90 protein-coding genes and 2 tRNA genes (1 of these 92 only partly in view) are annotated in these 90,814 nt (G+C 64.0%); 41 read left to right on the top strand and 51 right to left on the bottom strand.

The features are described 5' to 3' along the window. Positions 1–205: 205 nt before the first annotated feature. Both CAG41_RS08615 and CAG41_RS08610 read right to left on the bottom strand, forming a co-directional pair. Positions 206–805 (bottom strand): FMN-dependent NADH-azoreductase, encoded by a 600-nt coding sequence (locus CAG41_RS08615; protein ID WP_085585002.1) that lies wholly within the window; start codon positions 803–805, stop codon positions 206–208. Between the two features lie 183 nt (positions 806–988). After that, positions 989–1,303: a 3-phosphoglycerate kinase gene (locus tag CAG41_RS08610; RefSeq protein ID WP_085585004.1), complete on the bottom strand. Its 315-nt coding sequence runs from the start codon at positions 1,301–1,303 to the stop codon at positions 989–991. A gap of 49 nt (positions 1,304–1,352) precedes the next feature. On the opposite strand from CAG41_RS08610, the gene CAG41_RS08605 reads away from it, so the two are divergent. From CAG41_RS08605 to aqpZ, 5 genes are all read left to right on the top strand, one after another. Next, on the top strand, positions 1,353–2,276 hold the full coding sequence (locus CAG41_RS08605; protein ID WP_085585006.1) for a LysR family transcriptional regulator: 924 nt from the start codon (positions 1,353–1,355) through the stop codon (positions 2,274–2,276). A gap of 14 nt (positions 2,277–2,290) precedes the next feature. Beyond that, the gene (locus tag CAG41_RS08600; RefSeq protein ID WP_085633055.1) at positions 2,291–3,094 is read left to right on the top strand and encodes an alpha/beta fold hydrolase; all 804 of its coding nucleotides are present in this window, start codon (positions 2,291–2,293) and stop codon (positions 3,092–3,094) included. A 3-nt stretch (positions 3,095–3,097) separates the two neighbouring features. After that, on the top strand, positions 3,098–3,661 hold the full coding sequence (locus CAG41_RS08595; RefSeq protein ID WP_085585010.1) for a peptidylprolyl isomerase: 564 nt from the start codon (positions 3,098–3,100) through the stop codon (positions 3,659–3,661). An 88-nt stretch (positions 3,662–3,749) separates the two neighbouring features. Beyond that, positions 3,750–5,582 (top strand): ABC transporter ATP-binding protein, encoded by a 1,833-nt coding sequence (locus tag CAG41_RS08590; RefSeq protein WP_085706857.1) that lies wholly within the window; start codon positions 3,750–3,752, stop codon positions 5,580–5,582. Positions 5,583–5,889: 307 nt separating this feature from the next. Further along, complete coding sequence (gene aqpZ / locus CAG41_RS08585; RefSeq protein WP_085633052.1) at positions 5,890–6,585, top strand: aquaporin Z; 696 nt, start codon at positions 5,890–5,892, stop codon at positions 6,583–6,585. 81 nt (positions 6,586–6,666) lie between these two features. Here aqpZ and CAG41_RS08580 read toward each other — a convergent pair whose 3' ends face one another. Continuing rightward, entirely contained in the window at positions 6,667–7,791 is a 1,125-nt protein-coding gene (locus CAG41_RS08580) for a GNAT family N-acetyltransferase (RefSeq protein ID WP_085633050.1), read from the bottom strand. Positions 7,792–8,072: 281 nt separating this feature from the next. Here CAG41_RS08580 and CAG41_RS08575 point away from each other — a divergent pair, with 281 nt between their 5' ends. Continuing rightward, entirely contained in the window at positions 8,073–9,395 is a 1,323-nt protein-coding gene (locus CAG41_RS08575) for a putative porin (protein WP_085585019.1), read from the top strand. Between the two features lie 130 nt (positions 9,396–9,525). On the opposite strand, the gene CAG41_RS08570 is transcribed toward CAG41_RS08575, so the two are convergent. The 5 genes from CAG41_RS08570 to aceK all read right to left on the bottom strand — a co-directional run bounded on the left by CAG41_RS08570 (position 9,526) and on the right by aceK (position 17,812). After that, complete coding sequence (locus CAG41_RS08570; protein ID WP_085585021.1) at positions 9,526–9,762, bottom strand: anti-sigma factor; 237 nt, start codon at positions 9,760–9,762, stop codon at positions 9,526–9,528. Next, the gene (locus CAG41_RS08565; protein ID WP_085585024.1) at positions 9,756–10,367 is read right to left on the bottom strand and encodes an RNA polymerase sigma factor; all 612 of its coding nucleotides are present in this window, start codon (positions 10,365–10,367) and stop codon (positions 9,756–9,758) included. Before CAG41_RS08565 ends, CAG41_RS08570 begins: the two co-directional genes overlap by 7 nt. A 135-nt stretch (positions 10,368–10,502) precedes the next feature. Next, positions 10,503–11,624 carry a beta-ketoacyl-ACP synthase III gene (locus CAG41_RS08560; RefSeq protein ID WP_085585026.1) on the bottom strand — a complete coding sequence of 374 codons (1,122 nt, stop codon included), beginning with the start codon at positions 11,622–11,624 and terminating at the stop codon, positions 10,503–10,505. 335 nt (positions 11,625–11,959) lie between these two features. Further along, positions 11,960–15,871 (bottom strand): ATP-dependent RNA helicase HrpA, encoded by a 3,912-nt coding sequence (gene hrpA, locus CAG41_RS08555; RefSeq protein WP_085585028.1) that lies wholly within the window; start codon positions 15,869–15,871, stop codon positions 11,960–11,962. A 219-nt stretch (positions 15,872–16,090) separates the two neighbouring features. Beyond that, positions 16,091–17,812 (bottom strand): bifunctional isocitrate dehydrogenase kinase/phosphatase, encoded by a 1,722-nt coding sequence (aceK, locus tag CAG41_RS08550; protein ID WP_085585030.1) that lies wholly within the window; start codon positions 17,810–17,812, stop codon positions 16,091–16,093. A 205-nt stretch (positions 17,813–18,017) separates the two neighbouring features. Here aceK and CAG41_RS08545 point away from each other — a divergent pair, with 205 nt between their 5' ends. Then, positions 18,018–18,926, top strand: a complete 909-nt coding sequence (locus tag CAG41_RS08545; protein ID WP_085585032.1) for a DMT family transporter — start codon at positions 18,018–18,020, stop codon at positions 18,924–18,926. A 158-nt stretch (positions 18,927–19,084) separates the two neighbouring features. On the opposite strand, the gene CAG41_RS08540 is transcribed toward CAG41_RS08545, so the two are convergent. The 3 genes from CAG41_RS08540 to cysK all read right to left on the bottom strand — a co-directional run bounded on the left by CAG41_RS08540 (position 19,085) and on the right by cysK (position 22,494). After that, positions 19,085–19,945 carry a DMT family transporter gene (locus tag CAG41_RS08540; RefSeq protein ID WP_085585034.1) on the bottom strand — a complete coding sequence of 287 codons (861 nt, stop codon included), beginning with the start codon at positions 19,943–19,945 and terminating at the stop codon, positions 19,085–19,087. Positions 19,946–20,393: 448 nt separating this feature from the next. Continuing rightward, the gene (locus CAG41_RS08535) at positions 20,394–21,332 is read right to left on the bottom strand and encodes an aspartyl/asparaginyl beta-hydroxylase domain-containing protein (protein ID WP_085585036.1); all 939 of its coding nucleotides are present in this window, start codon (positions 21,330–21,332) and stop codon (positions 20,394–20,396) included. 187 nt (positions 21,333–21,519) lie between these two features. Next, positions 21,520–22,494 carry a cysteine synthase A gene (gene cysK, locus CAG41_RS08530; protein WP_085585038.1) on the bottom strand — a complete coding sequence of 325 codons (975 nt, stop codon included), beginning with the start codon at positions 22,492–22,494 and terminating at the stop codon, positions 21,520–21,522. 139 nt (positions 22,495–22,633) lie between these two features. On the opposite strand from cysK, the gene CAG41_RS08525 reads away from it, so the two are divergent. The 3 genes from CAG41_RS08525 to CAG41_RS08515 all read left to right on the top strand — a co-directional run bounded on the left by CAG41_RS08525 (position 22,634) and on the right by CAG41_RS08515 (position 25,988). Next, the gene (locus CAG41_RS08525) at positions 22,634–23,713 is read left to right on the top strand and encodes a DUF748 domain-containing protein (RefSeq protein ID WP_085585040.1); all 1,080 of its coding nucleotides are present in this window, start codon (positions 22,634–22,636) and stop codon (positions 23,711–23,713) included. A 238-nt stretch (positions 23,714–23,951) separates the two neighbouring features. Next, positions 23,952–24,797: a MoxR family ATPase gene (locus tag CAG41_RS08520; RefSeq protein ID WP_085585042.1), complete on the top strand. Its 846-nt coding sequence runs from the start codon at positions 23,952–23,954 to the stop codon at positions 24,795–24,797. Positions 24,798–24,809: 12 nt separating this feature from the next. Next, positions 24,810–25,988 (top strand): VWA domain-containing protein, encoded by a 1,179-nt coding sequence (locus CAG41_RS08515; protein ID WP_085585044.1) that lies wholly within the window; start codon positions 24,810–24,812, stop codon positions 25,986–25,988. Positions 25,989–26,158: 170 nt separating this feature from the next. Here CAG41_RS08515 and CAG41_RS08510 read toward each other — a convergent pair whose 3' ends face one another. From CAG41_RS08510 to CAG41_RS08495, 4 genes are all read right to left on the bottom strand, one after another. Continuing rightward, complete coding sequence (locus CAG41_RS08510; protein WP_085637179.1) at positions 26,159–27,082, bottom strand: biotin-dependent carboxyltransferase family protein; 924 nt, start codon at positions 27,080–27,082, stop codon at positions 26,159–26,161. After that, positions 27,079–27,783, bottom strand: a complete 705-nt coding sequence (locus CAG41_RS08505) for an allophanate hydrolase subunit 1 (RefSeq protein WP_085585049.1) — start codon at positions 27,781–27,783, stop codon at positions 27,079–27,081. The genes CAG41_RS08510 and CAG41_RS08505 overlap by 4 nt, the downstream gene beginning before the upstream one ends. Further along, positions 27,780–28,532, bottom strand: coding sequence for a 5-oxoprolinase subunit PxpA (locus CAG41_RS08500; protein ID WP_085656176.1), 753 nt, complete (start codon positions 28,530–28,532; stop codon positions 27,780–27,782). Before CAG41_RS08500 ends, CAG41_RS08505 begins: the two co-directional genes overlap by 4 nt. A gap of 76 nt (positions 28,533–28,608) precedes the next feature. Beyond that, on the bottom strand, positions 28,609–29,895 hold the full coding sequence (locus tag CAG41_RS08495) for an MFS transporter (protein WP_085585053.1): 1,287 nt from the start codon (positions 29,893–29,895) through the stop codon (positions 28,609–28,611). A gap of 146 nt (positions 29,896–30,041) precedes the next feature. Here CAG41_RS08495 and CAG41_RS08490 point away from each other — a divergent pair, with 146 nt between their 5' ends. Next, on the top strand, positions 30,042–30,956 hold the full coding sequence (locus CAG41_RS08490) for a LysR family transcriptional regulator (protein WP_085585055.1): 915 nt from the start codon (positions 30,042–30,044) through the stop codon (positions 30,954–30,956). Positions 30,957–30,986: 30 nt separating this feature from the next. Here the strand turns inward: CAG41_RS08490 and CAG41_RS08485 are convergent, their stop codons facing one another. From CAG41_RS08485 to CAG41_RS08475, 3 genes are read right to left on the bottom strand one after another with little or no spacing between them, the layout of a single operon-like run. Further along, positions 30,987–31,529: a DUF2937 family protein gene (locus tag CAG41_RS08485; RefSeq protein WP_085585057.1), complete on the bottom strand. Its 543-nt coding sequence runs from the start codon at positions 31,527–31,529 to the stop codon at positions 30,987–30,989. 10 nt (positions 31,530–31,539) lie between these two features. Next, positions 31,540–32,316 (bottom strand): class II glutamine amidotransferase, encoded by a 777-nt coding sequence (locus CAG41_RS08480; protein WP_085706856.1) that lies wholly within the window; start codon positions 32,314–32,316, stop codon positions 31,540–31,542. A gap of 16 nt (positions 32,317–32,332) precedes the next feature. After that, positions 32,333–32,833, bottom strand: coding sequence for an MFS transporter (locus tag CAG41_RS08475; protein WP_085585255.1), 501 nt, complete (start codon positions 32,831–32,833; stop codon positions 32,333–32,335). Between the two features lie 204 nt (positions 32,834–33,037). Here CAG41_RS08475 and CAG41_RS08470 point away from each other — a divergent pair, with 204 nt between their 5' ends. Together CAG41_RS08470 and CAG41_RS08465 are read left to right on the top strand one after the other, a co-directional pair. Further along, complete coding sequence (locus tag CAG41_RS08470) at positions 33,038–35,092, top strand: S9 family peptidase (RefSeq protein WP_085633042.1); 2,055 nt, start codon at positions 33,038–33,040, stop codon at positions 35,090–35,092. A 142-nt stretch (positions 35,093–35,234) separates the two neighbouring features. Beyond that, positions 35,235–35,708: a cyclic nucleotide-binding domain-containing protein gene (locus tag CAG41_RS08465; protein ID WP_085585257.1), complete on the top strand. Its 474-nt coding sequence runs from the start codon at positions 35,235–35,237 to the stop codon at positions 35,706–35,708. On the opposite strand, the gene CAG41_RS08460 is transcribed toward CAG41_RS08465, so the two are convergent. After that, positions 35,705–35,986, bottom strand: coding sequence for a hypothetical protein (locus CAG41_RS08460; protein ID WP_085633040.1), 282 nt, complete (start codon positions 35,984–35,986; stop codon positions 35,705–35,707). The two genes, CAG41_RS08465 and CAG41_RS08460, sit on opposite strands and share 4 nt — an antisense overlap. Before the next feature lie 139 nt (positions 35,987–36,125). Here CAG41_RS08460 and CAG41_RS08455 point away from each other — a divergent pair, with 139 nt between their 5' ends. The 3 genes from CAG41_RS08455 (at position 36,126) to CAG41_RS08445 (ending at position 37,770) form a co-directional block, all read left to right on the top strand. After that, a complete protein-coding gene (locus CAG41_RS08455; RefSeq protein ID WP_085585065.1) occupies positions 36,126–36,497 on the top strand; it encodes a YajD family HNH nuclease in 372 nt (123 codons plus the stop codon). Between the two features lie 344 nt (positions 36,498–36,841). Beyond that, a complete protein-coding gene (locus CAG41_RS08450; protein ID WP_085585067.1) occupies positions 36,842–37,312 on the top strand; it encodes an RNA methyltransferase in 471 nt (156 codons plus the stop codon). Positions 37,313–37,392: 80 nt separating this feature from the next. Then, entirely contained in the window at positions 37,393–37,770 is a 378-nt protein-coding gene (locus CAG41_RS08445; protein WP_085585069.1) for a DUF2892 domain-containing protein, read from the top strand. Between the two features lie 93 nt (positions 37,771–37,863). On the opposite strand, the gene CAG41_RS08440 is transcribed toward CAG41_RS08445, so the two are convergent. Then, a complete protein-coding gene (locus CAG41_RS08440; protein ID WP_085585071.1) occupies positions 37,864–39,093 on the bottom strand; it encodes a hypothetical protein in 1,230 nt (409 codons plus the stop codon). A gap of 28 nt (positions 39,094–39,121) precedes the next feature. Beyond that, a complete protein-coding gene (locus tag CAG41_RS08435) occupies positions 39,122–39,571 on the bottom strand; it encodes a YcgN family cysteine cluster protein (RefSeq protein WP_085585073.1) in 450 nt (149 codons plus the stop codon). Positions 39,572–39,851: 280 nt separating this feature from the next. On the opposite strand from CAG41_RS08435, the gene CAG41_RS08430 reads away from it, so the two are divergent. Beyond that, the gene (locus CAG41_RS08430) at positions 39,852–40,445 is read left to right on the top strand and encodes a nitroreductase family protein (RefSeq protein WP_085585075.1); all 594 of its coding nucleotides are present in this window, start codon (positions 39,852–39,854) and stop codon (positions 40,443–40,445) included. Positions 40,446–40,630: 185 nt separating this feature from the next. Here the strand turns inward: CAG41_RS08430 and CAG41_RS08425 are convergent, their stop codons facing one another. The 4 genes from CAG41_RS08425 to CAG41_RS08410 all read right to left on the bottom strand — a co-directional run bounded on the left by CAG41_RS08425 (position 40,631) and on the right by CAG41_RS08410 (position 44,874). Beyond that, positions 40,631–41,563, bottom strand: a complete 933-nt coding sequence (locus CAG41_RS08425) for a D-2-hydroxyacid dehydrogenase (protein WP_085585077.1) — start codon at positions 41,561–41,563, stop codon at positions 40,631–40,633. Between the two features lie 106 nt (positions 41,564–41,669). Further along, a complete protein-coding gene (locus tag CAG41_RS08420) occupies positions 41,670–41,963 on the bottom strand; it encodes a YcgL domain-containing protein (RefSeq protein WP_085585079.1) in 294 nt (97 codons plus the stop codon). Next, positions 41,960–43,093 (bottom strand): ribonuclease D, encoded by a 1,134-nt coding sequence (gene rnd / locus CAG41_RS08415; RefSeq protein WP_085585081.1) that lies wholly within the window; start codon positions 43,091–43,093, stop codon positions 41,960–41,962. Before rnd ends, CAG41_RS08420 begins: the two co-directional genes overlap by 4 nt. A 131-nt stretch (positions 43,094–43,224) precedes the next feature. Then, positions 43,225–44,874, bottom strand: a complete 1,650-nt coding sequence (locus CAG41_RS08410) for a phosphoethanolamine transferase (RefSeq protein WP_085637187.1) — start codon at positions 44,872–44,874, stop codon at positions 43,225–43,227. A 421-nt stretch (positions 44,875–45,295) separates the two neighbouring features. Between CAG41_RS08410 and CAG41_RS08405 the strand changes: the two genes are divergently transcribed. Both CAG41_RS08405 and CAG41_RS08400 read left to right on the top strand, forming a co-directional pair. Beyond that, positions 45,296–46,483, top strand: a complete 1,188-nt coding sequence (locus CAG41_RS08405; RefSeq protein WP_085656152.1) for a cyanate transporter — start codon at positions 45,296–45,298, stop codon at positions 46,481–46,483. Positions 46,484–46,684: 201 nt separating this feature from the next. Then, positions 46,685–47,620, top strand: a complete 936-nt coding sequence (locus CAG41_RS08400) for a LysR family transcriptional regulator (RefSeq protein ID WP_085706855.1) — start codon at positions 46,685–46,687, stop codon at positions 47,618–47,620. 3 nt (positions 47,621–47,623) lie between these two features. On the opposite strand, the gene CAG41_RS08395 is transcribed toward CAG41_RS08400, so the two are convergent. The 5 genes from CAG41_RS08395 to CAG41_RS08375 form a co-directional block, all read right to left on the bottom strand. Further along, a complete protein-coding gene (locus CAG41_RS08395) occupies positions 47,624–47,989 on the bottom strand; it encodes a 5-carboxymethyl-2-hydroxymuconate Delta-isomerase (protein ID WP_085585089.1) in 366 nt (121 codons plus the stop codon). 90 nt (positions 47,990–48,079) lie between these two features. After that, a complete protein-coding gene (locus CAG41_RS08390; RefSeq protein WP_085585091.1) occupies positions 48,080–48,994 on the bottom strand; it encodes a LysR family transcriptional regulator in 915 nt (304 codons plus the stop codon). 86 nt (positions 48,995–49,080) lie between these two features. After that, positions 49,081–49,467 (bottom strand): GtrA family protein, encoded by a 387-nt coding sequence (locus CAG41_RS08385; protein ID WP_085694313.1) that lies wholly within the window; start codon positions 49,465–49,467, stop codon positions 49,081–49,083. Continuing rightward, positions 49,464–50,165 (bottom strand): bifunctional 2-polyprenyl-6-hydroxyphenol methylase/3-demethylubiquinol 3-O-methyltransferase UbiG, encoded by a 702-nt coding sequence (locus CAG41_RS08380; protein WP_085706854.1) that lies wholly within the window; start codon positions 50,163–50,165, stop codon positions 49,464–49,466. Before CAG41_RS08380 ends, CAG41_RS08385 begins: the two co-directional genes overlap by 4 nt. Before the next feature lie 3 nt (positions 50,166–50,168). After that, the gene (locus CAG41_RS08375; protein WP_085585097.1) at positions 50,169–51,137 is read right to left on the bottom strand and encodes a glycosyltransferase family 2 protein; all 969 of its coding nucleotides are present in this window, start codon (positions 51,135–51,137) and stop codon (positions 50,169–50,171) included. Between the two features lie 278 nt (positions 51,138–51,415). Between CAG41_RS08375 and CAG41_RS08370 the strand changes: the two genes are divergently transcribed. Beyond that, positions 51,416–51,607, top strand: a complete 192-nt coding sequence (locus CAG41_RS08370; protein WP_085585099.1) for a DUF1508 domain-containing protein — start codon at positions 51,416–51,418, stop codon at positions 51,605–51,607. A gap of 54 nt (positions 51,608–51,661) precedes the next feature. Here the strand turns inward: CAG41_RS08370 and ppk2 are convergent, their stop codons facing one another. From ppk2 to dapA, 6 genes are all read right to left on the bottom strand, one after another. Continuing rightward, positions 51,662–52,486: a polyphosphate kinase 2 gene (gene ppk2, locus CAG41_RS08365; RefSeq protein WP_085637193.1), complete on the bottom strand. Its 825-nt coding sequence runs from the start codon at positions 52,484–52,486 to the stop codon at positions 51,662–51,664. Between the two features lie 167 nt (positions 52,487–52,653). Next, positions 52,654–52,743, bottom strand: a tRNA-Ser gene (locus CAG41_RS08360). 84 nt (positions 52,744–52,827) lie between these two features. Further along, positions 52,828–53,541, bottom strand: coding sequence for a phosphoribosylaminoimidazolesuccinocarboxamide synthase (gene purC, locus CAG41_RS08355; protein WP_085585103.1), 714 nt, complete (start codon positions 53,539–53,541; stop codon positions 52,828–52,830). Between the two features lie 28 nt (positions 53,542–53,569). Further along, a complete protein-coding gene (locus CAG41_RS08350) occupies positions 53,570–54,328 on the bottom strand; it encodes an MBL fold metallo-hydrolase (RefSeq protein WP_085706853.1) in 759 nt (252 codons plus the stop codon). 4 nt (positions 54,329–54,332) lie between these two features. Next, the gene (bamC, locus tag CAG41_RS08345) at positions 54,333–55,448 is read right to left on the bottom strand and encodes an outer membrane protein assembly factor BamC (protein WP_085585107.1); all 1,116 of its coding nucleotides are present in this window, start codon (positions 55,446–55,448) and stop codon (positions 54,333–54,335) included. Positions 55,449–55,465: 17 nt separating this feature from the next. Continuing rightward, entirely contained in the window at positions 55,466–56,344 is an 879-nt protein-coding gene (gene dapA / locus CAG41_RS08340) for a 4-hydroxy-tetrahydrodipicolinate synthase (RefSeq protein ID WP_085585109.1), read from the bottom strand. Between the two features lie 329 nt (positions 56,345–56,673). Between dapA and CAG41_RS08330 the strand changes: the two genes are divergently transcribed. Then, the gene (locus CAG41_RS08330) at positions 56,674–57,234 is read left to right on the top strand and encodes a glycine cleavage system protein R (protein WP_085585113.1); all 561 of its coding nucleotides are present in this window, start codon (positions 56,674–56,676) and stop codon (positions 57,232–57,234) included. 13 nt (positions 57,235–57,247) lie between these two features. Then, positions 57,248–57,721 (top strand): peroxiredoxin, encoded by a 474-nt coding sequence (locus CAG41_RS08325; protein ID WP_085637204.1) that lies wholly within the window; start codon positions 57,248–57,250, stop codon positions 57,719–57,721. A 40-nt stretch (positions 57,722–57,761) separates the two neighbouring features. On the opposite strand, the gene CAG41_RS08320 is transcribed toward CAG41_RS08325, so the two are convergent. Together CAG41_RS08320 and CAG41_RS08315 are read right to left on the bottom strand one after the other, a co-directional pair. Further along, positions 57,762–58,832 (bottom strand): AI-2E family transporter, encoded by a 1,071-nt coding sequence (locus tag CAG41_RS08320; protein WP_085585117.1) that lies wholly within the window; start codon positions 58,830–58,832, stop codon positions 57,762–57,764. A gap of 32 nt (positions 58,833–58,864) precedes the next feature. After that, positions 58,865–59,104: a sulfurtransferase TusA family protein gene (locus CAG41_RS08315; RefSeq protein ID WP_085585119.1), complete on the bottom strand. Its 240-nt coding sequence runs from the start codon at positions 59,102–59,104 to the stop codon at positions 58,865–58,867. A gap of 98 nt (positions 59,105–59,202) precedes the next feature. Between CAG41_RS08315 and CAG41_RS08310 the strand changes: the two genes are divergently transcribed. After that, positions 59,203–60,636 (top strand): M48 family metalloprotease, encoded by a 1,434-nt coding sequence (locus tag CAG41_RS08310; protein WP_085585121.1) that lies wholly within the window; start codon positions 59,203–59,205, stop codon positions 60,634–60,636. Positions 60,637–60,715: 79 nt separating this feature from the next. Here the strand turns inward: CAG41_RS08310 and CAG41_RS08305 are convergent, their stop codons facing one another. The 4 genes from CAG41_RS08305 to rpoE all read right to left on the bottom strand — a co-directional run bounded on the left by CAG41_RS08305 (position 60,716) and on the right by rpoE (position 64,530). Further along, positions 60,716–62,146, bottom strand: coding sequence for a DegQ family serine endoprotease (locus tag CAG41_RS08305; RefSeq protein ID WP_085706852.1), 1,431 nt, complete (start codon positions 62,144–62,146; stop codon positions 60,716–60,718). Positions 62,147–62,358: 212 nt separating this feature from the next. After that, entirely contained in the window at positions 62,359–63,321 is a 963-nt protein-coding gene (locus CAG41_RS08300) for a MucB/RseB C-terminal domain-containing protein (RefSeq protein WP_085585125.1), read from the bottom strand. An 8-nt stretch (positions 63,322–63,329) separates the two neighbouring features. After that, positions 63,330–63,917 (bottom strand): sigma-E factor negative regulatory protein, encoded by a 588-nt coding sequence (locus CAG41_RS08295; RefSeq protein WP_085585127.1) that lies wholly within the window; start codon positions 63,915–63,917, stop codon positions 63,330–63,332. 31 nt (positions 63,918–63,948) lie between these two features. Continuing rightward, positions 63,949–64,530, bottom strand: a complete 582-nt coding sequence (rpoE, locus tag CAG41_RS08290) for an RNA polymerase sigma factor RpoE (protein ID WP_085585129.1) — start codon at positions 64,528–64,530, stop codon at positions 63,949–63,951. Positions 64,531–65,089: 559 nt separating this feature from the next. Between rpoE and nadB the strand changes: the two genes are divergently transcribed. Further along, positions 65,090–66,706 carry an L-aspartate oxidase gene (nadB, locus tag CAG41_RS08285; RefSeq protein WP_085637210.1) on the top strand — a complete coding sequence of 539 codons (1,617 nt, stop codon included), beginning with the start codon at positions 65,090–65,092 and terminating at the stop codon, positions 66,704–66,706. Here nadB and CAG41_RS08280 read toward each other — a convergent pair. Together CAG41_RS08280 and CAG41_RS08275 are read right to left on the bottom strand one after the other, a co-directional pair. Then, positions 66,675–67,127, bottom strand: coding sequence for a protein YgfX (locus CAG41_RS08280; RefSeq protein ID WP_085585133.1), 453 nt, complete (start codon positions 67,125–67,127; stop codon positions 66,675–66,677). The two genes, nadB and CAG41_RS08280, sit on opposite strands and share 32 nt — an antisense overlap. After that, positions 67,111–67,365 (bottom strand): succinate dehydrogenase assembly factor 2, encoded by a 255-nt coding sequence (locus CAG41_RS08275; protein ID WP_085585135.1) that lies wholly within the window; start codon positions 67,363–67,365, stop codon positions 67,111–67,113. Before CAG41_RS08275 ends, CAG41_RS08280 begins: the two co-directional genes overlap by 17 nt. A 149-nt stretch (positions 67,366–67,514) precedes the next feature. Here CAG41_RS08275 and CAG41_RS08270 point away from each other — a divergent pair, with 149 nt between their 5' ends. Then, positions 67,515–68,456, top strand: a complete 942-nt coding sequence (locus tag CAG41_RS08270; RefSeq protein ID WP_085633030.1) for a folate-binding protein YgfZ — start codon at positions 67,515–67,517, stop codon at positions 68,454–68,456. Between the two features lie 34 nt (positions 68,457–68,490). Further along, entirely contained in the window at positions 68,491–69,312 is an 822-nt protein-coding gene (locus CAG41_RS08265; RefSeq protein ID WP_085585139.1) for an HDOD domain-containing protein, read from the top strand. Positions 69,313–69,378: 66 nt separating this feature from the next. Here the strand turns inward: CAG41_RS08265 and CAG41_RS08260 are convergent, their stop codons facing one another. Beyond that, positions 69,379–70,764, bottom strand: a complete 1,386-nt coding sequence (locus CAG41_RS08260; RefSeq protein WP_085585141.1) for a sensor histidine kinase — start codon at positions 70,762–70,764, stop codon at positions 69,379–69,381. After that, complete coding sequence (locus CAG41_RS08255; protein WP_085585143.1) at positions 70,757–71,428, bottom strand: response regulator; 672 nt, start codon at positions 71,426–71,428, stop codon at positions 70,757–70,759. Before CAG41_RS08255 ends, CAG41_RS08260 begins: the two co-directional genes overlap by 8 nt. 237 nt (positions 71,429–71,665) lie before the next feature. Between CAG41_RS08255 and CAG41_RS08250 the strand changes: the two genes are divergently transcribed. From CAG41_RS08250 to CAG41_RS08230, 5 genes are read left to right on the top strand one after another with little or no spacing between them, the layout of a single operon-like run. After that, on the top strand, positions 71,666–72,958 hold the full coding sequence (locus tag CAG41_RS08250) for an OprD family porin (RefSeq protein WP_085585145.1): 1,293 nt from the start codon (positions 71,666–71,668) through the stop codon (positions 72,956–72,958). A 39-nt stretch (positions 72,959–72,997) separates the two neighbouring features. Next, a complete protein-coding gene (locus tag CAG41_RS08245) occupies positions 72,998–73,975 on the top strand; it encodes a tripartite tricarboxylate transporter substrate binding protein (RefSeq protein ID WP_085585147.1) in 978 nt (325 codons plus the stop codon). A 59-nt stretch (positions 73,976–74,034) separates the two neighbouring features. After that, positions 74,035–74,493 (top strand): tripartite tricarboxylate transporter TctB family protein, encoded by a 459-nt coding sequence (locus CAG41_RS08240; protein WP_085585149.1) that lies wholly within the window; start codon positions 74,035–74,037, stop codon positions 74,491–74,493. Position 74,494: 1 nt separating this feature from the next. Further along, complete coding sequence (locus tag CAG41_RS08235; protein ID WP_085633026.1) at positions 74,495–76,009, top strand: tripartite tricarboxylate transporter permease; 1,515 nt, start codon at positions 74,495–74,497, stop codon at positions 76,007–76,009. After that, entirely contained in the window at positions 76,002–77,036 is a 1,035-nt protein-coding gene (locus CAG41_RS08230) for an AbrB family transcriptional regulator (protein ID WP_085585154.1), read from the top strand. The genes CAG41_RS08235 and CAG41_RS08230 overlap by 8 nt, the downstream gene beginning before the upstream one ends. A 45-nt stretch (positions 77,037–77,081) precedes the next feature. Here the strand turns inward: CAG41_RS08230 and ung are convergent, their stop codons facing one another. Continuing rightward, positions 77,082–77,774: a uracil-DNA glycosylase gene (ung, locus tag CAG41_RS08225; RefSeq protein WP_085633092.1), complete on the bottom strand. Its 693-nt coding sequence runs from the start codon at positions 77,772–77,774 to the stop codon at positions 77,082–77,084. A 132-nt stretch (positions 77,775–77,906) separates the two neighbouring features. Here ung and CAG41_RS08220 point away from each other — a divergent pair, with 132 nt between their 5' ends. Continuing rightward, positions 77,907–79,019, top strand: coding sequence for an enoyl-CoA hydratase/isomerase family protein (locus CAG41_RS08220; RefSeq protein WP_085585156.1), 1,113 nt, complete (start codon positions 77,907–77,909; stop codon positions 79,017–79,019). 65 nt (positions 79,020–79,084) lie between these two features. Here the strand turns inward: CAG41_RS08220 and CAG41_RS08215 are convergent, their stop codons facing one another. Then, the gene (locus CAG41_RS08215) at positions 79,085–79,480 is read right to left on the bottom strand and encodes a hypothetical protein (protein WP_085633024.1); all 396 of its coding nucleotides are present in this window, start codon (positions 79,478–79,480) and stop codon (positions 79,085–79,087) included. 178 nt (positions 79,481–79,658) lie between these two features. Further along, positions 79,659–79,892: a hypothetical protein gene (locus CAG41_RS08210; protein ID WP_085633022.1), complete on the bottom strand. Its 234-nt coding sequence runs from the start codon at positions 79,890–79,892 to the stop codon at positions 79,659–79,661. A gap of 242 nt (positions 79,893–80,134) precedes the next feature. On the opposite strand from CAG41_RS08210, the gene CAG41_RS08205 reads away from it, so the two are divergent. The 9 genes from CAG41_RS08205 (at position 80,135) to CAG41_RS08160 (ending at position 89,770) form a co-directional block, all read left to right on the top strand. Beyond that, entirely contained in the window at positions 80,135–81,622 is a 1,488-nt protein-coding gene (locus CAG41_RS08205; RefSeq protein WP_085585162.1) for a sensor domain-containing diguanylate cyclase, read from the top strand. Further along, positions 81,615–81,842, top strand: coding sequence for a cysteine-rich CWC family protein (locus CAG41_RS08200; protein WP_085585164.1), 228 nt, complete (start codon positions 81,615–81,617; stop codon positions 81,840–81,842). Before CAG41_RS08205 ends, CAG41_RS08200 begins: the two co-directional genes overlap by 8 nt. A 33-nt stretch (positions 81,843–81,875) precedes the next feature. Next, positions 81,876–82,568, top strand: a complete 693-nt coding sequence (locus CAG41_RS08195) for a pseudouridine synthase (protein WP_085706851.1) — start codon at positions 81,876–81,878, stop codon at positions 82,566–82,568. A 309-nt stretch (positions 82,569–82,877) separates the two neighbouring features. Then, on the top strand, positions 82,878–83,762 hold the full coding sequence (locus CAG41_RS08190) for an alpha/beta fold hydrolase (protein ID WP_085637229.1): 885 nt from the start codon (positions 82,878–82,880) through the stop codon (positions 83,760–83,762). A 171-nt stretch (positions 83,763–83,933) separates the two neighbouring features. Next, positions 83,934–84,007 (top strand) — tRNA-Gly (locus CAG41_RS08185). Positions 84,008–84,245: 238 nt separating this feature from the next. Beyond that, complete coding sequence (locus CAG41_RS08175) at positions 84,246–86,099, top strand: integrase arm-type DNA-binding domain-containing protein (protein WP_085706849.1); 1,854 nt, start codon at positions 84,246–84,248, stop codon at positions 86,097–86,099. Positions 86,100–86,204: 105 nt separating this feature from the next. Next, positions 86,205–87,395, top strand: a complete 1,191-nt coding sequence (locus CAG41_RS08170) for an STY4528 family pathogenicity island replication protein (RefSeq protein ID WP_085706848.1) — start codon at positions 86,205–86,207, stop codon at positions 87,393–87,395. Positions 87,396–87,768: 373 nt separating this feature from the next. Continuing rightward, complete coding sequence (locus CAG41_RS08165; RefSeq protein WP_085706847.1) at positions 87,769–88,131, top strand: DUF6124 family protein; 363 nt, start codon at positions 87,769–87,771, stop codon at positions 88,129–88,131. Positions 88,132–88,906: 775 nt separating this feature from the next. Beyond that, the gene (locus CAG41_RS08160; RefSeq protein ID WP_085706846.1) at positions 88,907–89,770 is read left to right on the top strand and encodes an integrase domain-containing protein; all 864 of its coding nucleotides are present in this window, start codon (positions 88,907–88,909) and stop codon (positions 89,768–89,770) included. A gap of 181 nt (positions 89,771–89,951) precedes the next feature. Here CAG41_RS08160 and CAG41_RS08155 read toward each other — a convergent pair whose 3' ends face one another. Further along, positions 89,952–90,317 (bottom strand): hypothetical protein, encoded by a 366-nt coding sequence (locus tag CAG41_RS08155; protein ID WP_085706845.1) that lies wholly within the window; start codon positions 90,315–90,317, stop codon positions 89,952–89,954. Then, on the bottom strand, positions 90,302–90,814 hold the 3' portion of the coding sequence (locus tag CAG41_RS08150) for a hypothetical protein (protein ID WP_085706844.1). The gene runs 270 nt beyond the window's last position; the window shows 513 of its 783 coding nt (coding positions 271–783); the start codon falls outside the window, past its right edge; its stop codon occupies positions 90,302–90,304. Before CAG41_RS08150 ends, CAG41_RS08155 begins: the two co-directional genes overlap by 16 nt.

Genomic DNA, 90,814 nt, shown 5'->3' with positions numbered 1-90,814 from the left:
CCCTGTGGGAGCCAGCCTGCTGGCGATGGCGTCTGCTCGCGCAGCGCAAAAACCGCAGGCAAAAAAAAGCCCGATCTCGCTAAAGCGTTCAATCGGGCTACAGCACTCAGGAGCACAAGTGCAAAGGGAGGTTCGATGCGCGTGGAGCCTTGAAGGGTTGCGCCGGATCAATAGACCATCCGGGGATTATCCGGCGATTAACGGCTCAGGCGACCTGGGCCAGTTTGGCGTTGGCCTGGTTCAGGCCCTTCTCCTGGAAGTCGCCGCCCAGGTTCATGCCTTCGGCGTGGATGAAGGTCACGTCGTGGATGCCGATAAAGCCCATCACCTGACGCAGGTACGGTTCCTGGTGGTCGGCAGGGCCGCCGGCGTAGACGCCGCCGCGGGCGGTCAGGACGAAGGCGCGCTTGCCGCTGAGCAGGCCCTGGGGGCCGGTTTCGGTGTACTTGAAGGTCACGCCGGCGCGCAGCACGTGGTCGAGCCAGGCCTTGAGGGTGCTCGGGATCGCGAAGTTGTACATCGGCGCAGCCATCACCAGCACGTCGGCGGCCAGCAGTTCGTCGGTCAGCGCGTTCGAGCGCTCCAGCGAAGCCTGTTCGCTGTCACTGCGCTGATCGGCGGGTTTCATCCAGCCGCCCAGCAGGTTGCTGTCCAGGTGCGGCACCGGGTTCACGGCGAGGTCGCGCACGGTGATCTGATCGTTGGGGTGCGCGGATTTCCACTGGTTGATGAAGGTCTGGGTCAGTTGACGGGAAACCGAGTCTTGCTGGCGGGCACTGCTTTCGATGATCAGAACGCGGGACATGGTGTGTAGCCTCCATCCGAGAATGTTGTAAGTCGATGGAGTGAAGCTTAAGCAGTGCCGCATCGATGAAAAAGCGCAAATATCTGCTGTAATGCATCGATAAATTCGTTTATAAGCTCCCGCAAGGGGGAGCTTTCTCAGGGGAACTTCCTTCAGGGAAGCTCCTGCAAAGAAGAACCGGCGTTACTTCGGGGTGCAGCTCAAATTGATGCGCAGCTTGATGATGGTGCGGTTGAACTTGGCCGTGGCGTTCTTGTGCTTGCCGGCGGCCACGTCGATGTTGCGGGTGCGCGGCGCTTCCGGGCCGTTGATAAAGCGCACCTTGCAGGCCGCGTCGACGTCGCCGTAGTTGTTCACCTGAATGGAGCCGATGTCGTTGTCGGTGTCGAAGGTGTTGTAGTCGATCTTCAGGCCGTTGAGGTTCTTTTCCACCTCGATCGGGTACGCAAACGCCGTCAGCGGCAGCAGCGCCAGCAACACACAACAGAATTTTTTCATTCGGCAGTCTCCAATGGGGACGGCCAGCTTAGGACAAGAGGAGCTATCGATGAAAGCGCCCCGCGTGACCCTTGATCAATGGCGCACGTTGCAGGCCGTGGTCGACCACGGCGGATTCGCCCAGGCCGCCGAGGCCCTGCACCGTTCGCAGTCGTCGGTGAGCTACACCGTCGCGCGCATGCAGGACCAGCTCGGCGTGCCGCTGCTGCGCATCGACGGGCGCAAGGCCGTGCTCACCGAGGCCGGCGGCGTGCTGCTGCGCCGTTCGCGGCAACTGGTCAAGCAGGCCAGCCAACTGGAAGACCTCGCCCATCACATGGAGCAAGGCTGGGAAGCAGAAGTGCGCCTGGTGGTGGACGCCGCCTACCCCACCGCCCGCCTGGTCCGCGCACTGACGGCGTTCATGCCGCAAAGCCGCGGCTGCCGTGTGCGCCTGCGCGAGGAGGTGCTGTCGGGCGTGGAAGAAGTGCTGCTCGAAGGCGTGGCCGACCTGGCCATCACCGGCTTCAGCATTCCCGGCTACCTGGGCACGGAATTGAGCGACGTCGAGTTCGTCGCCGTCGCGCACCCGGAACACGCGCTGCACCGACTCAACCGTGAACTGAGTTTCCAGGACCTGGAAAGCCAGATGCAGGTGGTGATCCGCGACTCCGGCCGCCAGCAGCCACGGGACGTCGGCTGGCTCGGCGCCGAACAGCGCTGGACCGTCGGCAGCCTGGCCACCGCCGCGACGTTCGTCGGCAGCGGGCTGGGCTTCGCCTGGCTGCCGCGGCACATGATCGAACGGGAACTGAAGGAAGGCGTGCTCAAGCTGCTACCGTTGGACAAGGGCGGCAGCCGCAATCCGAGCTTCTATCTGTATTCGAACAAGGAAAAGCCGCTGGGCCCCGCTTCGCAGATTCTCGTCGAACTGCTGCGCACCTTCGACACGTTGCCGCTGGACGCGCCGTTCGCCGCTCCCGAACAAGCCTGACACGGAGTCCCCCGATGGCCTATTTCGAGCATGAAGGCTGCAACCTGCACTACGAGGAATACGGCCACGGCACGCCGTTGCTGCTGGTTCACGGGCTCGGTTCCAGCACCCTGGACTGGGAAATGCAGATCCCGGCGCTGTCGGCGCACTACCGGGTGATCGTCCCGGACGTGCGCGGCCACGGCCGCTCGGACAAACCCCGGGAGCGCTACAGCATCGCCGGCTTCAGCGCCGACCTGCTGGCGCTCATCGAGCACCTGAACCTGGAGACGGTGCACTACGTCGGCCTGTCCATGGGCGGGATGATCGGCTTCCAGTTCGCCGTCGACCAGCCGCAACGGCTCAAAAGCCTGACCATCGTCAACAGCGCCCCGCAGGTCAAACTGCGCAGCCGCAACGACTATTGGCAGTGGTTCAAGCGCTGGAGCCTGATGCGCGTGCTGAGCCTGGCCACCATCGGCAAGGCCCTGGGCGCCAAACTGTTCCCCAAGCCTGAGCAGGCGCAATTGCGACAGAAGATGGCCGAACGCTGGGCAAGGAACGACAAACGTGCTTATCTCGCCAGCTTCGATGCCATCGTCGGCTGGGGCGTTCAGGAACGACTGTCGAAGGTCACCTGTCCAACCCTCGTCGTCAGCGCCGACCGGGACTACACCCCCGTCTCGCTGAAAGAATCCTATGTGAAACTGCTGCCCGACGCGCAGCTGGCCGTGATCGCCGATTCGCGCCACGCCACCCCGCTCGATCAGCCCGAACGCTTCAATCAAACGCTGCTGGCGTTCCTCGCCGCAGCCGACAACCACCCTCAGGACCTCTGACCCATGCTGAAAAAAATCGCCCTCGCCGCCGGCTCCGTGCTGTTCGCCGCCAACCTGATGGCGGCCACCCCGGCCAAGGCGCCGCACGTGCTGCTGGACACCTCCAACGGCCAGATCGAGATCGAGCTGGATCCGGTCAAGGCGCCGGTCACCACCAAGAACTTCCTTGAGTACGTCGACAGCGGCTTCTACACCAACACCATCTTCCACCGCGTGATCCCGGGCTTCATGGCCCAGGGCGGCGGCTTCACCCCGCAAATGCAGCAGAAGGACACCAAGGCCCCGATCAAGAACGAGGCGAGCAACGGCCTGCACAACGTGCGCGGCACCCTGTCGATGGCGCGCACCTCCGACCCGAACTCGGCCACCAGCCAGTTCTTCATCAACGTGGCCGACAACGCCTTCCTCGATCCGGGCCGCGACGCCGGCTATGCCGTGTTCGCCAAAGTGGTCAAGGGCATGGACGTGGTCGACATCATCGTCAACTCGCGCACCACCACCAAACAAGGCATGCAGAACGTGCCGGTCGACCCTGTGATCATCAAGTCGGCCAAGCGCATCGACTAAGCTGAACAGGGCATGACGAGCGGCCGCCACCTGAGGCGCGCCGCTCACACCGATAAAAGGAGAGCCCGCACGCCGGGCGAGTTATCCGATGCTCTATCGCCGTTTCGAACAACTGATCGACATCTTCCGCGACGCCCCCACGGCGGCCCCGCCGAACCGCGTCCTGCCCTTCTACACCTATTACCTGAAGCAGGTCTGGCCGAGCTTCGCCGCCCTGCTGATCATCGGCCTGTTCGGCGCACTGATCGAAGTGGCGCTGTTCAGTTACCTGAGCCGCATCATCGACCTTGCCCAAGGCACGCCGAACGTCGACTTCTTCAAGATCCACGGCGCGGAGCTGGCCTGGATGGCCGTGGTGGCGCTGCTCCTGCGCCCGCTGTTCCTGGCCCTGCACGACATGCTGGTGCACCAGACCCTGAGCCCGAGCATGACCAGCCTGATCCGCTGGCAGAACCACAGCTACGTGCTCAAGCAGAGCCTGAACTTCTTCCAGAACGACTTCGCCGGCCGCATCGCCCAGCGCATCATGCAGACCGGCAACTCGCTGCGCGACTCCGCCGTGCAGGCGGTGGACGCGCTGTGGCACGTGGTGATCTACGCGATCAGTTCGCTGGTGCTGTTCGCCGAGGCCGACTGGCGCCTGATGATCCCGCTGCTGACGTGGATCGCCGCCTACATCGGCGCGCTCTACTACTTCGTGCCAAGGGTCAAGGACCGCGCGGTGGCGGCCTCCGACGCGCGCTCCAAGCTGATGGGACGGATCGTCGACGGCTACACCAACATCGCCACCCTCAAGCTGTTCGCCCACACCAACTTCGAGCAGCACTACGCCCGCGAAGCCATCCAGGAGCAGACCGAAAAAGCCCAGCTGGCCGGCCGCGTGGTCACCAGCATGGACGTGGCCATCACCACCATGAACGGCATGCTGATCGTCGGCACCACGGCGCTGGCCCTGTGGCTGTGGACGCAGTCGCTGATCACGGTCGGCGCGATCGCCCTGGCCACCGGCCTTGTGATCCGCATCGTCAACATGTCCGGGTGGATCATGTGGGTGGTCACCGGCATCTTCGAAAACATCGGCATGGTGCAGGACGGCCTGCAGACCATCGCGCAGCCGGTCAGCGTCACCGACCAGGCCCAGGCCAAGCCGCTGGACGTGGCCCGTGGCGAAGTGCGCTTCGAGCATGTGGATTTCCACTACGGCAAGAAGAAAAGCATCATCGGCGACCTCAACCTGACCATCCGGCCCGGCGAGAAGATCGGCCTGATCGGGCCGTCCGGCGCGGGCAAGTCGACACTGGTCAACCTGCTGCTGCGCCTGTACGACGTCGAGGCCGGGCGCATCCTGATCGACGGCCAGAACATCGCCGAAGTCGGCCAGGAAAGCCTGCGCGCACGGATCGGCATGATCACCCAGGACACGTCGCTGCTGCACCGCTCGATCCGCGACAACCTGCTCTACGGCAAGCCCGACGCCACTGACGAAGAGCTCTGGGAAGCCGTGCACAAGGCCCGGGCCGACGAGTTCATTCCGCTGCTGTCCGACGCCGAGGGACGCACCGGGTTCGACGCCCATGTCGGCGAGCGCGGCGTCAAGCTGTCCGGCGGCCAGCGCCAGCGCATCGCGATCGCCCGCGTCCTGCTCAAGGACGCGCCGATCCTGATCATGGACGAAGCGACCTCGGCACTGGATTCGGAAGTCGAGGCGGCGATCCAGGAAAGCCTGGAGACCCTGATGCAGGGCAAGACCGTGATCGCCATCGCCCACCGCCTCTCGACCATCGCCCGGATGGACCGGCTGGTGGTGCTGGAGAACGGCAGGATCGCCGAAAGCGGCAGCCATGCCGAACTGCTGGCCCATGGCGGCCTGTATGCGCGGCTGTGGCGCCATCAGACCGGCGGGTTCGTCGGCATCGACTGACCGCGCCAGCCCTGCGGTTCCGTGGGAGGAAGCCTGCTCGCGATGAGGGTGTGTCAGTCACCCTCATTGCTGTCAGACACACCGCCATCGCGAGCAGGCTCGCCCCCACAGGGAATCGCTTGATTCCGCCCCGCCAAAAACCGGCAGAGCCCGCCAACCACGGGGCCTGCCGGTTTTTTCACGCCCGCTGGAAATCCGCGCAAACCCTGCTGTACTGAGCCAAGGCTCCGGCGTGGAACCTGTCGTAAATCTGCAAGGACTCACAACCCGTTTCAGTTTCGATAGCACGTCTATCAAGGACATTCCCATGTCTCTGTTCAAACGTTCGGTCACGGAGTTGTTAGGTACGTTCTGGCTGGTTCTGGGCGGTTGCGGCAGCGCGGTGATCGCCGCGTCCTCGCCCACGGGCATCGGCGTGCTGGGGGTGGCCCTGGCCTTCGGCCTGACGGTGCTGACCATGGCGTTCGCCATCGGCCACATCAGTGGCTGCCATCTCAACCCGGCCGTGTCGGTGGGCCTGACCGTCGGCGGCCGGTTCCCGGCCAAGGAACTGCCCGCCTACATCGTCGCCCAGGTGATCGGCGCCATCATCGCGGCAGCCCTGATCGCCTGGATCGCCAGCGGCAAGGAAGGCTTCGACATCGCCGGCGGCCTGGCCTCCAACGGCTACGGCGAGCATTCTCCCGGCAAGTACTCGATGGCCGCCGGGTTCGTCACCGAACTGGTGATGACCGCCCTGTTCGTGGTGATCATCCTCGGCGCCACCGACCGGCGTGCCCCGGCGGGCCTGGCGCCGATCGCCATCGGCCTGGCCCTGACCCTGATCCACCTGATCTCGATTCCGGTCACCAACACTTCGGTGAACCCGGCCCGCAGCACGGGGCCGGCGCTGATGGTGGGCGGCTGGGCCATCGCGCAGCTGTGGATGTTCTGGGTGGCGCCGCTGCTGGGGGCGGTGGTCGGCGGCGGGCTCTACCGTTGGCTGGGCAGCGAAGACACATAGCCTCTGCCCTGCTGCCTTGGCTGACGCCATCGCCAGCAGGCTGGCTCCCACAGTGATGCCTTTCGTTCAGTACTGTGGGAGCTAGGCCTGGCGGTAGGGCAAGGCGGCCCGCGCCTCTTCGGCATAGGCCAACACCCCGGCGCGCTCCTGGTGCAGGAAGTCCTTCACGGCCGCCTTCAGGCCGGGGTGGCGCAGGTAGTGCCAGGAGCGGGTGATCACCGGTTCGAATCCGCGGATCAGCTTGTGCTCGCCCTGGGCGCCGGCGTCGAAGCGCTGAAAGCCCTCGGCGATGGCGTAGTCCATGCCCTGGTAGAAACACGTCTCGAAATGCAGGCGGTCGAACTCCGCCAGGCAACCCCAGTAACGGCCATAGAAGCTGTCGCCCCCGACCAGGCTGAAGGCCATCGCCACCGGCCTTGAACCCTGTTTGGCCAGCACCACGCGGATGGCCTCGGGCATGCGTTCGGCCAACAGGCTGAAGAACGCCCGGGTCAGGTACGGCGTTTGCCGCCGCACGGCGTAGGTGTTGGCGTAGCAGGCGTAGACGAAATCCCATTGCGCCTCGTCCAGTTCGTGCCCGTCCAGCCATTGGAAGCTGAAGCCCTGCCCCGCCACCTGCTCGCGCTCCTTGCGCATCTGCTTGCGCTTGCGCGAACTGAGCCCGTCGAGAAAGTCCTGGAAATCCCGGTAGCCGCGGTTCTGCCAGTGGTACTGGCAGCCGATGCGCTGCAGCCAGCCCGGCTGTTCGGCCATGGCCGCGTCGGTGAACGGGTCGGTGAAATTGATGTGGGCGCTGGAGAGGCCTTCGATCTCCAGGTAGCCCGGCAGGCTCTTGAGCAGCTCGAAGCCATCCTCGACCGACGCCGCCAACAGCCGCGGGCCGCTGACCGGGCTGAACGGCACGGCCACCAGCAGCTTGGGGTAGTAGTCGATGCCGGCCCGGGCGCAGGCATCGGCCCAGCCGTGGTCGAACACGTATTCGCCGTAGGAATGCCACTTGCGGTAGGCAGGCAGCGCCGCGATCAGCCGGTCGCCTTCGACGTGCAACAGATGCTCCGCCTGCCAGCCCGTGTGCGCGCCGACGCTGCCGCTGTCCTCCAGCGCAGCGAGGAAACCGTGGCGCAGGAACGGCTGGTTTTCCGGCACCAGCGCATCCCAGTCGGCGGACGCGATTTGCGACAGTTCGTGCAGGCGTTGCAGCGGCATTTTCCTCTCCGGTTCGGGGCATGACAGCCTGCCGAGTATCGCCGATCGGCCTGCCGTTGCACACGCCCGAATCGGCGACAGCGCTCTAGACCGATAGTTCAGGGCGGTTTTGTATCGTCACGAACCTGCCATCACCGTGCCACTGCTCTGTCATAAACCGTCGCGATACTGGCGCCTGTTTTTAGAGCGCCGGGTTCTACCCGGACACTGTTTTCCGACCGTCAAACCGTCGGTTGTGCCCAGGATGGCTTCGCCATCCCCTCTCATCTTCGGAGATTGCTATGCGTCTTGCTTCCACGAAAACTGCGGCGGCCCTGTGCGGTGGCCTGCTGCTGGCCATGAGTGTTCCGGCCAGTGCCGCGGTCGACGCCAAACTGCTCGACATGCTCAAGGCCAACGGTTCGATCACCCAGGCGCAGTACATCGAACTGCAGACCGAACTGGCCAAGGATCAGAAGGCCCAGCAAATCGCCCAGCAGGCGCAGCAAGAGACCAACGAACAAGTGGCCGCCGTCGCGAAGAAGGCCAACGAACAGAGCGCCTTCGACCAGAAGCTGGCCTGGGCCGCCAAGACCCAGTTCAAGGGTGACGTGCGCATCCGCCAGGAAACCGTGAAGATCGACGGCGAATCGAACAACGGCGGCCGCGACAAGGACCGTCAGCGCATCCGTGCCCGCCTGGGCGCCTACAGCGAAATCAACCCGCAAGTGGACACCGGCATCCGCATCGCCACCGGCGGCGGCGACGACGCCCGCTCCACCAACCAGGACATGGACAACTACTTCGACAAGAAGCAGATCTGGCTGGACCTGGGCTACATCGACTACCACCCGGACGCCATCAAGAACCTGCACGTGATCGGCGGCAAGATGCTGCAGCCGTGGGTCAGCATGGGCGATGTGATCTGGGACAGCGACATCAACCCCGAAGGCCTGGCCGTCACCTACAAATACCCGCTGGGCAGCAGCGCCGAACTGTTCGGCAGCCTGGGCAACTACACCCTCAAGGACAACGTCGACGGCGAAGGCGTGCAGTTCCGCCACGACCTGCGCCTGACCGCCGGCCAACTGGGCAGCCGCTTCGCCATCACCGACAACCTGAAACTGACCCTGGGCGGCAGCGTGTACGCCTATCAGAACGACGAAGACAGCCGCTGCACCGGCACCTCCACCCCGTGCGCCCTGTCGGTCAACGGCAACTCGGCCAACAACCAGTTCCGCCTGTACGAAGGCTTCAGCCAGATCGACATCGGCGGCCTGCCGATGCCGCTGTCGTTCTACGGCCAGTACGTGAAGAACAACGATGCGGTGACCGATGCGGACACCGCATGGCTGGTGGGCGCCAAGTCGAAGGTCTTCGGCCTGAACCTGGACTACAACTACCGCGACGTGCAGCGCGACGCCGTGGTCGGCGCTTTCACCGACTCGGACTTCGCCAACGGCACCACCGGCTCCCGCGGCCACAAGTTCAAGGTCGGCTACGACATCGACAAGAACTTCGCCATCGGCGCCACGTACTTCCTGACCAAGGCTGACTTCTCCAGCCGCACCCAGCGCGACGCAGACACCAACACCCTGCAGCTGGACGCGGAAGCGAAGTTCTAAGACGGCTGACCGACTTCAGTCCGGCGCGGACGGGGCGATCCCCCATCATCCGTTCGCAGCGCCCGCGCCGGACTGTCGCCGTTCAACTTATCTGTGGCGAGGGAGCAAACTCCCTCGCCACAGTTTTTTGTCAGGAACGATCCTTTCGGCGTTGCGCCGCCAGGCGCTCGGCCAACGCGTCCACGTCCTCTTCAGGCTTGTGCGGCATGGCCCGCAGCGTCGCCTGCATCAGCCGCATCTGGCGGATGAACCGCCGGCAATTGCGGCAGAACATCAAGTGATGACGCACCATCAGTTTCTCGCGAAAGCTCAGCCGGCCATCGAGATAATCGCTGGATCGCGCCACTTGCTCCTTGCAGGTCAGCATTCTCCGGTCTCCTCAAAATGTTCCACGGTCGCAAAGACCTTCAAACGTGCCCGATGCAGCAGCACGCGGACATTGGAGAGCGAGATATCCAGAAGATTACAGATCTCCTCCAGCTCCAGTCCCTGCTGCTCGCGCAACGTCAACACGCTGCCCTGCAGCTGCGAAAGGCTTTGCAGGGTGTGTTCCAGGCAGTCGCGCAGCTCGCTCTCGGTCAGCAAGGCCTCGGGGGTGTCGTGGTGCCAGGCGAACGGCGCCACCCGCCAATGGCCGTCGCCCGGTGAGAAGCGGTCGTCATCGAGGGTGCCGTGCGGCGCCGGCAGGTCGTCCAGCAGCACTTCACGGCGATTGCGCTTGTAGCGGCCCTTGGCCGAATTGGCGGTGATGGTCAGCAGCCAGGTCTTGAGGCTGGAGCGGCCTTCGAAACTGCCCAGATGGCGCACCACCGACAGCCAGGCATCCTGCACCACTTCCTCGACATGACGCTGGCCGACGATGGCATAGGCCACGGCGCGCATGGCGCTCTGGTAGGTCGTGACCAGTTCCTTGAAAGCCTTTTGCTCACCGGCCAGCAAACGCGCCAGCAATTGGGTGTCGTCAACCGCCATCCATCAATCCCCTTGTCCCGGTTCCGAAAATGATGGCGGCAGGATCTCTCCTGCCGCCACTTTCGAAAATTACAGCGCTCGCGCTGATCCGGATGTAGGAAACGTCAGCGCGATTAAGAGGAAATGAAACGTCCCTTAACGCTTGCGCAGAATCACGCTGCCGATCGAATAGCCGGCACCGAACGAACTCAGTACCGCCAGCGAACCGGCCGCCAGGTCGTCCTGGTGCTTGTGGAACGCGATCACGGAACCGGCGGAGCTGGTGTTGGCGTAGGTGTCGAGGATCACCGGCGCCTCTTCTTCGGTGGCTTCGCGGCCCAGCAGCTTGCGCACGATCAGGTGGTTCATGCTCAGGTTGGCCTGGTGCAGCCAGAAGCGCTTCACGTCGCCGACGTTGAGCTTGTTCTCTTCCAGGTGCTCGCCGATCAGCTCGGCCACCATCGGGCAGACGTCCTTGAACACCTTGCGGCCTTCCTGCACGAACAGCTTGTCGCGGGCGCCGACGCCCTCTTCCGCCGCGCGGTTGAGGAAGCCGAAGTTGTTGCGGATGTTGTTGGAGAACTTGGTCAGCAGTTTGGTGCTGACCACGTCGAACTGGTGCTTGGAGGTCGCAAGGTCGGCGCGCTCGATGACCACGGCGGTGGCGGCGTCGCCGAAGATGAAGTGGCTGTCGCGGTCACGGAAGTTCAGGTGGCCGGTGCAGACTTCCGGGTTGACCATCAGGATCGCCCGGGCCTGGCCCAGCTGCACGCTGTTGGCGGCGGCCTGGATGCCGAAGGTGGCGGACGAGCAGGCCACGTTCATGTCGAAGCCGAAGCCCTGGATGCCCAGCGCTTCCTGGACTTCGATGGCGATGGCCGGATAGGCGCGCTGCAGGTTGGAGCAGGCGACGATCACGCCGTCGATGTCGGCGGCGGTCTTGCCGGCGCGCTGCAGGGCCTGTTCGGCGGCGGCGGTGGCCATCTGGCAGAGCACCGACCATTCGTCGTTGGAACGCTCCGGCAGGCGCGGCGTCATGCGCGCAGGGTCGAGGATGCCCTCCTTGTCCATGACGAAGCGGCTCTTGATGCCGGAGGCTTTCTCGATGAACGCGGCGCTGGATTCGGTCAGGGCCTGGATCTCGCCGCGGGCGATGGCATCGGCGTTGTCGGCGTTGAACTGCGCAACGTAGGTGTTGAACGAGTTCACCAGTTCTTCGTTGGAGATGCTGTTGGCCGGGGTGTACAGGCCGGTGCCGCTGATGACGACGTTATGCATGGTCGTTTCTCTGATCTGTTCAGGCAGAAAGTGCTGGCACCGACGTGCCAACACGCAAAGGGTCTATTCCCGTCCGGTAGACGCAATAACCGGGTGACGCTTTATTGCGCAGCGCATCCTGCGCCGGAGGCTCTAGGCCGTGAAACCGGCGTTTATGGTCGCGAAGTGTGCCATAAACCCAAGGTTTTGACCTCTGTCCCACACACAACAGACGATTGACTGCGGAAGCGAGCCTGCCCGCGCTGAAGGACTGTCAGACAATCGATCAATCCGTTGCCTGATGCTCCGCCATCGCGAGCAGGCTCGCTCCTGCACAGTAGCCGTGCGCCCGAAGGCTAGGCCTCGACCTGCGTCCACTGTTTGTTCAGGCGCTTGTCGGAGACCGGCACCTTCGTCCCCAACTGCTGGGCGAACAGCGAAACCCGGTATTCCTCCAGCCACCAGCGGTACAGCTCAAGCTGCGGATCGCGCTTGCCTTCCTGGGCGTGCTTGGCGGCGCGGGTCTGGTACTGCGTCCAGAGGCCGGCCAGCTCGCCGCTCCACACCCGGTCTTTCTGCACCTGGGCGCCGAGCTTCTCGAACCGCTGTTCGACCGCCTTGAGGTAGCGCGGCAGCTCCTTGAGCCACAGCATCGGCGTTTCCCGCACGAAGCCCGGGTACACCAACTGGCTGAGCTGCTGCTTGATGTCGTTCAGCGCCACGGCCTGGGCCAGGTCGATCTTGCCCTTGAAGCGTTTCTGCAGGCCGTGCCACAGCTTGAGGATCTCCAGCACCAGGCGTGCCACCCGTTCGGCATGCTCGGTCCAGGCGCCGCGCTTGCGCTCGGCCAGCGCCGCCAGACCGGCGCCGTCCCGGGGCAGCGGGTCTTCGCCGTCGAGGATGCAGCTGTCGAGGCTGGCCAACAGAATGTCTTCGACCAGCGCCTCCACCCGCCCCAGTTCGCGGTACAGCAGGCCCAGTTCGGTCAGCCCCGGCAACTTGCCGCGCAGGAACTTGGCCGGCTCGGCCAACTGTTGCAGCAACAGCCGCTGCAACGCGCGGCGGTGCTGGAACTCGGCTTCGGCCGGCGTCGAGAAACGCCCTTCCTTGACCGTGCCGCCCTCTTCCACCAGCGCCGGATACACCGTCATCGACAGCCCGGCGATCTTCTGCTGGGTCTTTTCCGCCACCGGCGCAAAGACCTTGGCCTCCACCGGCTGCTGGCTCTTGGCACTCTGCGGCACGGCGAGCGCCGCCTGGCTGGCTTCGGCGAAACGCGCGGTGAGCTCGGCCAGGTCGCGTCCTTCGCCGAGGAACTTGCCCTGCCCGTCGACGATTTCCAGGTTCATCCGCAGATGCCCTTCGACCTGCTGCTCGGCTTCGGCCCAGGCTTCGTCGCTGACCCGCGCACCGGTCATGCGCAGCAGTTCGCGGCCCAGGGCCTGGGGCAACGAACCCTCGGCGAACGTCATGCGCTGCAACGCCGCCCTGACGAAGTCCGGCACCGGCACGAAGTTCTTGCGCAGGGCCTTGGGCAGGTTGCGCACCAGCGCGATGCACTTGGCTTCGATCAGCCCCGGCACCAGCCATTCCAGACGCTCCGGCGGCAGCATCGGCAACAGCGGCGCCGGCACCCGCAGGGTCACGCCGTCGCGGGGATGGTTAGGTTCGAAGTGGTAACTGAGCGCCAGTTCCAGGTCGCCGATGTGCAGGGTGTCCGGGTAGTCCCGCGCGGTGACTTCGCTGGCCTCGCGGGCCAGCACGTCCTCTTCGCGCATGATCAGCAGCTGCGGATCCTTCTGGCTGTTGACCCGGTACCAGCTGTCGAACGTGGCGGTCTGGTGGATCTCCGCCGGCAGCCGTGCGTCGTAGAAGGCGTACAGGGTCTCTTCGTCGGCCAGGATGTCGCGGCGCCGGGCCTTGGCCTCCAGTTCGTCGAGCTGCTCCAGCAACTGCTTGTTCGCCGTCAGGCACTTGGCCCGGGACTGGATCTCGCCGCGCACCAGCCCTTCGCGGATGAACAGCTCCCGCGAGACCACCGGATCCACCGGGCCGTAATGCACCGGGCGGCGGCCGACCACGATCAGGCCGAACAGGGTGATCTGCTCGAACGCGATCACCTGGCCGCGCTTCTTCTCCCAGTGCGGTTCGAAGTGGTTCTTCTTGATCAGGTGCCCGGCCAGCGGCTCGATCCAGTCGGCGTCGATCTTGGCGACCATGCGCGCGTAGAGCTTGGTGGTCTCCACCAGTTCGGCGGCCATCACCCACTGCGGACGCTTCTTGCCGATCCCGGACGACGGGTGAATCCAGAACCGCCGCTGCCGGGCGCCGAGGTAATCGCCCTCTTCGGTCTTCTGGCCGATCTGGCTGAGCAGGCCCACCAGCACCGCTTTGTGGAACTTGGCGAAGTCCGCCGGCTCCTTGTTCAGGCTCAGCTGGAGGTCGCGGCAGATCAGGCTCAGTTGCCGATGGGCGTCGCGCCATTCGCGCAGGCGCAGGTAATTGAGGAAGTTCTTGCGGCACCAGTTGCGCAGCGGGCTCGCGGTCAGCGCCTGGCGCTGCTCCTCGAAGCCGCGCCACAGGTTGACCAGCGCGGCGAAGTCCGAATCGGCGTCCTTCCACTGCGCGTGGGCCTGGTCGGCGGCCTGCTGGCGCTCCGGCGGACGTTCGCGCGGATCCTGCACCGACATGGCGCTGGCCACGATCAGCACTTCCTGAAGGCTGCCCAGGCGCGCCGCTTCCAGCAGCATGCGGCCCATGCGCGGATCCACCGGCAGGCGCGCCAGCTGGCGGCCGACGGGGGTCAGCTGATTGTTGCGGTCCACCGCCGACAGTTCTTGCAGCAGGTTGAAGCCGTCGCTGATCGCCTTGCCGTCCGGCGGCTCGATGAACGGGAACGCGGTGATGTCGCCGAGGCGCAGATGGAGCATCTGCAGAATCACCGCCGCCAGGTTGGTGCGCAGGATCTCGGGGTCGGTGAATTCCGGCCGGCCGAGGAAATCCTCTTCGCTGTACAGACGCACGCAAATGCCCGGCTCGACCCGTCCGCAACGGCCCTTGCGCTGGTTGGCGCTGGCCTGGGAGACCGCTTCGACGGGCAGGCGCTGCACTTTGGCGCGGTAGCTGTAGCGGCTGATGCGCGCGGTGCCGCTGTCGATCACGTAACGGATGCCCGGCACGGTCAGCGAGGTTTCGGCGACGTTGGTCGCCAGCACCACACGCCGGCCCGGATGGGACTGGAAGATCCGCTGCTGCTCGGCCGGCGACAGGCGCGCATAAAGGGGCAGGATTTCGGTGTGCTTGAGCTGGGCCTTGCGCAGCATTTCAGCGGCGTCACGGATCTCCCGCTCGCCCGGCAGGAACACCAGCACATCGCCGGGACTGCGCCGCTCGCTGCGCTCGTAGGCGGCGATTTCGTCGAGGGTGGCGAGGATCGCCTGATCCACGGTCAAGTCGTCTTCGACCCGGTTGCCCTCTTCGTCCTGCTCCAGGGTCAGCGGGCGGTACCAGGTCTCCACCGGGAACGTGCGCCCGGAGACTTCCACGATCGGCGCATCGTCGAAGTGCTTGGAGAAACGCTCCAGGTCGATGGTCGCCGACGTGATGATGACCTTCAGGTCCGGACGGCGCGGCAGCAGGGTCTTCAGGTAGCCCAGCAGGAAATCGATGTTGAGGCTGCGTTCGTGGGCCTCGTCGACGATGATCGTGTCGTAGCGTTCCAGGTAACGGTCGTTCTGGGTCTCCGCCAGCAGGATGCCGTCGGTCATCAGTTTGATCAGGGTGCTGGAATCGCTCTGGTCCTCGAACCGAACCTGATAGCCGACCAGCGCGCCCAGCGGCGTGCCGAGCTCCTCGGCGACTCGGCTGGCGACGCTGCGCGCGGCGATCCGGCGGGGCTGGGTGTGGCCGATCAGGCCGTGCCGGCCACGGCCGATCTCCAGGCAGATCTTCGGCAACTGGGTGGTTTTGCCCGAGCCGGTCTCGCCGGCGATGATCAGCACCTGGTGCTGCTCCAGCGCCTTCTTGATCTCGTCACGCTTGGCGGCGATGGGCAGGCTGTCGTCGTAGCGGATCGCCGGCACGCTGGCCTTGCGCGCCAGCACCTGGTCGCAGGACGCCTGCATGCGCGCGACCCACTGGGCCAGCTTGGCTTGGTCGGGTTTCTTGCGCTGCTCAAGCAACTGCCGGCGCAACCGGTGGCGGTCGGCGAGCATGGCGTGGTCGAGGTTCTTCAGCAGTTTGTCGATGGAGGGCGATTCGTCGGTCATCGGGTACGCAATTCGGTGGTCTGGTGGCGCAAGGGGGCGATTGTCGCAGATTTGGCGACATAAATGATGGCAGGGGCGCACAACGCAAAGCGGCGTGCGTCCATTTCGCGGACAAAACCTGTGGGAGCCAGCCTGCTGGCGATGGCGTCAGTCCAGGCACCGCAGTTCAGGAGCAGTGCAGTTCCTGTGGGAGCAGGCCCGCGATGGCGTCGGCAACCTTCACTCGTTGTCCAGCCCCTTGCGCCGGTACGGGAACACATCGATCACCTTCCCCGCCCGGATCGCTTCCTGCAGTCCCTTCCAGTAGTCGGCGTTGTACAGCTCGCCGTGCAACTGGTCGAACAGCTTGCGCTGGCCGGCGTCGGCGAACAGGAACGGCGGGAATTCCTCGGGGAACACGTCCAGCGGCCCGATCGAGTACCACGGCTCGGAGGCCATTTCGTCCTCCGGGGTGCGCGGCGGCGGGATATGGCGGAAGTTGGCCTCGGTGAGGAAGCAGATCTCGTCGTAGTCGTAGAACACCACCCGGCCATGGCGGGTGACGCCGAAGTTCTTCAGCAGCATGTCGCCGGGAAAGATGTTGGCCGCCGCCAGTTGCTTGATCGCCAGGCCGTAGTCCTCCAGCGCCTCGCGCACCTGGGCTTCGTTGGCGTTGTCCAGGTAGAGGTTGAGCGGGGTCATCCGGCGCTCGGTCCAGCAGTGGCGGATCAGCACGGTCTCGCCTTCGAGCGACACGGTCGAGGGCGCCACCTCCAGCAGTTCCTCAAGGCACGCCGGGTCGAACTTGCTCACGGGGAAACGGAAATCGGCGAACTCCTGGGTATCGGCCATGCGCCCCACGCGGTCGACGCTTTTTACCAGCCGGTACTTTTCGATCACCGTGGCGCGATCGACGTTCTTCGACGGCGAGAAACGGTCCTTGATGATCTTGAACACCGTGTTGAAACCCGGCAGGGTGAATACGCTCATGACCATGCCGCGCACCCCCGGCGCCATGATGAAGCGGTCGTCGGTGTTGGCCAGGTGGTTGATCAGCGCGCGGTAGAACTCCGACTTGCCGTGCTTGTAGAAACCGATGGAGGTGTACAGCTCGGCGATGTGCTTGCCCGGCAGGATGCGCCGCAGAAAGCCGATGAATTCCGCCGGCACCGCCACATCGACCATGAAGTACGAACGGGTGAAGGAAAAGATGATCGACACTTCCGCCTCATCGGTGATCAGCGCGTCGATCTGGATCCCCCGCCCTTCGCGGTGCAGCAACGGAATCACCAGCGGCCACTGGTCGTCGTTGGTGTAGAGGCGCCCCACCAGGTACGCGCCCTTGTTGCGGTACAGCACCGAGGAGAACAGCTCGACGCTCAGCTCCGGATCCTTGCACACCCAGTCCGGCAGGTTGTCCCGCAGTTGCGCTTCGAGGCGCTGCAGGTCCCGGGGCAGGTCGGCGTAGTCTTCGCTGAAGCGGTAGTCGGCGAAGATGCTGGCGAGCATGCCCGACAGTTGCCCCTCGGGCCGGTAGATGCGCGTCTGCGCGGCCCGGGCACGGCGCAGGCTCGGCCGGGTGGTGTGGATGAACATGCAGCCGTCGCTGATCAGGTCATGGCTGAACAGCCCGCAGAAGATCGAGTTGTACCAGGTCTCGGACAGCTCATCGTCGAAGCGCAGGTCGATGATGCCGATGTAGGCGCTCTTGACCAGCGGCCAGCAACTGACGTCCATCAACACCGGTTCCTGAAAGTGCTCGCGCAGGCGCGCCACGGTCTCGCCCACCTTCTCTTCGTACAGGTTGATCCGCGCGGCCGAGGCGGTCTGCGTCTCCTGCCAGCGCGCCTGTTCGAAGCGCTCCCGCGCACCGTCGGTGATCCGGCGGAAATGCTCGCGGTAATCGTCGAAGCCATCGAGGATCAGGCGGGCGATATCGGTGGCGGGCCATTGCTGCGGCATAGATGAGACCTCTGCGGGAATTAAGGATCTGTGCTCCAAAGCCTGAGCTTAGCCACGGAAGCCTGCGCAGGAGAAGCGCAATTTGCGCCAAATCCGCGGACGGTCCGCCCTGCGCGCCGCCGACAGGAATTAAATGCCCGAACAGCGGTTGCCATCGCCGGGGCCGTCGGCAACACTCTCGTCCCTTTGCAGCAGGAGGTGCCCCGTGAGCCCCGTCGATATTTTCCGGTTACTGTCGCTGGCGGCCATCTGGGGCGCCAGCTTTCTGTTCATGCGCATCATCGCGCCGGTGATCGGCACGGTTCCCACGGCGTTCTTCCGGGTCTCGATCGCCGCCGTCGGGCTGCTGGTGATCCTCGGTCTGATGCGCATCAGCTGGGACTTCAAGGGAAAGCTGAAGACCGTGATGCTGCTGGGCCTGATCAACTCCGGGATCCCGGCCACGCTGTACTCGGTGGCCGCCCAGGTGCTGCCGGCCGGGTACTCGGCGATCTTCAACGCCACCACGCCGCTGATGGGCGTGCTGATCGGCGGGCTGTTCTTCAGCGAAAGACTCACGGCGGCCAAGCTCGGCGGCGTGTTTCTCGGCCTGCTCGGCGTCGGCGTGCTCACCCGCGCAGGCCCGGTAGCGTTCGACCTGCCGCTGCTGATGGGCGCCCTCGCCTGCCTGCTGGCCACCACCTGCTACGGCTTTGCCGGGTTCCTGGCGCGGCGCTGGCTGGACCAGGCCGGCGGGCTCGACAGCCGCCTGTCGGCACTGGGCAGCATGCTCGGCGCCACGCTGTTCCTGCTGCCGCTGTTCGGCTACAGCGCCCTCACCCAACCGCCGGCGAGCTGGGGCGGCTGGAACGTGTGGCTGTCGCTGCTGGGCCTGGGCTTGGCGTGCACCGCCTTCGCCTACATTCTCTATTTCCGTTTGCTGAGTTCGATCGGCCCGGTCAAGTCGATGACCGTGACCTTCATGATTCCGCCGTTCGGCGTGCTGTGGGGGGCGTTGTTCCTGGATGAGCCGCTGTCGTTGGCGCATCTGTATGGCGGGGTGTTGATTGCGCTGGCGTTGTGGCTGGTGCTGAAGCCGGCGGTGGCCAAACCTGCCGAAGCGCCGGCACGCTAGGCCGGCAGCGTCACTGAAACAGTCATCGCCGGCAGGCAGGCCGCAAAGCCCTGTAGGAGCTTGCCTGCAAGCGATGAGGCCGGCACCGACGACATCGCCGCCAGGCCGGCTCCCACAAGGCATTCCTGTGAATGCCGACCCGCCGGCGATGACCGCCGTCAGGCCTTACGGAACACGAACACCAGGCCGACGATGATCAACGCCATCCCCAGCACGCTCAGCATCGCCAGGCGATTGCCGAAGATCAGGTAATCCATCACCGCCGTGACCGCCGGCACCAGATAGAACAGGCTGGTGACGTTAACCAGATTGCCCCGGGCGATCAGCCGGTACAGCAACAGCGTCGCCAGCACCGACACCACCAGCCCCATCCACAGCACCGGCACGATGAACCCCGCCGTGCGCTCGAAATGGAACGGCTGGAACGGCACGAACACCCCGCACAGCAGCAATCCGGCCAGGTACTGCACCGGCAGCGTGCCGAGCGGGTTGTCGGTGATGCGCTTCTGCATGATCGAGCCGAACGTCATGCTCGCCAACGCCAGCAGGCCGAACAGCATGCCGGCCCATGACATCCCGGCCAGGCCGATGCCCTGGTAGACCACCATCACCAGCCCCGCCAGCCCCAGCGCCAGGCCGAACAGCCGCGAAGCCGAACGCTGACGCTCCATGATCGCCACCGTCAGGATCGGCTGCACGCCCATGACGGTCGCCATCACCCCCGGCGTGACTTTGCGGTCCAGGGCCAGCAGATAGAAGATCTGATAGGCTCCCAGCAACACCACGCCGGTGGCCAGCGCATACAGCATCGGCCTGCCGCCGGCAGGCAGCTTCAGCTTGAGCAACGGCACCAGCAGCACCAGCCCGCACAGGGCGATCACAAAACGCAGCAGGAGAAAGGCAAAGGGCGACGCGTGGGCCAGGCCCCATTTGGAGAAGATCGCCCCGCTGCTCCACAGCAGGACGAACAGGCTCGTGGACGCCGCCGCGAGCGCGGATTTTTTCGAAAGGACAAACATGCATGCCACCTGTAGTCAGGCAAATAGCCAACTCAGCCGAAGCTGAAATTCAGTAGGTTTTTCCGGGCGGGCACGGGGGACGGCGGAAAACGCCGATCAGCCCGAAACCCCGACGCCCGGTGGCGGTGCGACTGCGCGCACCGGCGTGCCACTGACAGGTGGTGGAGGGTAATGACTGATCTGCACAGGCTGCCGGTTCCCGCACGGCACGACGCCAGCGTTGACCGCCGGATCGACTACCGCGTTGACTGGGGATGCAGGCATCTGGACTGATCTTCTTTGCAGATTGGAGGGGTGAGCCTGAAGCTCACGAGGGCCGACTATAACCAGCCGGTGACACAGAATGCAACGATTGGGCGCGACGATCGAACGCCGCGCACGTCGCCCCGGATTCACGGGCATGAAAAAGCCGCTCATCGGGAGCGGCTTTTTCGTTTCCCGCCGGGTATCACCCAAACAGCCAATACCCCAGCAACGTCAGCACCACCACCGCCAGCACCGGCCGCATCACGCGGTAGGCCTTGGGGTGGCGGCGTTTCCATTGCTTGACCGCGCCGCTGAACCTGTCGCTGAAGCTTTTGCTCCAGGCGTAGGCCTGGTTGATGCCGCCGACGCGTTCGTCGTCCAGGTTCTGGGGGGCCGTGGCCCGGCCCAGCCAGGCGCTGATGAAGCGGTTGATGCGGGTCATCAGGCGGTTGCTCAGCGGACGCTCGATGTCGCAGAACAGGATGACGCGGGTCTTGTCGGTTTCGTTCTTGACCCAGTGCACGTAGGTCTCGTCGAACATCACGTCCTCACCGTCGCGCCAGGCGTAGACCTGGCCGTCGACGAAGATCCGGCAATCGTCGGAATTGGGCGTCGACAGGCCGAGGTGGTAGCGCAGGGAGCCGGCGAACGGATCGCGGTGCGGGTTCAAGTGGCTGCCGCCCGGCAACAGCGCGAACATCGCGCCCTTGACGTTGGGGATCGCACTGACCAGCGCCACGGTCTTGGGGCACAGGGCCTCGGCGGACGGCAGCGGCTTGTCGTACCACTTGAGGTAGAAACGCTTCCAGCCCTTCTTGAAGAACGAGCCGAAACCGGCGTCGTTGTTCTTTTCGGCGGCGCGGATGTAGCCCTCGTCGAACAGGTGCATGGCCTCGTCGCGGATGGTTTCCCAGTTGTCGCGCAGCACGTCCAGCTCAGGGAACTTGCTGCGGTCCAGGTACGGCCGGGACGGCACGCCCGAGAACAGGTACATCAGCGTGTTGTACGGGGCGAACAGCGCCGAGTGGTTGACGAACTGACGCAGCACCGGCAGGCGCGCCTTGCCGCGCAGATGCACGAAGAGAATGCTGCCCACGAACAGCAACAGCACCGACACCTTGGCGGCCAATGGAAAAGTCATCAACAACTCCTTGAAAAAAGACAACGCTCCGCAATGTCATCTGCCCGACATGGCGGCCGGCCATGATAAACACTCCCGGCGCCGGGAAAAACCCGCCGGGCCAAGATTCAGTGTTAAGGGTTGCGCAACAAAGCACTTCTTAACACACGTGTCCTGAACCCCGGCTGACGTGAGTCAATCCTTGCCCTTACTGCTGGTTCTCCTGATCGGTGAACAGATCGCTGAACAACATGCTCGACAGGTAACGCTCACCGGAGTCCGGCAGCACCACGACGAGGGTCTTGCCCTGCATTTCCGGGGTCTCGGCCAACCGCACCGCCACCGCCATCGCTGCACCGCAGGAAATCCCGCACAAGATGCCCTCTTCCTGCATCAGCCGCAGGGCCATGGCCTTGGACTCTTCATCGGTGACCTGCTCGACCCGGTCGACCATCGTCAGGTCCAGGTTCTTGGGCACGAAACCGGCGCCGATGCCTTGGATCTTGTGGGGGCTGGGCTTGATCTCTTCACCGGCCAGCGCCTGGGTGATGACCGGGGACGCCACCGGTTCCACCGCCACCGACAGGATCGGTTTGCCCTGGGTGTTCTTGATATACCGCGAGACACCGGTGATGGTTCCGCCGGTGCCCACTCCCGCCACCAACACGTCGATGGCGCCGTCGGTGTCGTTCCAGATTTCCGGACCGGTGGTCTTCTCGTGGATCGCAGGGTTGGCCGGGTTGTCGAACTGGGCCGGCATGAAATATCGGCCGGCATCGCTGGCGGCGATTTCGGTGGCTTTCTCGATGGCGCCTTTCATGCCCTTGGCCGGCTCGGTGAGCACCAGCTCCGCGCCCAGGGCCTTGAGCACCTTGCGTCGCTCGATGCTCATCGAGGCCGGCATGGTCAGCATCAGCTTGTAGCCGCGGGCCGCCGCCACGAACGCCAAGCCGATGCCCGTATTGCCCGAAGTCGGCTCGATGATGGTCATGCCCGGCTTGAGGCGGCCGCTGCTTTCGGCGTCCCAGATCATGTTCGCGCCGATCCGGCACTTGACCGAGTAGCCCGGGTTGCGACCTTCGATCTTGGCCAGGATGGTCACGCCGCGCGGGGCGATCCGGTTGATCTGCACCAGCGGCGTGTTGCCGATGGAATGGGCGTTGTCAGCGAAAATGCGGCTCATGGCTGGGTCCTTACGACAGCGTTGGATTCAGCCGTCCAAGGTAAGCCTGTTGCGGCGGCCAGTCCAGCCCGTCCCGACCCGGTCGAACGACTGCGGCGGGCAGCAGTCAATCGCTTTAAACCCTGCGGAAAATGCCGTCATGAAACGTCGCTACCGCTGGCCCCTGTGGACGTTCGCCACCGTCGTGGCGCTGCTGGTCGCCCTGCACGTCGCCCTGCCTTGGCTGGTGCGCGACTACCTGAACGACAAACTGGCGGACATGGGCGACTACCGCGGCCGGATCACCGACGTCGACCTCGCCCTGTGGCGCGGCGCCTACAAGATCAATGGCCTGAAGATCGTCAAGGTCACGGGCAAGGTGCCGGTGCCGTTCGTCGACGCGCCGCTGATCGACCTGTCGGTCAGCTGGCGTTCGCTGTGGCACGACCATGCGGTGGTGGCACGGGTCAAATTCGTCAAACCCGAAGTGAACTTCGTCGATGGCGGGGCCAACAAGCAGAATTCCCAGACCGGCCAGGGCACCGACTGGCGCGCCCAACTGGGCAAGCTGCTGCCGATCACCCTCGACGAAGTGCAGATCGACGACGGACGCATCCGCTTTCGCAATTTCAACTCCAAGCCACCGGTCGACATGAGCGCCACCCACGTCCAGGCCATCGTGCGCAACCTGACCAACGTGGCGGACACCCAAGGCAAGCGCGACGCCCGCCTGGACGGCAAGGCCCTGCTGCTGGGCCACGCACCGCTGGAAACCCTGGCCACGTTCGATCCGTTGAGCAACTTCGAAGACTTCGAGTTCCGCCTTCGCGCCCGGGACATCGAACTCAGGCGCCTGAACGACTTCGCCTCGGCCTACGGCAAGTTCGACTTCAACGCCGGCCACGGCGACGTGGTGATCGAGGCCCGGGCCGAGAAGGCCCGGCTCAGCGGCTACATCAAGCCGCTGCTGCGCGATGTCGACGTGTTCAATTGGCAGCAGGACGTGGAAGACAAGAACAAGGGCCTGTTCCGCTCGATCTGGGAAGCGCTGGTCGGCGGCACCGAAACCGTGCTGAAAAACCAGGGCAAGAACCAGTTCGCCACCCGCGTCGAACTCAACGGCAGCGTCCACCGCCAGGACATCAGTGCGTTCGAGGCGTTTCTGCAGATCCTGCGCAACGGCTTCATCCAGGCGTTCAATGCCCGGTATGAACGGCCGAAACCCGATGCGGGCGACTGACGGGGCCGCTGCGCAGCCAGCGGGAGCAAGCTCCCTCGCCACAAAGGCAGACCGGCCAAGCAACCGTCGCCGATGCCATCCATCGGCCGAAACCGAGTCAACATGTGACGCCCCATTCAGAGACTGAATACGCCGTCTGCGTTCACAGTCGGCGGGGCTGCGCGTTATAGTCGGGCCATCCGTTTTTTTGTCCCCGCCCTGCCCGTTCAGGCCGGCGTCACCGTTCGAGGATTAGCAGATGAAGTTCGAAGGCACCCAGGCCTACGTCGCCACCGATGACCTGAAGCTGGCGGTCAACGCCGCCATCACCCTGGAGCGGCCGCTGCTGGTCAAGGGCGAACCGGGCACCGGCAAGACCATGCTCGCCGAGCAACTGGCCGAGTCGTTCGGCGCCAAGCTGATCACCTGGCACATCAAGTCCACCACCAAGGCCCACCAGGGCCTGTACGAGTACGACGCGGTCAGCCGCCTGCGCGACTCGCAGTTGGGCGTGGACAAGGTGCACGACGTGCGCAACTACCTGAAGAAGGGCAAGCTGTGGGAAGCCTTCGAGTCCGAGGAGCGGGTGATCCTGCTGATCGACGAGATCGACAAGGCCGACATCGAGTTCCCCAACGACCTGTTGCAGGAACTCGACAAGATGGAGTTCTACGTCTACGAGATCGACGAGACCATCAAGGCCAAGAAGCGCCCGATCATCATCATTACCTCCAACAACGAGAAAGAGCTGCCGGACGCCTTCCTGCGCCGCTGCTTCTTCCACTACATCGCCTTCCCCGACCGCACCACCCTGCAGAAGATCGTCGACGTGCACTACCCGGACATCAAGAAGGACCTGGTCAGCGAAGCGCTGGACGTGTTCTTCGACGTACGCAAGGTGCCGGGCCTGAAGAAGAAGCCCTCGACCTCCGAACTGGTCGACTGGCTCAAGCTGCTGATGGCCGACAACATCGGCGAAGCGGTGCTGCGCGAGCGCGATCCGACCAAGGCCATCCCGCCGCTGGCCGGCGCCCTGGTCAAGAACGAGCAGGACGTGCAACTGCTTGAGCGACTGGCCTTCATGAGCCGTCGCGGCACCCGCTAAGAGGCTGACGCCATGCTGCTCAACCTGTTCAACGAAATGCGCGCAGCCAAGGTGCCGGTGTCGGTGCGCGAGCTGCTGGACCTGATCAACGCGCTGAAGCAGCGCGTGACCTTCGCCGACATGGACGAGTTCTACTTCCTGTCCCGGGCGATCCTGGTGAAGGACGAGCGCCATTTCGACAAGTTCGACCGCGCGTTCGGCGCCTACTTCAACGGCCTGGAGAAGCTCGACGACCACCTCCAGGCGCTGATTCCCGAAGACTGGCTGCGCAAGGAATTCGAACGCTCGCTGACCGACGAGGAGCGCGCGCAGATCCAGTCCCTCGGGGGCCTGGACAAGCTGATCGAAGAGTTCAAGAAACGCCTGGAAGAACAGAAGGAACGCCACGCCGGCGGCAACAAGTGGATCGGCACCGGCGGCACCAGCCCGTTCGGCTCCGGCGGCTTCAACCCCGAGGGCATCCGGGTCGGCGACGCCGGCAAGCGCCAGGGCAAGGCCGTGAAGGTCTGGGATCAGCGCGAGTACAAGAACCTTGACGACTCCGTGGAGCTGGGCACCCGCAACATCAAGGTCGCCCTGCGCCGCCTGCGCAAGTTCGCCCGCCAGGGCGCGGCGGAAGAGCTGGACATCGACGGCACCATCGACCACACCGCCCGCGACGCCGGCCTGCTGAACATCCAGATGCGTCCGGAGCGGCGCAACACGGTCAAGCTGTTGCTGCTGTTCGACATCGGCGGCTCGATGGACGCCCATGTGAAGATCTGCGAGGAACTGTTCTCGGCCTGCAAGACCGAGTTCAAGCACCTGGAGTACTTCTACTTCCACAACTTCATCTATGAGTCGGTGTGGAAGAACAACATGCGCCGCACCTCCGAGCGCACTTCGACCATGGACCTGCTGCACAAGTACGGCGCCGACTACAAGGTGATCTTCATCGGCGACGCCGCCATGGCGCCCTACGAGATCACCCAGGCCGGCGGCAGCGTCGAGCACTGGAACGAAGAGCCGGGCTACGTGTGGATGCAGCGCTTCATGGAGAAGTACAAGAAGCTCATCTGGATCAACCCTTATCCAAAAGACACCTGGGGCTACACCTCCTCGACCAACATCGTGCGCGACCTGATCGAGGATCAGATGTATCCGCTGACGTTGCGCGGGCTGGAAGAAGGGATGCGCTTCCTGTCCAAATAACCTTCGTCGCCCGGACGGTCACCATCGCCAGCAGGCTGGCTCCCACAGAGGTTCTGGCCGTTCACGAACCTTGCGTACGCCACGAAACCTGTGGGAGCCAGCCTGCTGGCGATGGCGTCGGTGATGACGCCGCGACAGTTGCCCGCCAACGGCACCTGCCGACAAAGCCCTCAGCGTTCGACGAAGCGCCGCAGATACTCGACCTGCTCACGGTGCGCGGTGTCCTGCACCACCGGCCGCAACCGCACCTGCGCCCCCGGCAAGCATTGCGCCAGGCGCGCCAGCGCCAACGGCGTCAACGCGCCCAGCCGCGGGTAACCGCCGATGGTCTGCCGGTCATTGAGCAGCACGATCGGCTGGCCGTCCGGCGGCACCTGCACCGCGCCCAAGGGAATGCCTTCGGAAATCATCGGCCGGCCCTGGTACTGCAACGGCGTGCCCAGCAGGCGGATGCCCATGCGGTCGGCCCGGCTGTCGAGCGTCCAGGCACGGTTGAACGCATCGAACAGGCTCTGCCCGCTGAATTCGCCGATCTGCGCGCCCAGCACCAGGTCCAGCGGTGCCTTCAGGGCCAGGTCCGGCCGATGCTCAAGCGGCACTTCACGCACCGGCAAAGTCGCATCGTCACAGTCCAGCAACGCGCCTTTGGCCAACGGCAATCCCCTGCCCTCGAGGCCGCCCAGTTCTTCGCGCACCACCGTCGAGCAACTGCCCAGCACCTGCGCCGCCGCAAAACCGCCGGGCGCCGCCAGATAGGCGCGGGCGCCGCTCAGCGGCTGGGTGAACTGCAGCGTCTGCCCCCGACGCAAGGTGAAGCTGCGCCAAGGCAGCAGCGGCTCGCCGTCGATACGGGCGCCGAGGTCGGCCCCGGCCAGCGCCAGCACGCAGTCGTGCTGCGCCACTACGGCAAAGCCGCCGAGGGTGATCTCGATCACCGGCCGGTCAAGCCCGTTGCCCAGCAGCCAGTTGGCCCAGGCCATCGAGCGCCAGTCCGCCGCGCCGCCCTGGGTCACGCCCAGATGGCGCACGCCGAACCGCCCCGCATCCTGCAACTGGCACAGCGGTGTGCTTGCTTCGATCAACAATCGGCTCATGCCAGGGCCTCCAGTGGCGTGTCGTCACCGCCGAGGCGGATGAACTCGGCATGGCTCACCGCCTCGAACCGCACGGTGTCGCCGGGCTGCATCAGGCTGTAGCCGTCTCGGTCGCGGTCGAACAGCCTGGCCGGGGTACGGCCGATCAGGTTCCAGCCGCCGGGGGACACCGCCGGATACGCTGCGGTCTGGCGCTCGGCGATACCGACGCTGCCGGCGGCGACCTTCTTGCGCGGGGTGTCCAGCCGCGGCGCCGCCAGCGCCTCTTCCACCAGCCCCATGAAGGCGAAGCCCGGGGCGAAACCGAGGGCGAACACCTGATATTCCCGTGCGCTGTGGCGGCGGATCACCTCCTGCACCGTCAACCCGCTGCGCCGGGACAGCAAGCTCAGCTCCGGCCCGACGCTCAGGTCGTACCAGACCGGCAGCACATGGCAGCGGCCCGCGGACCCCGTGTTCGGCGACAGCCCGGTCAGGGCTTCGGCGATCCGCTCCCGCGCCTGGGCCGGGTTCAGGGCCGTCAGGTCGTAATGCACCATCAGCGTCGTGTAGGACGGCACCAGATCAATCAGGCAATCACCGAACACTGCGCGCAACCGCTCGCCGGCGGCCAGCATCCACGGCATGTTGGCCTCGGCGATCTCATCGAACAGGCGCACCATCAGGCAATCCAGCGCCACCACTTCCACCCGTGGGTTCATGACGCGCCCTGCTCGTCCAAGGCCTGGCGGATGCGCTGCACGGCGGCCACGGAAGCGGCGTTGTCGCCGTGCACGCACAGGGTGTCGGCGTGCAGGAGCAGATCCGAGCCGTCGCTGGCGACGAGGGACTCGCCGCGGGCGATGGTCAGCGCCTGCCGCACCACCGTTTCAGGATCGTGATGCACCGCGCCGGGCAACTGGCGCGACACCAGCCGCCCGGCGTTGTCGTAGGCGCGGTCGGCGAAGGCTTCGAACCAGAGCGTCACGCCGTACTCGTCACCCAACTGCTGCGCCGCCGAGTTGTCACGGGTGGCCATCAGCATCAGCGGCAGCGCACGGTCGTACGCCGCCACGGCCTGGATCACCGCCCGCAGCTGGGCCGGGTTGGCCATCATGTCGTTGTACATCGCGCCATGGGGTTTGACGTAGCTCACCCGCCCGCCCTGGGCGCGGCAGATGCCGTCGAGGGCGCCGATCTGGTAATGCAGGATGTCTTGCAGTTCCTGGGCGCTGTAGGCCATGGAACGCCGGCCGAACCCCACCAGGTCCTGATAGGCCGGGTGCGCGCCGACCTTCACCCCGTGGCTCAGGGCCAGGCTCACGGTCTTGCGCATGATGCCCGGATCGCCGGCGTGGAAACCGCAGGCGATGTTGGCGCAGTCGATGAAGGGCATCACTTCGGCGTCCAGCCCCATGGTCCAGCTGCCGAAACTCTCGCCGATGTCGCAATTCAATAGCAGGCGGTTCACGGTGAACACTCCTGTAGCTTTGATCTTTTTCTGCCGTGGGACGCTTGCCGTCAGGCAGCGCCCCGCAGGTTATCAGTTACTGTGCGTCCAGTTGCTTGCCGCGGGTTTCCGGCAGGCTCAGCGCCGCGAGAATCACCACGCCATAGGACACCGCCGCGAAGGCGCCGATGCCCAGGCTCAGCGGCACCTTCTGGCTGAGCAGGCCGATCAGCAAAGGAAACAGCGCCGCCAGCGCCCGGCCGACGTTGTAGCAGAAGCCCTGGCCGGAGCCGCGGATGCGGGTCGGGAACAGCTCGGTGAGGAATGCGCCCATGCCGCTGAAGATCCCCGAGGCGAAGAAGCCCAACGGAAAGCCCAGCCACAGCATCACGCCATTGCTGACCGGCATCTGCGTGTAGAGCAGCACGATGGTGAACGAACCCACCGCAAACAGGATGAAGTTCTTCTTGCGCCCCAGCAGGTCGGTCAGATAGGCGCTGATCACATAGCCGGCATAGGAACCGACGATCACCATCGCCAGGTATCCGCCGGTGCCGAGCACGCTCAGGCCGCGCTCGTTCTTCAGGAAGGTCGGCAGCCAAGAGGTGATCGCGTAGTAGCCGCCGAGCGCACCGGTGGTCAGCAGCGAGGCGCGCAGCGTGGTGAAGAGCATGCCGGGGGCGAAGATCTCATAGAACCTGGACGGGTTCTGCGGGGTTTGCGCGGCCTTGGCTTCGCGGTAGATCTCCGGATCCTTCACCAGGCGGCGGACGAACACCACGAACACCGCCGGCACGATGCCGAGGATGAACAGCGCCCGCCAGGCGTCTTCGGCCGGCAGCACCGAGTACAGCAGCGCATACAGGATCGCGGTCAGCCCCCAGCCCAAGGCCCAGCCCGACTGCACCATGCCCACCGCCTTGCCGCGGTCCTTGGCGCGGATCACTTCGCCGATCAGCACGGCGCCGGCGGTCCATTCGCCGCCGAAGCCGAAGCCCATCAAGGTGCGGGCGATCAGCAGTTGCTCGTAGTTCTGGGCGAAGCCGCAGAGGAAGGTGAAGAACGCGAACCACAGCACCGTCAGCTGGAGGGTGCGCACGCGGCCGATGCGGTCGGAGAGGATCCCCGCCACCCACCCGCCGATGGCCGACGCGATCAGGGTACTGGTGTGGATCAGCCCGGCCTGGCCCGTGGTGATGCCCCACATCGCGATCAGGGTCGGCACCACGAAGCTGAGCATCTGGGTGTCCATGCCGTCGAGGCCGTAGCCGATCTTGCAGCTCCAGAAGGTGCGACGCTCTTGCTTGTTGATGTTGCGGTACCAGTCGAAGGGGCCGGGGCGGGCCGCCGTCTTGGGGTGATCGAGGGTGTCGGGCGCACTCATGGCAAGTCTCCGCAGGCTTTTATTGGTCTTGTTCGTAGTCCCGACGACGCCTATCGTGGGAACCGCATGCGCCGATTCTTGGGCGCACCGCCCTGCTGCGTCCAACGAATAAAAACCCGCCCTAGCCATAAGAAAAATTTGATCCCATGAACCTGAAGTTTCTCGAGACCTTTGTCTGGGTCGCCCGCCTGAAGAGCTTTCGCCTGACCGCCGACAAGCTGTTCACCACCCAGGCCTCGATTTCCAGCCGCATCGCGGTGCTCGAAGGCGAACTCGGGGTGAAACTGTTCGTGCGCGACTCCCGGGGCGTCAGCCTGACGCCCGAAGGCCTGAAGGTGCTGGAATACGCCGAGCGGATGCTCGACACGATGCAGGCGCTGAAGCAGTCGATCGAAACCCGCTCCAGCAAGGTCGGCCGGGTGCGCATCGGCGTGATGGACACGGTGATCCACACCTGGCTCAGCCCGTTGGTGGCGCAGATGACCGACCTGTACCCCCGGGTGGAAATCGAGCTGGTGGCGGATACGTCGCTGAACCTCTGCGATCAGCTGCAAAAGGGTTTTCTCGACCTGATCCTGCAGACCGACCTGGTGCGCCAGGAAAGCGTGCGCAGCCTGGCGCTGGCCAGCCATCCGGTCGGCTGGATCGTCGCCAGCCAATCGATCTACAACCGCGACTACACGGGCCTGGCGGACCTGGCGCAGGAGCGGATCATCACCTACTCGAAGAACTCCCGCCCCCACCAGGACATCCTCGCGCTGATGCAGGCCGAGGGCGTGCCGGCGCCACGGCTGAACTGCGTGAACTCGGTGTCGGCGATCACCCGCCTGCTGCGCGACGGCTTCGGCATCGGCGCCCTGCCGCCGGTGCTGGTGGCCGAGGAACTGGCGCGGGGAGAACTGACCCTGCTCGACATCGCGCAGCGGCCGCAGGACCTGCAGGTGGTGGTGTCGTGGCGGATCGGGGTGGAATGGGTCGAGGACATCGTGACCCTGTGCCAGCAGGTGCTGGAGGCGTATGCGCGCAAGGTGGGCGAGGGTTACATCGTCCTGTCGAAATGACTGCCCCACGCTGGGCGTGGGGCAGTCAGGTCAGAGGCCGCGCAGGTCGCGTTCCTCGATCGGCCGGCTCTGGCGCAGGCGCTTGCCGCCCAACACCACCCAGTCGATCAGGCGGAACAGGCATTCCAGGCCGAACGACAGCAACATCGCCCCGCCCATGCCCCAGACCATCGCCTCCGGGGTCAGCAGGATCTGGTAGCTGTAGCCGTTCCAGGTTTCCTTGCGGATGTCCGGATCGGCGGCCAGCACCACTTGCAGGAAGCGGATGTACCACGGCCCCTGCATCGCCTGGTACTGCTTGTCCAGCGCGAGCTGGCGGTTGAGCAAGGTGCTCAGGCTGTCGGCGTCGCTGCGGAACACCGGGTCTTCGCTGGCGCGGTAGTGGGCGACCAGCGCCTGCAGGTCACCCTTGAAGAACTGCTCGGCGGTGCCCTGGAAGCCGCGCAGGCCGGTCTGCGCCTCGATCAGGTGGGCCTCGACCCGTTTGGCGTAGTCGTTGATGAACCCCGGCACCTGGACACCGACCAACAGGCCCGCCGCAAACAACACCAGCCGCAGATAACTGAGCAACATCGCAGGATCCTTATTCGGTCTTGCCCTGGCTGACGCATTCGCCGCGCCGCCACAGGCTCCACTGGCCCGGTTCGTAGCGGGTCCAGGTTTCGTTTTCGGTCAAGGGTTCGGTGGCGATCACCGTGACCACGTCGTTGGGCGTGGTTTCGGCCTGGAAATCGACGATCATGTCGACGTCCTTCAGCCGCGCCGGGCCGAACGGCGCGCGCCGGGTGATCTGCGCCAGTTTGGTCGAGCAATAGCAGAACAGCCAGTCGCCGTCGCTGAGCAGGCAGTTGAACACGCCTTTGCCGCGGTACTCGGCGCAGGCGGCCACCAGGTCCGGCAGCAGCACTTCGATGTCGACCGGCTCCGGGAACGCGGCACGCACGCGGTTGAGCAGGTCGCAGAACGCCGCCTCGCTGTCGGTGTCGCCGACCGGGCGGTAGAAGCTCTGCGCCGGCGCAAAGTCCGCCAACTGGCCGTTGTGCGCGAAGCACCAGTTGCGCCCCCACAGCTCGCGGACGAACGGGTGGGTGTTGGACAGGCAGACCTTGCCGACGTTGGCCTGGCGGATGTGGCCGATGACCACTTCGCTCTTGATCGGGTAGCGCTGCACCAGGTTGGCGACTTCCGATTCGCAGCTGGCCGCCGGATCCTGGAACAGCCGCAGCCCGCGCCCTTCGTAGAACGCGATGCCCCAGCCGTCGCGGTGCGGGCCGGTGCGGCCGCCGCGCTGCATCAGCCCGGTGAAGCTGAACACGATGTCGGTCGGCACGTTGGCGCTCATGCCCAATAGTTCACACATGTGCAGGTTCCCGTGGCTACAGACGCGGCTCGACCCGCATGCGCTGCGGGTTGCCCGGCAACGGCGGACGGCCGTAGCGGTCGTCGCCGGCGCCGCCGAAGGCTTGGCCGGCGTCCCGCTCGTCTTCGGCGCGGGCCGCGGCACGGGCGGCTTCGGCCTGTTCCTTGCGCGCGTTTGAGGCCCGTTCGATCGGGAAGCGGATCAGCACGAAGATCAGGTAGATGCCGAAGGCGATCATGGCGTACATCAGCAGCTCGGAGATCGCGCGAAAGGCGTTGTTGCCGACCTTGAACAGCAGATCCAGCGCCGTGATGGCCACCGCCGGGGCGTATTTTTCCTTCACCGGGTCGATGATGGTCGGCGCGAACAGCAGCACCGCCACCAGCAGCCGCAGCGGCTCGCGCAGCCAGCGCCACATCCAGCGGGTCATGCGCATCCACACCAGCAGGCAGCCCAAGGCGGCGAAGGCGTAGAGGCCCCAGGCGATCAGATAGTCGTTCTCGGTCATGGTGTCCATGGCAAGGCAGGCAAAGAGGCGCTTATAGTAACGGCTTTTCGCACGGCCGGCTTGCCCCAAAAGACATGCAGCCTGCGGGAGCCGGCCTGCCGGCGACGAGGCCGGCGCATTCGGCGTCGATGCTATCTGGCTGGCCCCACGGGATCGGCCATGCCGTCCCGGCCTGCGAACACCCTCTTTCCGAATCTTGCCCTGGAGCCCTCCATGCCCGCATCCGTCAACGCCCTCAGCGCCCCGATCGCCCGCAGAGCCCCCGGAGCCGACCCGTACGCCTGGCTGCAGGAGCGCGACACCGACGCGGTGCTCGACTACCTCAAGGCCGAAAACGCCTACCAGCAGGCGCAGACCGCCGATCAGGAAGGCCTGCGCGAAACCCTGTTCGAGGAGATCAAGGGCCGCATCCTGGAAACCGACCTGTCGCTGCCCTCCCCTTGGGGCCCGTACCTGTACTACACCCGCACCACCGCCGGCGACGAATACGCCCGCCACTACCGCTGCCCGCGGCCGACCGACGGCAGCCTGACCCTGGACGAAAGCCGCGAACAGCTGCTGCTCGACCCCAACGCCCTGGCCAACGGCGGGTTCTTCTCCCTCGGCGCGTTCAGCGTCAGCCCGGACCATCAGCGCCTGGCCTACAGCGTCGATGCCTCGGGGGATGAGATCTACACCCTGTTCGTCAAGGAGCTGTCCAACGGCAAGGTCAGCGAACTGGCGTTCGAGGACTGCGACGGCAGCATGACCTGGGCCAACGACAGCCTGACCCTGTTCTTCGGCGTGCTCGACGACACCCACCGCCCGCACATGCTCATGCGCTACCGGCTGGACGGCACCGCCGCCGAAGAGGTGTTCCACGAGCCGGACGGGCGCTTCTTCCTGCATTGCTACCGTTCGAGTTCCGAACAGCAATTGCTGCTGTCGCTGGGCAGCAAGACCACCAGCGAAGTCTGGGCGCTGGACGCCAACCGGCCGCAGGAGGCCTTCACTTGCCTGGCGCCACGGGTCGAGGATCACGAATACGACGTCGATCACGGCAAGCTCGACGGCCAGTGGACATGGTTCATCCGCACCAACCGCGACGGCATCAACTTCGCGCTGTATCACGCCCCCGACACCGGCCACGCCCCGACCGAGGCCGATTGGCAGAACCTGATCCCTCACAGCGACACGGTGATGCTCGACGGCCTGAGCCTGAACGTCGGCGCCCTGACCCTGAGCCTGCGCGAAGGCGGCCTGCCGGTCATCGAAGTCCGCCCCCAGGGCCTGGCGCCCTACCGCGTGCAGTTGCCGGACGCCGCCTACACCCTCTACGTGCAGAACAGCCTGGAGTTCGACAGCGACCGCATCCGCCTGCGCTACGAGGCCCTCAACCGGCCGGCCCAGGTGCGTCAGCTGATCCTGGCCAGCGGTGAACAGGCCGTGCTCAAGCAGACCCCGGTGCTCGGCCCGTTCGATGCCGACGCCTACGTCAGCCAGCGCTTGTGGGCCACGGCGCCGGACGGCACCCGGGTGCCGATCAGCCTGGTGGTCAAACGGGAAATGCTCGGCCGGCCGGTGCCGCTGTACCTGTACGGCTACGGCGCTTACGGTTCGAGCCTCGACCCGTGGTTCTCCCACGCCCGCCTGAGCCTGCTTGAGCGCGGCATGGCCTTCGCCATCGCCCACGTGCGCGGCGGCGGCGAACTGGGCGAGGCCTGGTACCGCGCCGGCAAGCAGGAACACAAGCACAACACCTTCAGCGACTTCATCGCCTGCGCCGAGCACCTGATCGCCGAGGGTTTCACCACCTCTCCGCAACTGGCGATCAGCGGCGGCAGCGCCGGCGGCTTGCTGATCGGCGCGGTGCTCAACCAACGCCCTGACCTGTTCGGCGCGGCGATCGCCGAAGTGCCGTTCGTCGACGTGCTCAACACCATGCTCGACCCCGAGCTGCCGCTGACCGTCACCGAATACGACGAGTGGGGCAACCCCGAGGAGCCGGACGTGTACACGCGGATCAAGGCCTACGCGCCGTACGAGAACGTCACCGCCCAGGCCTACCCCGCCACGCTGGTGATCGCCGGCTACAACGACAGCCGTGTGCAGTACTGGGAAGCGGCCAAATGGGTGGCCAAGCTGCGCGCCACCAAGACCGACGACAACCCGCTGCTGCTCAAGACCGAACTGGGCGCCGGCCATGGCGGCATGAGCGGGCGCTATCAGGGATTGCGTGACGCAGCGCTCGAATATGCATTTGTCTTCAAGGTTCTGGGGATCGCCTGAGGAACTCCGCCGGTCAGTCGGGTCTTAACTCCCGACACCGCAGGCCGATAGTTCGTACAGCCCTGTGGGAGCGAGCCTATTCGCCCCGCAGGGGATCTGTGTGAAGCCTGGAAACCGTGAAAACAAAAAAGACCGCGACGACATGTCAGAACCGACTCTGCTCAACAACGAAATCCGCGACTGGCTGATGGACTGCGGCCTGTTCGACCAACTGCTGCCGGCGGACTTCGCCGCCGCCTCGGGTTACTTCAGCATCAGCACCGTGGCCGAGGGCCAGGCGATCTTTCGCGAAGGCGATGCCGGCAGCTTCATGTGCATCATCCACAGCGGCCAGGTAGCGGTGCAGAAGACCAACGGCGACGGCCAGACCGTGACCATGGCCACCCTGCGCAGCGGCCGTGCGTTCGGCGAGATGGCCGTGCTCGACGGCGAACGCCGCTCGGCCACCTGCGTGGCGGCGAGCGACTGCCAGTTGCTCAACCTGGGCAAGGACTCCCTGGAAAAGATGCTCAACGACGCGCCGAAGATCGCCGCCAAGATCATCCGCGCCCTCGCCGTCTCGCTCTCCAAGCGCCTGCGCATGGCCGACGGCCAGTTGGCGGCGCAGCAGATCTAGCCGCCGGGGGATTTGCTCTTGACCGCAGGTTCGATTCCCGGCACCGGCTGGTCCTTGGCCGGCGGGCTGGGCATTTCGATCGGCACCAGCGGCGGGCCGCCACTGCCGGCTCCGGTCTTGGGGATCGGCACGGGGCTGATCTGCGGGTACGGGGTCGGCGTCGCCGTGCCGGGCGAGCCGGGCTGGCCGGCCGGCGCCACCGGAACCGACTGCTGGGCCCGGACCTGCGGGATCGAGATTGCGGCCATCGCAATGACCGCTAGAATGGTGCGCTTCATTCAGGGCTCCGTATTGGCCTGAGTCTGTGCACAGGCTACTCCCAACCGGATCCGGCTGCCTGTCCTTTCTTGCAGGATCCTGCGGGCCCTGGGCTAAACTCTGCTGTAACCGTCATTAGTCTTTTACCAAGGTGAACCCATGAGTTCGTCGACCCCGACCAACACCTCGAAACTGGACCGCATCCTCGCCGACAACCAGCGCGACAAGGAAATGGGCTACCGCGACAAGGCCCTGAAAATGTACCCGCACGTCTGCGGGCGCTGCGCCCGGGAGTTCTCCGGCAAGCGCCTGAGCGAACTGACCGTGCACCATCGCGACCACAACCACGACAACAACCCGCAGGACGGTTCCAACTGGGAGCTGCTGTGCCTGTACTGCCACGACAACGAACATTCGCGCTACACCGACCAGCAGTACTTCGGCGAAGGCTCGCTGAGCACGCCGAAGATCGCCAAGGCCACCCACAACCCGTTTGCCGCGTTGGCCGGGATGATGAAGAAGGACGACTGAGGTTCTTTGTCGGCCATCCGGGCCTCATCGTCGGATCGCCGCCCGGGGCAAGCCCGCTCCCACAGGGTTTTGCAGTGGTCACAATTTTTGCATCCAAGATCCCTGTGGGAGCTGCGGTGCGACGACTCGACTTGCCAGCGAAGGCGTCATTCAAGGCGCCGTAGGACAGAAGCAAGACAGTTGCTCCCACAGTGTCATGTGCACTACCGCCCCCTGTGGGAGCGGGCCTACCCCGGGCGGCGATCCGACGATGGGGCCGGAACAGTCGCCGCAGATCCCGAACCTGCCCCCCTCCTCCCCAATCCCCGTATAATCGCCCTCTTTTTTCCGAAGGCACCCCGCTCGTGGCAGACAAACGGTACAGCTGCATTGGTTTGTTCAACCCCAAATCACCGGAGAACGTCGGCTCGGTGATGCGCGCCGCCGGCTGCTACGGCGTGGCGTCGGTGTTCTACACCGGCAAGCGCTATGAGCGCGCCGCCGATTTCGTCACCGACACCAAGCGCGTGCACTACGACATCCCGCTGATCGGCATCGACGACCTGAAGAAGATCCTGCCCCTGGGCTGCGTGCCGGTCGCCGTGGAGCTGGTGGACGGTGCCCGCGCCCTGCCGGAGTACACCCACCCGGACCGCGCACTGTACATCTTCGGCCCCGAGGACGGATCGCTGGACAAGGAGATCCGCGACTGGTGCGAAGACGTGGTGTACATCCCCACCACCGGCTGCATGAACCTGGCCGCCACGGTCAACGTCGTGCTCTACGACCGCATGGCCAAGGGCCTGAACACCCGCTCCGGGCCGAAATTCCGCTGAAGCGTCGCCATTGCGATGGAACAAGCCGACGGCCTGCGCAGTCAGCTTGAGTATCCCCACTCATTGCCCGGAGACAGATCATGAGCGAACTCAAACGCGTCGAACGCATCGAATCCACCCCTTTCCAGAGCCGTTCCGACCAGAACGTGCAGGGCTGGGAACGCATCGGCTCGCTGGCCGGCGGTGTGCTGATGGTCGGCAAGGGCCTGCGCCGGGGCGGCGTGTTCGGCCTGATCCAGGTGGCCATCGGCGGCGTGGCCATGGCCCGCGGCCTCACAGGGCACAGCTCCGTGAAGAGCCTGCTGGAAAAGAGCCGTCAGGACATGAACAACGTGCGAGCGAAGATCGAGCGGGCCGGCGAAGAGTTGCGCACCTTGAAGGCCAACGCCGAGGCCGCGACCCGCACGGCGACGGTGACCGGCAACGAGTCGGTCAAGTCCCCGAAGGCCGGGGTCTGACCCTGGATCTGGGTTGAGCTGAAGGGCCCTGTCGCCAGCAGGCTGGCTCCCACAGGGGAAAGGGTGGGAAACAGCCTGCTGGCGATAGCGGCGCTACTTGAGCAATGCGCTGTCGAGCACCCTGGACGACTCGCCGATCACGCCCTCGGCCAGTTGCACGAACGCCGGGGCATCCACTCGCCCCGACTGCATCGCCCCGCGCAGCACATCGTCCAGCGAGCGCTTGTTGCGGGTCTTGAGGCGGATCTCGCGGTCCAGTTCCTGCAACAGCAGCACGGCCTTGGCCACCTGCGCCGGACTGGCCTGGACGCCGCGCAACGTGGTGACGCCATGGCTGTCCGTGGTCAGCTTCGCCTGCCAGGCCTGATACCGGTCGTCGCTCATGCCGCCGGCGCGGCGCAGCAGTTCAACGGCGTAGTACTCGGCCAAGCCTTCGCTGATCCAGTCGTTGCGCTGCCCGTCGTTGATCCGGCCCAGCACTTGGGTCAACTCGCGCAGCAGGGCGCTGGCGCCGCTTTCGCTGACCAGCGGCAAACGGGTGTTCAGGTAAACGGAACCATGGGCGCCCAGGCCGCCGCGCCACATCGGGTCGTTGGCCCCGACGATCAGCAGCTTGCCGGGATGCTGGGGATACAGCGCCTGCACCTGCGGCCAGACGAACGTCAGCAGCGTCAGCACATCCATGCGCCGCATGCCCTGGCCCTTGGGCGAGGCCACGGTGACTTCGGTTTCCCCCAGCCGTGCGCGGCGGCTGCCCAGGTGACCGGCGAGCATCCAGCCGGTAGGACGGTCGAACAGGCGCGACGGGTTGTCGATGCGGAATTTGTTCCGGCCGATGCGCGGCCAGGCGGTTTCGATGCTGTTCCAGCCCTCGGGCAAGTCGAACTGCAGACGCGCGACCAGCTCGGTGCCGTCCTGCTGGTCGAGCCGGGCCGGCGGCACCAGCTCATCGCCGCGCAGCAGCGCCCAGGCCGGGGTCATGCGGGTGTCGAAGCTGCCGCTCTTGCGACCGTGGCTGATGCGCACGCGATAGGTCAGGCTGGCGCTGTCCGCCGCCGGACGCCATACGCCGCGGGCCTGCTTACCCGGGCTCAGCTGCCATTGGCCGTCGGCCTTGAAATCGCTGTAGCGGCTGCCGTCGCCCAGGTCGAAATCCAGGCGGCGCACCGCTTCGCCCTTGGCGAGGGTCAGGCGCACTTCGGCCTGATCGCTCTGCGGCAACAGGCGCACGCGGTAGTCCAGATCGACTTTGTTCGCCGCCCACACCGGCGCGCTCAACACCAGCAGGCCTGCGGCCAGCACCCGACGCAATCCCGAAGCCATGCCCACTCCCTTGTGAGTCTGTGAAGGTTTATCCGGCGCGGAAAATCAGGTGATCTTCCCAGTCCTCTTCCGGCACGCTGCCTTCGGCGAGCATGCGCCCGGACTGGGAAATGCGTTCGTGGTGCACCGCGTCACGGTCGCCGCACACCAGGTGGTGCCACAACGGCAGGTCCTTGCCTTCGCTGACCAGGCGGTAGCCGCAGGTCGGCGGCAGCCACTTGAACTCGTCGGCCTTGCCCGGCGTGAGCTGGATGCAGTCCGGCACGAATTCGCGGCGGTTGGGGTAGTCGCTGCACTGGCAGGTCTTGAGGTCCAGCAGCTTGCAGGCGATGCGCGTGTAATAGACGCTGTTGTCCTCTTCGTCCTCAAGCTTCTGCAGACAGCACAGCCCACAGCCGTCGCACAGCGATTCCCATTCCTGCGGATCGAGCTGATCGAGGGTTTTGCGTATCCAGAACGGTTCGACTTTGGCGGCCATGGCTCAAGCATCAACATCAGGTGGTGAAAAGGCCGCCAGTCTAGTGCCCAAGGCCCGGCGGACCAAGCGTCGGCGACTGCCGGTTGCGCCGGGCTTGTCAGTTTTCCCGGGGCCAAGTAGCTTTGCCTGTCGCAACAAGCCCCGCCCGGGTGCCATCAACGCTCGACCGCGTTGCCGTCCGGCGAACCGCACGGCTCAACGGAACCCCATCGGTCAGTCCGCCTGACCCCGCCAGGTTCCGGTTCGACTCTCTTACTCAAACGTAGCAAGGAATCTCTTGATGAGTGCCAACCCTCGCGTTGCCGATTACGCCATTCACCCGCAGTTCACCGACCGCTGGTCGCCCCGCGCCTTCACTGGCGAAGCGATCCCGGAGGAAACCCTGCTGAGCTTCTTCGAAGCCGCACGCTGGGCGCCGTCGGCCTACAACTCGCAGCCATGGCGCTTTCTCTACGCCCGTCGCGACACGCCGAACTGGGAGCGTTACCTGGGCCTGCTCAACGAATTCAACCGTGCCTGGGCACAGCACGCCTCGGCCCTGGTGATCGTGATCTCCAAGACCACCTTCACCGCACCGGGCGCCGCCGAAGAGACCCCGGCGCTGTGGCACACCTTCGACACCGGTTCGGCCTGGGGCCACCTGGCGCTGCAAGCGAGCCTGAGCGGCTGGCACACCCACGGCATGGCCGGCTTCGACCAGGAGCTGACCCGCAAGGAGCTGAACATTCCGGAAGGCTACGCGCTGCACGCGGCCGTTGCCGTCGGCAAGCTGGGCGACAAGGCCACCCTGGCCGAGTACCTGCAGGCCCGCGAAGTGCCGAGCCCGCGTCGTCCGCTGAGCGAGCTGGCTGCCGAGGGTGACTTCACCCTCTGAGGCCTTTGTTGCCTCACTGACGCCATCGCCAGCAGGCTGGCTCCCACAGGGACAGGTGCACGACGCAGATCCCATGCAGGAGCGAGCCTGCTCGCGATTGCGCTCCGCCAGACACCCAGCGGTGACTGACACACGCCGCTGTCGCGGGCAGGTCAGCCCCCGCAGCGCCTATCGTCCATCGGGCATCAGTAGCCCCGGGCGAAGTCCACTTCTCCGCGCAGCGGCTCACCGGCCTCATAGGCCTTCAGGTTCTCCAGGAACAGCTGCACCATCATCGGCGGCGAGGTCGGCGCCGAGCTGTGCCCGGTCAGCAGCAGGCCCCAGGCAGTCCAGAACGGATGCCGCTGCGGCAACGGCTCCTGGCGGCAGACGTCGATCACCGCGCCGGCCAGATGCCCTTCCTTCAAGGCCTCCACCAGGTCCGCATCGACCACCGCCACACCGCGTCCGGCGTTGATGAACAGCCCCGTCGGCTTGAACTGCCGGAACAGCGCCGCGTTGTAGATGTCGTGGGTCTGCGGGGTATTCGGCAGCAGGTTGACCACGTAATCCACCTCCCCGACCAGGCGCGGCAGATCGGCCATCGAACCGACCTCGACGAACGGCGCCTGCTCCCGGGCGCTGCTGGCGATGCCGTACAGCTCGACCCCGAACGGCCGCAGGAACTGCGCCACGCTCTGGCCGATGTCGCCGGTGCCGACGATCAGCACCTTGCGCCCCACCAGGCTCTGGCCGGTGCGGTTGTCCCACTTGCGCTCGACCTGGCTCACCAGCCGCGCCAGCACTTCGCGCTCGTGGCCGAGCATGTAGGTCAGCACGTACTCGGCCATCACCTGGCCGAAGATGCCCACGGCCCGGGTCAGGCGGTAATCGCGGTACAGGCCGTCGGCCAGCAGCGGCGTGATGCCGGCCCAGGTCGATTGCAGCCACTGCGGCCGGTGGCCCTGGCGCAGCAGGGTCGCCAGCAGGTCCGGCTGGCCCAGCCAGACCGGGCATTCGACGGCCTGGCGGGCCAGTTCGGCGGAGTCGCCGCTGGTCAGCACCTCAAGCCCGGGCGCCGCCTGACGCAACAGTCGGGCATATACCGCGTGGTCGTGTTCGGCAATCAGAACGCGCATGTTCAAACCTTTCGCAAACCGTGCAGACGGCCGCCCGCTTCGTGGCAGCCATCGCCGTGAAAATCAGTTCCAGGGAAATCCGGGGCCCAGGACAGGGCCCCGCGGATCAGACCGGGTCGTTGCGTCGCAGCAACTCTTCGGGCAGGTGTTCGATGTATTCGTCCTCGGCCGGCGGCATCTGCAGGTGATAGCCCTGCTTGTCGAGGTTTTCCAGCACCACGGCGATGTCCTCGCGCGCCAGTTTGCGCTCGGGGGTCAGCACCAGGTCAAAGGCGTGCTGCGGCTTGCCGAACGCGGCCAGCAGCGGCTCCGGCACCCGCTCCAGCGCATCGCTCTTGAGCACGTACAGGTACATTTCGTTTTTCTTCGGGCTGCGGTAGATCGAGCAAATCTGTTTCAAGGCTGTTCTCCGGCGGAGGCCAGGCTGTCGAGCAGCTGCTGGCCCATCAGTTCGCGGCGCCAGCCACGCAGCGAATCTGGCAGTTGGTAAGGCCCCTCGGGGAAGCCGCTCTTGACCAGCGCTTCGAGGGTTTTCTTGCGCAGCATCAGTTCCGGCGCGATCCCCAGACGCTCCGCTTCGGCCTGGCCGATGGCGCGCAGCCGCTTGATCAGCGCGGCGGCCTCGATCGGCAGCGGCTCGGGAATCGCCGGCGGCCACTGGTCAGGGGACACACTGCCAGAGCGTTTGATCAGATCAAGCAGAAACTCGCCGTCCTGACGCACGGTGCGCGGGTGCATGTCTTCGATCTTGGCCAACGCGCCGAGGTTGTCCGGCTGCGTGCGGGCCAGCGGCCACAGCGACTGCTCGCGCACGATGCGGTTGCGCGGCAGGTTGCGGGCCCGGGCCTCGCGTTCGCGCCAGGCGCACAGCTCGCGCAGCACGGCCAATTGGGCGCGGGACAGTTTCCACGCCAGCTTGGCTTCGCGGTACACCTCGTAAGGGTCGGTTTCGCGGCGCAGGTTGGCGACCAGTTCCGCACCGTCCTCCAGCACCCAGGCGCAACGTTCGTCCGACAGTTTCGGGCGCAGCTTCACGAACACTTCGGCCAGGTGCACGGCGTCTTCGGCAGCGTAGCTGACCTGGGTGTCGGACAACGGCCGCTGCAACCAGTCGGACCGGGTCTCGCCCTTGGGCAGTTCGATGCCGAGCACTTCCTGCACCAGCCGCGAATAGCCCATGGAGAACCCCAGGTTCAAGTAGGCGGCGGCCAGTTGGGTGTCGAACAGCGGCGCCGGCAGGCTGCCGGTCAGGCGCAGGAGCACTTCGAGGTCTTCGCTGCACGCGTGCAGCACCTTGACCACCGCCGTGTTCTCCAGCAGCGCGGCCAGCGGTTGCCAGGCGTCGATGGTCAGCGGGTCGATCAGGTAGGCGCGCTGGCCGTCGCCGACCTGCAGCAGGCCGGCGATCGGGTAAAAGGTATCGACCCGCATGAATTCGGTGTCGAGGGCCACGAAGGGCAACTGCTGCCACTCGGCGCACAGGCGCGCCAGGCTATCGTTGTCGCGAATCCAGTGAATATCGATGGCCACACGGCTCTCCCTTGAAGAATGGCGCGCAGTATATATCGCCGCCGGCGCTTTCCGCGCCTCTGCAGGGCAGGTGGATTGATGAAATCTCCTGCTTGAGAGCAAGAATAGTCTGACAGGACGTGTCTGAAGTCTCAGTCCTTGGCCAGCACCCCGTCGATCACCGCGCCGCGGCATCCGGCGAACAGGTCCAGGTCATGCCGGTAAACGTTGCTCTGCACCTCCAGCAGGCCGAGCATCGAGTGGAACAGGTTGTCCTGGCTCAGGGGCTTGTCGCGGCTCAGTTGCAGGCAATGGGTGTCGACCGAGTAAGCCTTCTGGTAGCTGTCGGAGAACCAGGCCAGCATCGCCACGTGCTTTTGCTGTTCCGGCGCCAGCATGTACGGCGTGCCGTGCAGGAACAGGTTGTACTCGCCCAGGGACTCGCCGTGGTCGGACAGGTACAGCATCGCGGTGTCGACCTTGTCCTGGTTGCTGCGCAGCACATCGATCAGGCTCGACAGCACGTGGTCGGTGTAGACCAGCGTGTTGTCGTAGCCATTGACGATGCTTTCGCGGCTGCAGTTGTTCAGGGCGTTGCTTTCGCACACCGGGGTGAAATGCTCGTATTCCTTGGGGTAGCGTTTGAAGTATTCCGGGCCGTGGCTGCCCATCTGGTGCAGCACCAGCACGGTGTCCTTGTCCAGGCGGTCGATAAAGCCCTGCAGGCCTTGCAGGAGGATCTCGTCGCGGCACTCGCTGTTCGCGCACAGGGCCGGGTCTTTCAGGTTACTGACGTCCTGCACGGTGACCCGGTCGCAGGTGCCCTTGCAGCCGGACTGGTTGTCGCGCCAGATCACTTCGAGGCCGGCGCGCTTGAGCACGTCCAGCAACCCTTCCTGGTTCTTCGCCTTGCTGGCGTCGTAGTCCTGGCGGCCCATGTCGGAAAACATGCACGGCACGGACACGGCGGTTTCGGTGCCGCACGAGTGCACGTCGGTGAAGGCGATCAGGCCGGCTTCCTTGTCCAGCTTCGGCGTGGTGTCCCGGTCGTAGCCCAGAATGCCGAAGTTCTCCGCCCGGGCGCTCTCTCCCACCACCAGCACGGTCAGGGATTTGCGCGGACGGTTCTGCACGGCCGGATTGCGTTGGGCGTCTTCGCCGATCTTGACGAACGGCTGCTGCACCGAGGCGACCTGCTCGCGCAGGTAGCCGGCCGAGGCGCCGATGTAGTTGCTCGGCACCAGCATCAGGCGCAGTTCATGGTGATTGCGGAACAACGAAGACAGGCCCTGGTAGTTGGCCAGCGCCACCCCGCCGATGACCGCCGCCGACGCGACGCCCACGATAACTTTGCTCAACAGTTCCCGGTGCCACTTGCGGTAGTTGACCGGAACTTTCCACAACAGCCAGGTCGGCAAGACACCGAGCAGGAGAATATAAACAAACAACTTCAAGGACAGCAGGTCGCGAACTTCCGTGGCATTGGTTTCGGCGAAGTTGCGAAACATGCCCGCATCAATCAATACGCCATATTGGCTCATGAAGTAGGCCACGCCGGCGCTGACCAGAAACATCAGGCTCAGCAGCGGCTTCAACACCGGCCGGAACGCCAGCAGCGTCAGCACGATGTTGTAGGCCGCGAAAATCATGACGCCGAACGCGATGCGCATGGCGATGCCTTTGCCGTCCGCCGACGTGATGTCGGACAGGTGCTGCCAGAGCACGCCATTGAATCCGAGCAAAAGAAAGGCACTGGCCAACAACGTCACCCATTCCGGGCGCACGGCTTTTAACTTCAGCATAAAGAGGGGCATTTCCTGAAAGAAGCGCTGTGACCAATTGTGAAAATTTCATTGATCAAGGCGGGACAAACTTTAAGCAGGCAACCATCAATTTTTTGTGAAAAAGAAGCCAACGAATAGTTGGCCCGATGTATTTGAGAATAGTTCGTTCACAGGTTTTGCCCAGACTGGGTGGCGCGATCACTGACGCCAACGCCAGCAGGCTGGCGCCCACAGGGGATCTCGCTGGGCCGCAAATTCCCTGTACACCACAAAACCCTGTGGGAGCCTGGCTTGCCAGCGATGAGGCCAGCACAACCGACACCTGGGGTGACTGCCACGCCGTGATATCGACTTTTTAAATACCACCGCAGACTTTCTGATTTGCCCGCCCACAGGCCCCGCGCGCCTAATCGACCGCCTCCCGTCCCAAGGCCCGTCAATGGAAAGCGTACGCACCACGACCACCCGTCCCGCCGCCTGGCTGATGCTCGGCATCGTGCTGGTCGCCCTCAACCTGCGGCCGTCGATGGCAGCGGTCGGCCCGTTGCTGTCGGCCATCCGCGGCGACATCCCGTTGAGCTTCAGCCTCGCCTCCCTGTTGACCATGCTGCCGGTGACGGCGATGGGGCTGGCGATGTTTTTCGGCCTGGGCATCAGCCGACGCCTGGGCGAACGGCGTACGGTGCTGCTGTCGTTGCTGGTGATCGGGCTGGCAAGCCTGTCGCGGCTGTTCCTCGACTCGGCGCCGCCGCTGATCGCCAGTGCGGTGCTCGCCGGGATCGGCATCGCGCTGATTCAGGCCCTGATGCCGGCGCTGATCAAATCGCGCTTTCCCGACCACGTCGCGCTGTGCATGGGGCTGTACGTCACCTCGATCATGGGCGGCGCCGCGCTGGCCGCCTCGCTTGCGCCGCTGGTGCTGCTGCACGGCGGCAGCTGGCGCGGAGGGCTGGCGCTCTGGTCGGCCTTGGCGCTGTGCGCCGCGCTGGTGTGGCGGACGCAAGGTGCGGGGGCTTCACCCGTCGCGGCGGTGAAGGCCGCGAGGGAATCCTTTTTCTCCAACGCCCGCGCCTGGTGGCTGGCGCTCTTCTTCGGCCTGGGCACAGCGTCCTACACCTGCGTGCTGGCCTGGCTCGCGCCGTACTACGTGGAGCAAGGCTTCAGCGAACAGCACGCCGGCCTGGTGCTGGGCTTCCTCACCGCCATGGAAGTGATCGCCGGCCTGACGGTGCCCGCCATCGCCAACCGCAGCCGTGACCGGCGGGCGGTGCTCGGCGGGCTGCTCGTGCTGATCATCGCAGGCTTCTGCGGCCTGATCCTCAGCCCGCACCACTTGGGCCTGCTGTGGCCCTGCCTGCTGGGCCTGGGCATCGGCGGCCTGTTTCCCATGAGCCTGATTGTGTCCCTGGACCACCTCGACGAGCCGCAACGGGCCGGCGCCCTGACCGCGTTCGTGCAAGGGATCGGCTACCTGATCGCCGGCCTGTCGCCGTTGCTGGCCGGGTTCATCCGCGACCGCTCGGGCAGCTTCGAGGGCGCCTGGTGGTCACTGACCGCCGTGATGGCGCTGATGCTGCTGATGGTGCTGCGCTTCGACCCCAAACATTACGCCCGCCACATCCGTTGAGCGTGACTTGAGCCCGCCTGCGGGGGAGGCTTCTGGCCATCTTTTACGGGTTTACTTCGGCACGTCGTGTTGCTGGAACTTTCTGTCCCACAACTGACCGTAAAATGTCCTACAGGGGTTTTTCCTGGCACCATCGTTCCGTTAGGATCGTCCGCACACGTTTGCGCGGATCGGCGCAAGGAGCACTGCAGGACGGAACGGATGCTGAACAGTAACTTGCTTAGAAAGCTCGACATGCAGGATCTCATGGTGTTCGTCGCCGTGTACGAGCAAAGCAGTGTCACCGACGTGTCGGAGGCGCTGTTCGTCAGCCAGTCCACCGTCAGTTACTGCCTGAAGAAACTGCGCACCAGCTTCGAAGACGAACTCTTCATCAACACTCGCACGGGCATGCGGCCGACCTACAAGGCCGACGGCATGTACAGCCATGTGCAGAAGATCCTCGAAAGCATCAACCTGTGCCACGCCGGCCCCCCGGTGTTCGATCCGATGGCCCAGGCGGTCACCTTCAACATCTGCGCGCCGGAGTACTTTGAGCAACTGATCCTGCCGCGGATGCTCAAGCGCTTCGATTTCGACGATCTGCCGGTGATGGTCAACATGCACAAGTTCGAGACCGACGTGCCCGCCGACGAGCTGCGCGACGGCAGCCTCGACCTGGTGATCTGCTTCGGCCCGCACTTTCACCGCCAGCATGCCGACCTGAAATCGCGCATGCTGCTGGAGGACGATCTGGTCTGCGTCTTCGACAAGCGCGCCACACCGCTGGAGCCACGCCTGAGCCTCAAGGCCTTCACCGAACGCCGGCACGTGTTCCCCACGCCGTGGATGTCCACCACCAACATGGTCGACGGCTGGCTGGCGCGCCAGGCGCAGAAGCGCCAGATCGTCGCCCGCTCCAACAGCTACAGCGCGGCGCTGAAGATGATCACCGGCACCGACTTCATCCTCACCCTGCCCCGGCGCATCCAGCGCCTGCTGACCAACGACGCGGTGTTCAACCACTGCGAGGCGCCCAACGGCCTGCCCGGCTTCACCCTCGACATGCAGTGGAGCCGCAACGCCGACCAGGACAGCGCCAACCTCTGGCTGCGCGAGCAGGTCATCAAGACCTGCTCGGAGCTGGAAGCCGCCTGAGCCTCACACGCCGATGGCGGTCTTGGTGTAGGACTCGCGGTCGATGTCCAGCAGCTCCACGCACAGCTGCACGTCGACCCCGGCCGGCCACTCGCACAGGTCCTGCAGCGCCGCCAGCAGGCTTTCCGACAACTGCCGCTTGATCTGCGGCGAACGCCCGCTGAGCAGCGCCAGCTTCACATGGACGAAAGCCCGCTCGCCAGGCGCGGTGCCGACCCTGAACGTCTCGACCTTCACCGCACGGCTCTTGATGTCGTACTCCGCGGCGAACTGACCGGAAGCCACCAAGGTGTTGTTGAGCCGGATCAGCGCCAGGTCGGCGTTCAACTGCGGCAGGTTGGCGGTGTATTCCAGGTGCAGGTGCGGCATGGGGGAACTCCAGTCATTGGGCGCAAAGGCCGTACATATATCACTAATTTCTGTGGCGCGGGCCCGCGCCTACAGGTGCTGCGGTGTCGGTCAGGTCGCGGGGCGTTCGCTCATCAGCGCCTCAAGCCGCGAGCGCAGCCAGCGCTCGGCCGGGTCGCTGTCCACATGGCTGAGCCAGACCATCGACAGGTCCAGGGTCGGCGTCTTGAACGGGAACGGCTCCTTGAACAGCAGCCCCGAGGCGGCCATCGCCTCGGCCGTGTAGTCCGGCAGGCTGGCGATCAGGTCGGTGCCGGCCAGCAGCGCCGGCAGTGCGCTGTACTGCGGCACCGACAGCACCACCTGGCGGGTGCGGCCGATGTCCGCCAGCCACTCGTCGGCGTAGCCGCTGACGTTGGCGGTGTGGGACACCAGCACGTGCGGGCGGGCGCAGTACTCATCGAGGGTCAGCGGCGTGGCGGAGGCGTCCGCCCGCAGGATGCTCGGCTGGATGTGCCGCAGCAGCTTGCGCTTGGCGTTGGCCGGCAGGCCGCGGGTCTGGCTGATGCCGACGGTGATGTCGCCCGAAGCCAGCAGGTCGGGGATCCGCCAATAGTCGACATGCTGCACCACGAACACCACGTTCGGCGCCTCCTGGCGCAGGGTGCGCAGCGCCGGCGGCAGCAGGCCGAACTCGACGTCGTCGGACAGGCCGATGCGAAAGGTCATGGTGCTGACGGCGGGATCGAAATCCCGGGTCAGGCTCAGGGCCACCGAGAGGGAGTCCAGCGCCGGCTTGAGGTGGCGGAAGATGTCTTCGGCCCGGGCCGTCGGCTCCATGCGGTGACCGACGCGGATGAACAGCGGATCGTTGAGCATCGTGCGCAAGCGGTTGAGCGCCGAACTGATGGTCGGCTGGCCGAGGAACAACTTTTCGGCGGCCCGCGTCACGTTGCGTTCGAGCATCAGCGTCTCGAACACCACCATCAGGTTGATGTCAGCCTTGCGCAGTTCATTTCGGTTCATCCTTCACCCCCGTCCCCAGATGGCGGCAGTGTAGAAAGGCAGGGGGGGCGCCGTCCATCGAAACGGCGCGGCGGCTGCGGCGTCCGTCATCGGTACGTCCAGACGTTGTGCAGCACGAACGTGAAGGCAGGCACCGTCAGCGCCACCGCAGCGACGCCCAGCAGATAATGCAGGCCGGCAACCTGCGCCGACCACGCCACGAACACCGCCAACAGAAAGCCGCCCGCCGACACCGACATGAAGCGCAGCAGGGTCTTGCCGTGCAACCGCGCGGAGAAGCTCCAGGCCGTGTTGAGCGCATACGACACCACCGTCGCCAGAGCGAAGGCCACGCCGTTGGCCACCGGCGGACGCGGGCTGACGAAGCGGATGAACAGCACCGCCACCAACGCATGCAGCGCCGTGACGAACAGCCCGGTCACGGCGAAACGCAGGCCGCGGCGGATCAGGGCGGACCGGTCGGCGACCGTCACGGTTTGCGCGCCAGCACGAACACGCTCAGGCCGGCCAGGCGATTGATGCCCATCAGGGGCAATTCGAGCCTGCACAGTGCCTTGAGCAGCGCATTGACGAAAGCCGAGTGACGCTTGAGCTGAGAGCGCGGCGCCGAGCCTGCGGCCAGCAGACGCGACGCCAGCGCGAACGGAAACACCGCACCGAAACCGTAGGCGCCCCGCTCCACTTGCAGGCCCGCAGCGGCGGCCAGGGCCTCGCACCGTCCCAGGGTGTATCGGCGCTTGTGCCCGAGAAAATCGTCGTGCCCGCTCCACATGAACGCAAAGGCCGGCACCGTCATCAGAAAGCGGCTGCCGGACGGGACTTGGCCGATGCAGGCCCGAAGCAGGCCGAGGTCGTCATCGACGTGCTCCAGCACATCCATCAGCAACACCAGGTCGGCGTCCACGGTTCCCATCGCGCGGCGGTAGTGCACCGGTTTTCCGTCGCTCTCCCCACTGGAGTCGGCGGGGTAGCCGGTGTCCACGCACCAGGCTTCGCACGCGGCGGTGCAGGCCAGCAGATGGCGGGAAAAGAACCCTGAACCGGCGCCGACATCGAGAATCCGCCTGACCGGCACGTCCCCCAGCATCCGGCGGATCGCCGCGGCCTTGGCGCCGTAGTACCAATGCTCACCGATGCGCTCGCCCAGGATGTCGGCTTCCTTGAGGTCCATGCCTCAGTCCTTGGGTTCGTAGATGCGGCGCACCAGGAAAACCGGCCGGTGCTTCGCTTCGATGTAGGTGCGGCCCAGGTACTCGCCGAGCACCCCGATGCCGATCAGCTGCAGGCCGCCGAGAAACGTCACGGCGACCATCAGCGAGGCATAGCCGGGCAAGTCGACGCCGTAGATCAGCGTCCGCGCCACAATGAATATCGCGATGCCAAAGGACACCAGCGACACCGCCGCCCCCAGGTAGGTCCAAATCCGCAGCGGCTCGGTGCTGAAACTGGTGATGCCCTCCAGCGCGAAATTCCACAGCCGCCAGCCGTTGAACTTGCTCTTGCCCGCCGCGCGCTGCGGCCGCTCGTAATCGACATGGGTGGTGCGGAAACCGACCCAGGCGAACAGCCCTTTCATGAAGCGCCTCGACTCCGGCAGGGTCAGCAGCGCGTCCACCACGCAGCGGTCCATCAAGCGAAAGTCGCCGACGTTCTCCGGCAGGGGCTGGTCGGCGATCCTGTTGTGCAGGCGGTAGAACCAATTGGCGGAGGTCTGCTTGGCCCAGGAGTCGTTGCGGCGGCTGATGCGGTGGCCCAGCACCATCTCATAGCCTTCCCGCCAGCGGGCGACCATCTGCAGGATGACTTCGGGCGGATCCTGCAGGTCGACGTCGATCGGCACCACGATCTGCCCTGTGGCGGTCTGCAGGCCGGCCGACAGCGCCGCTTCCTTGCCGAAGTTGCGGCTCAGGTCGACGACGCGGATCCGCGGGTCATCCCTCTGATGCCGCAACAGCCGCTCCAGCGTCGCATCGGTGCTGCCGTCATTGACGAACACCAGCTCAAGCCCGATCTGCGCCTCGCGCGCGAAGACCTGCCCGATGCGCACAAGAAAGCCGTCGAGGCTGTCCTCCTCGTTGAACACGGGGATCACCAGCGACAACGTCACCGGCCCCGCAACATGCGTCCCGAGCGGATGGTTCACGGGCCTGCTCTTCTCTTGGCGTGTTGACCGGTTGCCGAACCGGGATCGAATACCTTGAGCCGTACCTCATTAAGCAGCACCGCCAGAGGCGGCGCAAGAATGAGGCGACGGCATCGCACCTCGTCCGGAGCCGGTTCGCGCGCCCTGCCCCGGGCCTTGCTCACACATCTCCCAACGATTGGAAACAAATGCCCGATAGCCAAAAAAGCCAGCTCCGCTAGGCTTGCGTCGGTGCGTCACAGCGTGTCGCAATATCCCAATCGCATGGAGCGAACTGAATGTATTTCGAGATCTACAGACAATCCAAAGGCACCCTGAGCACCGGTAAGGGCCAATGGCGCTGGCGGCTGAGGGCCGGGAACCACGAAACCGTCGCCAGCGGGGAGTCCTACGTGAACAAGGCGGACTGCCTGCACGTGATCGAATTGATCAAAGGCGTGCACGCAGAGACGCCGGTCAAGGAGATCTGACGCCGGCAAAGGCCGCCGCATCTGCCATACCCGGCGGTTTCGGCGGCCCATGGGTCAGAAGCGCTCCACAACGTGCTTGAAGGGGTAATTCGTCTCCCGATAGCCACCCGACTTCTGCCGCTTGGGCAAGACGACCTTTTCCCTGGGCACCTCTTTGTACGGTATGCGGCTGAGCAGGTCGGAAATGATGTTCAGGCGCGCCCGTCGCTTGTCGTTCGAGTCGGCCACCAGCCATGGCGCGTAGCCGGTGTCGGTGGCTTCGATCATCTCATCGCGGGCCCTGGAGTAGTCGTACCAGCGGCTGTAAGACTTGAGGTCCATGGGCGAAAGCTTCCAGATCTTGCGCCCGTCGGTGATGCGCTCTTCGAGCCGGCGGGTCTGCTCCTCCTGGCTGACGTTCAGCCAGTACTTGAGCAGGATCACCCCCGAATCGACGATGGCCCGTTCCACCAGCGGCACGGTCTGCAGAAACTTCTCCACCTGCTTGTCGGTGCAGAAGCCCATCACCCGCTCGACCCCGGCGCGGTTGTACCAACTGCGGTCGAAGATCACCACCTCGCCGCCGGCCGGCAGATGCGGCAGATAGCGCTGGATGTACATCTGGCTCTTTTCGCGGTCGGTCGGCGCCGGCAGCGCGATCACGCGGAACACCCGCGGGCTCACCCGGTCGGTGATCGCCTTGATCGTCCCGCCCTTCCCCGCCCCGTCACGCCCCTCGAAAATGATGCAGACCTTGATGCCGTTGGCCGTCACCCACTCCTGCATCTTCACCAGCTCGACATGCAGACGGCGCAGCTCGGCCAGGTAGTCCTTGCTCGACAGCTTGGTCTTTTCGGTCGCCTTGCCTTTTTCGCCGTCCTTCTTCTTGCCTTTTGCCATGGCCAAACCTCACGGATTGAAATGGCTGCCGGAAGAGACCGGCGGCCCATGACCCTGAACCGGAAAGTTTAGTCAGTTATCGCGAAAGGCAAGCCCGCGTTCGGACGGCTTTCTTCGGCGCAAACAAAAAGCCCCGTAGCTTCTCAGCTACGGGGCTTTTCAAATAATGGCGGAGAGATAGGGATTCGAACCCTAGGTACCCGCGAAGGTACAACGGATTTCGAATCCGTCCCATTCGGCCACTCTGGCATCTCTCCAACGGCGCGCATCATAACAACACTTTTGCCGGAAGCGAACCCCCTGACGCAAATTTTTTCCGTGCTATCAGATGCTTGCGTCGGTTAAAGCGGTACGCCCAGACGGTGGGCCACTTCTTCGTAGGCTTCGATGACGTCACCGAGGCCTTGGCGGAAGCGGTCCTTGTCCATTTTCTTCTTGGTGTCCTTGTCCCACAGACGGCAGCCGTCCGGGCTGAATTCGTCGCCCAGGACGATGGAGCCGTCGCTGAACACACCGAATTCCAGCTTGAAGTCCACCAACAGCAGGCCGGCGTCGTCGAACAGTTTGCTCAGGACGTCGTTGACCTTCAGGGACAGTTCCTTCATGCGCACCAGCTGCTCGGCGGTGCCCCAGCCGAACGCCACGACGTGGGATTCGTTGATGAACGGATCGCCCTTGGCGTCGTCCTTCAGGAACAGCTCGAAGGTGTAGGGGTTGAGCTTCATGCCCTCTTCGACGCCCAGGCGCTTGACCAGGCTGCCGGCGGCATAGTTACGCACCACGCACTCGACCGGGATCATGTCGAGCTTCTTGACCAGGCACTCGTTGTCGCCCAGCAGCTTGTCGAATTGGGTCGGGATGCCGGCCGCTTCGAGCTTCTGCATGATAAAGGCGTTGAACTTGTTGTTCACCATGCCCTTGCGGTCGAGCTGTTCGATGCGCTTGCCGTCGAACGCCGAGGTGTCGTTGCGAAACAGCAGGATCAGGCGGTCGGCGTCGTCGGTCTTGTAAACCGATTTGGCTTTGCCGCGGTAGAGTTCTTCACGTTTTTCCATGATGGGCTCCGCTTGCTAAATAGGTGGGCTAGGCGATGTGGCGCCAGTCGAGCCCTGAATCTTGATCGGCCAGTTGCAGCCAGTCCGGGTCGCACCCGAGGGTGTCGACGAAACATTGCCGGGCCAGCTGCGGCAGGTTGTTCTTGCTGCTGAGATGGGCCAGGATCAGGTGTTGCAGGCCTTGCCAACCCAACTCGGCCACCAGGAATGCCGCCTGATGGTTGTTCAGATGTCCCCGCTCGCCGCCCACCCGTTGCTTGAGAAAGTACGGGTAGTGACCGCGGGCCAGCAAATCGCGGCAATGGTTGGCCTCGATCATCAACGCATCGAGATCCCGGTAGCCGTCCAGCACCTGTTCGCAGTAAGAGCCCAGGTCGGTCAGCAGGCCGAAACGCCGCTCGCCGTCGCTGAACACATACTGGGTCGGCTCCTGCGCATCATGGGCCACGGCAATGGCCTGGATGCTCAAGGCGCCGATCTGCAACCGCTCGCCGCCGGCGACGAAACCGGTGGCGTCAATCGGCTTGCGCATCCCGCGCAACGTGCCGCGGCTCAGATAGACAGGCAGATTGTAGCGCCGAGACAGCAAACCCACGCCATGCACGTGGTCGGCATGTTCGTGGGTCACGAGTATCGCGCTCAGTTGCGCCGGGTTCACACCCAGGCGCAACAGGCGCTTTTCGGTTTCCCGCAGGGAGAAGCCACAATCCACCAGCACTACCGTATCGGCGCTGGCGACCAGCGTGCCGTTCCCTTGGCTACCGCTGCCGAGAACGGCGAAACGCATCGGATCAGCCCAGGTTGTCCTGAATCACGCTCAACACCTTGCGGGCCACTTCGGCCGGCGCCACGGTGTTGATGTTCTTCTCGACGGTCACCTGGACGTTCTCGCCCACCTTGCTCAGGCGAACCTGATAGCGCTCGGCACGGGCTTCGACTTCTTCCTTGTTAGGCTTGCTGCCGAACAGGCTGCTGAAGAAACCGGGCTTGTCGTCTTTCTTCTCGGCCTTCTCGGCCAGGTTGATGTAGTACAGGCCCAGGCTGCGGTTGATGTCTTCCACGCGCCATTCGCCTTGCTCCAGCGCACGGCCGACGCTCGACCAGGCACGGTCGAGGTCGCTGCCGACGTTGAGCACCGGGTTGCCGCTGCCGTCTTCGCTGAGGCTGACGCGGCTCGGCGCGTCGAAATCGCGGGAGGCCAGCATCGACACCGAACCGCCCTTCTCGGAGGTGCGGCTCATGCTCGCCAGCATGTCGTCGACCAGCGCCGCGTCCAGGCCGGTGTTGACCGAACGGTTGGTGAACGCCACGTCGGCGGTGCTGCCGGCAGGACGCTCGGCGCTGACCACATAGACTTCACTGGTGTTGCGCTGCACGCCAGGCTCGATGCGCACCCGCACGCGGGTTTCGCTGTCGGCGCCGACGCCGGCCGCGCTCAGGCGCTTGGCCATGGAGGCGGACAGCTCATCGGAATGCTGCCAGGTGGTGGTGAACTCGCCGGTCTGCGGACGCTGCTCGTCCAGACGGAAGCCGTTGTCCTGGAAGAACTGCACGGCGACCGGCCAGACTTCGGCCGGCGGATGCTGGGCCATCACCCAGCGCGAATCGCCGCTCTTCTGCAGCGAGTAGTCACCGGCGTCGGCGATGGCCGACAGCGGTTGCGGACGAGGAACCACGTACTCGCCTTTTGCGGTGTCGTCAGCCACGTTGCGCGGGATCGGCAACAGCGGATCCAGACGCTTGGAGGTGCTGACACCCGACGGCAGTTGCATCGGCGCGGTCTGTTGCGCCTGCAGGTAGTCGCTGCCACGGTCACGGAAATAACCTTCCGGGCCCCAGATCCATCCACAGCCGCTGGTGCTGGAGATAATCAAGGCAAGTGCGGAAAGTCCGGCCATTCGCTTCATGCGTTGTACTTCCTCAATTAAACCAGGACGCCGCACTGGCGCAGGGCCGAGCGCAGCGTTTCATGACAAGGAGCGCTCAGCCAGGTCAGCGGCAGGCGGATGCCTTCGTGCATCAGGCCCATTTCAGCCAAAGCCCACTTCACCGGGATCGGGTTGGCTTCGATGAACAGGTCCTTGTGCAGCGGCATCAGTTTTTCGTTGATGGCCCGCGCCTTCTCGGCGTTGCCTTCCAGCGCGGCCTCGCACAGGTCGGCCATTTCGCGCGGGGCGACGTTGGCGGTGACGGAGATGTTGCCCTTGCCGCCCATCAGGATCAGTTCGACGGCGGTCGGATCATCGCCGGACAGCACGATGAAGTCCTTGCTCACGCCATCGAGGATCGCCTTGGCGCGCTTGAGGTCGCCGGTGGCTTCCTTGATGCCGATGATGTTCGGCACGGTGGAGAGGCGGATCACGGTCTCGGCCTGCATGTCGCAGGAGGTGCGGCCGGGAACGTTGTAGAGGATCTGCGGGATGTCGACCGCTTCGGCGATGTGCTTGAAGTGCTGGTACAGGCCTTCCTGGGTCGGCTTGTTGTAGTACGGCACCACCAGCAGGCAGGCGTCGGCGCCGGCCTCTTTGGCGTTGCGGGTCAGTTCGACGGCTTCACGGGTCGAGTTGGCGCCGGTGCCGGCGATGACCGGAATGCGGCCGGCGACCTGTTTGACCACGGCTTTGATGACGGCAATGTGTTCTTCGACGTCAAGGGTCGCCGACTCGCCGGTGGTGCCGACCGCGACGATGGCATGGGTGCCGTTCTTGAGGTGGAAGTCCACGAGTTTGCTGAGGCTGTCCCAGTCTAGACGCCCTTGTGCATCCATGGGTGTGACCAATGCCACCATACTGCCCGCAATCATGAAACCGCTCCTGCCGGAAAAAGAGAGCGGTAATGGTACTGGCGCCAACATGCTTGCACAAGCGAAGTACTGCGCTGCCGCCATTCCCCTTGGCGCCGCTTTTCGCTACCCTTCAGGCTTTGATCGGTACAGATCGGCTCGCATGCCGGGTTCCAGCCTCCCGAATCGGCCCTCCGGGCCCCGTTCCAGCGTCGCCGCCGGACGCTCCCGCCACGGCGGACGCCGACGAAGCACGTTGCCGGGGCCTTGCGCACAGGCCTGTTCAGGCACTTCCCGACAGGCGATGCCCTCTAATGACTACCGACCGCTCATCGCTTTAGGAACGCTGCATGTCCACCCCCACAGTTCGCGAACAATTCCTTGTCATCAGTGCCCTCGGCGCCAACCCCATGGAGCTGACCAACGTGCTGTGCCGCGCCAGCCATGAAAACCGCTGCGCCGTGGTCACCTCGCGCCTGACCCGCCACGGCGAGTGCAGCGCGCTGGTGCTCGAGATCTCGGGCAGCTGGGACGGCCTGGCCCGCCTCGAGAGCAGCCTGCCGGTCCTGGCCAAGCGCCATGCCTTCACCGTCAACGTGGTGCGCAGCGCGGCCCTGGAAAACCGCCCGCAGGCCTTGCCCTACGTGGCCTACGTCAGCTCGGCCTACCGCTCCGACATCATCAGCGAGCTGTGCCAGTTCTTCGCCGACCACAACATCGACCTGGAGAACCTGACCTGCGACACCTACCAGGCCCCGCAGACCGGCGGCACCATGCTCAACGCCACGTTCACCGTGACCCTGCCGGCCGGCACCCAGATCAGCTGGCTGCGCGACCAGTTCCTGGACTTCGCCGACGCGATGAACCTGGACGCGCTGATCGAACCGTGGCGCCCACAGAACCCAATGTAAGAAGGAAGCTTTCATGGCCGTTGTGATCGACCGACCGGTTGCCGATTTCGAAGCCCCCGCCACCAGCGGGAAAACCGTCAGCCTCGCGGGCCTCAAGGGCAAGCAGGTGGTGATCTACTTCTATCCGAAGGACAGCACCCCCGGCTGCACCACCGAAGGCCAGGGCTTTCGCGACCAGTACGCCGCGTTCCAGGCCGCCGACACGGAAATCTTCGGGGTTTCCCGCGACGGCCTGAAGTCCCACGAGAACTTCAAGTGCAAGCAGGAGTTCCCGTTCGAGCTGATCAGCGACAAGGACGAGGCCATCTGCCAGCTGTTCGACGTGATCAAGCTGAAGAAGCTGTACGGCAAGGAATACATGGGCGTGGATCGCAGCACGTTCCTCATCGACAAGAACGGCGTGCTGCGTCAGGAATGGCGTGGCGTGAAGGTGCCGGGGCATGTGGACGAGGTTCTGGCGGCGGCGCAGGCCCTGAACAAGGCTTGATGCCTTTGTGGCGCCCTCTCGGGCGCCACCGCAACACGCCCTACAGCAGCGGGGCCACCACCGGCTCCTTGCGCGGCCAGGCATCCAGCACAGCCTTGAACAGCGTCGCCAGGGGAATCGCGAAGAACACGCCCCAGAACCCCCACAACCCGCCGAACAACAGCACCGCGCAGATGATCGCCACCGGGTGCAGGTTGACCGCTTCGGAAAACAGCAACGGCACCAGCACGTTGCCGTCCAGGGTCTGAATGATCCCGTACACCGCCATCAGGTAGATGAACTGGTCGCTCCAGCCCCACTGGAACAGCGCGATCAGCAGCACCGGCACGGTCACCACCACCGCCCCGACATACGGCACCACCACCGACACGCCCACCAGCAAGGCCAGCAGCGCGGCGTAGTTGAGGCCCAGCGCAACGAAGGCGATGTACGTCACCCCGCCGCAGATCACGATCTCGATGACCTTGCCGCGGATGTAGTTGGCGATCTGTCGGTTCATTTCCTGGGCGACCCGGGTGATCAGCGCCCGCTCCCGCGGCAAATAGCCGCGCACCCATTCGCCGATCATCGCCCGGTCCTTGAGGAAGAAGAACACCAGGATCGGCACCAGCACCAGGTAGATCATCACGTTCACCAGCAGCGGCAGGCTCGACAGCGAGAACGTCAGCGCCCACTGGCCGAACTTGCCGATCTCGCCCCGCGCCGCCTCGATGGCCTGCAGCACCTGCTCGTCGGAGACCAGGTGCGGATAACGCTCCGGCAGCAGCAACAGCAGCGACTGCCATTTGGCGAGCATGCCCGGCAATTCGTTGAACAGCGTGATCAACTGATGCCAGAGCAGCGGCAGCACCACCACGATGAACACCATCAGCACGCCCATGAACAGCGCGAACACCAGCCCCACCGCCGCACCGCCGGGCATGCGCAGCCGTTCGAGGGTGACCACCAGCCCCTGCATCAGGTAAGCCAGCACCATCCCCGCCAGCACCGGCGCGAGCATGCCGCCCAAGGTGAGCACCGCCGTGAAGGCGAGAAACAGCAGCACCGCCAGCACCACCGCCTCTTCATCGGAGAAGTAGCGCTGAACCCAGTCGCGTAACACTTTGAACATCAATATTCCTTAGGTCTTGAACGCTGTCGGTTTCAGGCTTTTTTCAACCAGTAACGGTAGACGCCCGCCTCGTCTTCTTCGCGCAGCAGCGTATGACCGGCCAATTTGGCAAAGGTGCGGAAATCGCGCTGGGAACCCGCATCCGTGGCGATCACCTTGAGCACCGCGCCGCTGGGCAGCTTGTTGAGCTCCATCTTGGCCTTGAGCAACGGCAACGGACAATTCAGGCCGCTGGCGTCCAGTTCGCGGTCATGGGCTACAGCGTCGTTCATGCGTCACTCCGGATCAGGTGGGTCAGGCCGCCTAGAATATCTGGTCGCAGGCCCGGTGTCCGGCTACAGTAAGGTCTTTGTCGACTAAGGCTTTGTGCATGACTTTTCTGCGCCCTACCCTGCTGACGCTCGCTTGCCTGCTCGCCTCTCCGGGCTTCGCCGACGATCTGCCGTCACTCGGTGATGCCAGCTCTGCCATTGTCTCGCCGCAACAGGAATACCAGCTGGGCCGTGCCTGGCTGGCGCTGCTGCGCAGCCAGGTTTCCCAACTGAACGATCCGCAGCTCAAGGACTACGTCGAGTCCAGCGTCTACAAGCTGGTGGAGACCAGCCAGGTCAGCGACCGGCGCCTGGAGTTCATCCTGATCAACAGCCCGCAGCTCAACGCCTTCGCCGCGCCCGGCGGCGTGGTCGGGGTCAACGGCGGCCTGTTCCTCAACGCCCAGACCGAAGGCGAATACGCCTCGGTGCTGGCCCACGAACTGGCGCACTTGTCCCAACGCCACTTCGCCCGGGGCGTCGAAGCCTCCCAGCGGATGCAGGTGCCGATGATGGCCGCCCTGCTGGCCGGGATCGTCATCGCGGCCGCCGGCGGCGGAGATGCGGGCATCGCAACCATCGCCGGCACCCAGGCGGCGGCGATCCAGTCGCAACGCACCTTCTCGCGTCAGAACGAGCAGGAAGCCGACCGCATCGGCATCCTCAACCTGGAAAAGGCCGGCTACGACCCGCGCTCGATGCCGACCATGTTCGAGCGCCTGATGCGCCAGTACCGCTTCGACGCCAAACCGCCGGAATTCCTGCTGACTCACCCGGTCACCGAATCGCGGATCGCCGACACCCGCAACCGCGCCGAACAGGCCAAGCCCGGCGGCATCGAAGACAGCCTGCGCTATCAGTTGATCCGCGCCCGCGTGCAGCTGATCTACGAAGAGACCCCGGGGCTGGGCGCCAAGCGCTTCCGTGCGCAGCTGGACGAGAACCCGAAAAACGACGTCGCCCGCTACGGCCTGGCCATTGCCCAGATCAAGGGCGGCCAGTTGAATGACGCCCGGGAAAACCTCAAGCAGTTGCTGGCCAAGTCCCCGAACGAACTGATCTACAACCTGGCCCAGGTCGACCTGGACATCACCAACAACCGCCTGCCCGACGCCCAGTCGCGGGTCGACCGGCTGCTCACGCAGTTTCCCGGCAACTACCCGCTGAACCAGGTGCGGGTCGACCTGCTGCTCAAGCAGAACCGCGCCGCCGATGCGGAAAAGGCCCTGGACAGCCTGCTCAAGTCGCGCCCGGACGATCCGGACGTGTGGTATCAGGTGGCCGAGACCCGCGGCCTGTCCGGCAACATCATCGGCCTGCACCAGGCCCGCGCCGAGTATTTCGCCCTGGTGGGCGATTACCGGCAGGCGATCCAGCAACTGGACTTCGCCAAGCGCAAGGCCGGCAACAATTTCCCGCTGTCGTCACGCATCGATGCCCGTCAGCGCGAACTGATGGAACAGGAGCGCATGATCAAGGACATGATGGGCTGAGCCTGCCCGCTGGCATTAAACTGCGGGCATAAAAAAACCGCCTCTTTCGAGGCGGTTTCTTATTGGATTGACGACCTGATCACTCGGCCAGCTTGAAGGTGATGAAGCTGGCGCGTCCCTGACGCAGCACCCGCATCGACACCGAGCGGTTCTTCGGCAATGCCTTGGCGATCTCGGCGAACTCCTTGGCGGAACCGATGGCCTGGTTGTTCAGGTGAGTGATGATGTCGCCCGGCTGCAGGCCGATCAGCGCCGCAGGGCCGTCCTGGACTTCCTTGATGACCACGCCGCCCTTGAGGTCGTAGGTTTTCTTCTGTTCGGCGCTCAGCTCGCCGACCGACACGCCCAGACGGTTGCTGGTGCTCTCGACACCGGACTTCGGCAGCACGTCCGTGTCCTTGTCCTCATCGGGAATCGCACCGACGGTCAGCTCGATGTTCTTGTGCTTGCCGTCGCGGATCACTTCCAGGTTGGCCTTGGCGCCCGCCTTCAGCGCACCGACCAGATGCGGCAGGTCGGCGGACATGACGATCGGCTGACCGTTCATGCTCAGGATCACGTCGCCCACTTGCAGGCCACCCTTGGCGGCAGGGCCGTCATCCTGGATCTGGGCCACCAGCGCACCGGCCGGTTTCTCCAGGCCGAACGATTCGGCCAGATCCTTGTTCACTTCCTGGATGACCACGCCCAGCCAGCCGCGGCTCACCTTGCCACCGCTCTTGAGCTGATTGGAGACGTCCATCGCCACGTCGATCGGGATGGCGAACGACACGCCCATGAAGCCGCCGGAGCGGGTGTAGATCTGCGAGTTGATGCCGACCACCTCACCGTTCAGGTTGAACAGCGGACCGCCGGAGTTGCCCGGGTTGATCGGCACGTCGGTCTGGATGAACGGCACGTAGTTTTCGTTCGGCAGGCTGCGGCCGACGGCGCTGACGATGCCTTGGGTCACGGTGTGGTCGAAGCCGAACGGCGAACCGATCGCCACCACCCACTGACCGGCCTTCAGATCCTGGGACTTGCCGAGCTTGAGCACCGGCAGGTCCTTGCCGTCGATCTTCAGCAGGGCCACGTCGGAGCGCGGGTCGGTGCCGATCAGCTTGGCTTTCATTTCGCTGCGGTCGGCAAGGCGGACGAGGATTTCGTCGGCGTCGGCGATCACATGGTTGTTGGTCAGGATGTAGCCGTCAGACGAGATGATGAAGCCCGAACCCAGCGACTGGGCTTCACGCTGACGGTCGCCGCGGGGCGAACGCTGCTGCGGCGGCATGCCGCGCTCGAAGAACTCGCGCAGCATCGGCGGCAAGCCTTCCAGGTCCGGCATCTGCTGGTTCACCTTGCGGTCGGGCAGCTTCTGCGTGGTGCTGATGTTCACCACCGCAGGCGAGGCCTGCTCGACCAGTTGGGTGAAATCAGGCAGCTCGGCCGCCTGAACGGCGGGCACGGCCTGACCGAGCACCAGCACGGTGGCGAGAATGGAGAGATAGGACTTCAAGCTAGGTATCGACATACAGCTCCCGTTACGACGAGCAGGGTTAAGCGATATGGAGCAAGGAACGCCGGAAACTGCGGGCCGGCATTTTTGTTCCGGGAACGACAGACAAGGCCAGAGCCGAGAGGCTCTGACCTATAGAAAAAAATCGGGTGTTTTGCAAATGAAAATGCTCAGCAAACATTTCTGCATCTCGACGAAGCAGCGCAAACAGCCTGGCCGGAATCGGCTTACTGCTTGCTGGTTGCGGCGCCATCATTGCGCATCGACAAGGCAATTCGTTCGGCGGTGCCGATCGGGATCTCACCGACCACGGTCACCATCATTTCGCCCTCGGGCGTGGTCAGGCGACGGGACACCGCAACGGTCGGGCCGAGCTGAGTCCGAGTATCCGTGACCGTGGCGCCGTTGAGCGGCTCCAGGAACACCGAGAAGCGCGCCAGGCCATCGTCATACATCAGACTGCTGACCTGGGTCTTGGTCTCCGGATCCTTGCGCGAGGTACTGCTGGTCAGCTCGAAGCCCGGCGGCAGCCAGTCCGAATGCCAGACCTGGGCAGCCTTGACGGCGGACGCCTTGTCGCTGTCCAGGGCGACGGCGCGGCAGTCGGATCCTGCCTGCAGGTCGCTGTCGGAAGGGATTTCAGAGGTATCGAGGCGGGTGAACTGAAAACGCTCGAGCAACTGGCCTTTGTCGTTGAGCAGAAGCGACTTGAGGGGCAGGCCCGTCTGTTTGTCCAGATGCAGTTCGAAACCGTAGCGGTGCTGGTCGCGGGGCGTCAGCGATACGATCACCGCTTCACGTCCGGCCACGCGCGACTTGCCGATGACGGCAAGTTCGTACCAATTCTTGAGTTTTTGAGGATCGAGGGGGCGGGCGGCGGAATTCGGAGAATCCCCCAGCCCCGCAATCAGTGCGCCACTGACACATTGCGTCCGTCCATCCACCCGCACCACTTCCTGCGCCGATCCGTCGAGCTGAAGCAGACGCTCGCGAACCTGGCCGTTCTGGACGCGATGCCAGATGGTATGGGTAGAGAAACTGCCGTTACGCTCGTAGACGAAAGTGCCGTGAAAGCTCTGCTGCTGTTCGGCCTGGCCCAGACGGGTCAACCAGTCCTGGGCGTCGTCGGCATGGGCTGGAACGATGAACCAGCCGCCAAGCAGAAGCGAGAGTAGCGGTATGGCGCGCATGATCCTCCTTAACGGTTTTCCAGGCTGGCTGCACGCGCGTAAGGCAGTGCGCTTTCAGTTCCCTTGAGTGCGGCCTGCTGGGCATGCTGGCGCAGATAGCCTGGCAGACGCTGATCGTGCCAGCCTGGCTGGCCTTGCAGAACGCCGTTGGCCATGGGACCTGTGGCTTCCGAACTCTCATTGTAGCCTGCCAAAACCGCCGGGCCCTTGACTTGAGGCACGGCCAACGTCGGCTGGTTGGACTGCTGAGCCAGTTCCACGCCAGCGATTTCGTCGTGGTTGTACAGGCGCACGCCGGCCAGCACGGCCACAGTCACCGACGCCGCAACAGCCAGGCGACCGAGATTGCGCCACGGGCCGCGGGAAACCTTGGCCGGAGCGGCTTCGTCTTCCAGCGCAGCAGAGACCGCCGCAGCGAGATCCAGACGCGGAAGCAGCAGATCCTTGTGCATGGCTGCCCGAGCGATCTGGTAGCGAGCCCAGGTTTCACGGGTTTCAACATCGTCCAGTGCATTGAGCACCCGACGCAATTCCAATTCGTCCGCTTCGTTATCCATCACTGCGGACAGCGATTCCTGCAGGGCTTCCCGACTCATGGCGTTCCTCTCTTGGCTGTCGCCGCTGTCTTTAGTTTTCCTGCAACAACGGCTGCAGGGCTTTGTCGATGGCCTCCCGGGCGCGGAAGATCCGGGAGCGCACGGTACCCACCGGACATTGCATGACGCTCGCAATGTCTTCATAACTCAGACCGTCGAACTCGCGCAGCGTCAACGCCGTGCGCAAATCTTCCGGCAATTGCTGAATGGTTCGATGGACGGTGCCTTCGATCTCATCCCGCAGCAATGCGCGTTCTGGCGATTCGAGATCCTTGAGGCCATGATCGCCGTCGTAGAACTCTGCGTCTTCGGAACTGACATCGCTATCCGGCGGCCTGCGGCCGCGTGAAACCAGATAGTTCTTCGCCGTGTTGATGGCGATGCGGTAAAGCCACGTATAGAACGCGCTGTCTCCGCGAAAGTTGCCAAGCGCTCGGAACGCCTTGATGAAGGCTTCTTGCGCAACGTCCTGGGCCTCATGGGTGTCGTGCACGAAACGCACGATCAACCCGAGAATTTTGTGCTGATACTTCAGCACCAGCAGATCGAACGCCCGCTTGTCGCCACGCTGAACGCGCTCGACCAGCTGCTGATCCTCTTCCTGGGTTAGCATGAACACTCCTCGATGAGCTCGGAGGAGGCTTGCATAACCAAACGACCGGACTTGCAAACATAGACTCGGGCTTTTCGCAAAAGTTCTCCCCCTCCAAGCAAGTTTCCTGCGGGGCTCTGATTAGGCACGCACGAAAAACGCAGCGCGGAATGAACCGGCTGCGCGAATAATCTTGTCATCGGTTCGCCGGCAGGAACCCGACCTCAGGTTCCGCTTCGAAGCCGACACTGTCCCTTGTCTCAGGCACCTGTCTATTGATCTTGGGCCCTTGGCAAAAGTTCCAAATATTTATAGCCGCGCCATACCGACATTGGGCGACCATGAGCGGAAAAAGTGTGTTTCATCCCCGATACAGCCGTCTTTTTGCGAAGTCTGCCAAAAAGGCATCCGACGAAACGTTCGGATTTTCCCGTCACGGTAGTTTCACAATGCCATATCGGCCCGGCTATTGTGCCGATCCCCCCCTCTATATACTAGTGGGCTGTGTGGCGGTCCCGACGTGCCGATCCAGCTGTCTTGCGCCACCCCCGACCCGGGTCGCTTTGAGCGGAATCCTGAAATGAGCCAACAGTTCCAACACGATGTTCTGGTCATTGGCAGCGGCGCTGCCGGTTTGAGTCTTGCGCTGACCCTGCCGGGCCATTTGCGCATCGCCGTGCTGAGCAAGGGCGATCTGGCCAACGGCTCCACCTATTGGGCCCAGGGCGGCGTTGCGGCCGTGCTGGACGACACCGACACCGTCGAATCCCACGTCGACGACACCCTGAACGCCGGCGGCGGCCTGTGCCATGAGGACGCGGTGCGCTTCACGGTCGAGCACAGCCGCGAAGCGATCCAGTGGCTGATCGATCAAGGCGTGCCCTTCACCCGCGACGAACACGCCAGCGGCGAGGACGGCGGCTTCGAATTCCACCTGACCCGCGAGGGCGGCCACAGCCACCGGCGCATCATCCACGCCGCCGACGCCACCGGCGCGGCCATTTTCACGACGCTGCTGGCCCAGGCCAAGGAACGCCCGAACATCGAACTGCTGGAGCAGCGGGTCGCCGTCGATCTGATCACCGAACGCCGACTGGGCCTGGACGGCGACCGCTGCCTCGGCGCCTACGTGCTCAACCGCCGCAGCGGCGAAGTCGACACTTACGGCGCCAGGTTCGTGATCCTGGCCTCCGGCGGCGCGGCCAAGGTCTACCTCTACACCAGCAACCCCGACGGCGCCTGCGGCGACGGCATCGCCATGGCCTGGCGGGCGGGTTGCCGGGTGGCGAACCTGGAGTTCAACCAGTTCCACCCCACCTGCCTGTATCACCCGCAAGCCAAGAGTTTCCTGATCACCGAGGCCCTGCGCGGCGAAGGCGCCCACCTGAAGCTGCCGAACGGCGAGCGCTTCATGCAGCGCTTCGACCCGCGCGCCGAACTGGCGCCCCGGGACATCGTGGCCCGGGCCATCGACCATGAAATGAAGCGGCTGGGCGTGGACTGCGTTTTCCTGGACATCAGCCACAAGCCCGAAGCGTTCATCAAAAGCCACTTCCCGACCGTCTACGAGCGCTGCCTCGGATTCGGCATCGACATCACCCGACAACCGATCCCGGTCGTCCCGGCGGCGCACTACACCTGCGGCGGCGTGATGGTCGACCAGCAGGGCCGCACCGACGTGCCGGGCCTCTATGCCATCGGCGAAACCAGCTTCACCGGCCTGCACGGCGCCAACCGCATGGCCAGCAACTCGCTGCTGGAGTGTTTCGTCTACGCCCGCTCGGCGGCGGCCGACATCCTCGGCCAACTGGCCGACGTCAGCGTGCCCAGCGCCCTGCCCGCCTGGGACGCCAGCCAGGTGACCGATTCGGACGAAGACGTGATCATCGCGCACAACTGGGACGAACTACGGCGGTTCATGTGGGACTACGTCGGCATCGTGCGCACCAACAAGCGCCTGCAGCGGGCCCAGCACCGCGTGCGCCTGCTGCTGGACGAGATCGACGAGTTCTACAGCAACTACAAGGTCAGCCGCGACCTGATCGAACTGCGCAACCTGGCGCAGGTGGCGCAGCTGATGATCCGCTCAGCCATGGAACGCAAGGAAAGCCGCGGGCTGCATTTCACCCTCGACTACCCGGACCTGCTGCCCGAAGCGCTGGACACTATTCTGGTGCCGCCCACCTACGCCGGCTGAACTTGAGGCGTACCCGCAGGCGACGGTGCACATCCGCCGCCTGCGCGTCCCGGGGCACGCAGACCGACCGTGTGCGCCGCTCGCCCCGCAGACGAAAACGCAGCACCACGATCAGCGGCAGCGCCAGGCTGTCCGGCCGCAACTGCACCGGCTGCCAGCCATCGGCGCGGTTCCACAACTGCCAACCCTGCGCGTCGCGGCGCAGACCGCTGAAGGCCTTGGAATGGCTGAGAAGAATCTGACGCGGCAACACCCAAGCGGCATGGCCCAGACAGGCCAAAGCCCCCAGCAAACTGGCCCAGAGCGGCACGGACAGACAAAAGACGGCTCCCAGGGCGAACGCCTGGGTCAGCAGATACGCCGCCAGCAGTTGCCCTGAGGCCTGCCAGCGGCATTCGAAGGTTTCACTTGGGCTGGACACGGTCCAGGATCATGCGGACCATGCGCTGCAGTTCCGGATCATCGGACTCGCTGCGTTCCATGAACCAGCCGAACATGTCCTGGTCCTCGCATTCGAGCAGGCGGACATACAGCGCGCGATCCACGTCGTTCAGGTTCGCGTAGACCTCTTTCACGAACGGCACCAGCAGCACGTCCAGCTCGAGCATGCCGCGGCGGCTGTGCCAAAAGAGGCGGTTCAGTTCAACTTGTTCGACCATGGAGCGCTCCTCAAATAGGCCGCAAGTATACAGGCCGGGCGCGTGCCGAACAGTCGGCTTTGGTCGGCCACCACCGATCCTTTATGAACTATCCATTTCAACGAGCCCCCCTTATGATGTGCCCCAGTCTCTTTACCCTGCGATGACCCATGGCCGATTCTGCTTTTTTCTGCACCCTGTCACATGAAGGCGTTCTCGCGGTCCGCGGCGCGGATGCCGGCAAGTTCCTGCAAGGCCAGCTGACCTGCAACATCAACTACCTGAGCGACAGCCAATCCAGCCTCGGTGCCCGCTGCACGCAAAAGGGCCGGATGCAGTCCAGTTTCCGCATCCTGCTCGAAGGCGACGGCGTGCTGATGGCGATGGCCGGCGAACTGCTGGAGCCGCAACTGGCGGACCTGAAAAAGTACGCGGTGTTCTCCAAATCCAAACTGACCGACGAAAGCGCAGCCTGGGTGCGCTTTGGCCTGGTTAACGGGGACGCAGCCCTGAACGGCCTCGGCCTGGCCCTGCCGGCCGAGACCGACAGCGTGGCGCGCCACGAAGGCCTGATCGCGGTTCGCGTCTCGCCGGATCGCGCCGAGCTCTGGGTGCCCGCCGATCAGGCGGACGCCATCAAGGCCCGTCTGTCCGCCGCATTGGCCGAAGGCGACCTGAACGGCTGGCTGCTGGGCCAGATCCGTGCCGGCATCGGCCAGGTCATGCCGAGCACCCGCGAGCTGTTCATTCCGCAGATGCTCAACCTGCAGGCCGTCGGTGGCGTGAGCTTCAAGAAAGGCTGCTACACCGGCCAGGAAATCGTCGCCCGCATGCAGTACCTGGGCAAGCTCAAGCGTCGTCTGTACCGCGTCAGCCTGGAGGCCGGCGAACTGCCGGAACCCGGCACCCCGCTGTTTGCGCCGAGCCACGGCAGTTCCATCGGCGAAGTGGTGCTGGCCGCCCGCGCCGAACACAACATCGAACTGCTCGCGGTGCTGCAAGCCGAAGCCGCCGACGAGGGCGATGTGCACCTGGGCACGCTCGAGGGCCCGGCGCTGCAATTGCTCGACCTGCCTTACGAACTGGATCGCGACCGCGAGATCCAGCGCTGAACGCGGCCTTTGGTGCAAGACCTAGAGAAACGACATGAGCGAGCTGGCGGATAAGGTCCAACAGGATTTGGTTGAGGCCATCGACAACGATGATCTGGTTCTGCCCACCTTGCCGGAAGTGGCCCTGCAGATCCGCAAGGCCGCCGAAGACCCGGAGATCAGCGTCAGCGACCTGAGCAAGGTGATCGGCCGGGACACGGCGCTGTCGGCGCGCCTGATCAAGGTGGTCAACAGCCCGCTGCTGCGCGCGACGCAGGAAGTCACCGACCTGCACACGGCCATCACCCGGTTGGGCGTCAACTACAGCAGCAACCTGGCGATCGGCCTGGTGATGGAGCAGATCTTCCACGCCCGCTCCGACGTGGTGGAACAGAAGATGCGCGAAGTCTGGCGCAAGAGCCTGGAGATCGCCGGGGTCAGCTACGCGCTGTGCCGCCGCCACACCCAGCTCAAGCCCGACCAGGCCGCCCTCGGCGGACTGGTGCACCAGATCGGCGTCCTGCCGATCCTGACCTACGCCGAAGACCACTACGAACTGCTGTCGGATCCTGTCAGCCTCAACCACGTGATCGACCACATTCACCCGCTGCTCGGCGACAAGCTGTTGCGTGTCTGGGAGTTTCCGGAACGCTTGGTCGAACTGCCGGGGCTGTACCAAGACTTCAAGCGGGAGTCGGCCGAGATCGATTACGTCGATCTGGTGCAGGTGGCCAGCCTGTACTGCCACAAGGACACCGAGCATCCGTTCGCGCGCATCGACCCGTTCAGCGTTCCGGCGTTCCGCAAGCTGGGGATCGACACGGAGAACAAGGAAATGTGCGCAGACCTGGAAGAATCACGGTCGATGTTCTACTGACCCCTGTGGCGAGGGCGCTCGCTCCCGCCGGGCGGCGCCGCCTTCCAGAGTCAATCCTCAAAAGCCTCATCCGGCGATGAAGCTGACCCTGACCTTCAACCCCGCCTGCTCCCCGTCATGCAGCGTGATCTGCGCCAGGTGCGCCCGGCAGATCTCGCCGACGATCGCCAGCCCCAAGCCCGATCCCGCCACCTGCTGGTTGCGCCGGTAGAAGCGTTCGAACACCCGGTCGCGCTCGTGCAGCGGAATCCCCGGACCGTCATCCTCGACTTCCAGCACCGCCGGCGCCGTGACCCGCAGGATCACATTGCCGCCCGGCGGCGTGTGCGCCAGCGCGTTGTCCACCAGGTTGCTCAGCAATTCGTTGAGCAGCGTCGGCTCGCCGCGCAGCCACACCGGCTGATCCGCCTCCAGCGCCAGCGCGACGCCCCTGGCGTGGGCCAACGGCGCCATGGCCATGCCCAGCTCCCGGGCCAACTGGCTCAAATCGAGCAGCTCCGCGCCGCCCTCAGCGATGGCCCGGGCGCCGTTTTCCACCCGTGCCAGCGACAGCAACTGGTTGGCCAGGTGGGTCAACCGGTCGGTGCTTTGCGCCGAGGACTGCAAGGTGTCGTGCCAGACCTGCGGCTCGTTCGAGCGCAGGCCCAGCTCAAGCCGCGCCTTGAGCGCCGCCAGCGGCGTGCGCAACTCGTGCGCCGCGTCGGCGATGAACTGCGCCTGACGCTCGAACTGCCCGCGCAAGCGCTCGGTGAAATGATTGAGCGCCCGCACCAGCGGCCACAGCTCACGCTGCACCTGCACCAGCGGCAAGGGCCGCAGGTCGTCGGGCTGACGCTCCTCCACTGCCGTGCGCAAGCGCTCCAGCGGCCGCAGCGCGGCGCTCACCGCGAACCACACCAGCAGCAACGCGCCGCCGGCCAGCATGCCCAGGCGCAGCAGCGTGTCGGCCGCCAGGCTCTGGGCCATGCTGACCCGCGCTTCGTCGGTCTCGGCGACGCGGATTTCCGCCATGCCGTTCATGTTCGGTTCGCTGACGGCCTTGAGCAGGCTCACCACCCGCACGTTCTGCCCGCGGTAGGTGGCGTCGTAGAACCGCGCCAGGGCCGGGTAGCTGTCGGTGCGCGGCGTGCCGGGCGGCGGGCCGGGAAGGTTCTCGTAGCCGGAGATCAGCTTCTGGTGGATGTCGTTGACCTGGTAGTAGATGCGCCCGGCGCTGTCGTAGGCGAAGGTGTCGAGGGCCACGTAGGGCACGTCGGCGCTGAGGCTGCCGTCACGCTGCGAAAGGCCGGCGGCGATGGTGCGGGCCGACGCCAGCAGCGTGCGGTCGTAGGCGGTGTCGGCGGCTTCGCGCCCGTTCCAGTAGGCGCTCAGGCCGCTGGCGAGCATCAGCACCACCAGCAGCAGCGCCAGGTTCCACAGCAACCGCCAGCGCAGACTGCCGGGCTTATGCATCGCGGCTTTCCAGGAGGTAACCCAGGCCACGGAAGGTCACGATGGCCACCGCGTGCCCGTCGAGCTTCTTGCGCAGGCGGTGCACGTAGATCTCGATGGCGTCGGGGCTCGCCTCCTCGTCCAGGCCGAACACCTGCGCCGCCAGTTGCTCCTTGCTCATCACCCGCCCCGGCCGCGCGATCAGCGCTTCGAGCACGGCCTGTTCGCGGGAGGTCAGGGTGAGCAGTTCTTCGCCGAGGGTGAAGCGCCGTGTGTCGAGATCGTAGGCCAGCACGCCGCAGCGCTGCTGGCGTTCGCCGCCGAGCACGCTGCGGCGCAGCAGGGCCTTGACCCGCGCTTCCAGTTCGGTGAGCTCGAACGGCTTGGCCAGGTAATCGTCGGCGCCGAGGTTGAGGCCGTGCACCCGGTCCTTGACGTCGCTGCGGGCCGTGAGCATCAGCACCGGCAGGTTCTTGCCGCGTGCGCGCAGGCGCGCCAGTACTTCGAAACCGTCCATGCGCGGCAGGCCCACGTCGAGGATCGCCATGGCGTATTCCTCGCTGCCCAGCGCCAGGTCGGCGGCCACGCCGTCGTGCAGCACATCCACGGTCAGACCGGTGCCCTTGAGCGCCTGCGCCACGCTTTCGGCGAGCGGCAAATGGTCTTCGACGAGCAGAACACGCATGGATCCTCACCTCATTCAGGGGGTGGCCGACGCCACTCTTTGGCGCGGAGTTTACCGCCGCCACCGCCGCTGTGAAGCCCGAAAACCGTGAAAGTCAACTGAAAGGTTAGCGAAAGGTTAGGCCGCTAGAGTCGGGTAACGGAATGTTTCGACTTCCGTCGCTGCCGCACACAGCGCTGCGAAAAACGCCACGAAGCGTTTTCGACCAATAAGAACAATAAACGGAGTACAGCATCCATGCAGTCCTTGCAGAGCCGGGCCTTCGCGCCTGTCCGCCCTTCCCGCTTCAGCCGCACCGCCCTCGCCAGCGCCGCCGCCCTTGCCGGCTTTTCCCCGCTGAGCCATGCCGACTTCATCGAAGACAGCAGCGCCACCTTCGAAACCCGCAACATGTACTTCAACCGAGACTTCCGCGACGGCACCAGCGCCCAGCAATCCAAGCGGGACGAATGGGCCCAAGGCTTCATGCTCAATCTGCAGTCGGGCTACACCGACGGCACCGTGGGGTTCGGTGTCGATGCGCTGGGCATGCTGGGTGTCAAGCTCGATTCGAGCCCGGACCGCACCGGCACCGGCCTGCTGCCGACCCACGATGACGGACGCGCGGCGGACGAATACTCCAAGCTCGGCCTGACCGGCAAGGTCAAGATCTCCGCCACCGAACTGAAGATCGGCAGCCTGATCCCGGAACTGCCGATCCTCAAGCCCAACGACGGACGCATCCTGCCGCAGACCTTCGAAGGCGGCCTGCTGACCTCCAAGGAGATCAAGAACCTGACCTTCACCGGCGGGCGCCTGGAGAAGGCCAAGGACCGCGACAGCACCGATTTCGAGGACATCGCCCTCAACAACAAGAACAGCCGTTTCGCCGGCACCGTCGCCGGCAAGCACTTCGATTTCGGCGGCCTGGACTACAAGTTCACCGACAAGATCACCGGCAGCTACCACTTCGCCCAGCTTGCCGAAGTCTACAACCAGCACTTCCTCGGTCTGGTCGCCTCACAGCCGATGGGCCCCGGCACCTTCGCCACCGACCTGCGGTTCGCCCTCAGCGACGACCAGGGCGCGGCCCGCGGCGGCAAGATCGACAACCGCTCGCTCAACGGCCTGGTCAGCTATGCCCTGAGCGGCCACAAGTTCACCGCCGGTTACCAGCACATGTCCGGCGACAGCGCTTTCCCGTATGTCGACGGCAGCGACCCGTACCTGGTCAACTTCGTGCAGATCAACGACTTCGCCGGCGCCGAAGAACGCTCCTGGCAAGCCCGCTACGACTTCGACTTCGCCAGGCTCGGCATCCCCGGCCTGAGCTTCATGACCCGTTACCTGAGCGGCGACAACATCCAGCTCAAGAACGGCGACGAAGGCAAGGAGTGGGAGCGCAACACCGAGATCAAGTATGTAGTACAAAGCGGCGCCCTCAAGGACGTCGCCGTGCGCCTGCGCAATGCCACCTACCGTTCCAACTACTCCGCCCGCGATGCCGATGAAGTGCGTCTGCTGGTGAGCTACAGCGTTGCCCTTTGGTAATTCAGTACGTCCATAACAACAACTCCCAAGGAGACATAGATGAACTTATCACTGCGTAAAGTCGCTCTGGCCGCCGGCCTCATGGTGTTCGCCGGCCAGCTGATGGCCGAGCCCAAACGCCCGGAATGCATCGCGCCGGCCTCCCCCGGCGGCGGCTTCGACCTGACCTGCAAACTGGCGCAGAGCGCGCTGGTGAACGAAAAGCTGCTGACCAAACCGATGCGCGTGACCTACATGCCCGGCGGCGTCGGCGCGGTGGCCTACAACGCGGTGGTCGCCCAGCGTCCGGCCGATGCGGGCACGCTGGTGGCGTGGTCGAGCGGTTCGCTGCTGAACCTGGCCCAGGGCAAGTTCGGCCGTTTCGATGAGACCAACGTGCGATGGCTGGCGGCGGTCGGCACCAGCTACGGCGCCATCGCGGTGAAAAGCGATTCGCCCTACAAGACCCTCGACGACCTGGTCAAGGCACTGAAGAAAGACCCGAGCGCCGTGGTGATCGGCTCCGGCGGCACCGTCGGCAGCCAGGACTGGATGCAGACCGCCCTGATCGCCAAGGCCGCCGGGATCAACCCGCGCGACCTGCGCTACGTCGCCCTCGAAGGCGGCGGCGAGATCGCCACCGCCCTGCTCGGCGGGCACATCCAGGTGGGCAGCACCGACATCTCCGACTCCATGCCGCACATCCTCAGCGGCGACATGCGCCTGCTGGCGGTGTTCGCCGAGAACCGCCTCGACGAGCCGGAAATGAAAGACATCCCGACCGCCCGCGAGCAAGGCTACGACATCGTCTGGCCGGTGGTGCGCGGCTTCTACCTGGGCCCGAAGGTCAGCGACGAAGACTACGCCTGGTGGAAAGCCTCCTTCGACAAGCTGCTGGCCTCCGACGAGTTCGCCAAGCTGCGCGATCAGCGCGAGCTGTTCCCCTTCGCCATGACCGGCCCGGAGCTGGACACCTACGTGAAGAAGCAAGTCGCGGACTACAAGGTGCTGGCCAAAGAGTTCGGCCTGATCCAGTGATCGTCTCTGTCTAGCGACCATGGCCCTGCCCGGCGGGGTCATGGCACAGGAGTGTCTCCATGCTCATTCAACGCATCTTCGCGTCGGTGCTGTTGCTGGCCTGTGCCGGCCTGGCGCTGATGGCCTGGCCGTACCAGGCGGCGTTTTCCTACGAACCCGTGGGCCCTCGGGCGTTTCCGTTGCTGATGCTCGGCCTGATGGGGTCAGCCTTGCTGTACATGCTGTTCCGCCCCGCGCCGATCAAGCACAGCGAGGACGAACCGCCGCTGGACCGCGAAACGCTGACCAAGATCGGCCTCTGCACCTTGTTGCTGCTGGTGTTCGCCGGCACTTTCGAACCGTTGGGCTTCATCCTGGCCAGCATCGTCACCGGTGTGCCGATGGCCCGGCTCTACGGCGGGCGCTGGCTGCCCAGCGCCGTGATCATCAGCCTAATGGCCATCGGTCTTTACCTGTTGTTCGACCGTCTGATGGACGTTCCCCTGCCCTTGGGCCTGCTCGACGTACTGGAGAACTGATATGGATACCCTCGGCTACTTGGGTCAGGGCTTCGGCGTCGCGCTGAGCCCCTACAACCTGGCGACCGCCCTGTGCGGCACCCTCATCGGCACCGTGGTCGGCCTGTTGCCGGGCCTCGGCCCGATCAACGGCGTAGCGTTGCTCATCCCGATCGCGTTCGCCCTCGGCCTGCCGCCGGAGTCGGCGCTGATCCTGCTGGCGGCGGTGTACCTGGGCTGCGAATACGGCGGACGGATCAGCTCGATCCTGCTGAACATCCCCGGCGAAGCCTCCACCGTGATGACCACCCTGGACGGCTACCCGATGGCCCGCCAGGGCCTGGCCGGGGTGGCGCTGTCGCTGTCGGCGTGGAGTTCGTTCATCGGCGCATTCATCGCCACCTGCGGCATGGTGCTGTTCGCACCGCTGCTGGCGAAGTGGGCGATTGCGTTCGGGCCGGCCGAATACTTCGTGCTGATGGTTTTCGCGATCGTCTGCCTGGGCGGCATGGCCGGCGACCGGCCGTTGAAGACCTTCATCGCGGCGCTGATCGGCCTGTTCCTGTCCACGGTCGGCATCGACGCCAACAGCGGCGTATACCGCTTCACCGGCGACAACATCCACCTGACGGACGGCATCCAGTTCGTGGTGCTGGTGCTGGGCCTGTTCTCCATCAGCGAAATCCTGCTGTTGCTGGAGAAGACCCATCACGGCCAGGAAGCGGTGAAAGCCACCGGCCGCATGCTGTTCAACTTCAAGGAAGCGGCTTCGGTGTTCGTGGTGAACATCCGCTGCGGCGTGCTGGGCTTCATCATGGGCGTCCTGCCGGGTGCCGGGGCGACCCTGGCCAGCGCCGTGGCCTACATGACGGAAAAACGCATCGCCGGCACCGGCGGCACGTTCGGCCAAGGCGACAAGCGCGGCCTCGCCGCCCCGGAAACCGCCATCGGCGGCGCCGCCTGCGGTGCGCTGGTGCCGATGCTGACCCTCGGCGTTCCGGGCTCGGGTACCACCGCGGTGATGATCGGCGCCCTGTCGCTGTACAACATTACGCCAGGCCCGCTGCTGTTCCAGGATCAGCCGGACATCGTCTGGGGCCTGATCGCGTCGCTGTTCATCGCCAACGTGATGCTGGTGATCCTCAACATCCCGATGATCCGCGTCTTCACCCGCATCCTCGCCGTGCCGAACTGGGCGCTGGTGCCGGTGATCGCCATCATCACCGGGATCGGCGTCTACGCCGTGCACGCCACCACCTTCGACCTGTTCCTGATGATCGGCATCGGCATCTTTGGCTACATCCTGCGCAAGCTGGATTTCCCGCTGTCGCCGCTGTTGCTGGGCTTCATCCTCGGCGGCCTGATGGAGCAGAACCTGCGCCGCGCCCTGTCGATCTCCAACGGCGCGCTGGACATCCTCTGGTCGAGCCCGATCACCTTCGGCGTCTGGGTGCTGACCGCCGTCATGCTGGCCGTGCCGCTTCTGCGCATCTGGCGCAAACGTTCGGCCGCGCAGCGCACCATCGCCGATGTCTGACCGGACATCGCTCAAAGGCTGGTGGGGAACACCGCTGGTCGGTCTGCTGGGCGGCTACGTCGCCAGCCAGATCGGCTGGCCGCTGCCGTGGATGGTCGGCTCGCTCCTGGCGATCATCCTCGTGCGCTGTCTGACGCCGTGGCAACTGGCTGAAATCCCCGGCGGCCGCAAATGCGGCCAATGGATCGTCGGCATCGGCATCGGCCTGCACTTCACCCCACTGGTGATGGAACAGGTGCTGAGCCACTTCGGCCTGATCTTCTTCGGGGCGCTGGTCACCAGCCTGTCGGCGGTGGTCGGCGTGTGGCTGATGCGGCGCACCGGCGAGGACCGTGCCACCGCGTTCTTCTCCAGCATGCCCGGCGGCTCGGGCGAGATGGTCAACCTCGGCGCCCGCAACGGCGCGATGCTCAGCCATGTGGCGGCGGGGCAGAGCCTGCGGGTGCTGGTGGTGGTGCTGTGCGTGCCGGCGGCGTTCAAGTACCTGCTCGGCGACGGCACGCCGATTGCCCACGCCGGCAGCGTCGATTGGCGCTGGCTGGCGTTGCTGTTTCCGGCGGGCGCCCTGCTCGCCTGGCTCTGGCAGCGCCTGCGCCAGCCCAACCCATGGCTGTTCGGGCCGTTGCTGGTGAGCGCGGCGGTCAGCATCGGCTGGGACCTGCACATCGGCCTGCCCAACGGCGGCAGCCAGATCGGCCAGTGGCTGATCGGCAGCGGCCTGGGCTGTCACTTCAACCGGCAGTTCTTCCGCCGCGCGCCGTCGTTCATGGGCCGTACCTTGATCGGCACGGCGCTGACCATGCTGATCGCCACCCTGGCGGCGCTGGGGTTGAGTGCGCTGACCCACCTGGACCTGCGCTCGCTGACCCTGGGGATGATGCCCGGCGGCATCGCCGAAATGAGCCTGACGGCGGAAACCCTGCAGCTGTCGGTGCCGCTGGTGACGGCGATGCAGGTGATGCGCTTGCTGTTCGTGCTGTTTCTCGCGGAGCCGTTGTTCCGGTACTGGAACCGCAGCCCCGAATAGGACCGACCCCGTATGGTGAGGGAGCCTGCTCCCTCACCACTAGTTTCAGAGCGGCGGCAATTGCCACCGGATCGGCGTCTCGCCGTTCTGCTCAAGGAACTTGTTGGTGCGGCTGAAGTGCCCGCAACCGAGAAAGCCCCGGTAGGCCGACAGCGGCGACGGGTGCACCGAGGTCAGCACCAGGTGCTTGGTCGCGTCGATCAGCTTCTGTTTGCTCTGGGCGTGGGAGCCCCACAGCATGAACACCAGGTGCGGCTGCCGCTGGCTGACTACCTCGATGATCCGGTCGGTGAAGAACTGCCAGCCCTTGTCCTTGTGCGCATTGGCGTTGGCGCGCTCGACGGTCATGGTGGTGTTGAGCATCAGCACGCCCTGATCGGCCCAGCTCTGCAGGTAGCCGTGGTTGGGGATGTCGATGTTCAGGTCGCGCTTGAGCTCTTTGTAGATGTTGACCAGCGACGGCGGCGCCGGCACGCCCGGCTGCACCGAGAAGCACAGACCGTGGGCCTGGCCCGGGCCGTGGTACGGGTCCTGGCCGAGGATGACCACTTTCACCTTGTCCAGCGGCGTCGAGTTCAGCGCGTTGAAGATCAGCGGCCCCGGCGGATAGATCTCCTTGCCGGCCGCCCGCTCCTGCTGCAGGAAAGTGCGCAACTCCGCCATGTAGGGCTGGTCGAACTCGGCACGCAGTGCCTCCTTCCAGCTCGGTTCGAGTTTGATACGGTCGTCAGCAGTCATGGTCATACCCGGCAAAAACAATGGGGCGAACCCTAGGAAAGCCGACAACGCTTGTCAATTGATCTGACACGGAACCGGCACTTTCCCGTACAGCGATCATACTGAACGCTCAAATTCCCGATCGAGGTCACGATGAACCTGCACTTCGAAGAACGCACCGGCACCGACGGCGCCCGCCTGGGCATCGCCACCCTGGATGCCGAAAAGTCGCTCAACGCGCTGTCCCTGCCGATGATCCACGCCCTGAGCGACAAACTGAGCGCCTGGGCCAAGGATCCGCAAATCGTCTGCGTGCTGTTGCGCGGCAACGGCGCCAAGGCGTTCTGCGCCGGCGGCGAAGTGCGCAGCCTGGTGGAGGCCTGCCGCGCCCACCCCGGTGAAGTGCCGCCCTTGGCCGCGCAGTTCTTCAACGCCGAATACCGCCTCGACTACAGCCTGCACACCTACCCCAAGCCGCTGATCTGCTGGGGCCACGGCTACGTGCTCGGCGGCGGCATGGGCCTGCTGCAGGGCGCCGGCACCCGCATCGTCACGCCGAGCAGCCGCCTGGCCATGCCGGAGATCAGCATCGGCCTGTACCCGGACGTCGGCGCCAGTTGGTTCCTGTCGCGGCTGCCGGGCAAGCTTGGCCTGTTCCTCGGCCTCACTGGCGCGCAGATGAACGGCCGCGATGCACTGGACCTGGACCTGGCCGACCGTTTCCTGCTCGACGAACAGCAGCCGGAACTGATCGAGCGCCTGCTGCAGCTCAACTGGCAGGAACAGACCGCCATGCAGCTCAACAGCCTGCTCAAGGCCCTGCAGCAGGAGGCGGCAGCGCAGATGCCCGACGCGCAGTGGCTGCCGAGGCGCCGGCAGATCGACGAACTGCTGGACGTCAGCGATGTGGCCTGTGCCTGGAAAGCCATCACCCTGCAACGCGACAGCGGCGACCTGCTGATCGCCCGTGCGGCGAAGACCCTGAGCGAAGGCGCGCCGCTGACGGCGCACCTGGTCTGGGAACAGATCGTCCGCGCCCGCCACTTGTCATTGGCGGAAGTCTTTCAGATGGAATACACCTTGAGCCTCAATTGCTGCCGCCACCCGGAGTTCAGCGAAGGGGTGCGGGCGCGGCTGATCGACAAGGACCAAAAGCCGCACTGGCATTGGCCGGATGTCAGTCGCGTGCCGGAGGCGGTGGTGGAGGCGCATTTTCACAAGGTCTGGGAGGGGCGGCATCCGCTGGCGGATCTGTCGGCTTACTGAGGCCCGGGGTCAATCGCGGACACAAAAAAAGCGGCGCTCAATGCGCCGCTTTTTGCTGCGGTGAATTACCAGCGACCGCGACCGTTGTGGTCACCCCGGTCGCCGTGACGGTCATGGTCGCCCCGTCCCCGGTGGTTATCCCAGCCACCGCGATGGCCGTCCCAGCGTCCGCGGTCATTGTCGTGCCAGCGCCGGCTCTCGTAGTAGCGCGGCGCCGAATAGTAGCGCGGGGCCGGTTGGTAATAGCGCGGCGCCGAGTAATAGCGGGGAGCCGGCTGGTAGTAGCGCGGAGCAGAGTAATAGGTACTGCCCCCGCTGTAGTAAGTGCCACCACTGGTGTAGTACGACGGCGACTGGGACGTGTAGACCTCCGAACTGTAGTAGCCATCTCCGTAGGAATATGGGACGCATCCGCCAATGGAAAACAGCATCACGGCAAGCAGAAGAATTCGGCGATACATGGCGGCCTCCTGGACCGCGGGTGGGCCACGCCAGCGACGCTGGCAGGCGTCAGTCGTTTATTCGGTGACTGACGAATGATCTGACAGCGTTTTCGGAATCTGGTGCGCTTCGGTAACAACTTGAAACACGTAGCCGATGAAAGGTTGTTCATCTTCTACGGCCCGATTCACGGGGTGATTAATGGTGCCAGCGGTGGTATCCGCCACGGTAATAACCGGGGCCGTGGCCGCCGTAATAGTAGTAGCGGGCGCCGCCGTAGTAGCGCGGGCCGTAGTACCCGCCGTAGGAGTAAGGCGAGTAGTAGCCGGGATAGTAGTAAGGGGCGGAATAGGCATCGTAGGTGCCGGCGTAGTAATAGCATCCCGACAAACCAAGACCGAGCACCAGACCCAGCAGGATTCGACGAAACATGATGGCCTCCTGAAAGACCTGCGACCGACGACGAAGGAATCCGGCCGACACTCTTTTGACTGGTTGGCGCCCCTCAAGTGCCGATGCCGCCGTAGGTTCGGATCAGTGGCGCAGACGTCTGCGCGAGAGGCCAAAACGGACGAAGTTTCCTGCGAATCGGATTCGGTTCGCACAGAGGCAGCTATTTCTCCCGCCGTGCCACTAGAATGCCTGCCATCAGGTCACCGCCAAGGGAATCGCCCATGCCGCTCAGATCCGCGCTGTACTCCCAACGCTCGCTGGTGATGACCGTGGTCATCCTGCTCGGCGCCGGTTTCCTGGCCACTTCGCTGCTCAGCTATTACGCCTCGCGCACCTCGATCCGCGACAACATCGTCAACACCGAACTGCCGCTGACGTCCGACACCGTCTACTCGGAAATCCAGAAAGACCTCGTCAGACCGATCCTGATTTCGTCGATGATGTCCCGCGACACCTTCATGCGTGACTGGGTGGTGAACGGTGAAAAGGACACCGACCAGATGACCCGTTACCTCGACGAGGTCATGACCCATTACGGCGCCTACACCGCGTTCTTCGTCTCCAACAGCACCCACATCTACTACCACGCCAAAGGCGTGCTCAAGCAGGTGCGAATCGATGAGCCGCGCGATGCCTGGTACTTCCGCGTGCGCGACATGAAGGATCCGTACGAGATCAACGTCGACCCGGACCTGGCCAACAAAGACAACATGACCTTCTTCATCAACTACAAGGTCTACGACTACCACGGCCGCTTCATCGGCGCGGCCGGGGTGGGGCTGACGGTGGACGCGGTGATCAAGCTGATCGACAAGTACCAGCAGCGCTACCAGCGCAGTGTGTACTTCGTCGACACCTTCGGCCGGCTGGTGCTCACCGGCGCCGAAGGCGGCCCGGAAGGCGCCCGCGCCGGCAAAAGCCTGAACGACCTGGACAGCATGAAGAACCTGGTCAGCCAGTTGCCCAAGCCCCACAGCGGCAGCTACGAATATTCCGCCCACGGCCTGGGACATTTCCTCAACGTGCGGTTCATCCCGGAGCTCAACTGGTACCTGTTCGTCGACAAGCGCGAAGACGGCGCCCTGAGCGAAATCCGCCAGTCGCTGTACCTCAACCTGCTGATCTGCCTATTGGTGACGCTGATCGTGCTGGCCCTGCTCAACCGGGTGATCCGCCGCTTCCAGGAAAAGATCCACGCCCAGGCCACCCTCGACAGCCTCACCGAACTGCCGAACCGGCGCGGCTTCGACCTGCTTGCCGTGCAGGCCCTGCACGAGGCGCAGCGGGAACCGAAACCGCTGACCGCGCTGCTGCTGGACCTGGATCACTTCAAGGCGCTGAACGACACCTACGGCCACATGGCCGGCGACCAAGTGCTGATCGGCTTCGCCCGCGACCTGCAAAGCTGCCTGCGCCATTCCGACATCGTTTGCCGCTGGGGCGGTGAGGAATTCATCGTTTTGCTGAAGGACACCGACGGCGCCACCGGTCAGAAAATTGCCGAGAAAATCCGTCGGCATGTCGAGCAGCACGAATATGCCTACAACGGCCATGCCCTGAACCTGACCGTCAGCATCGGCATCACCACCCTGCAACGGGACGACACCTTGCACAGTCTGCTGTCCCGGGCCGATCATGCGATGTACCGGGCCAAGCAAACCGGCCGCAACCGCACCTGCATGGAAATGCCCCACTCGACCTATGCCTGACCTTCCTCCTCCCGACCTCTGCCCGGCCTGCGGTGCCCGCAACGACTGCACCCTGGCCGACCCGCGCACCGCCGACCGCGCCTGCTGGTGCTACGGCGTGACCATCGATGCGGCGGTGCTCCAGGCCCTGCCGCCCGAACTGCGCGACCGCGCCTGCCTGTGCCCGCGTTGCGCGCAGGTCGAAGCGCAACTGCAAGCGTCCGGGCCGCCGATCCCGTAAGATGCGCGCCCCTGTGCCCACCGATTCCTGACCATGCGCGTCGATCGTTTCCTCAGCAACCTGCCCCGCTACAACCGTCAGCAAGTTCGCCTGCTGCTGGTAGAAAAGCGCGTGCGCATCGACGGAAAAGTCGTCAGCGACCCGCACAGCGACGTGCTGGAGTTCAGCCGCGTCGAGGTGGACGGTGAAGTGCTGCAGGCCGGCAAAGCGGCGCGCTACTTCATGCTGCACAAGCCGCCTGGGTGCGTCAGCGCCACCCGCGATCCGCAGCACCCGACCGTGCTGGATCTGATCCTGGAAGCGGACAAGGACGACCTGCACATCGCCGGCCGGCTGGACTTCAACACCACCGGGCTGATGCTGATCACCAACGACGGCGCCTGGTCGCGGCGCCTCACCCAGCCGCAGACCAAACTGCCGAAGGTCTACTACGTGGAGACCGAACAGGAAATCGGCCCGGAATATGCGAGCACATTCGCCCAGGGGATCTACTTCGCCTTCGAAGACCTGACCACGCAGCCGGCGGTGCTGGACGTGATCGGTCCGAAGACGGCGCGGTTGAGCATCGTGGAGGGCCGCTACCATCAGGTGAAGCGCATGTTCGGTCACTTCAACAACAAAGTGCTGCGCCTGCACCGCGAATCCATGGGCCCGCTGCACCTGGACAATGCGCTAAAACCGGGCGAGTACCGCGCTTTGCGCACCGAAGAGATCCATTTGTTCTAAGCCTGCGACCGCTCAGCAGAAGTTGTCGAACAAATTACCGACGGCACTTGCGCGATCCTGATCCCCCTGCTTGAATCAGGACGTCGGCCAAAATGTGACCGATGAGTCACAACATACTTCTAAGAAACCTTTTGCCGGCAGAGAGCCCCAAGGCTCCGCCTCCCCCGGCAAATCGCCCGCCAATAACAACACCCGTCGACCTGCCGTAACGGATCGACATGGGCCCGCAAAATTCCAGGCGTATGCCTACCTGTCACAAAGCTCGTGCAATCTTTTGCGCGCATACCCGCTTGCCAGGAGTCTTATGACATGAGGCCAGAAATCGCTGTGCTGGATATACAGGGTCAGTATCGGGTTTACACGGAGTTCTATCGCGCAGACGCCGCAGAGAAGACCATCATCTTGGTCAACGGCTCGATGGCCACGACTGCGTCGTTTGCGCAAACCGTCAAGAACCTGCACCCGCAATTCAACGTGGTCTGCTACGACCAGCCCTACGCTGGCCGCTCCAAAGCGCACAACCGCCACGACAGGATGCTGACCAAGGAAGTCGAGGCCCAGATCCTGCTGGAGCTGATCGACCACTTCGCCGCCGAGCATGTGCTGTCGTTCTCCTGGGGCGGCGCCGCCACCATGATGGCCCTGGCGCATCGTCCCCGGCGCATCGAACGGGCCGTGATCAGCTCGTTCTCCCCGGTAATCAACGAACCGATGCGCGACTACCTCGAACGCGGCGTCGAACACCTCGGCAACCTGGACCGCGACCGCGTCGGCCATCTGGTGAACAACACCATCGGCAAGCACCTGCCGTCGCTGTTCAAGCGCTTCAACTACCGCCACGTCAGCAGCCTGGCCGAGCACGAATACGGGCAGATGCACTTTCACATCAACGAGGTGCTGAACAACGACCGCGACTGCTACCTGCGCGCCGCCAAGCAGATCGACGTGCCGGTGCTGTTCATGAACGGCGAATGGGACGAGTACACCTCGGCCGTGGACGCCAAGCTGTTCGGCAACCATGTGCAGCTGAGCACCTTCAGCACGCTGCAGGCCACCGGCCACTTCCTCGACATGGAACACAAGGCCGCCTGCGAAGGCAGCCGCAAGGCATTGCTGGGTTTCCTGAAACCTGCGCAGTACAGCAGCCGCGCGCGCAACGCGTTCGCCCAGGACTACCATGCATTGGCCATCTGAAAAAGCGTCACCGCGAGCAAGCCTGCGCCACTGAAGCCTTTACCGACTTCACCCCCGCAGCGCTTGCCCGCGACTGACCGAACACACGTCTGCTTCAAGCTTTTCAGGCCATCCAACGCAAAGAAAACTTCAAATCCGCGCCCGAGTCTGGTACAAAGTCAGCCGTTCCGAGCGGGTGTCGTATAATGGCATTACTCCAGCTTCCCAAGCTGATAACGAGGGTTCGATTCCCTTCACCCGCTCCACATCGCCTTTCCATGGATGTCTATACAAATCCACGGAACGCATGCAAGTCACTGAGCTGATACGGTTTTTCCTTCCAACCTGATTCCAGTGACATCCAGCGAAAACCACTGACAACCAGCCTTTTCTGGCACATGAAGTGGTACATCTTTGCGGCCATCCCGGTATCGCATTGTTGCTGGAGGAGCCATCCCCAGGGGATGACCATCGCATCCAACTCTGTTCTGAGGAGTTGGGCACATGCTTACCGATTTGAAAATCCGCCAAGCCAAATCCACTGACAAAAACTACACGCTCAGCGATTGCGACGGGCTCTATCTGTTTGTTTCGACAAGCGGCTCCAAGCTTTGGCACTTTCGCTATACATGGCTCGGCAAGCGAAACCGTTTCTCACTGGGTAGTTATCCCGAGCTTTCGCTCAAAGATGCCCGCGAGCTGCGCGATCAAGCGCGGGCACTCGTCGCCAAAAACATCAATCCTCATATCGAACGCAAACAGAAGCTCGATGCCATCAAGATCGAAGGTGAGAACACCTTCGTGAAGGTCTACGAGAAGTGGCTGGATCACCGCCGACTGACGCTCGAAGAAGGGCGGCAGACTTCGCTTTCGATTATTCCCCGGATGTTTCAAAAAGATGTTTTCCCGCAACTCAAGCGCATGTCTATTTACCAAATCACTCGCCCCATGCTGTTGGAGGTCATCGGGCGCGTCGAAAAACGCGGGGCGTTGTCAGTCGCCGAAAAGCTGCGCTCATGGCTGAAGCAATTGTTCGACTACGCCATGGTCATGATTCCAGGAATGGAGAATCACCCCGCGACTGACCTGCACGTAGTCGCCGTGCCCCTGCCACCCGTTGAGCACAACCCGTTTCTGCGCATGAGCGAGTTGCCGTCATTCCTGCAGATCCTTCGCAAGTATCACGGAAGACGCACCACTCAGTTGGCGACTCGATTGCTGTTGCTGACTGGCGTGCGCAGCGGCGAACTGCGACTTGCCACGCCAGACCAGTTCGATCTAGAGCGAGGGCTATGGCTTATTCCAGTCGCCTCGCTGAAACAACGCAACATGCTCACCCTCAAGAAGCGCAAGCGCACCAGTGATATTCCGCCCTATATCGTTCCGCTTTCTGCCCAAGCATTGGAGATCGTTCGCTACATGCTTGGAAGGGTCAAGAAAGCGCAGATTTACCTGTTCCCTGGTACCACGCGGATCACCAAGCGCATGAGTGAAAACACCATAAATACTGCCCTCAAACGCATGGGCTACGATGGCCGGCTCACAGCCCACGGCATCCGCGCCACCCTGTCGACTGCACTCAATGAGCTTGGGTATCCGAAGGTCTGGGTCGATGCGCAGTTGTCGCACTCCGACCCCAACCGCATCAGCGCCACTTACAACCACGCCGAATACGTCGAACAACGCAGGTTGATGATTCAGGATTGGGCCGACCGACTGGATTTGTTCGAACAAGGTCAAATCCAGGTCGCCAGCACCCACCTGACCATCCACCTGCAAGGCATTCCGACGATTGGCCAACACGTCCCTGCCCTTCCAGCGCCAACCCAATACGCCCCTGCCATGCTGCTAACGTCCCCGCAACAAAACCCGCCCGCAACACCACCGATGAGCCATCGTCTGTCTTCCGTAGAACTGCCCGACTACGCCAAACCCACAGTGTCGAAAATCCAACAGGATCGCTTGGCGCTCATGGAGATTTTTGAGGATCCCGAAAATCTAGTCGTGGCTGACTACGCGAAACTCGCAGGGAAATCTCGCCGATGGATCACTTACGAAATACAGGTGGGTAATTTGCTCGCGATCCAGTTAGGCAACAAAGGGCAGCGCGTACCGGTGTGGCAACTCGAGCCATTGAAGCGGCAACTGGTTCAGGAAGTTCTGCGACAGACGCCCCGTGGAATAGATACCTGGGATATCTATCATTCGCTGCTTCGCCCGGATGAGGCCTTGGCAGGGAAATCATCTCTGGAAGCCGTGACCTCGCAAAATATGAAAGAGATTGCCAGTCTGTTGATCGCTCGATGCAATGCATTGCAGTCGGAAGACAACCATAGGCCAGGACAGTACGAAGATTAAAAAATTTGGGTGTGCCGCAAACCGGTTTGTTAGCTGAAGCGCTGACTGAACCGCGATGTGATGCGGGGGAACGAGCCGTCATGGCTCCTACCTCGGAGACCTCTCATGGCACACCCGGATTTCCAGCAGAACTCACAGACTCAAGATGCTCAGTACACTGCAGTACTCGCACTCACTCTCGACGTCCGTCTCACCCCCGTAGACCGCAACTGCTGGCAGGTCATGCGCATGCTGCGCTCTGCGGGAGGCCTCTATCCGCTGTCTGGCATGGGGCAACTGCGCAGTTACCTCACCTGCGCTCCGCTGGCAAAACGCGCCGGTTTCGACACCGCTTGGCGTGCCGTGGCCGTATTACGCCTCACAGGCTGGATCAGTCTGGTGGGGCAGCACTGTGACCCGATGACTGGCAATGTGCTCAGCGTGCTGTTTCAGGTCAACGATAACGCGCTGAGTTTTCAGGAGGCTTGTGCACTTGACCCGGGCCTTCCAGAGCTTTTGCAGACCTGCATCGACCACAAAAACAGTCACCTTGATCGTCTTTCCAAACACATCCTGGCAACGCTTGAGCGACCGTCCGAAATCCTGCCTGCTCCCACTGTGGCACCCATCAACAAAGACGATGATCCGCCACCCTCGCCCCCCTCGAAAAAGCGCTCTGCGGCAAACGGGGCGCACCTATCCAAACATTCCGAAAGCAGCCCAACCGTCACACAGCAGACCAAGCGAGCCCCAGATAAACCTCATCAGCCAGGCAGTACGTATAAACCGTATTCAATAAAAAAAGAACGTACGTACCGCGCGCGTACGCGAGAGGAAAACGAATCGCCCTCGATGCCAATGGCCTTGCCCGCCTGCCTGAACAACGCCAAAGCCGATCAGCAACGAGATGTGATGGCGGCACTGCAACGACTCCCATCGCAACATCGCCAGGACGTGCTGAACGAACTGCAGGCACGCAGTCAGAACGGCTCGGTACGCAATGTCGTAGCCTACTTCTTTGCCTTGGTGAAGCGAGTAATGGCAGGCGAATTTCGCTTGTGGGCTGGTCGCGAAAATACGCAATCGGCTTACGAACCCAAGACGACTCCTCCCACTTACCCTGTGCGCAAGGACGCATCCAAAAGACCGACTCCGCGGCCATCCCAACGCGAAGTCGGCCAGCCGTATATCACCAACATGCGCAAGATATTGAAGGGGTCGCCCATCGCTGCCGAGCTGGCTATGAAAATGATGGACATGCAGGGCTGGCAAAGCTGTCCTGCTGAGCCACTGTCGGCTGATTCCTTGATGATTTGAAGTCGATAAACAGGACAGGGAGCTAAGCGTTTATAAACACTCGCTGTTACTTCAAACAACCTACGAACCCTTGTGCCAACGCCTACGACTGAGACAGAATCCGCCGGCTTGTGCGGCTATGAGGCGGGCTCTATCGTTTGCCTGTCACTGAAAAACAGTGATCGGGTTTGGTAGCCCGCTTTTAAGTAGCCGCATGACAGCACCATCAGAAGCCATTTTTTGGACTCTGCTTTATATGGTGGTCATGCGTGGGGCTCCTTCGTGAGCGCCGGGTTTCCTACTTAGACCGGTCTACCAACCCGCGTATGGCCGCCACCCTTTGTTTGGTAGCGAGGGTGATGGCTCCTTAAATTTCTAAGTGGGAGTTACATCTATGTTCAAAGTCACACCCAACCCTCCATGTACAGACCCAACATCCCCCTACGAATCGATCGATTCGAAGAAGCTAAACGACGCGGCCAATCGAGCCCTCGACCACTACCTCACTCCAACGGCGTTGATCACAACCAGCACCGATAAACCGGAGCCGATGTATATGGCCAATCCGGCGTACGACACTGAATCACTTTTAGCCAACGCCTGCGAAACATTAGGCAGCGCATCTGCAATGCTCAATGACTTCGCCGCATTACTCGACAACACTCACCGCAAAACCGCTATCGGCATCGCACAGCTGCTCATGCTGGGAGAGTTAGCGGTCAATCAGGCGCTGGATAACGTCGAGCCGATAGAGTAACTGTCTCGCCCGACCGCTTTGCAAACCAGCTCCCTGTACAGACGTGACATGGGAACCATGTCGCAGCTGTACAGGGAGCCGACAAGGCCGAAGGCCGCGTCAGTGCATCCGGCGACGGAAAATTATTGGATTGGAACAGCACTCGGAATCACCGTTCGGCAGAACCGATACGAATTGGGCCGTCACTGCAGCCGCAGTGACGGCCCCGCCTGCGCCCACAACAATGCGGCCAGACGCACGATCACATTGAGTGGTGCACACATGATGATGCCCACCTAGAGTGACCGGGTAGAGCCAAAAGACGACTGGCATCGTGTGTCGTCATCCCAACAGCGCAGAGCCCTGCAAGCGGCTGGTTCAGACCGAAAAGGCTGGATGGTGCTCACCCAGGTATGCACGCTCCATCAGCATATCGGCCCCTACCCACGGGGCGGAGCTTGTTGATCAAACGGATTCAATCTCCTGGATTCAATCCTCAGTGCGCCCTTGGCGTACTCTTCCAAGCGGCAATCCAGTGTGCAATGCACTGGACTGCCGCATCTCCCGTCCCTCCGCTGTTTGCCTGCAAACTCATCGAAGCAAACCGCTCATTCATCCCGCACGAACTCCGTCCAGCCTTCCAGCAGGAAGCAAAACGGACGCCTCATTCGAGGCACTGGTGTCTCCTGAACACCACGCCCCTGCCCTCTCGGGATCTCGCCTTGCGAGTTGGCATCAACACTAACCAATGACCTTCAGGACTCCGCAAAAACAACAGTTACCTCGATGGTGAACCATGGACGACTTGACCTACACCCTGCAGCAACTTTGCCGACGCAATCGCGACGGCAGCCACACCACACAAGCCGACCGCATGCGCTCACTGACGCTGTCCGCACGACAACTTCGCGAGACCGGTTTCCGGCAGATGAAAGCCGCATCGTTCAAAAGCAAACACGCCCAAGCACTGCTGGAGCGCTGGCAACGCGAAGGCTTGTCATCCGGCACCATCAAGAATCGACTATCCCACCTTCGTTGGTGGGCCGAGAAGATCGGAAAGGCCGGCGTCCTACCGGCAGACAATACTCAACTCGGCGTGGCTGACCGACGCTACGTCACGAACATCAGCAAAGCTCGTGAACTGGATTCAGGGCTCAACCAAATCACCGACGCCTATGTACGCATGAGTCTCCAGCTGCAGGCAGCATTCGGATTGCGCCGAGAGGAAGCCATCAAGTTTCAACCCAGCTATGCAGATCGCGGGGATCATATTTTCCTCAAGGGCTCGTGGACGAAAGGCGGGCGGGAGCGTTCCGTACCGATAACTACGGCGGAACAACGCGCTGTGCTGCTGGCGGCGCAATACCTGGTGGGCGCCGGGTCATTGATTCCCGCAAGCAAGACTTACATCCAACAGCGCAATACCTACGATGGCCAATGCAAAGCGGCCGGGCTGAGCCACATGCATGGGTTACGTCATCGGTATGCACAATGCCGCTATGAGGCGTTGACCGGTTGGAAAGCGCCTGCGGCGGGTGGTTTAACAGCGAAGGAAATGAGCGTGGCGCAGCGCGTTGAAGATGCTAATGCTCGGCAGATGATTAGCCGGGAATTGGGGCATGAGAGGATACAAATCACTGAGACGTATCTTGGTAAATAGCTCTGATTTGAAGCGAAACGAATAGTCGATACCGTCAGCCTTTACTGCACGTACGGGTCAGAGCCACTGGCACTAGCTACCCCGTAAGGCCAAGCCTTGAAGAACCAACGCTGACGCTGATAGGGGTTCGAACCCTCATCTCAGGGGCTCGATAATTGCGCTTTTAAATATTCTTTAAAGGTTATTGGAATTGATAAAATTTAATCAGTTCTTTCCAGATATAACCGTAGCTGTAGCGTAACCAACAAACTTTCAACCGGTCGAAGCTACGTCTTACCCAACTGCTTTCTCGTGCTTTGAGTTCTTTCGCTATTTCATTCAGTAACCACTCATCCTGAAAGCCGGTCCAAACAGGTGGGACGGGCGTTTCGAGGTTGCTGAAACACACGGGGGCTACCTCTGAATACAAGATGTCTTCAACAACCTCTGGGTCATAGCCGCGGATTCGTTCTGCGATAGAGGCGTAGTCGACAAAACTATCTACAAACGCCTCTGCCAGCGCAATCTGGATGTTCGCTCTTTCCGCGGAAGTCAGAATATGTCCCAATGGGCCAGCTCCTCTAGCTCGGCGTCGAACGTATCAGCTGCGCCCCCTCCAGCAATGCCGCCGGCAATGCTTCCAATGAGAACAACGGCTATGGCGCAGGCCGGCGCTCCAGGCCCACAAAGAGCAGATACACCTAAGCCCGCCAGGAAACCACCTGCCGCACCACCACCGAGGATGGTGGCTTGACGGGCCGTTTCTTTGGCTTTGTCGTCTGCGTTCAGTATTTGGTAAGAGGCAAGCACCGCTGTCATGATGATGCCGACCTTCCCCATGACGGACATGATTTTTGTGCCAGAAGTGAATTTGGCATTGGCCCTACCAGACCGCTCTAGAGCTTTGTACAAGACCTCTTTCTGCTGAGCCTTAGAAAGTTGTTCGTAATTTTTGTTGAACTGGGCTTGAGATTTTCCGTCCAGTATTTCTCTGTATGTTTTTCCAGTACTTTTCTTTTTTTGCACGATGGCAAGGCCGTGTGCAGACGTCAGTTTGCGGTGTTC

Source organism: Pseudomonas sp. B35(2017), assembly GCF_002113645.1.
Taxonomy (GTDB): domain Bacteria; phylum Pseudomonadota; class Gammaproteobacteria; order Pseudomonadales; family Pseudomonadaceae; genus Aquipseudomonas; species Aquipseudomonas ekonensis.
The sequence above is the reverse complement of the archived record's forward strand: the minus strand, read 5'-3'. Positions and strand labels throughout refer to the sequence as shown.

What these genes read in the sequence shown, in the direction of transcription:
- CAG41_RS08615 (WP_085585002.1), bottom strand. Translation starts at nt 805, where the DNA reads ATGTCCCGCGTTCTGATCATCGAAAGCAGTGCCCGCCAGCAAGACTCG.
- CAG41_RS08610 (WP_085585004.1), bottom strand. Translation starts at nt 1,303, where the DNA reads ATGAAAAAATTCTGTTGTGTGTTGCTGGCGCTGCTGCCGCTGACGGCG.
- CAG41_RS08605 (WP_085585006.1), top strand. Translation starts at nt 1,353, where the DNA reads ATGAAAGCGCCCCGCGTGACCCTTGATCAATGGCGCACGTTGCAGGCC.
- CAG41_RS08600 (WP_085633055.1), top strand. Translation starts at nt 2,291, where the DNA reads ATGGCCTATTTCGAGCATGAAGGCTGCAACCTGCACTACGAGGAATAC.
- CAG41_RS08595 (WP_085585010.1), top strand. Translation starts at nt 3,098, where the DNA reads ATGCTGAAAAAAATCGCCCTCGCCGCCGGCTCCGTGCTGTTCGCCGCC.
- CAG41_RS08590 (WP_085706857.1), top strand. Translation starts at nt 3,750, where the DNA reads ATGCTCTATCGCCGTTTCGAACAACTGATCGACATCTTCCGCGACGCC.
- aqpZ (WP_085633052.1), top strand. Translation starts at nt 5,890, where the DNA reads ATGTCTCTGTTCAAACGTTCGGTCACGGAGTTGTTAGGTACGTTCTGG.
- CAG41_RS08580 (WP_085633050.1), bottom strand. Translation starts at nt 7,791, where the DNA reads ATGCCGCTGCAACGCCTGCACGAACTGTCGCAAATCGCGTCCGCCGAC.
- CAG41_RS08575 (WP_085585019.1), top strand. Translation starts at nt 8,073, where the DNA reads ATGCGTCTTGCTTCCACGAAAACTGCGGCGGCCCTGTGCGGTGGCCTG.
- CAG41_RS08570 (WP_085585021.1), bottom strand. Translation starts at nt 9,762, where the DNA reads ATGCTGACCTGCAAGGAGCAAGTGGCGCGATCCAGCGATTATCTCGAT.
- CAG41_RS08565 (WP_085585024.1), bottom strand. Translation starts at nt 10,367, where the DNA reads ATGGCGGTTGACGACACCCAATTGCTGGCGCGTTTGCTGGCCGGTGAG.
- CAG41_RS08560 (WP_085585026.1), bottom strand. Translation starts at nt 11,624, where the DNA reads ATGCATAACGTCGTCATCAGCGGCACCGGCCTGTACACCCCGGCCAAC.
- hrpA (WP_085585028.1), bottom strand. Translation starts at nt 15,871, where the DNA reads ATGACCGACGAATCGCCCTCCATCGACAAACTGCTGAAGAACCTCGAC.
- aceK (WP_085585030.1), bottom strand. Translation starts at nt 17,812, where the DNA reads ATGCCGCAGCAATGGCCCGCCACCGATATCGCCCGCCTGATCCTCGAT.
- CAG41_RS08540 (WP_085585034.1), bottom strand. Translation starts at nt 19,945, where the DNA reads ATGTTTGTCCTTTCGAAAAAATCCGCGCTCGCGGCGGCGTCCACGAGC.
- CAG41_RS08535 (WP_085585036.1), bottom strand. Translation starts at nt 21,332, where the DNA reads ATGACTTTTCCATTGGCCGCCAAGGTGTCGGTGCTGTTGCTGTTCGTG.
- cysK (WP_085585038.1), bottom strand. Translation starts at nt 22,494, where the DNA reads ATGAGCCGCATTTTCGCTGACAACGCCCATTCCATCGGCAACACGCCG.
- CAG41_RS08525 (WP_085585040.1), top strand. Translation starts at nt 22,634, where the DNA reads ATGAAACGTCGCTACCGCTGGCCCCTGTGGACGTTCGCCACCGTCGTG.
- CAG41_RS08520 (WP_085585042.1), top strand. Translation starts at nt 23,952, where the DNA reads ATGAAGTTCGAAGGCACCCAGGCCTACGTCGCCACCGATGACCTGAAG.
- CAG41_RS08515 (WP_085585044.1), top strand. Translation starts at nt 24,810, where the DNA reads ATGCTGCTCAACCTGTTCAACGAAATGCGCGCAGCCAAGGTGCCGGTG.
- CAG41_RS08510 (WP_085637179.1), bottom strand. Translation starts at nt 27,082, where the DNA reads ATGAGCCGATTGTTGATCGAAGCAAGCACACCGCTGTGCCAGTTGCAG.
- CAG41_RS08505 (WP_085585049.1), bottom strand. Translation starts at nt 27,783, where the DNA reads ATGAACCCACGGGTGGAAGTGGTGGCGCTGGATTGCCTGATGGTGCGC.
- CAG41_RS08495 (WP_085585053.1), bottom strand. Translation starts at nt 29,895, where the DNA reads ATGAGTGCGCCCGACACCCTCGATCACCCCAAGACGGCGGCCCGCCCC.
- CAG41_RS08490 (WP_085585055.1), top strand. Translation starts at nt 30,042, where the DNA reads ATGAACCTGAAGTTTCTCGAGACCTTTGTCTGGGTCGCCCGCCTGAAG.
- CAG41_RS08485 (WP_085585057.1), bottom strand. Translation starts at nt 31,529, where the DNA reads ATGTTGCTCAGTTATCTGCGGCTGGTGTTGTTTGCGGCGGGCCTGTTG.
- CAG41_RS08480 (WP_085706856.1), bottom strand. Translation starts at nt 32,316, where the DNA reads ATGTGTGAACTATTGGGCATGAGCGCCAACGTGCCGACCGACATCGTG.
- CAG41_RS08475 (WP_085585255.1), bottom strand. Translation starts at nt 32,833, where the DNA reads ATGGACACCATGACCGAGAACGACTATCTGATCGCCTGGGGCCTCTAC.
- CAG41_RS08470 (WP_085633042.1), top strand. Translation starts at nt 33,038, where the DNA reads ATGCCCGCATCCGTCAACGCCCTCAGCGCCCCGATCGCCCGCAGAGCC.
- CAG41_RS08465 (WP_085585257.1), top strand. Translation starts at nt 35,235, where the DNA reads ATGTCAGAACCGACTCTGCTCAACAACGAAATCCGCGACTGGCTGATG.
- CAG41_RS08460 (WP_085633040.1), bottom strand. Translation starts at nt 35,986, where the DNA reads ATGAAGCGCACCATTCTAGCGGTCATTGCGATGGCCGCAATCTCGATC.
- CAG41_RS08455 (WP_085585065.1), top strand. Translation starts at nt 36,126, where the DNA reads ATGAGTTCGTCGACCCCGACCAACACCTCGAAACTGGACCGCATCCTC.
- CAG41_RS08445 (WP_085585069.1), top strand. Translation starts at nt 37,393, where the DNA reads ATGAGCGAACTCAAACGCGTCGAACGCATCGAATCCACCCCTTTCCAG.
- CAG41_RS08440 (WP_085585071.1), bottom strand. Translation starts at nt 39,093, where the DNA reads ATGGCTTCGGGATTGCGTCGGGTGCTGGCCGCAGGCCTGCTGGTGTTG.
- CAG41_RS08435 (WP_085585073.1), bottom strand. Translation starts at nt 39,571, where the DNA reads ATGGCCGCCAAAGTCGAACCGTTCTGGATACGCAAAACCCTCGATCAG.
- CAG41_RS08430 (WP_085585075.1), top strand. Translation starts at nt 39,852, where the DNA reads ATGAGTGCCAACCCTCGCGTTGCCGATTACGCCATTCACCCGCAGTTC.
- CAG41_RS08425 (WP_085585077.1), bottom strand. Translation starts at nt 41,563, where the DNA reads ATGCGCGTTCTGATTGCCGAACACGACCACGCGGTATATGCCCGACTG.
- CAG41_RS08410 (WP_085637187.1), bottom strand. Translation starts at nt 44,874, where the DNA reads ATGCTGAAGTTAAAAGCCGTGCGCCCGGAATGGGTGACGTTGTTGGCC.
- CAG41_RS08405 (WP_085656152.1), top strand. Translation starts at nt 45,296, where the DNA reads ATGGAAAGCGTACGCACCACGACCACCCGTCCCGCCGCCTGGCTGATG.
- CAG41_RS08400 (WP_085706855.1), top strand. Translation starts at nt 46,685, where the DNA reads ATGCTGAACAGTAACTTGCTTAGAAAGCTCGACATGCAGGATCTCATG.
- CAG41_RS08395 (WP_085585089.1), bottom strand. Translation starts at nt 47,989, where the DNA reads ATGCCGCACCTGCACCTGGAATACACCGCCAACCTGCCGCAGTTGAAC.
- CAG41_RS08390 (WP_085585091.1), bottom strand. Translation starts at nt 48,994, where the DNA reads ATGAACCGAAATGAACTGCGCAAGGCTGACATCAACCTGATGGTGGTG.
- CAG41_RS08380 (WP_085706854.1), bottom strand. Translation starts at nt 50,165, where the DNA reads ATGGACCTCAAGGAAGCCGACATCCTGGGCGAGCGCATCGGTGAGCAT.
- CAG41_RS08370 (WP_085585099.1), top strand. Translation starts at nt 51,416, where the DNA reads ATGTATTTCGAGATCTACAGACAATCCAAAGGCACCCTGAGCACCGGT.
- ppk2 (WP_085637193.1), bottom strand. Translation starts at nt 52,486, where the DNA reads ATGGCAAAAGGCAAGAAGAAGGACGGCGAAAAAGGCAAGGCGACCGAA.
- purC (WP_085585103.1), bottom strand. Translation starts at nt 53,541, where the DNA reads ATGGAAAAACGTGAAGAACTCTACCGCGGCAAAGCCAAATCGGTTTAC.
- CAG41_RS08350 (WP_085706853.1), bottom strand. Translation starts at nt 54,328, where the DNA reads ATGCGTTTCGCCGTTCTCGGCAGCGGTAGCCAAGGGAACGGCACGCTG.
- bamC (WP_085585107.1), bottom strand. Translation starts at nt 55,448, where the DNA reads ATGAAGCGAATGGCCGGACTTTCCGCACTTGCCTTGATTATCTCCAGC.
- dapA (WP_085585109.1), bottom strand. Translation starts at nt 56,344, where the DNA reads ATGATTGCGGGCAGTATGGTGGCATTGGTCACACCCATGGATGCACAA.
- CAG41_RS08330 (WP_085585113.1), top strand. Translation starts at nt 56,674, where the DNA reads ATGTCCACCCCCACAGTTCGCGAACAATTCCTTGTCATCAGTGCCCTC.
- CAG41_RS08325 (WP_085637204.1), top strand. Translation starts at nt 57,248, where the DNA reads ATGGCCGTTGTGATCGACCGACCGGTTGCCGATTTCGAAGCCCCCGCC.
- CAG41_RS08320 (WP_085585117.1), bottom strand. Translation starts at nt 58,832, where the DNA reads ATGTTCAAAGTGTTACGCGACTGGGTTCAGCGCTACTTCTCCGATGAA.
- CAG41_RS08315 (WP_085585119.1), bottom strand. Translation starts at nt 59,104, where the DNA reads ATGAACGACGCTGTAGCCCATGACCGCGAACTGGACGCCAGCGGCCTG.
- CAG41_RS08310 (WP_085585121.1), top strand. Translation starts at nt 59,203, where the DNA reads ATGACTTTTCTGCGCCCTACCCTGCTGACGCTCGCTTGCCTGCTCGCC.
- CAG41_RS08305 (WP_085706852.1), bottom strand. Translation starts at nt 62,146, where the DNA reads ATGTCGATACCTAGCTTGAAGTCCTATCTCTCCATTCTCGCCACCGTG.
- CAG41_RS08300 (WP_085585125.1), bottom strand. Translation starts at nt 63,321, where the DNA reads ATGCGCGCCATACCGCTACTCTCGCTTCTGCTTGGCGGCTGGTTCATC.
- CAG41_RS08295 (WP_085585127.1), bottom strand. Translation starts at nt 63,917, where the DNA reads ATGAGTCGGGAAGCCCTGCAGGAATCGCTGTCCGCAGTGATGGATAAC.
- rpoE (WP_085585129.1), bottom strand. Translation starts at nt 64,530, where the DNA reads ATGCTAACCCAGGAAGAGGATCAGCAGCTGGTCGAGCGCGTTCAGCGT.
- nadB (WP_085637210.1), top strand. Translation starts at nt 65,090, where the DNA reads ATGAGCCAACAGTTCCAACACGATGTTCTGGTCATTGGCAGCGGCGCT.
- CAG41_RS08275 (WP_085585135.1), bottom strand. Translation starts at nt 67,365, where the DNA reads ATGGTCGAACAAGTTGAACTGAACCGCCTCTTTTGGCACAGCCGCCGC.
- CAG41_RS08270 (WP_085633030.1), top strand. Translation starts at nt 67,515, where the DNA reads ATGGCCGATTCTGCTTTTTTCTGCACCCTGTCACATGAAGGCGTTCTC.
- CAG41_RS08265 (WP_085585139.1), top strand. Translation starts at nt 68,491, where the DNA reads ATGAGCGAGCTGGCGGATAAGGTCCAACAGGATTTGGTTGAGGCCATC.
- CAG41_RS08260 (WP_085585141.1), bottom strand. Translation starts at nt 70,764, where the DNA reads ATGCATAAGCCCGGCAGTCTGCGCTGGCGGTTGCTGTGGAACCTGGCG.
- CAG41_RS08255 (WP_085585143.1), bottom strand. Translation starts at nt 71,428, where the DNA reads ATGCGTGTTCTGCTCGTCGAAGACCATTTGCCGCTCGCCGAAAGCGTG.
- CAG41_RS08250 (WP_085585145.1), top strand. Translation starts at nt 71,666, where the DNA reads ATGCAGTCCTTGCAGAGCCGGGCCTTCGCGCCTGTCCGCCCTTCCCGC.
- CAG41_RS08245 (WP_085585147.1), top strand. Translation starts at nt 72,998, where the DNA reads ATGAACTTATCACTGCGTAAAGTCGCTCTGGCCGCCGGCCTCATGGTG.
- CAG41_RS08240 (WP_085585149.1), top strand. Translation starts at nt 74,035, where the DNA reads ATGCTCATTCAACGCATCTTCGCGTCGGTGCTGTTGCTGGCCTGTGCC.
- CAG41_RS08235 (WP_085633026.1), top strand. Translation starts at nt 74,495, where the DNA reads ATGGATACCCTCGGCTACTTGGGTCAGGGCTTCGGCGTCGCGCTGAGC.
- CAG41_RS08230 (WP_085585154.1), top strand. Translation starts at nt 76,002, where the DNA reads ATGTCTGACCGGACATCGCTCAAAGGCTGGTGGGGAACACCGCTGGTC.
- ung (WP_085633092.1), bottom strand. Translation starts at nt 77,774, where the DNA reads ATGACTGCTGACGACCGTATCAAACTCGAACCGAGCTGGAAGGAGGCA.
- CAG41_RS08220 (WP_085585156.1), top strand. Translation starts at nt 77,907, where the DNA reads ATGAACCTGCACTTCGAAGAACGCACCGGCACCGACGGCGCCCGCCTG.
- CAG41_RS08215 (WP_085633024.1), bottom strand. Translation starts at nt 79,480, where the DNA reads ATGTATCGCCGAATTCTTCTGCTTGCCGTGATGCTGTTTTCCATTGGC.
- CAG41_RS08210 (WP_085633022.1), bottom strand. Translation starts at nt 79,892, where the DNA reads ATGTTTCGTCGAATCCTGCTGGGTCTGGTGCTCGGTCTTGGTTTGTCG.
- CAG41_RS08205 (WP_085585162.1), top strand. Translation starts at nt 80,135, where the DNA reads ATGCCGCTCAGATCCGCGCTGTACTCCCAACGCTCGCTGGTGATGACC.
- CAG41_RS08200 (WP_085585164.1), top strand. Translation starts at nt 81,615, where the DNA reads ATGCCTGACCTTCCTCCTCCCGACCTCTGCCCGGCCTGCGGTGCCCGC.
- CAG41_RS08195 (WP_085706851.1), top strand. Translation starts at nt 81,876, where the DNA reads ATGCGCGTCGATCGTTTCCTCAGCAACCTGCCCCGCTACAACCGTCAG.
- CAG41_RS08190 (WP_085637229.1), top strand. Translation starts at nt 82,878, where the DNA reads ATGAGGCCAGAAATCGCTGTGCTGGATATACAGGGTCAGTATCGGGTT.
- CAG41_RS08175 (WP_085706849.1), top strand. Translation starts at nt 84,246, where the DNA reads ATGCTTACCGATTTGAAAATCCGCCAAGCCAAATCCACTGACAAAAAC.
- CAG41_RS08170 (WP_085706848.1), top strand. Translation starts at nt 86,205, where the DNA reads ATGGCACACCCGGATTTCCAGCAGAACTCACAGACTCAAGATGCTCAG.
- CAG41_RS08165 (WP_085706847.1), top strand. Translation starts at nt 87,769, where the DNA reads ATGTTCAAAGTCACACCCAACCCTCCATGTACAGACCCAACATCCCCC.
- CAG41_RS08160 (WP_085706846.1), top strand. Translation starts at nt 88,907, where the DNA reads ATGGACGACTTGACCTACACCCTGCAGCAACTTTGCCGACGCAATCGC.